The 115,343-nt window shown below is 30.8% G+C and carries 97 protein-coding genes (1 of these 97 running past the window's edge); 50 read left to right on the top strand and 47 right to left on the bottom strand.

Going from position 1 to position 115,343, the window contains the following annotated elements; genetic code table 11:
• A protein-coding gene (locus ABD939_RS15140) for a spondin domain-containing protein (protein WP_345170318.1) crosses the window boundary here: on the bottom strand, nucleotides 1–866 show its 5' portion. Its footprint begins 46 nt before the window's first position; 866 of the gene's 912 nt are visible here — the first part of the coding sequence; its start codon is at nucleotides 864–866; its stop codon lies off the left edge, out of view.
• Between the two features lie 89 nt (nucleotides 867–955).
• On the opposite strand from ABD939_RS15140, the gene ABD939_RS15135 reads away from it, so the two are divergent.
• Nucleotides 956–1,819 carry a hydroxymethylglutaryl-CoA lyase gene (locus ABD939_RS15135; RefSeq protein ID WP_345170316.1) on the top strand — a complete coding sequence of 288 codons (864 nt, stop codon included), beginning with the start codon at nucleotides 956–958 and terminating at the stop codon, nucleotides 1,817–1,819.
• Between the two features lie 44 nt (nucleotides 1,820–1,863).
• On the opposite strand, the gene ABD939_RS15130 is transcribed toward ABD939_RS15135, so the two are convergent.
• Nucleotides 1,864–4,089: a TonB-dependent receptor family protein gene (locus ABD939_RS15130; RefSeq protein ID WP_345170314.1), complete on the bottom strand. Its 2,226-nt coding sequence runs from the start codon at nucleotides 4,087–4,089 to the stop codon at nucleotides 1,864–1,866.
• Nucleotides 4,090–4,318: 229 nt separating this feature from the next.
• On the opposite strand from ABD939_RS15130, the gene guaB reads away from it, so the two are divergent.
• Nucleotides 4,319–5,791, top strand: coding sequence for an IMP dehydrogenase (gene guaB / locus ABD939_RS15125; RefSeq protein WP_345170312.1), 1,473 nt, complete (start codon nucleotides 4,319–4,321; stop codon nucleotides 5,789–5,791).
• Nucleotides 5,792–5,844: 53 nt separating this feature from the next.
• Here the strand turns inward: guaB and ABD939_RS15120 are convergent, their stop codons facing one another.
• From ABD939_RS15120 to ABD939_RS15110, 3 genes are all read right to left on the bottom strand, one after another.
• Nucleotides 5,845–7,968 (bottom strand): multiheme c-type cytochrome, encoded by a 2,124-nt coding sequence (locus tag ABD939_RS15120; RefSeq protein WP_345170310.1) that lies wholly within the window; start codon nucleotides 7,966–7,968, stop codon nucleotides 5,845–5,847.
• A 389-nt stretch (nucleotides 7,969–8,357) separates the two neighbouring features.
• Nucleotides 8,358–8,723: a fluoride efflux transporter CrcB gene (gene crcB / locus ABD939_RS15115; protein WP_345170308.1), complete on the bottom strand. Its 366-nt coding sequence runs from the start codon at nucleotides 8,721–8,723 to the stop codon at nucleotides 8,358–8,360.
• Between the two features lie 3 nt (nucleotides 8,724–8,726).
• Complete coding sequence (locus ABD939_RS15110; RefSeq protein ID WP_345170306.1) at nucleotides 8,727–9,746, bottom strand: SRPBCC family protein; 1,020 nt, start codon at nucleotides 9,744–9,746, stop codon at nucleotides 8,727–8,729.
• Between the two features lie 940 nt (nucleotides 9,747–10,686).
• Between ABD939_RS15110 and ABD939_RS15100 the strand changes: the two genes are divergently transcribed.
• A complete protein-coding gene (locus tag ABD939_RS15100) occupies nucleotides 10,687–11,073 on the top strand; it encodes a pyrophosphohydrolase domain-containing protein (protein ID WP_345170302.1) in 387 nt (128 codons plus the stop codon).
• 47 nt (nucleotides 11,074–11,120) lie between these two features.
• Here ABD939_RS15100 and ABD939_RS15095 read toward each other — a convergent pair whose 3' ends face one another.
• A complete protein-coding gene (locus ABD939_RS15095; protein ID WP_345170300.1) occupies nucleotides 11,121–12,191 on the bottom strand; it encodes a branched-chain amino acid aminotransferase in 1,071 nt (356 codons plus the stop codon).
• Between the two features lie 93 nt (nucleotides 12,192–12,284).
• Here ABD939_RS15095 and ABD939_RS15090 point away from each other — a divergent pair, with 93 nt between their 5' ends.
• The 3 genes from ABD939_RS15090 (at nucleotide 12,285) to ABD939_RS15080 (ending at nucleotide 14,480) form a co-directional block, all read left to right on the top strand.
• On the top strand, nucleotides 12,285–12,788 hold the full coding sequence (locus ABD939_RS15090; protein ID WP_345170297.1) for a DUF4920 domain-containing protein: 504 nt from the start codon (nucleotides 12,285–12,287) through the stop codon (nucleotides 12,786–12,788).
• A 1-nt stretch (nucleotide 12,789) separates the two neighbouring features.
• Nucleotides 12,790–13,485 carry a tRNA (5-methylaminomethyl-2-thiouridine)(34)-methyltransferase MnmC2 gene (gene mnmC2 / locus ABD939_RS15085; RefSeq protein WP_345170295.1) on the top strand — a complete coding sequence of 232 codons (696 nt, stop codon included), beginning with the start codon at nucleotides 12,790–12,792 and terminating at the stop codon, nucleotides 13,483–13,485.
• Nucleotides 13,486–13,574: 89 nt separating this feature from the next.
• Nucleotides 13,575–14,480 (top strand): TIGR01777 family oxidoreductase, encoded by a 906-nt coding sequence (locus ABD939_RS15080; protein WP_345170293.1) that lies wholly within the window; start codon nucleotides 13,575–13,577, stop codon nucleotides 14,478–14,480.
• Nucleotides 14,481–14,523: 43 nt separating this feature from the next.
• On the opposite strand, the gene ABD939_RS15075 is transcribed toward ABD939_RS15080, so the two are convergent.
• Genes ABD939_RS15075 through ABD939_RS15065 form a run of 3 tightly spaced genes read right to left on the bottom strand, consistent with a single transcriptional unit; the run spans nucleotide 14,524 to nucleotide 16,332 of the window.
• Nucleotides 14,524–14,964, bottom strand: a complete 441-nt coding sequence (locus ABD939_RS15075; protein ID WP_345170291.1) for a hypothetical protein — start codon at nucleotides 14,962–14,964, stop codon at nucleotides 14,524–14,526.
• 37 nt (nucleotides 14,965–15,001) lie between these two features.
• The gene (locus tag ABD939_RS15070) at nucleotides 15,002–15,778 is read right to left on the bottom strand and encodes an anti-sigma factor domain-containing protein (protein WP_345170288.1); all 777 of its coding nucleotides are present in this window, start codon (nucleotides 15,776–15,778) and stop codon (nucleotides 15,002–15,004) included.
• Nucleotides 15,775–16,332 carry an RNA polymerase sigma factor gene (locus tag ABD939_RS15065; protein ID WP_345170286.1) on the bottom strand — a complete coding sequence of 186 codons (558 nt, stop codon included), beginning with the start codon at nucleotides 16,330–16,332 and terminating at the stop codon, nucleotides 15,775–15,777. The genes ABD939_RS15070 and ABD939_RS15065 overlap by 4 nt, the downstream gene beginning before the upstream one ends.
• Before the next feature lie 131 nt (nucleotides 16,333–16,463).
• On the opposite strand from ABD939_RS15065, the gene ABD939_RS15060 reads away from it, so the two are divergent.
• Nucleotides 16,464–16,976, top strand: a complete 513-nt coding sequence (locus ABD939_RS15060) for a fasciclin domain-containing protein (protein WP_345170284.1) — start codon at nucleotides 16,464–16,466, stop codon at nucleotides 16,974–16,976.
• A gap of 85 nt (nucleotides 16,977–17,061) precedes the next feature.
• Here the strand turns inward: ABD939_RS15060 and ABD939_RS15055 are convergent, their stop codons facing one another.
• Nucleotides 17,062–17,256, bottom strand: coding sequence for a hypothetical protein (locus tag ABD939_RS15055; RefSeq protein WP_345170282.1), 195 nt, complete (start codon nucleotides 17,254–17,256; stop codon nucleotides 17,062–17,064).
• A 2,304-nt stretch (nucleotides 17,257–19,560) separates the two neighbouring features.
• Nucleotides 19,561–20,217, bottom strand: coding sequence for a YceI family protein (locus ABD939_RS15050; protein WP_345170280.1), 657 nt, complete (start codon nucleotides 20,215–20,217; stop codon nucleotides 19,561–19,563).
• 169 nt (nucleotides 20,218–20,386) lie between these two features.
• Between ABD939_RS15050 and ABD939_RS15045 the strand changes: the two genes are divergently transcribed.
• The 7 genes from ABD939_RS15045 (at nucleotide 20,387) to ABD939_RS15015 (ending at nucleotide 27,674) form a co-directional block, all read left to right on the top strand.
• The gene (locus ABD939_RS15045; protein ID WP_345170278.1) at nucleotides 20,387–20,935 is read left to right on the top strand and encodes a nucleotide exchange factor GrpE; all 549 of its coding nucleotides are present in this window, start codon (nucleotides 20,387–20,389) and stop codon (nucleotides 20,933–20,935) included.
• A 9-nt stretch (nucleotides 20,936–20,944) separates the two neighbouring features.
• A complete protein-coding gene (gene dnaJ, locus ABD939_RS15040; RefSeq protein ID WP_345170276.1) occupies nucleotides 20,945–22,066 on the top strand; it encodes a molecular chaperone DnaJ in 1,122 nt (373 codons plus the stop codon).
• A gap of 306 nt (nucleotides 22,067–22,372) precedes the next feature.
• Nucleotides 22,373–23,299 carry an ABC transporter ATP-binding protein gene (locus ABD939_RS15035; RefSeq protein ID WP_345170274.1) on the top strand — a complete coding sequence of 309 codons (927 nt, stop codon included), beginning with the start codon at nucleotides 22,373–22,375 and terminating at the stop codon, nucleotides 23,297–23,299.
• 6 nt (nucleotides 23,300–23,305) lie between these two features.
• Complete coding sequence (locus tag ABD939_RS15030; protein WP_345170273.1) at nucleotides 23,306–24,619, top strand: ABC transporter permease; 1,314 nt, start codon at nucleotides 23,306–23,308, stop codon at nucleotides 24,617–24,619.
• A gap of 1 nt (nucleotide 24,620) precedes the next feature.
• A complete protein-coding gene (locus tag ABD939_RS15025) occupies nucleotides 24,621–25,529 on the top strand; it encodes a mechanosensitive ion channel family protein (protein WP_345170272.1) in 909 nt (302 codons plus the stop codon).
• Nucleotides 25,530–25,623: 94 nt separating this feature from the next.
• Nucleotides 25,624–26,508: a DUF6268 family outer membrane beta-barrel protein gene (locus ABD939_RS15020; protein ID WP_345170271.1), complete on the top strand. Its 885-nt coding sequence runs from the start codon at nucleotides 25,624–25,626 to the stop codon at nucleotides 26,506–26,508.
• 2 nt (nucleotides 26,509–26,510) lie between these two features.
• The gene (locus tag ABD939_RS15015; RefSeq protein ID WP_345170270.1) at nucleotides 26,511–27,674 is read left to right on the top strand and encodes a sigma-54-dependent transcriptional regulator; all 1,164 of its coding nucleotides are present in this window, start codon (nucleotides 26,511–26,513) and stop codon (nucleotides 27,672–27,674) included.
• A 50-nt stretch (nucleotides 27,675–27,724) separates the two neighbouring features.
• Here the strand turns inward: ABD939_RS15015 and ABD939_RS15010 are convergent, their stop codons facing one another.
• Nucleotides 27,725–28,474, bottom strand: coding sequence for a hypothetical protein (locus ABD939_RS15010; RefSeq protein WP_345170269.1), 750 nt, complete (start codon nucleotides 28,472–28,474; stop codon nucleotides 27,725–27,727).
• Nucleotides 28,475–28,615: 141 nt separating this feature from the next.
• Here ABD939_RS15010 and ABD939_RS15005 point away from each other — a divergent pair, with 141 nt between their 5' ends.
• From ABD939_RS15005 to ABD939_RS14990, 4 genes are all read left to right on the top strand, one after another.
• Nucleotides 28,616–29,473, top strand: a complete 858-nt coding sequence (locus tag ABD939_RS15005; protein ID WP_345170268.1) for a PPK2 family polyphosphate kinase — start codon at nucleotides 28,616–28,618, stop codon at nucleotides 29,471–29,473.
• Nucleotides 29,474–29,479: 6 nt separating this feature from the next.
• Complete coding sequence (locus ABD939_RS15000; protein WP_345170267.1) at nucleotides 29,480–29,911, top strand: PH domain-containing protein; 432 nt, start codon at nucleotides 29,480–29,482, stop codon at nucleotides 29,909–29,911.
• A gap of 93 nt (nucleotides 29,912–30,004) precedes the next feature.
• Nucleotides 30,005–31,417 carry a M20/M25/M40 family metallo-hydrolase gene (locus ABD939_RS14995; RefSeq protein ID WP_345170266.1) on the top strand — a complete coding sequence of 471 codons (1,413 nt, stop codon included), beginning with the start codon at nucleotides 30,005–30,007 and terminating at the stop codon, nucleotides 31,415–31,417.
• A 54-nt stretch (nucleotides 31,418–31,471) separates the two neighbouring features.
• Nucleotides 31,472–32,026, top strand: coding sequence for a hypothetical protein (locus ABD939_RS14990; protein WP_345170265.1), 555 nt, complete (start codon nucleotides 31,472–31,474; stop codon nucleotides 32,024–32,026).
• Between the two features lie 6 nt (nucleotides 32,027–32,032).
• Here ABD939_RS14990 and ABD939_RS14985 read toward each other — a convergent pair whose 3' ends face one another.
• The 10 genes from ABD939_RS14985 to ABD939_RS14940 all read right to left on the bottom strand — a co-directional run bounded on the left by ABD939_RS14985 (nucleotide 32,033) and on the right by ABD939_RS14940 (nucleotide 44,391).
• Entirely contained in the window at nucleotides 32,033–32,824 is a 792-nt protein-coding gene (locus ABD939_RS14985) for a hypothetical protein (protein ID WP_345170264.1), read from the bottom strand.
• A gap of 550 nt (nucleotides 32,825–33,374) precedes the next feature.
• Nucleotides 33,375–34,772: a TIGR00366 family protein gene (locus ABD939_RS14980; RefSeq protein ID WP_345170263.1), complete on the bottom strand. Its 1,398-nt coding sequence runs from the start codon at nucleotides 34,770–34,772 to the stop codon at nucleotides 33,375–33,377.
• 89 nt (nucleotides 34,773–34,861) lie between these two features.
• On the bottom strand, nucleotides 34,862–36,166 hold the full coding sequence (locus ABD939_RS14975) for an APC family permease (RefSeq protein ID WP_345170262.1): 1,305 nt from the start codon (nucleotides 36,164–36,166) through the stop codon (nucleotides 34,862–34,864).
• A gap of 8 nt (nucleotides 36,167–36,174) precedes the next feature.
• Nucleotides 36,175–37,356 carry an acetyltransferase domain-containing protein gene (locus tag ABD939_RS14970; protein WP_345170261.1) on the bottom strand — a complete coding sequence of 394 codons (1,182 nt, stop codon included), beginning with the start codon at nucleotides 37,354–37,356 and terminating at the stop codon, nucleotides 36,175–36,177.
• 37 nt (nucleotides 37,357–37,393) lie between these two features.
• Entirely contained in the window at nucleotides 37,394–38,689 is a 1,296-nt protein-coding gene (locus ABD939_RS14965) for a DUF418 domain-containing protein (RefSeq protein ID WP_345170260.1), read from the bottom strand.
• Nucleotides 38,690–38,719: 30 nt separating this feature from the next.
• Nucleotides 38,720–40,135 (bottom strand): MBOAT family O-acyltransferase, encoded by a 1,416-nt coding sequence (locus ABD939_RS14960; protein WP_345170259.1) that lies wholly within the window; start codon nucleotides 40,133–40,135, stop codon nucleotides 38,720–38,722.
• Nucleotides 40,136–40,137: 2 nt separating this feature from the next.
• A complete protein-coding gene (locus ABD939_RS14955; RefSeq protein WP_345170258.1) occupies nucleotides 40,138–41,175 on the bottom strand; it encodes a hypothetical protein in 1,038 nt (345 codons plus the stop codon).
• A 141-nt stretch (nucleotides 41,176–41,316) separates the two neighbouring features.
• A complete protein-coding gene (locus ABD939_RS14950) occupies nucleotides 41,317–42,045 on the bottom strand; it encodes a hypothetical protein (protein ID WP_345170257.1) in 729 nt (242 codons plus the stop codon).
• A gap of 66 nt (nucleotides 42,046–42,111) precedes the next feature.
• The gene (locus tag ABD939_RS14945) at nucleotides 42,112–42,999 is read right to left on the bottom strand and encodes an ester cyclase (protein ID WP_345170256.1); all 888 of its coding nucleotides are present in this window, start codon (nucleotides 42,997–42,999) and stop codon (nucleotides 42,112–42,114) included.
• A gap of 477 nt (nucleotides 43,000–43,476) precedes the next feature.
• Nucleotides 43,477–44,391 carry a sterol desaturase family protein gene (locus ABD939_RS14940; protein WP_345170450.1) on the bottom strand — a complete coding sequence of 305 codons (915 nt, stop codon included), beginning with the start codon at nucleotides 44,389–44,391 and terminating at the stop codon, nucleotides 43,477–43,479.
• A 173-nt stretch (nucleotides 44,392–44,564) separates the two neighbouring features.
• Between ABD939_RS14940 and ABD939_RS14935 the strand changes: the two genes are divergently transcribed.
• Nucleotides 44,565–45,533 carry a T9SS type A sorting domain-containing protein gene (locus ABD939_RS14935; protein ID WP_345170255.1) on the top strand — a complete coding sequence of 323 codons (969 nt, stop codon included), beginning with the start codon at nucleotides 44,565–44,567 and terminating at the stop codon, nucleotides 45,531–45,533.
• A gap of 56 nt (nucleotides 45,534–45,589) precedes the next feature.
• Here the strand turns inward: ABD939_RS14935 and lysA are convergent, their stop codons facing one another.
• Nucleotides 45,590–46,825 carry a diaminopimelate decarboxylase gene (gene lysA, locus ABD939_RS14930; RefSeq protein ID WP_345170254.1) on the bottom strand — a complete coding sequence of 412 codons (1,236 nt, stop codon included), beginning with the start codon at nucleotides 46,823–46,825 and terminating at the stop codon, nucleotides 45,590–45,592.
• A gap of 197 nt (nucleotides 46,826–47,022) precedes the next feature.
• Here lysA and sucC point away from each other — a divergent pair, with 197 nt between their 5' ends.
• Complete coding sequence (gene sucC, locus ABD939_RS14925) at nucleotides 47,023–48,213, top strand: ADP-forming succinate--CoA ligase subunit beta (protein WP_345170253.1); 1,191 nt, start codon at nucleotides 47,023–47,025, stop codon at nucleotides 48,211–48,213.
• A 35-nt stretch (nucleotides 48,214–48,248) separates the two neighbouring features.
• Here the strand turns inward: sucC and ABD939_RS14920 are convergent, their stop codons facing one another.
• Nucleotides 48,249–48,509, bottom strand: coding sequence for a DUF1456 family protein (locus ABD939_RS14920; protein WP_345170252.1), 261 nt, complete (start codon nucleotides 48,507–48,509; stop codon nucleotides 48,249–48,251).
• Nucleotides 48,510–48,876: 367 nt separating this feature from the next.
• Between ABD939_RS14920 and ABD939_RS14915 the strand changes: the two genes are divergently transcribed.
• The gene (locus ABD939_RS14915) at nucleotides 48,877–49,290 is read left to right on the top strand and encodes a TerB family tellurite resistance protein (protein WP_345170251.1); all 414 of its coding nucleotides are present in this window, start codon (nucleotides 48,877–48,879) and stop codon (nucleotides 49,288–49,290) included.
• A 68-nt stretch (nucleotides 49,291–49,358) separates the two neighbouring features.
• On the opposite strand, the gene uvrB is transcribed toward ABD939_RS14915, so the two are convergent.
• The 7 genes from uvrB to ABD939_RS14880 all read right to left on the bottom strand — a co-directional run bounded on the left by uvrB (nucleotide 49,359) and on the right by ABD939_RS14880 (nucleotide 68,707).
• Nucleotides 49,359–51,362, bottom strand: a complete 2,004-nt coding sequence (gene uvrB, locus ABD939_RS14910; RefSeq protein ID WP_345170250.1) for an excinuclease ABC subunit UvrB — start codon at nucleotides 51,360–51,362, stop codon at nucleotides 49,359–49,361.
• A 27-nt stretch (nucleotides 51,363–51,389) separates the two neighbouring features.
• Nucleotides 51,390–56,519, bottom strand: a complete 5,130-nt coding sequence (locus tag ABD939_RS14905; protein WP_345170249.1) for a T9SS type B sorting domain-containing protein — start codon at nucleotides 56,517–56,519, stop codon at nucleotides 51,390–51,392.
• Between the two features lie 179 nt (nucleotides 56,520–56,698).
• Nucleotides 56,699–61,624, bottom strand: a complete 4,926-nt coding sequence (locus ABD939_RS14900; RefSeq protein ID WP_345170248.1) for a T9SS type B sorting domain-containing protein — start codon at nucleotides 61,622–61,624, stop codon at nucleotides 56,699–56,701.
• 146 nt (nucleotides 61,625–61,770) lie between these two features.
• Nucleotides 61,771–64,134: a T9SS type B sorting domain-containing protein gene (locus tag ABD939_RS14895; RefSeq protein ID WP_345170247.1), complete on the bottom strand. Its 2,364-nt coding sequence runs from the start codon at nucleotides 64,132–64,134 to the stop codon at nucleotides 61,771–61,773.
• Between the two features lie 88 nt (nucleotides 64,135–64,222).
• Complete coding sequence (locus tag ABD939_RS14890; RefSeq protein ID WP_345170246.1) at nucleotides 64,223–66,940, bottom strand: T9SS type B sorting domain-containing protein; 2,718 nt, start codon at nucleotides 66,938–66,940, stop codon at nucleotides 64,223–64,225.
• A gap of 29 nt (nucleotides 66,941–66,969) precedes the next feature.
• Nucleotides 66,970–67,794 (bottom strand): ABC transporter permease, encoded by an 825-nt coding sequence (locus ABD939_RS14885; protein WP_345170245.1) that lies wholly within the window; start codon nucleotides 67,792–67,794, stop codon nucleotides 66,970–66,972.
• A 10-nt stretch (nucleotides 67,795–67,804) separates the two neighbouring features.
• Nucleotides 67,805–68,707 (bottom strand): ABC transporter ATP-binding protein, encoded by a 903-nt coding sequence (locus ABD939_RS14880; protein ID WP_345170448.1) that lies wholly within the window; start codon nucleotides 68,705–68,707, stop codon nucleotides 67,805–67,807.
• A 123-nt stretch (nucleotides 68,708–68,830) separates the two neighbouring features.
• Between ABD939_RS14880 and ABD939_RS14875 the strand changes: the two genes are divergently transcribed.
• Nucleotides 68,831–69,892: a hypothetical protein gene (locus ABD939_RS14875; protein ID WP_345170244.1), complete on the top strand. Its 1,062-nt coding sequence runs from the start codon at nucleotides 68,831–68,833 to the stop codon at nucleotides 69,890–69,892.
• Here ABD939_RS14875 and ABD939_RS14870 read toward each other — a convergent pair.
• Genes ABD939_RS14870 through ABD939_RS14855 form a run of 4 tightly spaced genes read right to left on the bottom strand, consistent with a single transcriptional unit; the run spans nucleotide 69,889 to nucleotide 73,334 of the window.
• Nucleotides 69,889–70,404 (bottom strand): IS1096 element passenger TnpR family protein, encoded by a 516-nt coding sequence (locus tag ABD939_RS14870; RefSeq protein WP_345170243.1) that lies wholly within the window; start codon nucleotides 70,402–70,404, stop codon nucleotides 69,889–69,891. The genes ABD939_RS14875 and ABD939_RS14870 overlap by 4 nt on opposite strands.
• Before the next feature lie 39 nt (nucleotides 70,405–70,443).
• Nucleotides 70,444–71,460 carry a COX15/CtaA family protein gene (locus ABD939_RS14865; protein WP_345170242.1) on the bottom strand — a complete coding sequence of 339 codons (1,017 nt, stop codon included), beginning with the start codon at nucleotides 71,458–71,460 and terminating at the stop codon, nucleotides 70,444–70,446.
• Nucleotide 71,461: 1 nt separating this feature from the next.
• Nucleotides 71,462–71,914 carry a GNAT family N-acetyltransferase gene (locus ABD939_RS14860; protein WP_345170241.1) on the bottom strand — a complete coding sequence of 151 codons (453 nt, stop codon included), beginning with the start codon at nucleotides 71,912–71,914 and terminating at the stop codon, nucleotides 71,462–71,464.
• Between the two features lie 4 nt (nucleotides 71,915–71,918).
• Nucleotides 71,919–73,334 carry a CCA tRNA nucleotidyltransferase gene (locus ABD939_RS14855; protein WP_345170240.1) on the bottom strand — a complete coding sequence of 472 codons (1,416 nt, stop codon included), beginning with the start codon at nucleotides 73,332–73,334 and terminating at the stop codon, nucleotides 71,919–71,921.
• Between the two features lie 239 nt (nucleotides 73,335–73,573).
• Here ABD939_RS14855 and ABD939_RS14850 point away from each other — a divergent pair, with 239 nt between their 5' ends.
• Nucleotides 73,574–74,332, top strand: coding sequence for a Kdo domain containing protein (locus ABD939_RS14850; RefSeq protein WP_345170239.1), 759 nt, complete (start codon nucleotides 73,574–73,576; stop codon nucleotides 74,330–74,332).
• Nucleotides 74,333–74,336: 4 nt separating this feature from the next.
• Here ABD939_RS14850 and ABD939_RS14845 read toward each other — a convergent pair whose 3' ends face one another.
• The gene (locus ABD939_RS14845) at nucleotides 74,337–75,092 is read right to left on the bottom strand and encodes a glycosyltransferase family 2 protein (RefSeq protein WP_345170238.1); all 756 of its coding nucleotides are present in this window, start codon (nucleotides 75,090–75,092) and stop codon (nucleotides 74,337–74,339) included.
• Between the two features lie 91 nt (nucleotides 75,093–75,183).
• Between ABD939_RS14845 and ABD939_RS14840 the strand changes: the two genes are divergently transcribed.
• Nucleotides 75,184–76,008 carry a glycosyltransferase family 2 protein gene (locus ABD939_RS14840; RefSeq protein ID WP_345170237.1) on the top strand — a complete coding sequence of 275 codons (825 nt, stop codon included), beginning with the start codon at nucleotides 75,184–75,186 and terminating at the stop codon, nucleotides 76,006–76,008.
• Here the strand turns inward: ABD939_RS14840 and ABD939_RS14835 are convergent.
• Nucleotides 76,005–76,823, bottom strand: coding sequence for a glycosyltransferase (locus ABD939_RS14835; RefSeq protein ID WP_345170236.1), 819 nt, complete (start codon nucleotides 76,821–76,823; stop codon nucleotides 76,005–76,007). The genes ABD939_RS14840 and ABD939_RS14835 overlap by 4 nt on opposite strands.
• Before the next feature lie 121 nt (nucleotides 76,824–76,944).
• A complete protein-coding gene (locus ABD939_RS14830) occupies nucleotides 76,945–77,760 on the bottom strand; it encodes a 2,3,4,5-tetrahydropyridine-2,6-dicarboxylate N-succinyltransferase (protein WP_345170235.1) in 816 nt (271 codons plus the stop codon).
• Between the two features lie 327 nt (nucleotides 77,761–78,087).
• On the opposite strand from ABD939_RS14830, the gene ABD939_RS14825 reads away from it, so the two are divergent.
• The 6 genes from ABD939_RS14825 to ABD939_RS14800 all read left to right on the top strand — a co-directional run bounded on the left by ABD939_RS14825 (nucleotide 78,088) and on the right by ABD939_RS14800 (nucleotide 81,583).
• The gene (locus ABD939_RS14825) at nucleotides 78,088–78,411 is read left to right on the top strand and encodes a hypothetical protein (protein ID WP_345170234.1); all 324 of its coding nucleotides are present in this window, start codon (nucleotides 78,088–78,090) and stop codon (nucleotides 78,409–78,411) included.
• Between the two features lie 103 nt (nucleotides 78,412–78,514).
• Complete coding sequence (gene ruvX, locus ABD939_RS14820; RefSeq protein ID WP_345170233.1) at nucleotides 78,515–78,925, top strand: Holliday junction resolvase RuvX; 411 nt, start codon at nucleotides 78,515–78,517, stop codon at nucleotides 78,923–78,925.
• Between the two features lie 89 nt (nucleotides 78,926–79,014).
• Nucleotides 79,015–79,605, top strand: a complete 591-nt coding sequence (gene def / locus ABD939_RS14815) for a peptide deformylase (RefSeq protein ID WP_345170232.1) — start codon at nucleotides 79,015–79,017, stop codon at nucleotides 79,603–79,605.
• A gap of 55 nt (nucleotides 79,606–79,660) precedes the next feature.
• Nucleotides 79,661–80,092 carry a DUF5606 family protein gene (locus ABD939_RS14810; RefSeq protein WP_345170230.1) on the top strand — a complete coding sequence of 144 codons (432 nt, stop codon included), beginning with the start codon at nucleotides 79,661–79,663 and terminating at the stop codon, nucleotides 80,090–80,092.
• A gap of 109 nt (nucleotides 80,093–80,201) precedes the next feature.
• Complete coding sequence (locus ABD939_RS14805) at nucleotides 80,202–80,873, top strand: Crp/Fnr family transcriptional regulator (RefSeq protein WP_345170229.1); 672 nt, start codon at nucleotides 80,202–80,204, stop codon at nucleotides 80,871–80,873.
• Nucleotides 80,874–81,016: 143 nt separating this feature from the next.
• Complete coding sequence (locus ABD939_RS14800) at nucleotides 81,017–81,583, top strand: TlpA family protein disulfide reductase (protein WP_345170227.1); 567 nt, start codon at nucleotides 81,017–81,019, stop codon at nucleotides 81,581–81,583.
• On the opposite strand, the gene ABD939_RS14795 is transcribed toward ABD939_RS14800, so the two are convergent.
• Genes ABD939_RS14795 through ABD939_RS14775 form a run of 5 tightly spaced genes read right to left on the bottom strand, consistent with a single transcriptional unit; the run spans nucleotide 81,572 to nucleotide 86,446 of the window.
• Nucleotides 81,572–82,723 carry a lycopene cyclase family protein gene (locus ABD939_RS14795; RefSeq protein WP_345170225.1) on the bottom strand — a complete coding sequence of 384 codons (1,152 nt, stop codon included), beginning with the start codon at nucleotides 82,721–82,723 and terminating at the stop codon, nucleotides 81,572–81,574. The two genes, ABD939_RS14800 and ABD939_RS14795, sit on opposite strands and share 12 nt — an antisense overlap.
• A gap of 15 nt (nucleotides 82,724–82,738) precedes the next feature.
• Nucleotides 82,739–83,188, bottom strand: coding sequence for a sterol desaturase family protein (locus tag ABD939_RS14790; protein WP_345170223.1), 450 nt, complete (start codon nucleotides 83,186–83,188; stop codon nucleotides 82,739–82,741).
• Between the two features lie 9 nt (nucleotides 83,189–83,197).
• Nucleotides 83,198–84,037 (bottom strand): phytoene/squalene synthase family protein, encoded by an 840-nt coding sequence (locus ABD939_RS14785; protein ID WP_345170222.1) that lies wholly within the window; start codon nucleotides 84,035–84,037, stop codon nucleotides 83,198–83,200.
• A complete protein-coding gene (locus ABD939_RS14780) occupies nucleotides 84,038–85,501 on the bottom strand; it encodes a phytoene desaturase family protein (protein WP_345170220.1) in 1,464 nt (487 codons plus the stop codon).
• Nucleotides 85,502–85,546: 45 nt separating this feature from the next.
• Nucleotides 85,547–86,446 carry a MerR family transcriptional regulator gene (locus tag ABD939_RS14775; RefSeq protein ID WP_345170218.1) on the bottom strand — a complete coding sequence of 300 codons (900 nt, stop codon included), beginning with the start codon at nucleotides 86,444–86,446 and terminating at the stop codon, nucleotides 85,547–85,549.
• Nucleotides 86,447–86,927: 481 nt separating this feature from the next.
• Between ABD939_RS14775 and ABD939_RS14770 the strand changes: the two genes are divergently transcribed.
• The 20 genes from ABD939_RS14770 to ABD939_RS14675 all read left to right on the top strand — a co-directional run bounded on the left by ABD939_RS14770 (nucleotide 86,928) and on the right by ABD939_RS14675 (nucleotide 109,239).
• Nucleotides 86,928–88,283 (top strand): exopolysaccharide biosynthesis polyprenyl glycosylphosphotransferase, encoded by a 1,356-nt coding sequence (locus ABD939_RS14770; protein WP_345170216.1) that lies wholly within the window; start codon nucleotides 86,928–86,930, stop codon nucleotides 88,281–88,283.
• 28 nt (nucleotides 88,284–88,311) lie between these two features.
• Nucleotides 88,312–88,782 (top strand): transcription termination/antitermination NusG family protein, encoded by a 471-nt coding sequence (locus tag ABD939_RS14765; protein ID WP_345170214.1) that lies wholly within the window; start codon nucleotides 88,312–88,314, stop codon nucleotides 88,780–88,782.
• 283 nt (nucleotides 88,783–89,065) lie between these two features.
• Nucleotides 89,066–91,348 (top strand): GumC family protein, encoded by a 2,283-nt coding sequence (locus tag ABD939_RS14760; protein WP_345170213.1) that lies wholly within the window; start codon nucleotides 89,066–89,068, stop codon nucleotides 91,346–91,348.
• A gap of 103 nt (nucleotides 91,349–91,451) precedes the next feature.
• A complete protein-coding gene (locus ABD939_RS14755) occupies nucleotides 91,452–92,726 on the top strand; it encodes an MATE family efflux transporter (protein WP_345170211.1) in 1,275 nt (424 codons plus the stop codon).
• A 4-nt stretch (nucleotides 92,727–92,730) separates the two neighbouring features.
• Entirely contained in the window at nucleotides 92,731–93,843 is a 1,113-nt protein-coding gene (locus ABD939_RS14750) for a glycosyltransferase family protein (protein ID WP_345170209.1), read from the top strand.
• A 125-nt stretch (nucleotides 93,844–93,968) separates the two neighbouring features.
• Nucleotides 93,969–95,303 carry a UDP-glucose dehydrogenase family protein gene (locus ABD939_RS14745; RefSeq protein ID WP_345170208.1) on the top strand — a complete coding sequence of 445 codons (1,335 nt, stop codon included), beginning with the start codon at nucleotides 93,969–93,971 and terminating at the stop codon, nucleotides 95,301–95,303.
• Nucleotides 95,304–95,359: 56 nt separating this feature from the next.
• Nucleotides 95,360–96,481 carry a glycosyltransferase family protein gene (locus ABD939_RS14740; RefSeq protein ID WP_345170206.1) on the top strand — a complete coding sequence of 374 codons (1,122 nt, stop codon included), beginning with the start codon at nucleotides 95,360–95,362 and terminating at the stop codon, nucleotides 96,479–96,481.
• Nucleotides 96,482–96,530: 49 nt separating this feature from the next.
• Complete coding sequence (locus tag ABD939_RS14735) at nucleotides 96,531–97,676, top strand: acyltransferase family protein (protein WP_345170204.1); 1,146 nt, start codon at nucleotides 96,531–96,533, stop codon at nucleotides 97,674–97,676.
• Nucleotides 97,677–97,714: 38 nt separating this feature from the next.
• Nucleotides 97,715–98,671: a glycosyltransferase family 2 protein gene (locus ABD939_RS14730; RefSeq protein WP_345170202.1), complete on the top strand. Its 957-nt coding sequence runs from the start codon at nucleotides 97,715–97,717 to the stop codon at nucleotides 98,669–98,671.
• Nucleotides 98,671–99,480 carry a glycosyltransferase family 32 protein gene (locus ABD939_RS14725; protein ID WP_345170200.1) on the top strand — a complete coding sequence of 270 codons (810 nt, stop codon included), beginning with the start codon at nucleotides 98,671–98,673 and terminating at the stop codon, nucleotides 99,478–99,480. The genes ABD939_RS14730 and ABD939_RS14725 overlap by 1 nt, the downstream gene beginning before the upstream one ends.
• A 30-nt stretch (nucleotides 99,481–99,510) precedes the next feature.
• Entirely contained in the window at nucleotides 99,511–100,443 is a 933-nt protein-coding gene (locus tag ABD939_RS14720; protein ID WP_345170199.1) for a glycosyltransferase family 2 protein, read from the top strand.
• Between the two features lie 25 nt (nucleotides 100,444–100,468).
• Nucleotides 100,469–101,701, top strand: coding sequence for a glycosyltransferase family 4 protein (locus ABD939_RS14715; protein ID WP_345170198.1), 1,233 nt, complete (start codon nucleotides 100,469–100,471; stop codon nucleotides 101,699–101,701).
• The gene (locus tag ABD939_RS14710; RefSeq protein WP_345170197.1) at nucleotides 101,702–103,030 is read left to right on the top strand and encodes a hypothetical protein; all 1,329 of its coding nucleotides are present in this window, start codon (nucleotides 101,702–101,704) and stop codon (nucleotides 103,028–103,030) included.
• Nucleotides 103,031–103,044: 14 nt separating this feature from the next.
• Nucleotides 103,045–104,199, top strand: a complete 1,155-nt coding sequence (locus tag ABD939_RS14705; RefSeq protein ID WP_345170195.1) for a glycosyltransferase family 4 protein — start codon at nucleotides 103,045–103,047, stop codon at nucleotides 104,197–104,199.
• On the top strand, nucleotides 104,200–104,862 hold the full coding sequence (locus tag ABD939_RS14700; protein WP_345170194.1) for an acyltransferase: 663 nt from the start codon (nucleotides 104,200–104,202) through the stop codon (nucleotides 104,860–104,862).
• 10 nt (nucleotides 104,863–104,872) lie between these two features.
• The gene (locus ABD939_RS14695; RefSeq protein WP_345170192.1) at nucleotides 104,873–106,084 is read left to right on the top strand and encodes a glycosyltransferase; all 1,212 of its coding nucleotides are present in this window, start codon (nucleotides 104,873–104,875) and stop codon (nucleotides 106,082–106,084) included.
• Between the two features lie 45 nt (nucleotides 106,085–106,129).
• Entirely contained in the window at nucleotides 106,130–106,681 is a 552-nt protein-coding gene (locus tag ABD939_RS14690; RefSeq protein ID WP_345170191.1) for an LbetaH domain-containing protein, read from the top strand.
• Nucleotides 106,682–106,709: 28 nt separating this feature from the next.
• Nucleotides 106,710–107,552 carry a glycosyltransferase family 2 protein gene (locus tag ABD939_RS14685; RefSeq protein WP_345170190.1) on the top strand — a complete coding sequence of 281 codons (843 nt, stop codon included), beginning with the start codon at nucleotides 106,710–106,712 and terminating at the stop codon, nucleotides 107,550–107,552.
• Between the two features lie 26 nt (nucleotides 107,553–107,578).
• Complete coding sequence (locus ABD939_RS14680) at nucleotides 107,579–107,992, top strand: hypothetical protein (protein WP_345170188.1); 414 nt, start codon at nucleotides 107,579–107,581, stop codon at nucleotides 107,990–107,992.
• On the top strand, nucleotides 107,986–109,239 hold the full coding sequence (locus ABD939_RS14675; RefSeq protein ID WP_345170186.1) for a WcaI family glycosyltransferase: 1,254 nt from the start codon (nucleotides 107,986–107,988) through the stop codon (nucleotides 109,237–109,239). The genes ABD939_RS14680 and ABD939_RS14675 overlap by 7 nt, the downstream gene beginning before the upstream one ends.
• A gap of 412 nt (nucleotides 109,240–109,651) precedes the next feature.
• On the opposite strand, the gene ABD939_RS14670 is transcribed toward ABD939_RS14675, so the two are convergent.
• From ABD939_RS14670 to ABD939_RS14655, 4 genes are all read right to left on the bottom strand, one after another.
• Entirely contained in the window at nucleotides 109,652–112,870 is a 3,219-nt protein-coding gene (locus ABD939_RS14670; protein WP_345170184.1) for a fibronectin type III domain-containing protein, read from the bottom strand.
• Nucleotides 112,867–113,604 (bottom strand): hypothetical protein, encoded by a 738-nt coding sequence (locus tag ABD939_RS14665; protein WP_345170183.1) that lies wholly within the window; start codon nucleotides 113,602–113,604, stop codon nucleotides 112,867–112,869. The genes ABD939_RS14670 and ABD939_RS14665 overlap by 4 nt, the downstream gene beginning before the upstream one ends.
• A gap of 4 nt (nucleotides 113,605–113,608) precedes the next feature.
• A complete protein-coding gene (locus ABD939_RS14660) occupies nucleotides 113,609–114,154 on the bottom strand; it encodes a T9SS type A sorting domain-containing protein (protein ID WP_345170182.1) in 546 nt (181 codons plus the stop codon).
• A gap of 540 nt (nucleotides 114,155–114,694) precedes the next feature.
• Nucleotides 114,695–115,343: T9SS type A sorting domain-containing protein (locus ABD939_RS14655; protein WP_345170181.1), on the bottom strand; the 649-nt coding region annotated here is incomplete at its 5' end.

Here is a 115,343-nt window from a genome sequence, read left to right as displayed (position 1 = left end):
GCTAGTTTTAATACGTATAAACCTTTATTTATATTTGATAGATTGATGTCTAAATTTTGCTGATTTTTCATAAAATTCATTTCACTTTTTATGAGTCTTCCCAATACATTGTATACCTCTACAGACATTAAATCTATATTTCGAATATTTGAAATTGTTATTTTACCTTCAGTTGGATTTGAAAATACATTTACACCTTCAAATATTGAGTTTTCTGTAACTCCTAAAACAGATTCTAAAGTAACGGTTAATGTTCCTATTTTGTTACCATTAAAAGGTAATCCGTTAATTAAAAATATACCTAAAGGAGGTGAACTTATAACATCTGTTGAATCATAATTTACGCCATCATCAGATCCAGAATCATATGCAAATACATCTATTGAAAAATCTGTTTTCCATCCTGTATTAGTGTCATTTCTTAAATCCAAACTATTAACTGAAATTAACCAGTCCGGACTTGGTGCAATCATAGACACTAATGTAATTAAATGATATTCTTCGGTCACTTCAATACCATTTAAATTGGCAGAGCTAATAGCGGCAAAAGGAGAAAAACCAGATTGCAACCATTGTTTAGCTTCATTTGTGCTAATAGCATTATTAACTTCATTGTTAAAAGCTGTGTTATCTCCCAATTCAGCAACGTTTTTAATTCCTAAACTTGCAACTTCTCCAGTTTTTATAAAATAATTTTCAGTTTTATGAGTGGCACCAACTAAATTAGACCAATGCGCGTTATTTGGTATAGATGTATGGTCTATTTCATTCCAAGAACTGGTAAAAGTAAAATTATATGTTGCTGTACTTTGGGCAAAAATGAGGCTGTTTATAAGAAGAAAACTAAAAAGAATAAAGGTTTTCATAAAGTAAAGATTGGTTACAACTATGTCGATTATTATATTTAAGGCTTACAAAAATTAGTAGTATTTTTACTTTTTTACAAAGGAATAGAATGTCTAAACCAATTAAAATAATTGAATGTCCCAGAGATGCTATGCAAGGTATAAAACAATTTATACCAACAGAACAAAAGGTACAATATATTCAATCGCTTTTAAGAGTTGGCTTTGATACTATTGATTTTGGTAGTTTTGTATCTCCTAAAGCAATCCCTCAAATGGCGGATACAGCGCAAGTTTTGTCTCAGTTAGATTTGAGTAAAACCACTAGCAAACTTTTAGCTATAATAGCTAATACCAGAGGCGCAAATGATGCTTGTAAGCATCATGAAATTCATTATTTGGGCTATCCGTTTTCAATTTCAGAGAATTTTCAAATGCGTAACACGCACAAAACTATAGCTCAATCTGTTATTACACTTTCTGAAATTTTAGAAATTGCTCAAAAATCAAATAAGCAGGTTGTGGTTTATATATCAATGGGTTTTGGAAATCCTTATGGGGATCCTTGGAATGTTGATATAGTAGGAGAGTGGACTGAGAAACTTGCTAATATGGGTGTAAAAATTTTATCACTTAGTGATACGGTTGGAACTTCAAGCCCTGAAAGTATTGATTATCTATTTTCTAATTTAATTCCAAAATATCCAAATATAGAATTTGGTGCACATTTACATACAACTCCAAATAGTTGGTTTGAAAAAGTAGATGCAGCTTACAATGCTGGTTGTAATCGTTTTGATGGTGCTATACAAGGATTTGGAGGATGCCCAATGGCGAAAGACGAACTTACAGGCAATATGCCTACCGAGAAGTTGTTGTCTTACTTTACTTCACAACAAAAAAATAATTTAAATGCTTTGAGTTTTGAAAGTGCTTATAATGAAGCTTCAAAGATTTTTAATCATTACAACTAAAAAAAGCCAAAGTTTTTACAATGGCTTTTTTTGTTATTTTATTATTAAAAACGTAATTCTAAACCAGCATAAGCTCCGAAAGGATGACCAGGACGTAAACCTGCAGGAACCCTTGCTACGGCATAAGTTTCATCAAGAAGGTTTATCATGTTTCCTGTAAGACTTAGGTTTTTATTTAGATGATATTTTCCTGAAAAATCAATTATGAAATTTGAAGTTATACCATTAGTATTAGTTATTGTTTCTGTGCCAGCTAGTGTTCTAAACGCACCATTAAGTCTACCATTAAGATTTAATTCGAATTTAGCATGCTCTAAAGAAACTGAGGTGTTAAATTGATGTTTTGCAATATAGGGCAACTCATCTCCCACAGTAACTTCGCCCCATAAACTATCATCGCTACCAAAACTATTTAAAAACTCTGTGTCTGTAAAAGTATAACCAAATGTAATAGGTAATGAAAAATTAGTGTTTTTTTCAAGTAAATCATAATTTAAAAGTAATTCAATTCCCTTTACAGCAACTTCACCAGCGTTAAATTGATCTAAAGAGCCAGTGCCCCCCGTTGCAGCTAAATCACTACCTAAGAGATTGCTGTAGTCGTTGTAAAAAGCAACAATTTCTCCTCTAAGTCCCTTTAAATTAAATCTACTTCCTAATTCGTAATTAATACTTTCTTCTGCTTTTTGACCTGCTTCATTCCCTGGAGGTGAAAACCCTTTATGTATACCACCATAAATAGATGTATTTGTATTTAGTTTATAATTAAAACCTATTCCAGGAATAAAAATATCTACTTTGTTTTCTCTAGATGATAGATTAATACCAGTTCTTCTAGGGTCGCTAGTTCCAAAATTATCTCTTGATAAAACTATGTTTTCGTAACGAATACCTGGTGTAAGAGTTAAATTTCTGTATTTTAATTTATAAAGTATTGAACCCGCAAAAGCACTAGCACTACTTATTCTGTTAGCATCACTTCCAGGAGCACCATTTGATGTTACATTCATTACACCGTTAATAATATTATAACCATCTTTCCATTGAAAACGGTCTTCTTCATCATAATGATAGCGTAGACCTATTTCTAAATCATGAAAAACATTTTCACCAGACCAGTGATAATCAAATTTTGTTTGTACACCTTTAGAAATATAGTCTCTGTTGTTTGCTTTAACAAGAAGAGCATCAGCGTCAGAATTTGATGTTCCGTTAACAATATCTATATAATTTGGATAATTTTCAGGATTATCTACTATTGAAGAAATTCCTACTTTATCACCATTAAAAATAACATCATTTAATTTGTACCAATTTCTTGAAAAACCATTATAGTAGGCATTTGTGGTGATTCTAAATTGTTTAGAAAAATCTATTTTATGTGTTACCATAAATTGAATATGGTCGTTAGTCATCTTGTCTTCTTGAGAACTAGCATATCTATTAAAAGGATTTGAATTGAAATCATTTTGAGTTAAGCCAAGATAAGTTTCATTAGAAACCTCGTCAGAGTATTGAAACTTAAAAGTTACAGCCTGTTTCAAAGAAGCATCAGGACTTGAGTTTAGTCTAAATTTAGCAACAAAATCGTTTTTATCAAAACCTGTATTACTTCCATCGGGTAAGTTTTTGAATCCGTCAGAATTAAAATTTAAATATTCAATGGAGTATCCAAAATTTCTTTTGCTATCACCAAGTTTAGCATGTAGTTGTCCAGTATTAAAACTTCCATAACTGGTTTGTATTGCACCTTTAAAGTTATCTGGAATTTGCGTACTAACTAAATTTATGGCACCGCCAGTTGTAAACGGACCGTATTGAATTTGGCTACTACCTTTTAATATTTCAACAGCTTGCATTCTCGCAACTGATGGAAAGTAGTAAGCTGCAGGAGCACTATAAGGAGCTGGTGCAATTAGAACACCATCTTCCATAATAGATATTTTTGCACTTCTTTCAGGAGAAGTACCACGTAAACTTATATTTGGGCGTAAACCAAAACCATCTTCTTCATAAATATTAACACCAGGGACAGTTCTTAAAAGGCGGTTGATATCAGTATAATTAAATTTTTCAATTTCTTCAGGTGAAATATAGTAAGATGAACCTGTTCTGTTTTTAGCTTCATATTTACTTCCAAAAATAACTTGAGCATTTATTAAAACTTTATCAAGCTTTTGAATTGAATCGGTTTTTATTTCTTTCTTTTGTTCTTGTGAATTTAAGATTCCAGCGATTATAAGGAATATAAAGGATATTTTTAGCTTCATTTTATTTAGACTGATTAAAAATAAGGTTTTCTTTCAGGCACAAAAATAGTAATGAATTTTACTTCTACAAAGTTTATTTAGAATAAATAAAAATAAAAATTATAAATAATTGATATAGAGTTTTTTACTAAAGTTAAGTTTTTGTTATGTAATTAATATTCTGTGTTAATTCTCATTTGGTACGTAAAAAAACCTTAAATTTGCACGCAATTATAACTGTAATTGCAACATGACTGCACACGAAAATAAAATTTTAGGAGAAGGATTAACTTACGACGACGTCCTTCTAGTTCCAGCCTTTTCAGAAGTACTCCCAAGAGAAGTAAATATTCAAACAAAATTTACACGTAACATTACTATTAATGTACCGGTTATATCTGCTGCTATGGATACAGTTACTGAAAGCAAAATGGCAATAGCCATGGCGCAAGAAGGAGGTATTGGTGTGTTGCATAAAAACATGTCTATAGAAGCTCAAGCGCAAAAAGTAAAAAAAGTAAAGCGTGCTGAAAGTGGTATGATAATAGACCCAGTAACACTTCCACTAAAAGCTAAAGTAAAACATGCCAAAAAATATATGGCTGAATACAGTATTGGTGGAATTCCTATAGTAGATGATGAAGGTATTTTGAAAGGTATAGTAACCAATAGGGATTTACGGTTTGAGCATGATAATAAGCGACCAATAACAGAAGTAATGACTAGCGAAAATTTAGTTACAGCATCTGTTGGAACTTCTTTACAAGATGCTGAATTAATTTTACAAGAGCATAAAATAGAAAAATTACTGATAGTTGATGATAATTTTAAACTATCAGGATTAATAACCTTTAGAGACATAACTAAATTAAGTCAAAAACCTAATGCTAATAAAGATAGATACGGTCGTTTGCGTGTTGCTGCAGCTATTGGTGTAACTGGTGATGCTGTTGAAAGGGCAGAAGCTCTAGTAAAATCAGGAGTTGATGCTGTAGTTATTGATACTGCGCATGGTCATACTAAAGGAGTAGTTAGCGTACTTAAGGAAATAAAAGCTCAGTTTCCAGAATTAGAAGTAATTGTTGGAAATATTGCAACCGGCGCAGCTGCTAAATATTTGGTAGAAGCTGGCGCAGATGCAGTAAAAGTTGGTATTGGTCCAGGTTCCATTTGCACAACACGTGTGGTTGCAGGTGTTGGATTTCCACAGTTTTCTGCGGTTTTAGAAGTTGCTGCCGCCATAAAAGGAACAGGAGTTCCGGTTATTGCAGATGGTGGTATTCGTTACACAGGAGATATTCCAAAAGCTATTGCAGCTGGAGCTGATACCGTAATGTTAGGTTCGCTTCTAGCAGGTACAAAAGAGTCTCCTGGAGAAACTATTATTTACGAAGGAAGAAAGTTTAAATCTTATCGCGGTATGGGGTCTGTTGAAGCTATGAAAGAAGGTAGTAAAGACCGTTATTTTCAAGATGTAGAAGATGATATTAAAAAATTAGTACCAGAAGGTATTGTTGGGCGTGTGCCTTACAAAGGTGATTTATATGAGAGTATTCATCAATTTATTGGTGGTTTACGCGCAGGTATGGGGTATTGTGGTGCTAAAGATATAGAGACTTTAAAAGAAACTGGACAGTTTGTAAAAATCACAGCGAGTGGTATTAATGAAAGTCATCCACATGATGTTACTATTACAAAGGAATCTCCTAATTATTCTAGGTAGTAATATGGTGTTTCTTTATATTTTAGTACTATAAATTAACTATAACAATATCATCACATATTTAAACTTTTGAGAATTTGTTGGTAATTTTCATTATTAGGTGACAATTTTATAAGTTTAGAGCATGTATTATATGCTGAAATATCTTGCTTCAAATTAATTTCTCCAATTAGTTTTACATAAAGTAGTCTTTCGTTGTCTGGAAAAAAATTCAGAGCTTCATTAATAATTTTTATAGATTTTTGGTTTTGTGACTCTGCCTGAAGCTTTAATGCGTAATTATAAAAAGCTCTAATATTTACAGGTTTTTTATAACAAGCTTCACTAAGGTATTTTAAAGCATTTTTTGCATCTCCAATTTCATTATAAAGAAGTCCAAGCATATAGTAAGAATTACTGTATTCAGGTTCGAGTTCAATAACTTTTAAATACAAGTTTTTAGCTTCTTCTATTTGACCTTGTTTATAAACTAATATGGCTAGATTCATTCTAGACATATTGTAGCGGTTATCTATTTCTAAAGATTTTCTATAAGCTTGAATGGCTAAATCTATATGCCCTTTATGTTCATGGTATATTGCAATTTGATGTTGGCCTGTTGCAAAATCGGCACTTATTTCCAGTTCATCCAAATATTCTTTTTCTGCTTTTTCAAAAGAGCTATTTCCACTCATATTGGCTCCCATATTATTAAAGAATTTTACTGCAGATATTCTTACTAACCTAACGGAGTCTCTTAATAGAGGTTCAATACTTGCAAAATGACTTTTACTATTAAATTTTTCGAAAGCACGAATAGCTTCATTTCTTACAAGAATAGAGGGGTCGTTCAAAAATTTTCTAATATCATTTATTTCTTTTGGAGATAATTGGTGATTTGTATATTTATATAGAGCAGTCGCTCTAGTAATTTCTGGGAATGTGCTTTGAGAAAGTAAAGTATATAAAGCAATTTGTTCTCCGTGATAACCAGCTAAAAGATAATTTGAAAAATGATCTGGTCGTTTGGTTCCATATTTGGAATTTATAAATTTACTAGCCCACTCAGGAGTTTTGTCTTTATGGCATCCATTACAAGCATTTGGAGTTCCATATTTTACAGATTGATCAGGTCTAGGAATTCTAAAGCTGTGATCTCTCCTGAAATCATTTCCCATATATGTTTTACCTGTCATATGGCAATTAATACATTGAGATCCATTTGAATTGGCTTTATGATAATGATGTGATTTGCTGTTATACTTGGGTTCATGGCATTTGAGACAAAGATTATTTCCTGTTCTCTTTAACTTTAGTGAGTGTGCATCATGGCAATCCAAACAAGTAACTCCACTTTGGTACATTTTACTTTGTGTAAAAGAGCCGTATACATAATCTTCGTCTTTTATTTGTCCATCTAATTCATAAATAGGGCTAATAAGTAAACTAGGATTGTAATGATCTAAAAAATGCCCTTCATAATCGAATTTTTTTGTTATTTGAGATCTTCTAGAGTGGCATCTAGCACATTTTTCAACCAGACTTTTAGAAGCCAGGGATTTACTCATATATAACTTTGGTGCTATAGAATTTTTATTCGGGTTCTTATAAAATGATACATGGTCTCTAGCAGGACCATGACAAGCTTCACAACTTACATTAATTTCACTGTATGTTGTATTGAAATTACTGGTGGTTTGGTTAAAGTCTTTTTTAAGATTTGTAGAATGACAATCAGCACAAGCTGTATTCCACCTCATAGCACCACCAGTCCAGTTTATCCATTCATTATGAGCTAATTCCAGATGAGGTTGTAAATGAAACCATTTGTTTTTTTCAGTATCCCAAGCTGTAATTAAACATTGGTAAGCACCATTTGGAAATTTAACAATATACTGTTGTAGGGGAGTAACCCCAAAGGTGTACTCTATTTTATAATCATGATATTCACCATTTTTGTCTGCAGTATTCACATAGAATATACTGTCTTTTTTAAAGAATGTATGTTTAATACCTTTATGTTCAAAGGTTTTGTTATCAAAATTTCCTAAAATAGTTTTAGCATTTCCTATTTGCATAGCTAGTTGATGATGAGAACCATTCCAAGAATCATATTCGGATTTGTGACATTTTATACAAGCCTCTTTACCAACAAATTTTGAATTTTGGACTTTATTTTGAATATTATCTTTTGGCAAATATTTTTCCTTTTTACAGGAATAACAAGTAAATAATAACAGTATAAAAATTAGCTTTTTTAGGGAACAAAAGAAGATGCTTTTGGGAATGTTTTTTTTGAAAAAATACATTTTTTTTTGAAAGAAGATGTGTGTTTATAAAATAGAAACATAAAAATAATCTGAATTTTAAATTCAAAAACAGATTTATATCATAGATTCTTAATTTTTTTTTATTCTCTTTAAAATATTTTTCTGAAGTATTCTCAAAAACTAAATTAGCCTTAGAGAAGTTAATTATCTTAAACATTAAAAACTAAACAGTTTTATAGATTTACATTGTAAACTTTTTATTTTTGAGGTTTTAAAGCTTATTGGAATTGGATATTGTGAAGTAAAAATAAAAGCACTTATTTAACAAAATACATTCCTGCAAATACAGCTAAAAAGCCAATTACAAAACTAGCAATGGTGTAAATGGCAAAACTTGTAAAATCTCCAGATTTTAAAAAAACATGATTTTCATAGGCAAATGTTGAGAAGGTTGTAAAACCACCACAAAAGCCTGTAGCTAAAAGTAAGGTTTGGTTTTGAGAAAGAGCATCGTTTTTAGCTGCTAAACCTAAAATAATACCAATTAATAAGCTTCCTAGAATATTAGCTATAAATGTTCCGTAAGGAATACCTGTATCTGTGCTATTTAAATATTTTCCAATACCGTAACGTAAAACACTGCCAAAACCGCCGCCTAAGAAAACTAGAAGAATTTGCTTCATGTATTATTTAATTGGAATATAGATTTCAGTAATCCAGTTTGCAGGATTTGGAAAGTTACCAGGATCGTTAGTGTAAACTTCAAATGGTTTTATATCTGATTGCTCAAGGTTGCTTTTTTCTAGATGGCTCATAGCTTCTATCCAAGCTTCTGTGAGATTGGTATAATTCCCTGTTAATGTGGTTTTTAATACTTTAGTTTTAGGAATATAACCGCATAAAACTTCACTTGCGCTGTCTACATTTACTTTGTCTCTTATAGGAATTCCGTTACTCATAATTACGCTTCCATTTTCAGCATTCATTTCATTATAAATAGTTAGAGGCATTCCGTTTGCAACTATATTATTTTGCGCCATATAACTCATTATCTCACCATATTGCTTACCCATAATTTGACTAATATTGGTATTTGTTGCAGAGGTTGTTTTATACATGAAAAAACCACCGCCATATTCGGTAATGCCATTAATATTAACGCTATATACCTTCATACTTTGCTGTACAATGCTATCTAATTTTGCCAGACTACGCTCATAATGAGGGCCGATTTGTTTTTCCATACCACCCATTAAAGCTGAGAAAGCTTTAAAGTCAAAAGGGAGGTCTTTGCCAGAAATAGTCCAAGTTACATCAGTTGTACCATCTTCATTTGGGTTAAATTCCCAAGTAACATCCGAGGATGGAAAATCTGCAAATTGCATTACTTGTTTTATAGATTTGTTAGGAACAGCTTCAGTGTTTTTCATAGTACCTATACCATCTTCATCTTCCCATGAATAAGAAGCATTTACACCACTTGTTTGTTCAGGGAGTGTAAAAATCATATCAGTATCCTCCTCAGCCCAAGAAGACCAAGATTCCCAATTTTTAAAGTCAATAACATTATTATAAACTACAGCTGCAGGTGCTTTAATTGTTTTAGTTCTAGTAACTTCAAAAGAGTTTGGTTGTACTGCTATATATATAGCAAGACCAATAACAGCAATTAATAATAGGAACAGAATATACTTAAAAGCTTTCATATCTTAAAGTTTAAAAGAATTAGGTTAACCAAAGATAATCATTTTAGAATTCTGTCTATTAAATTATTACATATGTATTAGTAAAACTAAAAACTCGATACTAGATTATTAGAATTTAAAGTTATCAATAAAACTGAAGGTAATTTCGTTTTATTTTTACAAAACAGTAAAGCTAAATTATATACTAATAATCTAGTATCTATTTTATGGTCTTGCTGTCATGTGAAATCTGATAAAAAGATAAACTTTTAGACATTGAAGATTCTATTTTTAGTTGTAATACTTAGGAATTTAAATCGGGCCTATTTCATGGCTTCATAACCTTTTTGTTAGCAATTAAGATAATGAAGGTGAAATTTTTGGTGTAAGAATTACATAGCCAGAAATATATTCTGGTTAAATGGTAGAGTGTAGTAAGAATTATAATTTCCTACTGGAAGTAAACTAAATTATTGCAATTTTAAAATTTAATGAATAGATCTTGATTCAAGGATCTGTTCTTTTGTTTACACTAAAAGTTAACAAAATTAAATTCACAACAATAAGAACACTTATTATTAATAGTATTTTCATGTTTGGTCTGATATAATAACTATTAAAGAGATGAGCAATTTAATAAAAGGTTGCGTCAAATTTTAATATTTATTTATAAAACAGTTGAAATAACGTTTTTCCTACCTTACCAAAAGAATATTTCAGGTAGATGATTCATTATAAATTTAAAACAAAAACTTAATGGCAGCTATAAAAGCAATAAAACCGATAAAGGCTAATAGTACCCATATACTGCCTTTATAAAAACGTTTGTGAAGTTTCAAATCTCTTCGATATGTATAGCCAATGATTATAGAAAAGACTATAAAAAATATAATTCCAAAAATGATTTGACCTTTACTAAACATATAGTTATTTTTATGCAAATTTAAATAAAAGCAACTACATGAAGAAGAAAATAGAAGCCGTAAAAGCATTTCACACTGCATTTAAAATTGGGCATAGAGAAACACCAAAAGCAGATTTGGGATTAGCCAAAAATATGTTGCGCTACAAATTAATGCGAGAAGAAAATGATGAATATCTTGATGCTGCGAATAATAATGACTTGGTTGAGGTTGCAGATGCACTGGGAGATATGCTATATATTTTATGTGGAACAATTATAGAACATGGTATGCAGTATAAAATAGAAGAAGTGTTTGAAGAAATACAACGAAGTAATATGAGTAAATTAGGTGAGGATGGCCAGCCTATTTACAGAGAAGACGGTAAGGTTTTAAAAGGGCCAAATTACTTTAAGCCTAATATTCAAGCTATATTGGATAAATAAAAAAAGAAGCCATTAGGCTTCTTTTTTTATTTAAACATAATGTCTTTTTATTTTTCAACTTTATAACGCCATCCAAAAGGGTCTTCAGTTTTATTTGTTTGAATATCTGTAATGCGTTTCTTTAAATAACTAGCATAAGTATCTTCTAATTCTGGTAAATCAAAATCTTCATTTTTGTAACCAAAACCTGCAATAGGCGATATAACTGCAGCGGTACCAGCACCAAACATTTCTTTTAACGATCCGTTTCTTGCAGCTTCAACAACTTCAGCGACAGATATCTTTCTTACTTCAACAGGAATATTTTCAGATTTTGCTAATTCTATAATACTTTTACGTGTTATACCATCTAAAATACGGTCGCTAGTTGGTCCTGTTATTAGAGTATCGTTTATACGAACAAAAATATTCATTGCACCAGCTTCCTCTATATATTCATGTGTGTTATCATCTGTCCAGATAACTTGTTGGTAACCTTTTTCAATAGCTAATTGTGTTGGGTAAAATTGTCCTGCATAATTACCACCAGCTTTGGCAAATCCAACACCGCCATTAGCAGAACGTGAGTAAGTTTCTTCAATTAAAACTCTAACTTCTCCTGCAAAATAAGCACCAGAAGGGGCTGTACAAATTATAAATTTATAAGCATCTGCTGGAGAGGCGTGAAAACCATTTCCTGATGCAAAAACAAAGGGACGGATGTATAAAGAACTACCATCTTTTTTTGGAATCCATTCACTATCTACCTTCAACAACGTTTTTAATCCATCCATGAAATAATTTTCAGGTAGCTCAGGAATTGCCAGACGTTTGGATGAAATATTTAAACGTTTAAAATTATCTAAAGGACGAAATAACCAGATATTTTCATCATTATCTTTATAAGCTTTCATGCCTTCAAAAACAGATTGTCCGTAATGAAAAATCTTAGCAGAAGGGTCTAAACTAATTGGAGCGTAGGGCACCACTTTTGGAGTATGCCATTTACCATCTTTAAAATCACATTCTAACATATGGTCAGAAAAAACGTGTCCGAATTTCAAATCATCAAAATCTACATCATTTATTTTTGTAGTTTTTGTTTTTATAATCTCTATATCGTTGATTATAGCATTCATAGTTTAGTTATTTTATAACACAAATTTAACTAAAAACGTTTTTAAAAAAGCGGTATATTTACATAAATCGTTTAAAATTGAAAAATTTATATCATGAAGCCTATTACCTTATTAATTATCTGTGTATTACTGTTAAATTCTTGTAAAAACAAAAGTGCGGAAACTTCAGAAACAACTCAAAAGACAGAAAAAATTGCTTACGCTTCTTTTGGAGATAAGATAATTGCAGATGATGCTATTGCATCAAAATCAATGTTAGAACATTATAAAACTATGAATTTAGGTGATAGTATAAATTCTAAAATGACAGCTACAGTTAATGAAGTTTGCCAGTCTAAAGGATGTTGGATGACATTAAACCTAGAAGGCGGAAATGAAGTTATGGTTAAATTTAAAGATTATGGTTTTTTTATGCCAAAAGATATAGCTGGTAAAGAGGTAATAGTTAACGGCAAAGCTTTTGTAAACGAAGTACCTGTTGACGAACTTCGCCATTATGCTGAAGATGCTGGAAAAACAGAAGAAGAAATAGCTCAAATTACAGAGCCTAAAAGAACATATTCATTCGAAGCCGATGGTGTGCTTTTAAAGCAATAATTTGAAGCGGGAAATTGTTATTACTGGAGATGGCTCAACTACTATTCATCTACCAGATTGGGATGAGCAATATCATTCTAAACACGGTGCTATACAAGAAGCTTATCATGTATTTTTAAAACATGGATTGCATTTTTTTTGTAATGAAATAAGTCAGCTTAAGAGCCTTCAAAATACCACAAAAACTATATCAATTTTAGAGATAGGTTTTGGTACAGGGTTAAATGCTTTTATAACCTTGTTAGAAGCAGAAAAGCTTAATATTAAAATAAATTATTCTGGTGTTGAAGGGTATCCTGTTCCAATGGATGAAATAAATCAGTTGAACTATGCTAAGGAACTTGAACAACAAAAAAAGCAGTCTACTTTTATAAGTTTACATAAATGTTCTTGGGAAGACAGACATACTATTGCGTCACATTTTTTATTAAATAAACAGAAAAAAATGTTTTGTGAAATTGATGATGAAAACGAATTTGATATTATATATTTTGATGCTTTTGGAGCGAGAGTTCAACCAGAATTATGGACTGAAGCCATATTTAAAAAAATGTATGACGCACTAAAAGATAAAGGTGTTTTAGTAACCTATTCTGCAAAAGGCAGTGTACGTAGGGCTATGCAATCTGTCGGATTTCTGGTTGAGAGACTTCCTGGGCCTCCAGGAAAACGTGAAATGCTAAGAGCTTCTAAATAATTACTTTAAAACAATATGAATTGTGTTAAACCTAATATAAAAACAATATTAAGGAGCAACGTATTTCGTAAATTTACATAAAAAAGAAAATGCGTGTTTTAATTACTGGAGCTACTGGATTAATAGGAGGAGAAATAGTAAAACTTTGTCATCAAAAAAATATAGATGTAAATTACTTAACAACTAGCAAATCTAAAATTCTTCAAAAAGAAAATTACAAAGGTTTTTATTGGAATCCAAAAGCCAATGACATAGATACTGAATGTTTTGCAGATGTTGATGCAATTATACATTTAGCTGGAGCTACAGTTTCAAACCGATGGACAAAAGCATATAAAAAAGAAATTTTAAACAGTAGAAAAGATACAACAGCATTATTAATTGACACGTTAAAGGGGATGCCACATAACGTAAAACAAATAGTTTCTGCCAGTGCTATTGGTATTTATCCGGATTCACTTGTTAATTATTACGACCAATCATTTAATGAGTATAGTAATTCTTTCTTAGGGGAAGTTGTGCAGGTATGGGAAGGTGCTGTTGATGAATTTTCTAAATTGAATATTACAGTTTCAAAAATTAGAATTGGGTTGGTTTTATCAGATAAAGGTGGGGCTTTGCAAGAAATGGTTAAGCCCATAAAACTAGGAGTTGGGGCAGCTTTTGGTAGTGGAAAACAATGGCAGTCTTGGGTACATATTGAAGATTTATCAAGTCTATTTTTATATGTTTTACAGAATAATTTAAATGGTGTTTATAATGGTGTAGCTCCAAATCCTGTAAGTAACCAAGAACTAACAAAAACCATTGCAAATGTTTTGAATAAACCACTGTTTTTACCAAATATCCCAAGGTTTGTGATGAAGCTTATTTTAGGAGAAATGCATACTATTTTATTTGAAAGTCAGCGTGTGAGTTCAAAAAAAGTTGAAAGCCAAGGGTTTTATTTCAAGTATCATCATCTTGAGCCAGCTTTAGAAAATTTATTGAAATAATTAAGTTACAAGGTAGTGGCTTCTGTTTTGTAGTTTTGCGCTTTTATTTTTTAAATAATAATGATATCCAATACAAACAAATAGTTGAAAGAGCTCCAATACTAATCCCGTAAGTTAAAAACCAAAAGCACTTCATGGCAGTTTGCCCGCCTTGAAAAACTGTTTTTTCAGAAAAATTAAATGATAAGTTGCCAGCAAGTAAATATGATATAGGTACCCATAAAATGGCTAATAGTATTATCAATTTAAGAAATGACGATAGAAACTTATTAAAATTTGTTGTTGGTTTTCTTAATTCTTGAATTCCCCAAAAAATTGACATTGGTAATGATATCAAACCAACCCAAGTAATAAAAGTTCCGAGAGGAATAGTATTACTATTATTTATTGCTAGTGTTAATAATGAAGAACCAGTAGCAAAAATTATAATAGTGGAAAGAGTTATTATTAAAGAGCTAAAGAAATAGATTTTTCTTTTGTACATTTATTTATTGTTGTAATTAGCTTTAATCTATTATGATTTAAAGATAAACATTTGTAATTAATTTTGAAACCGTTGGGTGATCATTTCCACCTGCAGGCTCAATAGTAATGTTTAAAGACTCAGCATCATCAATATAATTCATAGCTAATAAATTATCTTCTTTATTAATTACACCCATATCAATCATAACACCATCAACATCTGCCCACATTTGGTAATCATGTTCAGCATCAAGCTTTGGTAATTGCGCCGTGTTTATAATTACAGATTTACTCTTGTGGTTTACATAACTAACTACTTTTGCCTCGGGAGCTAGCGCATTCCCTTTTAAAATATATTGCTCTGTATCTGGAGAATTAACAATAGATAAATATTTGGAAGCGTACTCTAAATTACTAGTTAAGGCTTTTATGTCTTCAAGAAGTAATTGATTTTGTTCTTCAACTATTTGTATTTGTGTATTAGCTTCATCTAGCTTGGTAAACATCCAAATAGAACCAATAAGCAAACAAGCAGCAATTCCTGAGGCTAAGTATAAAAATGTTTTGTATGTTTTGTTTCTTTCTAGAGGAATTATTTTAGGTTGGTTTTTCTTAATTTTTTGCAAGAGTATTTCTTTTACTTCTTTTGGTGGGTTAATAGCATTTTCAAAAGCCATTTTTTCAAAATTCGTTTCTAAAAAATCAAACTCATTTTTTAAATCAGCATCTACATTTAAAACACGTTCAACTTGTATTTGTTCCTCAGGAGTTAATTCTCCTAACAAATACAGCTCTAAAATACCGTGTTCTATTATGTACGCTTTATCCATCATTCTATCATTTCAATAAAAAATAATAACCACAACATAGATTTGTTGTAGCTAAGTTGTAATTTCTTTAAAGCTTGTTTTATGTATGATTTAAAAGTTCCTAGTGGCACATCCATCTCTTTATGTGCTTCTCTATGTGTTAAACCATTAAAATAAACAAGTTCTAATGCTCTCTGGTGGTGTTTTTCTAGTTGTTTTAAGCAACCACTTAGTTGTAAATATTCAGGGTCTATATTTATATTATCCTCTTTATTAGTATATACACTTAAATCTTCGGTTTGGATGAGGTTTTTACTTTTGCGTAAAAAATTTAGCGTTTTGTTTTTTGCAATACGGTAAGCCCAAGTATAGAACTTGCCTTTTTCTGGGTTATACTGAAGTGATTTTTCCCAAATGGTCAGAAAAGTGTCTTGTAGTAAATTTTGAGCTTCTTGCTCATCTTTACACATTCTTATTATAACACCATATAATGCTGGCGAATAACTATCGTAAAGTTCCGATAAAGCTGCTTCGTCTTTATTCTGAATTTTAGAAATAAGTAAATTATCGTTTTGCATAAGTGTTAAAAATTTCCCAAAAAACAAGTTAGCTCATCCAGAGGAAACAAACCTGTGTAAATATAAATGAAAGCACTTCAAAAGAAAAGCAAAGTGTGAATTTAGTTTAACCAAATAACAAAAAAAGTATTATGAAAAAGTTAGTATTAATTTTTACAACAGTAGTAGCCTTATCAGTAAGTCAGTTTGCAACAGCACAAAAAACAATAGTTGATGCAGCAGTAGGTAACGAAGATTTCTCAACATTAGTAGCTGCATTAAAAGCAGCAGATTTAGTAGGAGCTCTACAAGGAGATGGACCATTTACTGTATTTGCACCCAACAATGCGGCCTTTGCAAAGATAGACTCAAGTACATTGAATTCTTTATTAGAGCCAAAAAACAAAGAAGCGTTATCTAATATTTTAACGTACCATGTTGTTGCAGGTAAATTAGCTGCTAAAGATGTAGTTGCTGCATTAAAAAAGGGTAAAGGAAAAGTAGAATTGAAAGCCTTGAACGGACAAACTATTACTGTTTTACAAAAAGATGGTAAAATATGGTTGAAAGACCAAAACGCTAATTACAGTGAAATAATAGCGACAGATGTTATGGGAAGCAATGGAGTAATTCACGTAATTAACTCTGTAGTAATGCCTAAATAATTTGGGAAAATTACTGCTATGAAGAGAAAGCCTCGTTTTAGCGAGGCTTTTTTATTGATATAAGATTAATATTTATTTACCATATTTATAAACTTTTCATAAATCCAATATTATCTATTACTATAACGCCACTTTCATCTTTATCGAAAATAAATTTTAATTCTTTGATATTTGAAGGTGAGAAGTTTGGGTTAATTTCTTGAAAATGTTTGGAAGGAAAATAGAATGTTTGAAAAACTTTTTCGGATTGTTTATCATCCGTGATAAATCCAGATTTCATAATCATTACTTCAATGGTTCTTTGTAACGGTGAAAAACTACTTAACGGGAATACTATTTTTTGACCTGAAGCATCAGTTAATTGAATTGTAAAATCTATGGGTTTTTTTGGCTCATCTTTGTCTTTTTCATCATCATCATTTTTATNTCTTCTTCTTCTTCTTCTTCTTCTTCTTCTTCTTCCTTTTCAGTATTATCAGTATTATTTTCTACCCATTTTCCTTTTGATTTAGGATTTGTAGATTCTTTAGACTCAGCTAATGAGAAGGTAAGCACAGGTAAAGAGTCTATTTTAGTGTTTTCAAGTTTTATGGTATAAGAAGCAATTAAAGAATCTGGCATAGTTTCAATGGATTGTTTATTGTTTTCAAAATCATAATCCCAACCTATAAATAGAGCTTTGCTTCCCTTTTTTTGCCATTTAAGTTTTACTTCTTGCTCGCGCCAAACAGATAGGTTTTTAGTGTTAATTTTTCCATTATTTTCAGTTGTGGTCATCACATTAAAATCTTCATCAAAATTGGCAATTGTTTTTAAATTTGAATCTTCGAATTGATTTAAATAAATAGTTTTAGGAAGCCAATCTTTACCTTTCCTAGCATCAACAAATAAAGGCAAATATTCTTTTTTGTTTTTTAGTGTTATGTCTAAAAATGCACTTATATAAACTTGTGCAATTTTCATCTGATCTTCTACAGAAATAAGTTGCTCAAGATTAAGAAGTCCTGAAAAAGGATTTGCTGTATCGTTATTACCCCAACTTGTATTAAACTGGCCATGGTTTGCACCATAAACATAAAGTCCAGATTTGAAATGATAAATACTGTCTTCAAATTTTATTCTTTCATATTGCTGAGAACCCATAAAAGAGCTAACATCGGCATCTTGTGCTCCATGAATCACAAAATAATTTATATCATTAATTTCGGTTCTGCTTTTTGATGGTTCATATTGTCCATCAACTGGAGCGATGGCAACAATAGATTTAATATTGTAGTTGTAATCAAATTTAATAGAAGCATCATCTGGATAACATGGTAATTTATTAAACATTGCCGCATGGGCCACTGCTTCACCACCTCTAGAGTGACCGATTAAGGATAAATTTGAAATATCAATTTTTTTATAAAACTGACTGTCTTCATTGTCGTTCCACTCATGCCATAGTTTTAAGTGCTCAAGTAATAACCAACCTCTGGCATCATTTTCCTTACTTAGACCTCTAAAAATATTAGACCAAGAGCCATTAATGAAATTCTCATCAACAGAGGCTAAAATAATTCCTTTTGAAGCTAGTAATTCTCCAAGATATTCATAACCAATATCTGAATAATCTTGCATACCATGATTCCCGTGTACAATTAAAGCAAGTGGAAAAGGACCGTCACCTTCAGGATACCAAACACGTGCATTTATTGGTAATGATTTTGAATCAAAACCCCAGTACTTTTCACGCCACCAACCACCTAAACCATCCCAACCATCAATAAAAGCTAAACCATTAACAGAGTCGGTTGTAATAATCACATCTTCACCATATTCTGGCCTATGCAAATCTTTTCCGCTTCCGTAGGTTAATGTTTTTATTTTATAAGGCCCTTTTTTAGCTGGTGAAATGGCATTAATTTGTTGAATATTTGTTTCAGATGAAAGTGCTGCATTAGCGATTTTATCCATTTCAAAGCCATCTTGATTGTATAGGATACCAGCGGTAATTAATCCACCAAATCCAAGAATTACTCCAAGAATAGTAACTATTTTTTTTGCTTTTGTTAAGTTTTTAAATCCCGTTTTTTTTATTACTAGAAAAGCTGCTCCGCAAAGTGATGCTATTATAAAAATTATTAGTGCAACCATCCAATTAAAGCTAATTATAAACAATAATGGGAATGAAATAAAAATGGCTAGTTTGTATAAGTTGGGAATTTTATTTAAAAGAATTAAAAGTTTTCTTGACAAAAAACCTAATAGAATTGTGGCGATAACAAAGGTTGTAAAAAATATAAGTACCCACCAATCCTTCAAGCCTATGGATACTCTTAAAGCGTAAATTAAAAAAAGCAAAGCTGTTGTAAAAAGCAATCCTATTGAGGCACCTTTTACGGCATTATTTCCTGGAGTTATGGCAGTAATTACATTTTTTAACCATCTTACAATTTGTTTGTATTTTTTCTTCATAACGCTGTTTAATAGCTTGTTATTCTAATAAAAACAAGATAGATGAAAATTTCTATATAGTCAAGCTTGGGTATAAAAAAACCACCTTGATTAAAACAAGGTGGTTTAGGATATATTATTTTTATTACTATGCTTTTGTAGCCATAACGTTTATAGTTAATTCTATATCGTCGTTAATAAACTTATCTCCTAAGTCATCAAAAAACGATTTCGAACCATATTTAACGTTCCATTTAGAACGGTCTATTGTAAAAGTTTCACTTTTTAAAAAAACATTGTTCCCGTCATGAGATACTGAAACAGGAAAAGTTACATTATTCTTAGCATCTTTTAAAGCCAGATTACCAGAGAGCATCATTTTACCTTCGACTTCTTCCAAACCAGTAATTTCAAATGTAGCGTTTGGGTATTTTTCAATATCAAAAAAATCTGGACTTGTTAAATGGCCAACAAGCTTACCATTACCTTCTTTGTCTGCAGGAATATCTAAAACAGTAATTGATGACATATCAATTAAAAATGTACCACTTGTTAGTTTTCCATCTACAGTGTTTAACTCACCACTTTTAATATTTATCGTTCCGTTATGAGAACCTGTTGGCTTAAATCCAGTCCAAGCAATAGATGAAGAATCAAGATTTGCTGTAAATTTTACAGCTTCTTGAGTAGCTTCAACAACTTCTTCAGCTTCAGTAGTTTCAGCTTCTTTGGCTTTATCTTTACAACCTGTTACAGAAATAGAAAGAAGTGATAGAAATAAAATAGTAAATAAATAATTTTTCATGTTTATTAAATTTTTGTTTGTATGACAAAATTAAGCAATTTGTTTTACAAAATAAAGAAAAAGTTAAACAAAAATATTATCAAAATATTTTAGTGACATTATGGCATTTTAATAATAATGGCAGTACTTTTGCCCACTAATTTTAGTTGAGTGAAAAATTGAATTTACTATGAGTAAAAAAGATAAAAAAGACATAGAAAAAGAGCAAGTTGAGGATAATGAAACTCAAACAGCAGAAGTTGAAGAGCAGGTAATTGAAGAAAAAACTATAGAAGAAAAATTACAAGACGAAGTAAAACAAGAAAAAGAAAAGTTTTTAAGATTATTTGCTGAATTTGAAAATTATAAAAAAAGAACTTCCAGAGAACGTTTAGAATTGTTTTCAACGGCAAGTGAAGACGTAATGAAAACTTTACTACCAGTACTAGATGATTTTGAACGTGCATTAACACACATAGAAGACGACAAGGAAGCTGAAGAATTACGAAAAGGTGTATTGTTAATCTATCAGAAATTAATAAATACTTTAGAGCAAAAAGGGTTGAAAGCAGTAGAAGTTGAAAAAGGAGATGCCTTTAATGCAGATGATCATGAAGCGATTACGCAAATTCCAGCACCGAGTGATGATTTAAAAGGAAAAATTATTGATGTTGTTGAAAAAGGATATAAACTAGGCGATAAAGTGATTCGTTTTCCTAAAGTTGTAATAGGACAATAAATATAAACCATGGCGAAGAGAGATTATTACGAAATATTGGGAGTTAGTAAGGGTGCATCTGCAGCTGAAATAAAAAAGGCTTACCGAAAAAAAGCGATTGAATTTCACCCTGATAAAAACCCAGACGACAAAACTGCTGAGGCCAAATTTAAAGAAGCGGCTGAAGCTTACGAAGTTTTAAGTGACGCTGATAAAAAAGCACGATACGACCAGTTTGGTCATCAAGCCTTTGAAAATGGCGGTGGCGGTTTTGGCGGCGGTGGTATGAACATGGACGACATATTCAGCCAGTTTGGTGATATTTTTGGAGGCGGTGGCTTCGGTGGTGGTTTTTCAGGTTTTGGTGGCGGTGGTGGCCAACGCAGAGCCAAAGGTAGCAACCTTAGAATAAGAGTTAAATTAACACTTGAAGAAATTGCCAATGGTGTTGAAAAGAAAATAAAAGTAAAACGTAAAATCCAAGCACCAGGCACAACTTACAAAACATGTTCTACATGTAATGGTAGCGGACAAGTAACCCGTATTGCAAATACTATTTTAGGAAGAATGCAAACCTCAGCACCATGTAATGTGTGTGGTGGAGCTGGACAAACCATAGATAAAAAGCCAAGTGATGCAGATTCTCAAGGTTTAAAAGTAGCAGAAGAAACCGTATCAATAAAAATACCAGCAGGTGTTGTTGATGGTATGCAACTTAAAGTTTCTGGAAAAGGAAATGAAGCGCCGGGGAATGGTGTATCTGGAGATTTATTAGTAGCTATTGAGGAAGCAGAACATGAAACATTGCAACGTGAAGGTGATAATTTACATTACGATTTATATATAAGTCTACCTGATGCTGTTTTAGGAACCTCTAAAGAAATTGATACAGTAACAGGTAAAGTGCGTATAAAGGTAGAAGCAGGTGTGCAATCTGGTAAAATATTACGCTTACGAGGAAAAGGAATTCCAAGTATTAATGGTTATGGAAAAGGAGACCTTTTAGTACATGTAAATGTTTGGACACCTAAGACTTTAAATAAGCAACAAAAAGAGTTTTTTGAATCCATGAAAGAGGATGAACATTTTGATCCAAAGCCAGAAAGTTCAGACAAATCTTTTTTTGAAAAAGTTAAGGATATGTTCTCCTAGATGAAAATAATTTAATGATTTTAAAGAATTCCGTTTGATAACGGAATTTTTTATTTGTACCATAAACAAATCTAATAGTTTTGCTATTAGTTAGGAAAAAAAAACTATATTTGATGTATCACTAATTCATTTTAGTGATAATTTTTCTTTTTCATAGCAATTTTTTTCCCATCCTTAATTATTTTAAGGGTGGGTTTTGTTTTTGTATTAAACTCATTTTAACAAACTTATTTTATCAAATTATTCTGCATAGTAGTTATAACATTTAATATATTTACAAATAAACAACTCAATTAAAAAATAGCAATGAGTAACTTATTAGAAGTTAACGGGGTTTCAAAAAACTTCGGAGACTTTAAAGCCCTCAATAGTGTATCTATATCAGTTCCTAAAGGCAGTATTTTTGGATTATTAGGCCCTAACGGTGCGGGAAAAACTACTTTAATTCGTGTTATAAATCAAATAACTATGCCAGATTCTGGCACAGTTCATTTAGATGGTGAGGCGTTAAACAATCTACACATAAAAGATATTGGCTATCTACCTGAAGAGCGCGGATTATATAAATCTATGAAAGTTGGCGAGCAAGCTCTGTACTTAGCGCAATTAAAAGGCCTGAGTAAAGCAGAAGCAAAAACGCGATTAAAATATTGGTTTGAGCGTTTAGAAATAGGAGATTGGTGGAATAAGAAAATACAAGAGCTCTCTAAAGGGATGGCTCAAAAAATACAGTTTGTAGTAACCGTTCTGCATCAACCAAAGTTGTTGATTTTTGATGAACCTTTTTCAGGTTTCGATCCCATTAATGCCAATTTAATTAAAGATGAAATTTTGCGTTTGCGTGAAGAAGGTGCAACTGTTATATTTTCTACACACAGAATGGAGTCTGTTGAAGAATTATGTGATGATATTGCACTAATTCATAAATCTAATAAAATTCTTGATGGGAAATTGGTAGATGTAAAGCGTCAATATAAAACCAACACTTATGAAGTTGGTATTAGAGCAACTGATAAAATAGTTTTACAAAGTAAATTAGCTGAAAAGTTTGAAACAACAGTTGCTAATTTTAAGACATTGGAAGATGAGTTGAAACTAAATATTAAACTTTCAAACGGTACTACACCAAATGAATTATTGAATTATTTAACAACAGAAGGCGATGTTTCTCATTTTGTAGAACTCATACCAAGTGTTAATGATATTTTTATTCAAACAGTAAAGAATAATTAATTTTTTATGAACCATTTACCACTTATTGTAAAACGGGAATATTTAACTAAGGTTAAAAATAAATCGTTTATTGTTATGACGTTTTTAAGCCCGATGATATTCATTGTGCTTATTGCTGTTGTGGCTTATTTATCTCAAGTAAATAAAGATAAAGTTCGAGTTATTTCTGTTTTAGATGAATCGGAACTCGTATCTGATATTTTTAAAAACACAGAAAACACAACCTATAATATTCTTGAGAATATGTCGCTTGATGATGCAAAAGCCTTATCAAAAGAAACAAATAGTTATGGTTTGTTGCATATTGAAACTATAGAGAATTTTGAAACAGTTTCAGATAAAGTTAATTTTTATTCTGAAGAATCCCCTTCGTTGTCTGTAATTTCAGATTTAGAAAGTAAAATTCAAATAGAATTAACAAATCAAAACAGAATAAAGAAGGGTATTGATATAGACAAACTAAAAGATTCTAGAATTAATATAGATATTATCCAAGAAAGTTTTGAAGGAGAAAAAACATCAAAAATTGATAGTGTTGTAAAACTCATATTTGGCGGTGCTGCAGGCTATTTACTATTTATGTTTATTATCATTTACGGTAATATGATTATGCGTAGTGTTATTGAAGAGAAAACTAGCCGTATTATAGAGGTTATTATATCGTCCGTTAAGCCAGTGCAACTCATGTTGGGTAAAATAATAGGGACTTCATTAGCAGGAATTACACAATTTATAATTTGGTTAATTTTAGGAGGAGTTTTAATGACTATTGTATCGGTAGTTTTTGGTATTGATATGGCTCAAATACAAACTCCACAGCAAGAAATAGTTCAGCAAGCTATGGAAAATCCAGATTTGAACATGAAAGTTCAAAATATTTTGACGTCATTTTATAATCTGCCAATTACTAATTTAATTATTGCTTTTATTCTATTTTTTATAGGAGGTTACCTATTATATAGTTCGCTATATGCTGCAATAGGAGCTGCCGTAGATAACGAAACAGATACTCAGCAATTTATGTTGCCTATAATAATGCCTTTAATTTTAGCTGTTTACGTTGGTATATTTACAGTAATTGAAGATCCACACGGTACGGTGTCAACTATTTTTTCTTTCATTCCCTTAACATCACCTGTAGTTATGCTTATGCGAATTCCTTTTGGTGTGCCTATTTGGCAACAATTAGTATCTTTATTATTGTTAGTTAGCTCGTTTATGTTTACCGTTTGGTTTGCGGCTAAAATTTATAGAGTTGGTATTTTAATGTACGGAAAAAAACCAAGTTATAAGGAGCTGATAAAATGGATTAAATATTAATATGATTCAGGATTTAGAGAAAATAGAAGATGCTATTACAGAAAGTTCTATCTGGGAAAATTTTATTGAATTTCTAGAATTCAAAATTATAGATTTCACTGCTGGTACTGGAGCAGATGAGCATGATATTGTATTAAAGGTTAAGTATGTGCTGCTAGTAGCTCTTGTTATGATTGCTACAACTTTTCTTTTAAGATGGGTTAAAAAGCTAGTTACAAGGAAAATGCCAGGTGAGGATAAGGTTAAGTTTAATACCGTTTTCTCATTCGCAAGATGGATAATTTATGTTATAGTTATGCTTATTGTTTTCGATTCAATAGGCATCAATGTTACTGCTATTTTTGCAGCATCTGCAGCTTTGTTAATAGGTATTGGTTTGGCACTTCAAACCTTATTTCAAGATATTATTTCAGGAATTTTTATTTTAATAGATCAGTCTGTTCACGTTGGAGATATTATTGAAATTGACGGTAAGATAGGACGTGTAGAAGAAATTAAACTAAGAACAACCAGAGCGGTAACAATAGATAATAAGGTTTTAGTAATTCCTAATCATTTATACCTAGAAAATAGTTTATTTAATTGGACTCAAAATGGTAATTTAACACGAGAATCTGTTGAGGTTGGTGTTGCCTACGGCAGCGATGTACAATTAGTAAAAAAATTATTAATACAAGCAGCCAGTACAAATCCAAATGTTTTAAGTAGTCCAGAACCTGTAGTTCTCTTTACTGATTTTGGAGATAGCTCTCTGAACTTTAAACTAGTTTTTACTATTGGAGATAGTTTTCAAGCCCAATTTCCTAAAAGTGAAATGCGTTTTGAAATAGACAGATTGTTTAGAGAAAATAATATAAGTATTCCTTTTCCTCAAAGAGATATTCATATTATTCAACCTAAGAAGGCATAATTAAATGTATCTTGATGCGGATAAATTTTATGACTCTTAGATTACTTTAATTAAATAAAAAGGCATTTTTTATCAGAAATCAAACCTCGTGTAAATGAAAAAAAAAGAATTGAAATGGCTTATCATATGTTTTTTAATTTTTGCTTTTCAAACCTCTAATGCACAATTAACAGATTTAGCTCGACTTGAATATTCATTTATACCAAAAAGTAATTCCGAAGACCAGTATACCAGATTAAGAGCATTAATTAATTACCCAATTAAAACTAAAAAAGACGCCTATTTAATTGTTGGTGCAGAATACAACCGTATTATACTAAATTTGGAAGATGATTATCCTTTTGATGTTTCTCAGTTGAATACCATTCATGTTATCGATTTAAATGTTGGCTATACCTTTAAATGGAACGAGAAATGGCGATTCGGATTTAAATTTAACCCAAGAATAGCTTCAACACTCACAAAATCATTAACTTCTGATGATTATTTTATGAATGGTGGTGCTTTTTTTATAAATGACAGAACAAAAGATGAAAACTTAAAACGTCCGTACCGTTTAATTTTGGGTTTAACCTATAATGCCACAACAGGATTGCCTTTTCCATTACCCTTTGTAAGTTATTTTAGAGAAGTTAACGATATTTGGAGCTTTAATTTAGGTGTGCCAAAATCTAATTTAAAATATTCTATTAATGATAAAAACAATATTCAAGCTTTTGTTGGTTTAGATGGTTATTTGGCTCATTTACAAGAGCCTTCAATTATAAACGGACAAAATGTAGACCACATATCATTATCTGTAGCCATTGGCGGTTTAGGGTACGAATATTTGTTTGGAAAGCATTTGGTAGGGTATTTGTATACTGGTTATACGTTTAGATTAAATAACGTATTACGTAACGAAAATAGAGATGAAGTTTTTAAATTAGACGACGTAAATGCATTCTATTTAAGAACTGGAGTAAAATTTAAAATATAAATATGTCGAAAATATTAGTAGTAGAGGACGAAGCAGCAATAAGGAGAGTACTTGTAAAAATTCTTTCAGAAGAGAATGATACTTATAAAGTTGATGAAGCAGAAGATGGTTTAGCAGGTATAGAAAAAATTAAAAATGATGATTTCGATTTAATACTTTGCGATATTAAAATGCCAAAAATGGATGGTGTTGAGGTGTTGGAAGCTGTAAAGAAGATAAAACCAGAAGTGCCAATTGTTATGATTTCGGGACATGGCGATTTAGATACTGCCGTTAATACCATGCGATTAGGAGCTTTTGATTATATATCTAAGCCACCAGATTTAAACAGATTACTCAACACAGTTCGTAATGCTTTAGATAGAAAAGAGCTCGTTGTAGAGAATAAAATTTTAAAGAAAAAAGTAAGTAAGAAATATGAAATGATAGGAGAAAGCGATGCCATTTCTCAAATCAAAGATATTATTGACAAAGTAGCACCAACAGACGCTCGTGTTTTAATAACAGGGCCTAATGGAACTGGTAAAGAGCTAGTAGCGCATTGGTTACACGAAAAAAGTGCTCGTATAAAAGGCCCTATGATTGAAGTAAATTGTGCTGCAATACCAAGTGAATTAATTGAAAGTGAATTATTTGGTCATGTAAAAGGTGCATTTACAAGTGCAAATAAAGATAGAGCAGGTAAATTTGAAGCAGCAAATGGTGGTACTATTTTTCTTGATGAAATAGGAGACATGAGCTTGTCTGCACAAGCCAAGGTGCTTCGTGCTTTACAAGAAAGTAGAATTCAGCGCGTGGGTAGTGATAAGGATATAAAAGTTGATGTTAGGGTAGTTGCTGCAACTAATAAAAATTTAAAAAAAGAGATTGAAGATGGTAAATTTCGTGAAGATTTATATCATCGATTGGCGGTGATATTAATTAAAGTACCAGCTTTAAATGAAAGGCGAGAGGATATTCCATTATTAGTAAAACACTTTTCAGATAAAATAGCCAATGAGCAGGGTACAGCTAAAAAAGCATTTTCTGAAAAAGCTATAAAATTACTTCAAGAGTATGATTGGACTGGGAACATTCGCGAACTACGTAATGTAATCGAGCGACTTATTATTCTTGGTGGTAACGAAGTAAGCGAGCAAGATGTAAAATTATTTGCAAGTAAATAAAGCAAAATAACCCTGTAAGTTTAACTTACAGGGTTTGTTTTTAAAAAGATTTATTTATCGCAAACTTCAAGTTGCGATATATAATTTGATGCTAGTTTTTTAAGATTAGAATTGTAGTAAGTTTTTATATTCTCAATACTTTGTGAAGATAAATCATCAGATTCATTAATGTCTTCTATAGCTTTATGGCTATTACAATCGCATATTTTTAAAGTCTCATTATAATTTATAATATTTGATGATATAGCTTCTTTATATGAAAGAATTAATTGTTGTTTTTTAAGCTTTAATTCATCTTCTTTCTGTTTAGCTAATTTTAATTTAATTTGTTCTTCTTTTTGTTTTAAAGCTTCTTGTTGTTGCTTTAATTTTAATTGTTCATTTTGTAAATCTGCCAAAGCGTCATTTGCTGAAACATCATCTTTATTCTTGTACATTCCAGCTTCACATTTATCAATTTCTATGACACTTTCTTTACTTGCATTTCTTGCACGATTCACATAAAAACGACCGTCTTCAAAGGTTTCAACACTTTCAACTTCTGCTAATAAATCAATACTTTTTTTAGTAAGGTCCAAAGCCGTTTCACAACCACAGGAACTTAATGTTTCTATTGAAAGTTCTAGAGACTCTAAAGATCTGCTAGAATAATATTTTAAATGACTCAAATTGTTTGAATCATAAGCATTTTTAACATGAGAATATGCACTAACAAGATAAGAGTTGGCGTCTTCGCAATCAGTTTGCCCATTAGTGATTAATGACAAAAAAAGACATAAAAGTAAGGTAATGGTTTTCATAAGGTTGGGGTTAATTTCATAAATAGGTTAAGCGAAAGTATTAAAAATAGGGCAGTTTTTCTTACCGTTTATCGAAAATATGGATTTACTATATTTATAGAATATAAATATTAGAACCTTTAAATTCGAAAAATTACTATTATGCAAGCAGATAAATACAAAGTAACTTCAAAGATATCTTTAAAAAATTCAGAAACTAAAGTTGTTTTTGAAGATGCTAAAAAGGAATTAAAGGATATTAGAAAAAAACTAGGGGAACTTCAAAATACGATGTATGCGCATAATAAATATGCGGTTTTAATTTGTTTGCAAGGTATGGATACCTCTGGGAAAGATAGTTTAATTCGTGAGGTTTTTAAGGAGTTTAATGTTAGAGGTGTAGAGTCTCATAGCTTTAAAGTACCTACTGATTTGGAACTAAGTCACGATTATTTATGGAGACATTACATTGTGCTTCCAGAACGTGGTAAGTTTGGAATTTTTAACAGAACACATTACGAAAATGTATTGGTAACTCGTGTTCATCCAAATTATATTTTAGGAGAAAATTTGCCAACGATACATTCTGTTGATGATATTGACGATGTATTTTGGGACATGCGTTTTGAACAAATAAATAATTTTGAAAAACATATAGCAGAAAGCGGAACTATTATTTTCAAATTCTTTTTGAACCTATCAAAAGAAGAACAGAAAAACAGATTATTACGCCGATTGAATAAACAAGAAAAAAACTGGAAATTTTCTCCCGGCGATTTAAAAGAACGTAAACTTTGGGATAAATATCAAGAGTGTTACGAAGATGCTATAAATAGAACATCAAAGCCCCATGCTCCTTGGTATAGTATTCCTGCAGATGATAAGCCTACAGCGCGCTATTTAGTAGCCAAAATATTATATGATGCGCTGAGTGCATATTCTGATATTAAAGAACCAGAACTTGATGAAGATATAAAAGCAAATTTAGAGCTCTATAAAGAGCAGTTAAATAAAGAATAATTTTAAATGAAATTTAGTAGCAGAAAAGACTACTTGTTTACTTCAATTATAATGGCAATGTGTTTGCTTTTAGTTTCTATTATTGGTTTTACGGTAGTTAATTCTAAATCTATAAATTCCGTTTTGTTTCCAATAATAATAACGTTTTTAGTACTTGTTTTTTTAATTTGGATTTTTCTAGATACAAATTACGAGATATCAAAAACACATGTAAAATATTTTAGTGGGCCAATTAGAGGTAAAATTGAAGTTAATAAAATTCGGAAAATTATTAGCGGAAAAACACTTTGGGTTGGTTTAAAACCAGCTACAGCGAAACATGGTTTAATTTTAAAGTACAATAAATTTGATGAAATTTATATAAGTCCAGAAACTAATGAAAAATTTATATCCGAGATATTAAAAATAAACCCTGACATAGAAATAATAAAACATTAAAACTTAATTTTTTATTAATCGCATTAACATAATTTTATATTTTATTAATCCACTCACTTTTCTATAAATACTATCTTTAACTAAAAAATTATCATGCAAATTTTAAAACCCGCAGTATTATTATATTTTCTTTTTATTTCATTTTGTGTAACGTCTCAGTCTGACGAAGATGTAATTAAAACCATATACTCACAATCTTTAACTAACGGAAAAAGCTACGATTGGTTAAACTATTTATCAAATCAAATAGGTGGGCGGTTATCTGGCTCTTTAAATGCGGAAAAAGCTGTAGCATATACCAAAGAAGAATTAGATAAATTAGGTTTAGATAAAGTTTGGTTACAACCTGTTATGGTGCCAAAATGGGTAAGAGGTATTAAAGAATATGCTTTCATAGAAACCCCAAATGGCCAAACTACAATAGTTAATATTTGCGCCTTAGGAGGTTCTGTAGCTACACCATCACTTGGTTTAAAAGCGAATATAATTGAAGTTAAAAATTTTGAAGAGTTAGAAGCTTTAGGAAAGGAAAAAATTGAAGGTAAAATTGTGTTTTATAATCGCCCCATGCAGGCAGATTTAATAAATACTTTTGAAGCTTATGGCGGATGTGTAAATCAGCGTTATAGTGGAGCCATGGAAGCCTCGAAGTACGGTGCTGTTGGTGTAATTGTACGTTCTATGAATTTACGTTTAGATGATTACCCTCATACAGGAAGTATGGGGTACGAAGATTTACCAAACGACAAACGCATTCCATCTGCAGCTATAAGTACCAATGATGGGGAACTATTGAGCACTATGTTACAATTAGATAATTCTATTAAATTTTATTTCAAACAGAGTTGTAAACAACTTAAAGATGTTCAATCTTATAATGTTATTGGAGAAATAACAGGGAGTGAATACCCAAATGAATATATAATTGTTGGAGGACATTTAGATTCTTGGGATTTAGGAGATGGTTCTCATGATGATGGAGCAGGCGTAGTGCAATCTATGGATGTTTTAAGGTTATTAAAAGAATCCGGGGTTAGACCAAAACGCAGTATAAGAGTGGTTTTGTTCATGAATGAAGAAAATGGTTTAAGAGGAGGAAAAAAATATGCAGAAGTTGCTAAACAGAAAAACGAAAATCATGTTTTTGCTTTAGAAAGTGATTCAGGCGGATTTACACCACGAGGTTTTAGTTTTGATTGTAATGATGCTAGTTTTAACCAAGTGTTAAATTGGAAACCTTTATTTAAACCGTATTTAATTCACTATTTTGAAAAAGGAGGTAGTGGTGCAGATGTTGGACCATTGAAAACTGAAACTAATGTTTTAGCAGGATTACGTCCAGATTCTCAACGCTATTTCGACCATCATCATGCCAGTAATGATACTTTTGATGCTGTTAATAAGCGTGAGTTAGAATTAGGAGCAGCAACTATGACGGCTTTAGTTTATTTATTCGATAAATATGGTGTAAATCCAATTACCAATAAAGGAACTATTAAAAAATAGTAGAACATTCAAATTAGAGTTGTGATGATTTCATGACTTTGAAATCTAAATAAAATGAAAAAAGTAATTGTAATTTCAGCCTTATTTTTAACAACTATAGTAATGGCGCAGAGTGAAGATAAATTACCGTATTATGAAATACCAGAATATCCAGAAACATATACTTCGGGTACTGTAGCAGCACGTATGGTTGATGGTTTAGGATTCAGATATTATTGGGCTACGGAAGGTTTAAGACCGGAAGATTTAATTTTTAAACCAAACGAATCTGGACGCACCACACAGCAAACTATTGACCACCTTTATGGGCTTTCTAAATTTATTAGAAATAGTGTTTTAGAAAATAATAAAGATGAAAACAAAGAAGAGCTAAATTTTGAAGAAATGCGAACACAAACATTAATGAACTTCAAAATAGTTTCAGATGTTTTAAGAAATACTCAAGAACCATTTAAGTTTGAGCAAACTGAAGTTCCATTCTGGAATATAATTAATGGTCCAATAGCAGATGCTTTATGGCATTGTGGGCAAGTCGTTTTACTTCGCAGATCTTCGGGTAATCCTTTTAATTCTAAAGTAAGTGTGTTTAGTGGAAAAGTAAGAGAATAATAATTTTTAATTTATATTAATCGTTTTGATTTTTTTTCTTCGATTTAGAGAATACATAAAAACTAACATTACGGTAAAATATAGAATTGAAAAAACTTTATAAGTTAATATTCCTCCTGTTGTTGGAGCAACTTGGAAAAGAACTATGGAAGTGTTTAGCATACATTGTAATAACCAAACGCAAATCCCACTTTTAGTTTGCACATAAATATAGGCACACATACCAGCGGCTCCCATCATATTTATTATCATTGGCCATAATGGTAAATCAGGAATAACACCGAAATTTAGCCAGACTATTGGTGCCCACCAAAAGCCCCAAGTTAAACCAACAATTTGACTTGCAAATAAAATATTCATAACTTTTGAGAGCTCACGTACCGCATAACTAACCCATACAACTTCACCAACAAATGCCCATAATATTATATTGAACATGAAGTCAAAATTATTAATTAATGAAACATTCATTTTAAAAATAGAAAAATCTCCTAAATAATTAGCTTTCAAAAATAAAGTTAAACAAGCTACTGATGGTGCGAAAATTAGCGCGAAAAAATACCATTTAAAAGGAATGTGCCATTTTTTCATTGGTTTAAAAATATTTTTTAATCCTACATTTCCTTTGGTGATTTTTACAATAACTATTAATAGAAATAAAAGAATAAGAAAACGACCATACATATATACTCTTCCTGGGATAAGTTCTAATATTCTTAAATAAACGAATATAGTATTAGATATAGGGGCAAGTATTAAGAATATCCAAACTTCATATTTTTTTATAAAATCTATCATAGCATAAAATTTTAAATTAGGTGATCTAAATTTTAAAAATAAAAATTTCTTAAGAACCTGTAATTCAAAATAATAAAAATTTGGTTCTTATAACACTCAATTCGTAAAATTTAAGAGTTTATTACTTTATAAGAGTTATTTAATGGTTTTATTAAAAAAGATGAGTTATATTAATATTCTCGTAATCCTTTTAATTCTAAAGTAAGTGTGTTCAGTGGAAAAGTAAGAGAATAGTTAGTTTGTATTATTATTATTATTATTATTATTATTTTCCTTATCGTTTTTAGTTTCTTTTTTTAATTTTATGTAACCAGAAACCAACCTGACACCAAGTCTGGCAAACAATATTATGACTATGACCATTACAACATCAAAACCATTCATATCATTTTTGTTTAAAATTAGTACCTGGTTACGTAGCTAATTTAACAAATACAAACTGAATATAGAATTCGCTGGAATTTTTTTGATTAATTAGGTTTTGCTAGAAATAAATTTAAACTGTGTTGAGTAATGGTTTTCTTAATATCACTTTCTTCTTTTATTAGAATTAAAAAGGACAAAAAGAAACTAAAATAGATTGAATAATAAAAAGTATGACAAAAGGTAAAACTAAATAGCCCATAATGTCTCGAGCTTGTATTTTAATACCTGATGCCATTATTGGTAATACCAGTAACAAGTAAAAAGGTTGTAGTAAGTTGCTTAAACTTTCTCCATATGCTACAGATAAAGATGCTCTTGCTATCATTTCAGTTATTTCTTCAGTAGGTAACCCAGTACCAATTTCTTTTACAGCATTTATGATACTCGGACCAACAACTGCAAATTCGCCTCCAGCAGATGGTATTGCAAAATTAACAAACGCTCCCGTTAGGTAAGCTAAAAATGGGTAAGAGTTTATGCTAGCTTGCGCTGCTAAAATTTGCCCAAGCTTTTCACCTAATCCGGTATATAACATAATTCCCATTATACCTGCATAAAAAGGGTATTGAAATAATATTCCAGAGATATTACTGCTTGCTTTTTTCATTGAAATAACATAGCGCATGGGTGTTTTATGTAGTAGCAAACCAACAATAATAAATATAAAAATCATTATATTAAAGCTCAAATCAAAACCATTTGTACTGAAATGATAAACGATATAAACAAGTCCCATTACTACAATAATCATCTGAAGGATAAAACTATTGTTTAAATTATCTGAATATGATTTAAATGGTAGTTTTTGACTTAAAGCTTCTTCTTTTATGGTTTGTGTATTTGAGTTCTCCTTTGCTATTATTAAATCTGAAATTTCTTTATTAGATGTTTTTCGTGGTCTTAGTATAACTAAAATTAATGGCACAACTATAAGTGTTGTAATAATCATTACAATATTTAATATAGAACCCAGAGTATAAGAGGTTGGGATAACTTCCGATAATACACCAGAGTTAATTAAAAAATTGTTTTTTGTATTTAGTAATAAAGGAATTGAACTTGATAAACCTGAAACCCAGCTGCCACTTGAAATATAAACACATCCAATCAAAAAGGGATAATGAACACCTTTCACTCGTAAAGCTAATTCTCTCGCTAAAACACAGGTGATAACTACCCATCCGAAACTTATGAGAGTTAGTATTAATCCTATTAAAACAACTAAAAAATACACCTGAGTTGGAGAATTGATATGTCGAGTGAATGAGTCTATTCCTCTTTTTATTATAGGAGACAAAGCAATGCTGAAGCCAGTAATAATAATTAAAACAATTTGCATCGCAAACCCTAATAAATCAAAAAAACCATCATACCATGAAGTTATAATTTTCATTGGTGTAGTATCTAACCAAACATAAGCTCCAATAGCTGTTATAATAGTTAAGAGGATTGCAAAAACAAATGCACTTGGCATAAATTTTAAAAAAAGGAATGTTATTTTTTCTCCAAGCTTTTCAATCATATTTCGCTTTTTAATGTTGACCAACAACAATATGTAGTTTTTAGTCAATCTTTGGTTATAATTAGTTTTGACTCGTTTAATGTAATAACTTAACTATCGCTTTTCTTTTTAAAAAGGTTTATAAGTAAAAAAATAAAACTTAAAACAGCAATGACTATAGCTGTTACAATCATTTCTCTCTTTGGTAGGTTTGATAAGAAATATAAAATAACCAAAATGGCTACAATGGGGACAGTCCATCCTCCTGGTATTCTAAAACCTTCTGAGAGCTTTTCTTCAGTGAGTCGTAATTTGATAACAGATAATGCAACACCTAAATAAAGAATAAGCATAGAACTACTAGCTATAATGGCCAACTGCTCAAAACTACCTGAGATAGCCAATACAAAACCAATAGTGGCATAAACTATAATAGCTATATATGGTGTTGCGAACTTTTTATGAATTTTTGATAATGCTTTTATTGGTATAACATGGTCTCTAGATAATGCATAAACAACTCTAGGGCTGTTTAAAATAGTACCACTCATATAGCCAAACATAGAAATTACTGCTCCAACAATTAAAAGTACATATCCAAAAGAACCAAAAACTACTTTTGCAGTTTCGGCAAGTGGTGCTGCTTTAAAATTTGGTAAATCACTACCTAAAATTCCTTGTGAGACTGTCTGAATTAAAACGTAAACAATTACAACAGTTGTTAAACTAATTAAAATAGCTTTTGGAATTGTGCGTTTAGGGTTTATAACTTCACCACCCACTATAATGCCTGTTTCGCAACCTTGAAATGCAAAAAATAAAATAAGAGATGTTTCACCAAGTGTTTTAATATTTGGCATATTTTCAAAATAAAGATTACTTAAAGACACATCTTTAAAACCAATAATTATTAGTAGGAATAAAGGAATAAGTTTTATTAGCGTATTAAATTTTACTAAGCCAATACCTTGCTTTAATCCCAATACGTTAATATAAACCATGCCATAAAAAAGCACTACAAGGAATAATAAACGAGGCCAGCCTTCTGCAAAAATTGGATATGCAGAACCAATAACATTTACTAAGGCATTTGATACTGCAGCATCGGCAAATAGATTACTTCCAATAGCAAAAAAACCACCTATAAATCCTGCATAGTCACCAAAGGCAGTTTCAATGTAAGTATAGGGTCCGCCAGTATTTGTAACTTTACTTCCTGCCTCTGCAAAGCAAAGCATAATCATTGCCATTAGAAAACCGCAAAATAGATAAGCAATAATACTAGAGGCTCCCATGTAACCGGCTACAACGGCTGGTAATACAAATATGCCCGATCCAATGATGATATTAACAATATTAGCTGATAAGCCTAATACACCAACGCGCCTTTTTAAACCTTCTTCTTTCTGAATCATAATTTATTTTATAAATAACTTAACCACCATTTATCTTTATTGTTAGCCTTGTAAACCATGTATTTTTTAGAAGGGAAGTAAAGTAATGCTACTACACCAATCCAAACCATATAAACTACAAAAAGGGAGTAACCATAATTAATGAGTTTTTGACCTTTGAAAACTTCACTAGTAAGAATCATGTCTTTCCAATCACCACCAAAAATAAACATTCCTAGTATTGCCAAAACATGAATGAGTAGAATATGTAAGAAGTAATAGAAAAGAGGAACACGTCCAAAAACCAAAAAGAAATCGGTTATTTTATTTTTAATGTTTTCAACTGCATATAAAAACAATAAAGATGGGCCAATAGTTATTAATAAATACAACAAGGAAGGCGGATATTTAGTTACGCTAAAGAATGATAATATTGTTTTAGTAGTAGTTTCTTGGATTGTCCAAGGGATGAGGTCACCATAAATATTTATTCCTCTAATTATAAAAAACAGAACAATAGAAGTTAAACCAATTCTTATTAAATATTTTTTTCTAAGATTTGGATTATAGTCTTTTTTATAAAGTTTACCAAAACAATAGCCCAAAGTAATTAAACCAAACCAAGGTATTATAGGGTATTTGAAAGCAAAAAAGATATTACCAATAGAAATAAACTTTTCTTGATGTAAAATATACCAAACTATAGATTCAATACTCGAACCCTCCATGATTATATTATCTAAAAAATTATGACCGGCAACTAATATTAACCCAATAAAAAGCAATGCTCTAATGGGCAATAAAATTACAAATGATAGCAGTATCATACATAAACCAATAGCCCAAATAACTTGAAGAATTATAAAACTATAGGTTATGTCAAATTTCCATAATAAATTATTTACAACTAAAGCCAGAATAATTAACCACAAGCCCCTTGTAAATAAGAATTTAAATAGCTCTAGCTTTGTTTTTTTAATACCATATAAAAAAGCTGAAGTGCCAGCTAGAAAAATAAAAACGGGCGCACAATAATGTGTTATAAATCTAGTGAAAAACAAAAAAGGGGTAGTGGTTTCCAAATTTGTTGGATTAGAGAAAAAAGAGCCATAATGAAAATAATCCCTAACATGGTCTAATGCCATAATTACCATAACAAGACCTCTTAAGATGTCGATGGATTCTATTCTTGTAGATTTTACTTCAGACATATAGAAATTTTTAAAAGGAAAACTGAATTTAAAGTGGTTATTTCTTGAATACAGGTTTTTTCAAGTAACTTAAATATCTCCAAAGCCATTCTAAAGGACCATATTGAAAATATTTTAGCCAAATTGGGCTAGCTATTAATTGAAATAACCAAATACCAAAAACGATATAAAGTAATTGATGACGGCTAAATGTACCAAAAAGTTTAAAACCAACGCCAGTAAATATAAACATAGCAAATACAGAATGCATAACATAGTTTGTTAATGCCATTTTTCCAACGGCTGACAGAGCTTGCTTTAGCCATTTTAAAATGGGAAGTTTACACAAAAGCATAATTAATCCTATATGTCCTATGGCGGTTGGAACTCGACCTAAATCATAAGTGATACTGGTTTTGGAAAAACTTAAAAATGAGAAGTTAGAATTAATTATTAATTGAGTTTCGTAATAGTTAACGCTTAGCCCTACAATATATCCAATGATGGTCATTAAAATATAAAGTCGATAGGATTTTTCAGCAGAAAGAATTTTTAGTTTAAATAAAGCTATACCTATAAGCATCATGCTTAAAATGTCCCAAACATCATATCGGTATGGCCAGACTAAATCAGATTCTTGATTTTTTTCTGACAGAAAAGCTACTAAACTAAAGTAGCCTTCATGCATGTCATTATTATATTCTTCTATGGCTTCAGGAGAACGTTCTTTTTTCATGCTTTCCCATTTTTCATCTGCTTTTTTAAGTTCTTTGGTAAGCTCTTTGTTTTCAGTTTTATAGGTTTGCGCTAAATTTACTTTATCCATAAATTTTGCATCTTTAGTGTAATCATAATAACTCCAAAATGAACCAATGGAGAATAAAATTATAGCAGTTAATATTAATTTTTTGGGAGACAAGTTTCTAAATGAAAAAACCAAAAATCCCATCAGCGCATAGTCATACAGTATTTCTCCTGTCCAAAGTAAAAGGTAGCCATGAATAAGTCCGAAGATAAGAAGCCAAATAAGACGACGGAAGTAAATATTAGCGGCTTCAATACCTGCGCCTTTTTTTTGTAGTCGATCTAAAAAAATAAACATGCCAACACCAAATAATAATGAGAAAAGTGCTCTCATTGTGCCTTCAAAAAGCATGTTTGTTGTTATCCAAGTGTAAAGGTTAAAACCTGTAGCACCACCCGATCCTGTTGGGTCTCCATATGCGTGTGCTAACCCCATTTCATTAATATTCATTAATAGAATTCCAAAAAGTACAATACCTCGCATAATGTCTAAGGATAGAATTCGGTCGGTTGCTTTTAAAGGTTTAAATGATATATATGATGTATTCATTTGATTCGTTATGGGTTTAGATTAGTAAAATTAAAATTGGAAATAAATAAATTGTTCTCCATTACCTTGTGATATAACAATTAAGAAAAGCATAATAGCCCAAAAAACACCTAAAACCCAAGTTGGTGTTTTTAAAGAGACTTCTTTCATTGATGTGTTTCTCATAATCCAATGGCATAAAAAGAGAATGGTTATTACGACCGATACTTTTATAATATCAAAAGTTTGTAAAACTTTTTCTCCTTCAGTTTGCATGTAAAGCATAGATTTAATCATGTTCCAAGCCGTATCAAATTGCCTTGCTCTAAAAAACACCCATGTAATATTAACACAACTAAAAGTTATAAAAGCTAAAAAGATTCCGTTCCATTTAGTTATTTTAAAGGGTAAATAGCGTCTTTGTAAGCGCTCCAGAATCAAATATGTACCGTGTAAACCACCCCAAACTATAAAAGTCCAAGCTGCTCCATGCCATAAACCACCTAACAACATAGTAAGCATTAAGGCAACATACATTTTTGTAATGCCATGACGATTACCACCTAAGGGGATATATAAATAATCTTTTAACCAAGCTGATAACGATATATGCCATCTTTTCCATAGATCTGAAAAGCCCAATGAGGCATACGGGTATCTAAAATTGTCTGGTAAAATAATACCTAGCATTAAAGCAATTCCGATAGCACAAGTGGAATAGCCTGCAAAATCAAAGAAAATTTGACCTGAAAAAGCTACTGTACCTATCCAAGCATCAATTCCGTGCAATAATTTATCTGAACCAAAAACAATATCTGAAGTTTCTGACAACAACGTGTCGGCCATAACTACTTTCTGAAATAATCCAATAGTTAATAAAAATAAGCCCCAAATAAATTGATTTGCTGTTGCTTTTTTTTCTTCATAAAATTGCGTTATTAAATCTTGAGCTCTTACAATAGGACCTGCAACTAATTGAGGAAAGAATGTTACATATAAGGCAAAGTCTAAAAATGTTTTAGCAGGTTCTATTTTTTTCTTATACATATCTATTGTGTAAGACATGGTTTGAAATGTGTAAAATGAAATACCCATAGGTAATATAATGTCCATAGGTCTAGCTTGGAATTCAATACCAACCATATTTACTAAGGAAACAAAATTTTCTAGTAAAAAATCACCATATTTAAAGAAAGCTAAAAAACCAAGATTGACTAACATACTTAGCATTAACCACATTTTACGTTTACTTTGATTTACTTCGGTTGCAAGTTTTTTACCTGTAGTCCAGTCTACCACAGTAGAAATCCAAAGTAAAATAACTAAAGGGGGATTCCATAAACCATAGAAGATATAACTTGCTAGTAAAAGCATTCTTTTTTTACCAGTCCAATTAAATATTTTTGAATAATATAGTGCTAACACTAAAACTAAAAAAACAACAAAACTTAATGAATTGAATAACATAATTAGTTGGTTTTAGAGTTAGTTAAAGCACCATCAGCCTTCATTATTTTAATAAGCTCAGTTGTGAAAAATTGAGCAGATGCATGAGATAGATGCGACCATTCTGGAAGTTCTAAATCTTTAAATTGTTCATAATCTTCAAAGTGGTAAGCTTTTGAACCTACTTTCTCTGCTAAAGTATTCCAAAAATCTTTACGAGGAAATCCCATATTCTCTACATGACGAAAAAAACCAGATGAGGGACATCTCACCAAAATTAAATTTCCCCCTCTTGCTTTAAAAGTATTTGCTAATTCAAGAAAAGCATTTGTTGTTGCTTCTTTATCTGGTGGAGGAAATTTTCCTGATAATATCGTTTTCCATACTTTTTTTACAGTATTTGCGTAAGCCGTATCGGTTACCATTCTTTGTGGCATTTTCATGTGTCTATCTAGAGTGATTTCTTCAAAGTTGTTAAAGGGTGGAAAAAAAGGACCAGCTCTTTCTTTTAAATGAATTTGCTTAAGTAGTGTTTTTAGGTCAACATCAGAATCCCATTCTTCATCCCCGTCTCTTATAAAGGCTAAATTACTTTGTAAAGGAATTGATAACTTATGATTTAATTTTTGTGCATAAGTTCTAGTTTTATGATAATCAACCAAAGTCTGAGATCGTTTCATGAATTCAGCTTGTGGATATGTAGTAGAAAATAATAATGGTGGGGTTATACCCACTATGAGCGTTCCATTAAAATCTGTATTTTCAATGATATCTCTAAAAGGAGGTATTGGCGAAGCGCCTTGTGTAGCAAGCATCACAGGTTTTGTCTGTGTTTTTTCTTTCCAAATATCTAATTGAATATCATATAGAATTCTTGAAGAACCAATGAAAACAACATTATTATCAGTATTATCATCAAGTTTTTCTCTTTGATTTGTCCAAAGATTTTTATTGTCATCAATATTAGGTTCAAGACCTTGAGAACGCCAATAAAGTTCCCATGCAGTAATTGAAATTATTCCTAGTGTTATTGCAATAATTAGGGTTTGTTTTAGTTGCATAATGGTTGGTTGTGAAATTATTAAAGTTGATTCTAGACTAAATTTCAATAAATCTGAGGGAAATAATAAACTAACATTAAATAAAACTCGGATACAATTTTAAAAGTATCCGAGTTGTTAAACGTACTTATAAAGATTTTACTAATTAGAAAGTTCTTTGTTTAGAGTATACATATAAGACCAATCACTTTCAAGAGAAGCTCTAAATTTATCTCGTATTGCAGCTGCCTTGTCTTTGCCTTTAGCATCTGCATAAACTTTCCAAACGCCATCTCGCTCAATATCTAGTTCTGCAAAGTTTTTAAAAGGTACCGCCACAAAAAAGTCTGCAACTTCTGGAGCGCCACCTACAACAGCATACCAAGTTGCTCTATTACCTTCTTTAGACTTCTTCATTTCTGAAGTTAATGCGTCTACAACTTCTCTAAAAGTAGTAGAGTTAGAAATTTTGAAATTGTATACATTAACAAGCTCTGTATCTTCTGACATTGGAGTTTTTGTGCTAATCTCTGGTATAGAACTAGCTACATTATAATGCACACTTTCCACATGAGGCAAAATAAAATTTTGAACTAGCGTTCTACAAGCTTTTCCAGCTTCATCACCACTTTCATCCATTTCGGCCCATTTTGCCATTCTGCTTGTCATGGTGTAAACAGTTCCTTCACCTTGAACTCTTCTCCAAATATTCCATTTGTCTTCTCCTTCGTTTTCCAAGTAACATTCTTTCCAGGATTTAACTCCTTCAATAAATTGAACTTCATGCCCTCGTTTTACTGTGATTTCAGACATGTTTAATAAAAACCTCTCGTTCTCTTGAGAGAATACTACTAAAGGTAATAAAAGGATTAGGTACAATAATTTCTTCATAATTTTTGATTTTGGTTGATTCATAATTAATTATTCAGTTTTATTACTTAATAAGTACGTTTTAGTTTATTTGTTCATAGCATCGTTAATTCCCTTTGTGTCTGCATATTGTTGAAAGCTAACTATTTTACCATCTATTATTTTCCATAAATGCGCCATTTGTAAATTTATAATAGCTCCATTTTTTTTATATTTTGCATTGTAACGCCCTGTAGCTAAAATTTTATTATTGGTTAATTCATGTAATTCTAAGTCTTCAAGTTTCCAATATTCCCAATCACTACCAATTCTTGCAAAAACACCATTTAAAATACTATCAAAACCTATATAAGGGTTGCCATCTGCTAAAGGAAAATTTTCAGCTTCGTTCCAAACAATATCTTCAGCCATAGCTGCCCCAACTGCAGGTATATCTCCATTAGCAAAATCGTTGTACACCTTTTGAATTATAGCTGTGTTTGATGGATTTAAAAACGGATCGATACCTAGTTGCTCCATAAATATTAAACCATCCATGAAGTCTTGTTCTTGAGCAATTTTCCCGTTTTTCATTTTAACTAATGTAGTGCCTTCAACATCAATTGATTTACCTGTTGCAGGAATTCCAAAGAAATTTCCAGAATGCGTTCCTTTAAAATTCCAATGTTTAACTATTTTGTCGCCTTGTCCAAAAATATCTACTAAAGTAAATTCTACATTAGAAAAGCCAGTAACAAATTCTGAGTAGTAAGCCTTGAAATCTTCAATACCTACAACATTTTCAGGACTTATAATAAGTGTAACATCTGAAGTAAAATGAGATTCATTAATAAGGTCTAGGTTTCCTTTATTTATAATCTCACCCCAAGTATTTGAATACATTGCAATATTATCTTGAAGTTGCTTATTACCAGAATTACATCCTGTAAGTAATAGGATAAAACTAAAAGTTGAAATTTGAATAATTTTTTTCATTGTTAAGTATTTAGTTAGTTTAATAAGTTTTTAATTAATTTTTTGTGTTATTTACTCATAACAATCCAAAAAGGAATAGCAATGATTAATGCTTTCATCTAAGTTTCTAATTACGTAGAGTAGTGTATTAGGAAAACATCCTGAGATGATATTTTCAGCGATAAAAAGATTCTTTGTTTTTATTACCTCCATTTTGAGAGTTTTTGGTTAGTTGTTTGTAGGAGTAGTAAATTGCAAAATGACATTAGCCAGTGTTAGCCAAAAAAAGAATAGTATTAAAATAAGAATACGGAAAAGTTGTAGAGAGATCTCTATTTAAAGTAAAATTGAAGTATTTTATCATTGATGCCTTTTTTAATTATACTGAGCAATTAAAAAGACTTAGGGAATAGTTATAATATTATACAAAATATTAAGTATTAACAAATTTTTTAAAGATTATTTGTTAATTCAGTTAAAATAATTAACAAATGTTAATTATTTATAAAGATTTTGTTGTTGTTTAATTGTCAAAGTACTTCCGTCATGACTCCAACCAGGGGCGCCAAAAGCATACATAAATTTATGGTACCAGTTTTTCGATTTTTTCATATCGTTCCATATATCCTTGTATTCGTGAGTTAAGATAATTAACGGGTTGTAAGAATTAGGTGCCTTAGTAACACCATATTTTATGTCAATATTTTCGTCAAGCTCTTTCCAAGTGCCAAAAAGTTTGTCAAAAATATTAAGAAAACCACCATGGTTTTTATCCATATACTCTATATTTTGGGCGTGATGCACTTGATGCATAGTGTGCGTATTAAATACTTTTTCAATAATTCCCATTTTAGGAATAAATACACTATGAAGTTGAAATTGCCATAAGGCCTCAATACCTAAACAAACAACAAGCATTTCTGGTGGAAAACCAATTGCAGGAATCCACATGTAAAAAAATGGCTTATAAAAAATTGTAAACCAACCGTTTCTTACTGCAGTTCCTAAATTAAAATTTTCTGATGAATGATGCACTATATGTGCAGCCCAAAGAAATCGAATATTATGATTCTGCCTATGAAACCAATAATAGCTAAAATCATCAGCTAATTGGCAAAGCAACCAAATATACCAAGCATAACCAAAAGATTCCCAACCCATAATGTTTGTGCGTACACCATTAATTTCTGGGTTAAAAACTTCATATACATATTCAAAAAGAACTATGGCTGCAATTGTTTTTGTAAGCGGAGCAATAATAGTTGAGCCAATACCCATGGTAAGACTAGCCACTAAATCCTTCCATTTATATAAATCTTTTTTTTCTTTATGGTGCTTGCTATATGATAATTCTAGGAGTATAAGGGCTAAAAAGCATGGTACACCATAAACCAAAGGATTTGTAAAGCTCATTAAAAATGTTTTTACCAAAAATAACGCCATTTTATCTTTTTAAGTGTAATTATTTAAATTAATCTGACATATGTTGTTTTTTATTTTGTTTTCGAGTTTTATATTCTTTGTTATGTATGATATTTACGATGTATGAACCATACTTTTTTGTAGTTTTAAACCAAAATATAATTATGAAAACAAAACTACTTTTTTTACTATTTTTTTCAACTTTATTTAGTTTTTCCCAACAGGATATTGAACAACTTCAAAGTGCTACAGGATCAGAATATCTCTTAACAACTGGTACTTTAGATCAATCCTCTTCAGGTGCAAATGCATCTTGGGATTTTACAAGTTTAACAAACACAACAACAGTATTAACAGACACTTATACAGTTATGCTGCCAGCTTCAACTATTGAAACTACAGATGGTTCAACAATAATAAGTACAATTGGCCTTAACACAGATATTAATAATGTTATATCTGTTACGTCTGCATTATCTTCTGGCATTCAGTTAAATTATTCTGATACAGGAATAATAGGAGCGTTTCCTTTAAGTTTTGGTTACTCTAGTACAGATGCAGTTGAAGGAACCTTTACAGGGACGTTTTCTGGTGATGTTTTAAGTGGAAGTACTTTAAATGTAGATGTAGATGCTTGGGGAAATTTAAAAGTTGGTACTTTTGATGGCGAAGTAACCAGGCTAAAAGTTGTTCAGAATTTAAACCTTTCGACAATTGTTCCACCTTTACCTGTGCCTGTTACTACAACTGGTACCCAAACATCATACTTTTATTATGATGCTAATAATAACGACCTTGTTTTTAGAACTACTCTGCTTGAAGTGCCTTTGGTGTCTATAAACGAAGAAATTATGGAAACATTAATATCTTACACTTTAGATAATAATGAGTACCAAATAACTGATTTTGATATAAAATTAAAAGAAAATCCCGTAAATGAAATTTTGAGTTTTGAAGTAAAAAAGTCCATTAATATTAATTCTATAACTATTTCTGATATTTCAGGTCGGATAGTTTTAGAGACTGATACCATTTCTTCGTCAATAAACGTAAATCAATTAAACTCAGGATTATTCGTAATATCTTTTAAAACTGATGAGGGTATATCTTCTAAAAAATTCATAAAAAAATAATAATATACTTAGTAAAAAAAAGCGTTTCAATTTTTTTTGAAACGCTTTTTTTAATTTCACACTGAAGTTAATTTCTCTTTTTTTGTTGAAAAATCTACTTCAACTTGATTACTTAAAATATCTTCAAAAGTTTCTCTTTTTCTTATTAAATGAGCTTTTTCATTATACCATAGTACTTCTGCAGGTCTGTAACGTGAATTATAATTACTTGCCATAGAGAAGCAATATGCACCAGCGTTTTTAAAACATAAAACGTCTCCTTCATTAATTTCATTAATTCGACGGTTATTTCCAAAAGTATCAGTTTCACATATATATCCCACAACGGTATAAAAACGTTCTCTTCCTTTTGGGTTTGATATGTTTGTAATATCGTGGTGCGATCCATAAAACATTGGGCGAATTAAATGATTAAACCCAGAGTCAACTTGCGCAAAAACTGTTGATGTGGTTTGTTTTACTGCATTAACTTTTGTTAGAAAATAACCAGATTCGCTAACTAGAAATTTCCCTGGCTCGAAGGCTAGAGTTAATTCTTTACCGTAATCCGCACAAAATTCATTAAAACGCTTAGATAGTTTTTTTCCTAGTTCTTCAATATTAGTTTCTATATCGCCTAGTTTATATGGTACTTTAAAACCAGAACCAAAATCTATAAATTCTAGGTTATCAAATTGCTTTGCTGTATCAAATAGTATTTCACTAGCATATAAAAATACTTCAATATCTAGAATATCACTACCAGTGTGCATGTGTATACCGTTAATAGTCATTTTAGTATTTTCTACAATACGTAAAATATGTGGTATCTGGTGAATAGAAATTCCAAACTTAGAGTCTATATGCCCTACAGAAATATTGGCATTTCCACCAGCCATTACATGCGGATTAATACGAATACAAACTGGAGTTTTTGGATGCTTTGTGCCAAATTGTTCTAATATAGAAAGGTTGTCTATATTAATTTTAACTCCCAATTTAGCTGCTTCTTCAATTTCAGATAGAGAAACACCATTAGGCGTAAATATAATTTGCTCTGGCTTAAATCCAGCAGCCAGACCTAATTGAACTTCTTGAATAGAAACAGTATCTATACCAGAACCTAATTTATTAAAAAGCTTTAAAATAGATATGTTTGATAATGCCTTAACAGCATAATTTAATTTTAATTTTTTTACATTTTTAAAGGCATTTGTAAGTCTTTTGTATTGTGACTCAATTTTATTTGCATCATAAACATATACTGGACTTCCAAATTCTTCGGCAATTTTTACCAATTGACTTTCTAACATGAATTCAAATTTTTTTTCAAAGATATTTTTTTAATATGAATAAAAAATAAAATGAATAAAAAATAATAAAATTAAACATAGTGTTAATTATTTAACATTATGATTTAAGGAATTTTTATATAGGTATTCTTAATTAAAAATTAGATTAATTAACTGCTATTATTTACTTTTGCTTTTCTTAAACTATTAGGCAAATTATGAATTTACACGAATATCAAGGTAAAGAAATATTAAACGGTTTTGGGGTACGTATACAACGTGGTATAGTTGCTCAAAATGCACAGGAAGCGGTTGCAGCTGCAAAACAACTAACATCAGAAACAGGTACAAGCTGGCATGTTATAAAAGCACAAGTTCATGCAGGTGGTCGTGGTAAAGGTGGCGGTGTTAAACTTGCTAAAAACCTTAAAGAAGTTGAAGATATTGCTGGACAGATTATAGGAATGCAATTAATAACACCACAAACTTCAGCTGAAGGCAAAAAAGTTCATCAAGTATTAGTAGCTGAAGATGTTTATTATCCAGGTGAAACTGAGACAGACGAGTTTTATATGTCTGTTTTATTAAATAGAGCTACAGGTAGAAACATGGTTATGTATTCTACGGAAGGAGGAATGGATATTGAGACTGTTGCAGAAGAAACGCCACATTTAATATTTACTGAAGAAATTGATCCTGCTGTTGGATTATTGCCATTCCAAGCAAGACGTGTTGCCTTTAATTTAGGTTTATCTGGCTTAGCGTTTAAAGAAATGACAAAGTTTGTTACTGCTTTGTACACTGCTTATGTTAAATCTGATTCATCTTTATTTGAAATAAATCCAGTTTTAAAAACAAGTGATAATTTAATAATGGCTGTTGATGCCAAAGTAACTATTGATGATAATGCGCTTTACAGACATAAAAACTATGTAGACTTAAGAGATGTTCGAGAAGAAAGTGCTATTGAAGTTGAAGCAGGTGAACTTGGTTTAAATTATGTTGATTTAGATGGTAATGTTGGATGTATGGTTAATGGTGCTGGATTAGCCATGGCGACTATGGATTTAATAAAGCAAGCAGGGGGAGAACCAGCTAACTTTTTAGATGTGGGTGGAACTGCTGATGCAGCTCGTGTAGAAGCAGCATTTAAAATTATATTAAAAGATCCAGCTGTAAAAGCAATTTTAATAAATATTTTTGGAGGTATAGTTCGTTGCGATCGTGTAGCGCAAGGAGTTATAGACGCTTACAAAAATATGGGTAATATTAATGTACCTATTATTGTACGTTTACAAGGAACGAATGCAGATATAGCTAAAGAATTAATTGATAATTCTGGATTAGATGTTATGAGTGCAACAGAGTTTCAAGAAGCTGCAGATAAAGTTCAGCAAGTATTAGCTTAAAAAGTAAAATTATATTTAAATAAAAAGAGCAACAATTAATTGTTGCTCTTTTTTTGTGGTTTATTATTAGTTTTTTCAGGTCTTGGTCCTCTAAGATGTATAACGAGTCCGTTTAAAAAATTTCTTAGAATTTGATCACCACACTCCATATATTTAGGATGGTCTTCTTTTCTAAAAAAAGCACCTAATTCACTTTTAGAAATTCTAAAATCTACAAGGCTTAAAATTTTTACTATATCGTCATCACGGAGCTTTAAAGCAACTCGTAATTTTTTAAATATATCGTTATTAGTCATTTTATAAATTATATCTGCTTTTGTAATTGCATTTCATCGATTTTGAGTAGTCGTAATTGTTAAATTAGCGTTTTATGAGTTTTTTCAAAGATAAGCTAATGTAAATTTTATTCAACTATTTTTAGAATGAAAATGTTAGCGATTAAATACTTAAAAATCAACAATTTAAGTAACCTGTAAGTCTTTATTTTTTTAAGTGCTGTAATGATGAAACGCATTTTTTTTAGATTAATTTTTTATAAACTTGACGAAATAAATAAAATACACGACCAAATACTAGGTGTTTTTCGATAAGTTACGTTATATCTACGATTAATAAATTACTCTTCTACGTACCTTTATATTGTAATTAATTAATCCCTATATAATGGTTAATAGAGTAGAAAAATTGAGTCTTTTGTCAGAAATGATTGCATTTGCAAAATACGATAAGGACATACAAAGAATAGAGTATAATTTTTTACTAGGTGTTGCAAAACAGTTAGATATCACTCGTGAAGATTTTGAATATTTAATAGAGCACCCGGTTACATATACACATTTAAAATCGCACAGTGAGCGTATAGTGCAGTTTCATAGGTTAGTTTTACTTATGAATATTGAACAAGAATCAAATGAAGGAAACAACTCTTCAGGAGTTATAAAGTTATATAATTTTGGATTACGTATGGGGCTTAGCCATGAATCTATTACCAAAGTACTTTACTTAATGGAAAGTTTTCCAAATAAAATAGTACCGCCAGATGTTTTGATAGACATCTTCAAAACGCAGTACAATTAAGATATTTTGCTAAGATTAATTCGAAGTGTTTATTGCCCACTTAATGTGGGTATTGAAAAGCTAAAAGTTTATACTTTTAGCTTTTCTAGTTTTTTCTGATAAGTTTTTATTTCGTCACGTAATTTTGCCGCTACTAAAAAGTCTAAAGCTTTAGCAGCTTCTTCCATTAATTTTCTTTTTTCTCTTATTTTATTTTCTAACTCGGGTTTACTTAAATATTCGCTTTCAGGTTCTGCAGCTTTTAATGCCTCAAGTTCATAACTATAAGTACTTACAGAGTTTTTTGATAATGCATTATCTAAACTTTTATTTAACGCTTTAGGTTTTATATTATTTTTGGTATTGTAAGCAATTTGTTTTTCTCGTCGGTATTCAGTTTCGTCTATTGTTTTTTGCATACTTTTTGTAATCTTATCAGCATACATAATAGCTTTTCCGTTTAGGTTTCTAGCAGCTCTACCAACGGTTTGAGTTAATGATCTTGTAGAACGTAAAAAGCCTTCTTTATCTGCATCTAAAATGGCTACTAACGATACTTCTGGTAAATCTAAGCCTTCACGTAATAAGTTAACACCTACCAATACATCAAATAACCCTTTACGTAAATCTTGCATAATTTCAACACGCTCTAAAGTATCAACATCACTATGTATATATCGGCAACGAATTTGTATTCTATCCAAATATTTTGTCAATTCTTCAGCCATTCGTTTTGTAAGAGTTGTTACTAAAGTACGCTCATCTTTTTCAACACGCTGCTGTATTTCTTCAATTAAGTCATCAATTTGATTTAAACTTGGCCTTACCTCAATAATTGGATCTAATAATCCTGTTGGGCGAATAACTTGTTCAACATAAATACCATCCGTTTTTTGTAATTCATAGTCAGCAGGTGTGGCACTTACATATATAACTTGATTTTGTAAAGCTTCAAACTCTTCAAATTTTAACGGCCTATTATCCATTGCAGCTGGTAGTCTAAATCCGTATTCAACTAAGTTTTCTTTTCTACTTCTATCACCTCCATACATAGCATGAACTTGAGAAATAGTAACATGACTCTCATCTACAACCATTAAAAAATCCTCTGGAAAATAATCTAATAAGCAGAATGGTCTGGTTCCAGGTAAACGACCATCAAGGTAGCGTGAATAGTTTTCAATACCAGAACAATACCCTAATTCTCGAATCATTTCCAAATCAAATTCTGTACGTTCTTTCAGTCGCTTTGCTTCTATGTGTTTCCCAATTTCTTTGAAATAATCGTGCTGTTTTACTAAATCGTCTTGAATATCTTTAATGGCTCCCTGTAGAACCTCAGGAGAGGTTACAAACATATTTGCAGGATATATATTTAATCTATCATATTTCTCAACAACTTCATTAGTTTGAATATTGAAAGATTCGATATCTTCAATTTCATCTCCAAAGAAGTGTATTCTAAAAGCGTCATCTGCATAACTTGGAAAAATATCGACCGTATCTCCTTTAATTCTAAAATTCCCATGATTAAATTCCGCTTCAGTTCTAGAATATAAACTTTGAACCAATTGGTGTAGTAATTTTGTTCTAGAAATGACTTGATCACGTTCTAAAGTGATTACATTTTTTTGGAACTCAATAGGGTTTCCAATACCATATAAACACGAAACTGATGCAACTACTAGAACATCTCTACGACCAGATAGTAGAGAGGATGTAGTACTTAAACGCATCTTTTCTATTTCTTCATTAATAGATAAATCTTTTTCTATGTAAACACCAGAAACTGGAATGTAAGCTTCGGGTTGATAGTAATCATAATAAGATACAAAATACTCAACGGCATTATTAGGAAAAAACTGCTTGAACTCTGAGTATAATTGAGCAGCCAAAGTTTTATTATGTGCTAAAACCAGTGTAGGACGCTGAACTTCTTTTATAACATTGGCAACAGTAAATGTTTTTCCTGAACCTGTTACACCTAGCAGTGTTTGATATTTTTCATTTGTATTAATACCACCAACAAGTTGGTCTATAGCTTGAGGTTGATCTCCTGTTGGGCTAAATTCTGATTCAATTTTAAATTGCATTTTGCAAAATTAAGCAAAATAATGCGGTTATCGTTTTAAAGTAAAATGTCCTTTAAACTCCCTGCCATCATCGAGCATTACTCTAAACCAATAATCATCAGAAGGTAAAACTTGACCGTTAAATGTACCATTCCATCCATTAGAAATTGGATCCAGCTGCTTCATTAATTTACCATATCGATCAAAAATATAAATATCACTTTGTGGCTGAAATTGAGCATTTATACCCAAAATTTGCCAATAATCATTTGTGCCATCGCCATTTGGAGTAAAAAAACTAGGATAATCAATCACAGAAATTTCAATAGATGAAGTACCACATCCTTTTTTATCTCTAACAAAAATTGTGTGAATACCTCCTCTAACTCGATCAAAGAAGGGTTCGTCTTGATATGATGAAAATTCATCATCCAAAGCATATTCGTAATCTCCCAAACCTAAATTAGCTTCATTTATCGTTATAGTATTATTATCTGATATATCAACTATAGTTATATCTGCTTGGGTTATAGTTGCCAATTCTGAAGCATTCACAAAAACTTCTCGAGTTCTTGAGCAATTTGTACCATCTGTTTTTGTTAATGTAATTGAATACGTTCCAGGAGTGGAAACTGTAAGTGTTTCATCATTTGAAAGTGATAGACCATTTTCGTCAAACCACTCGTAAATGAAAACTTCAGAGTTATCAGCTTCAAGAGGATCTAAAGTAACGGTAAAATTAGGGTCAGAAGAACACACAATTTGAGGAGTTTCAATTGTAAATTCTGGTAATGGGTTTATAATAAAATTAATATTTGTTGATGCTAAACAGGTTGTGTTTATTGGATTAACAACATCTACAGTTATAGTTTGAATTCCTGAAATTAATGGATTTGGTAGAGATGTTGCATTATTAATTATATTTCCATTTTCATCTTGATAGGTATAAAAAACATCCATTCCTGTTTGTGTGCCTAGAACCAAACTTTCAATATTTGAGGTATCGAATGGGTATAAGCGGTCATCATCAATATCCCCAGAATCTCCATCACAAACTATAAAATCAGTCACAGGATTTGCAACTGGACTTACATCTACTATAAACTCTAATGTCGTTTCATCGAAACAAGGGCCATCTGGTGCTGAAGTTGTATTATTTGTAACACGTATTGTAATGGTTTGACTAGCAGTTAAAAAGGGATTTGGTAAAGGGCTAGGTAAAACATTATTTAATGCGTCAAAATATTCAACAGTAACATCAGCTGGATTTTGAGTTCCTAATAAATCAGATTCAACTTGCGAGGTGTTAAATGGGAATTGGCCGTCATTATCATCATCACATTGTCTGTTAATTGCAACTGAGTTTGCAACAGGTAACGGTTCAACATTTAAAGTTATGTATGGGCCAAAAGCTTGACAGTCATTACCAACTTGACTATCAACTCTAACATAAATTTGTTGCGTATTAGGGTAGCCAATATTTCTGTAGTTAGATGTGTTGGTTATGGCATTACTTTCTGCCAGAGCATCCGCTTCATTTCTGTAAAAAGTAACGGTAGGCGTTTGTGGTAAAAAGAAATTTTCTACAGTAGCTTGAACGTAACTAAAATCGAATGTAGCTATACCATCTCTGTCATCGTTATTTGCGTTATCATTTCCATTAATATCCAAGAAGTCATCACACTGATTTAGAATTTCATTAATAGCACCAGCTGGTATTTGACTCGTACCAACATTTAGTTGAATTTCAGAAACTGATGCACAACCAAATTGAGATTCTACTCTTGCCCAAACTAAATCTGAAAAAGGGCTAGAGTTATTTTCGTAAGTGGTTGGTGAGGCTATATAATCTGGGTTTGTAATATCTCCAGAAATAGCAGCAGCTTGAGTTAAGAAATAAGTAATTGTTTCGTTTATAGCGTTACTAGTAATCTCATTATTTGCCTCGGTTAAGTTAAAAAAGCTGATACCATCTATGTCATCATCACATTGAATTAAAACAACAGGTGAGTTTACTATTGGCAGAGGATTTACGGTGAGTTCAATTTCATCTGAATATAATCCACAACCATTTCCATTTCTATTTAACTCTGCTCTGTATTTGTAAGTGTTAAATGATAATGGTGTACTTAAAATATTTAAGTTAGGAGTTTGTGAGCCACTATAGTTTGCATTATCAACTACTATATTCCAAGTAATTCCATCAGTACTTACTTCCCATTGTATAGTATCGAAAGTTGTACTTGAAATAGATATTATCGCGTCTGATAATTCACAAGTTGTGGTGTTTACTGGTTGTATATCTATAACTATAGGAGCATTATTTAAAAAATCAGGATTTGGTGCAGTGTAACCATCAGCAGAGTTAGTAACTAGTCCGTTGGTATCAACAATCACAGGGTTGTCACCTAATAAATCATCACCGTTTCCATCAGAAAACCCAGCTTCAATAACATCGCTACATGTATCTCCATCACTATCAAGGTCTATATAAGAGAAAACAGTATCTGCATCAAGATCGTTAGGTGTATAACCTATTAAGTTACTGTCTGGCGACGTTTCAGCTCTGTCAACCCAACCATTAACTCCAAAAATAGGTCCATCATCAATACCATTTACATCTGTATCTGATAAGTTTGTAAACGTTGGATCTGCTTCAATTAAGTCGTATATACCATCATTATCACTATCTAAATCGTAAAAATCGAATACTCCATCATTATCGCTATCTAGCGGTATTGCGTTAATATCAAAAATATCATCTAGTCCGTTAATATCTGCATCAACTCCAGATAAAGTAACTAAGCTTCCAAGATTTTCGACAAAATCTGGAATACCGTCGTTATCGCTGTCTAAATCTAGTTCATCTTTAATGCCGTCAGAATCATTATCATTTTTAAAACAGGTTAGCGAAATGTTTGTTTGAAAACTTGATGTTACTGATACATTTTGTAGTATATGAAAAAACTGAAAGCCATCAACTTGATTTGCAAGAAATTGATAAGGCGTATTTCCATTGGGAGTAGGATTATATTTAAAACGAATTTCAGATCCTGAAATTTGAGTTACACCAGTTTCGAAAAGACCATCAAAATTTGAATCGACTAGCAGCCTATTATCTGGATCAACTAAGGTGATGTTTTTATTTACAGGTAAGATTTTAGCAATAAAATATTCTCCATTAACAGACGTATGTGTGTGTGAAGTGTCTTCAGATAGTTTAATATTAACGGGTTCTGTAAATGCTAAATCATAAATATTTTCACCGTTACTATCTTGAGGTATTTCACTTGTAATATTACCTGTTCCAGTAAGCCTAATTACACTTGTTCCTGGGCTTGTTCTATTAAGTGTAATATTGTCTGTTGCTATTGTTGTATTAATAGTTCCATCTTGAAACCTAAGTCTTGGTGGTCTTGTATCTGATAAATCCAAAACAACGTCCCCTCTTGATTCAGTACAGTTAAGAATACCATCATTGTCATTATCAATATCTATATTATCAATTATGCCATCATTATCAACGTCATCAGGACAAATACTTACTGGAACTTCAACTGATTCTAGAGTTTCTCCAGTACAAGTTATAGTTCCTATTAATTTATACCTTGCTGGAATTGTTGGTGTGATTGAGGGCACGTTTGAGGCTAATAATTGAAAACCAGAACCGTCATCATAAAACCATTCATAACTATCAAAGTTTTGAGCATTGGCTGCTTCTAAAGTTATATTTGGAATACAATTACCTAAAGTGGCAAATTGGGCATCAAAATTAATTTCAGGATTTGTTGGAAATCCTGAGTAAAAACTTCCTGATGTTGCAGCTCCATTTTGGTTGAAATAGGCAACATACAATTCGTCATCACCTTGAACTGAAACATTTCCTCTTAAACCTGTTACAGTATAAGTAATATAATCTGGTTTTCCGGTAACGGCATTTGGAGTAACTGTAAGTGGTTGATTGTTAATAGTTACCGTAGCTCCAACTTTAGTAACTATTGATACACCACTGTTTTCGGTATAAGGTGTATTACCAATAAAATCAATAATTGGAATGTTATCAATATTTCCTCTTGTTTCACAACTTAAAGGAGGGACAAAGAACATACCTTGATTAGCCTCAGAATTTGAACCAATTCCTTGATACGCAAAAACATTTTGACTTGTTTCAACATACATATTACCAGCAGTACTATAGTTATTACCTTCAATAACAAAATACTCACCTGCATTTATGGTTACACCTGTAGCATTGCCGTTTATACTGATTGTAGTATTATCAGTATGCGCAACAATTAAAACATTTTCCCAATCATTGTTTCCATTACCTCTAACAAAAATGTACTCATTACCTATTTTTGAAAGACCAGCTATTTGGTCAATTCCGTAATCTCTTGCTCCTCCATTCCCAAAACTCCCATTGGCAGACCCACAATTGACGGCAATAGGTTTGTCAGCAGCTACTAAACACCCAATTAATCCATCCATTAAACCATTAGCTCCAGGACCATTAGTATTTGTATTAATAGCTATTATATAACTCTCACCTTCGTTTAACGTTATTGTAATTGGGCCTGTAACTGCAGTTGTGCCCAAGCTACTCTCTAAGAGAAGTCCCAAGGGTAAGTTGTTAAAATTAATGGTTGTATTATCTTCTGTTGCCATTACAGATAAAAAACTCAAATAATTATTTTGTGGATTAGCGCTGGTATAGGTTCCTATTCTAAAAGTAGTATCTAGCGCAGAAAGTCCTTTACTAACTAGTGCTCCAGCTTGAGCATAAGTCCCATTATTTCCCAAACCAGCATTCATCCTTACAGAAACATAAATTGGTGCTTCGGCTTCAATGATATATCCTTTATTGTTAGTTACTTTACTTGTATCTTCAGAATTCTGAAATAATTGAGTATCGAAACCAATATCTATAAATTGAACCTGTGGATTATTGTTTGAAACAGTTCCCGTTATGGGTGTGCCTCCAATAGGAATTATAGTGTATGGTACTAGTGAATTACTTGGTGTAGAAATATAGATATATTGATCTCCTGGGTCGGCGTTTGCAGGTCCACTTGTTAATGGTGGTATATAATGTTTTTTACTAAGTTGAGCATGCACAAAACTTGAAAAAGAAAGAACAAAAATAAGCAGTAGTACTTTTAGCCAAGATCCAGTTTGCATTTCAGGGTTTTAAGTTTATTTAGATTTAAGGTTCAATACTTTAAAATAATCAGCTTCTAAAATAAATTATTTAATTTACTTTAGACTTCAATAATCTATAAAGGTTTAAATCTTTTAGATGAAAAGAACAAAAAGACTAATTAAGTGTAAAAAAGGTGCTTCTTGTCGCACGCTTGTGTTTATCGTTTTAACGTAAAATGTCCTTTTAAATCGAAAGCTTCTCCATTTTGAATAACCTTGGCAACAAACCAATAATCATCTGATGGCATGTTTTCTCCATTGTAAGTTCCATCCCAACCAATTGAAGTATGAGGTAATGTTTTGAGTAGTTTACCATGACGATTATAGATATATACAATACTACCAGGTAACTGATTTGCACCAATTATATGCCAATTATCATTAAAAGAATCACTATTTGGTGTAAAAAATTTAGGTATATCAAATATAAAAACACTAATAGGTAAATCTTCACAACCATTTAAGTCTCTTACGTAGATTATATGTGGACCATAGGGTACATTACTAAAAACATTGGAGGTTTGTGGTTCTCCATCATCATCTAATATAAAAACGTAATCACCAATTAAACCGTTAGCTAGTTCTAAAGTTATACTATTTGGATCTGCGAAATCTATTTTTGCACTTACATCTCCTATCGCCGTTTGAGATTCAGTTACAGTAAAACTATGTTCAGTTTCGCAATCTCCAGTTATATAAGGTCTTATTACCTTCACAGATAAGTCAAGAGTTCCCATTGTTAAATCTGATGGTTCTACTATTATTTCAGGACCAGTTTCTCCTGTAGACCATTCATATAAATCGCCATTTATTCCAGTTTCTGCACTAATTATAAGAGGATCGTTATTGCATAAAGGTACAATTTGATTAATTGGAATTATTGGACTTCTCTTTATGTTTAAATTAAATTGCGTTAAACTGAAGCAATTCGTGGTATTATTTTCTACGCGTACAAATATAGTTTCACCGTCAAACCCTAGATAAGAATTATTTAATGGATCAGTTTTATTTTCTGCATCCTCATTAGAAGCATAATAACTTAATGAAAATTGACTAGGCGATTGGGTAGCTCCTAAAATAATATTATCTCTATCAGTAAGATTAAATAATAATGCATCAGTTTCGTCAGCATTGTTATCGCAATAAAATAATCCTGGAGGTGTATTTGCTATTGGGTTAGGATTTATTTGTAGTTCAAATGAAACTACAATAGGGCAACCCGAACTTATATCAGATACTCTAATATAAATCATATGGTTATTTGAAGTGTAATTGAATGTATTACCAATTGGTGCTGTGTTATTATTAGCATCATCAAAGGTATTATGATATGAAATATTTACCGTACTTATATCATCAACAATTAACGTATCAATTTGAGTTAAATCGTAGCTGTCTGTTTCGTTATCGCATATTTCAATGGTACCAATTGTATTTGTTAAGGGTGGTAGGTTAACAATAAGTTGTAAAGGAATTACACTAAAACAACCAGTTAAAGTATTTGCAACTTTTATATAAACTGTTTTTGAATTTGATATAAAATTTTGAGGGTCTGGAATTGCATTTGAATTATCTAAACCATCATTTTCATTTATATCAGTTTCATTTTCAAAATAGTTTACAATTAGGTTAGACTGTATTCTATCCAAAATATCAAAATCTGCTGTTTCAAGATTAAAAGTTGTAAAACCATCATAATCAACATCACATTCAATTAAAGGTGCGGTAACTTGAGTAATATCTGGCGCTGGTACAATATTTAAGCTTATTTCTTCCACAACATGGCAAAGTGAGTCGTCACTTTCAATTCTAACAAAAATAGTTTGCGGGTTAGCTATGTTACTGTAGGTAAGAGGTAATGGATTTGAGTTACTACTAAGATCTGCATCATCAAAGCTTATGTGAAAAGAAATATTTAAATCATCAGGATTTGTAATACCATTTTTCATTTCAGCAATTTTTTCTTTAAAATCGAAAACTTCGACTTCATCATTACTAATATCATCGCATGTTAAAAACGGTGTAGGTGAATTGTATATGGGATCTGGCGATACCTGCATGATAAAAGAACTGGTTGAAAAACAATTTGCATCAGTTATATTTTCTACACGTACATAAATAGTTTGCGGGCTCGAAGTGTTTTGATAAATATTATTTTTATCAATAGGGAGTGTTAATGCAGCGTCTTCAAAATAATAAACATCTTTATCAATTTGTCCATTTAAAATTTCAGTATCTTTTTCAGAAAGTAAAAAATCTGCTGTACTGCTTCCTCCAACCTGACAAATTTGAAAATTTTCAATCGTTGGAATAATGGGTAGAGTATTAACTATAATTTCTAATTCTACAATATTAAAACAGCCAGAAGTATCTATACTACTTTCAACCCGTATGTAAATAGTTTGTGTATTGGCGTTATAATTAGTTAAGTCTGCTGCTGGAATCGCATTTGTAAATGTATTTGCATCATCTAAAGAAGTAAAGAAATCTATATTTAAATTAGTTGTATCTGGTACAACTTCAGAAATTTTGTCTTCTAGGTTGACAATAAAAAATCCATCTTGGTCATCATCACAAATTATGTATGGGGATGGATTACTTGCGGCAGGAGCAACAAGAACTTCAATGTCGAATGGATTTACGGTAGAACACCCCGTAAGAATATGTTCTATTCTTGCATACAAAGTTTCTATTGGATTTGTGTTTGTGTAAAAAGGCGGTAACTCGTTTGTTGTACTGTTATTTATGTTAAAATTTTCTGCATCAAACTGTGTTGGAAAATATCTAACTTCAAAGTCTGTATTTCCTCCGGTTACTAAATCGTCTAACGAATGTAAATCAATACTAGTAATACCGTCATCATCATTATCGCAATATGGTAGTGGCGTAGCAGGAGTAAACTGTAAAATAGGGTTTACTAATAGTGTAATGTCTTCAACCTGGCTACAATTTCCATCATTTAATCTTATATAAAGTACTGTAGGGCTAACAGCTGCAAATAGTTGAGTTTTATCTATTGGATTTGTATTGGTATCTCTATCTGTTTCATTTTCAAAAAACGTTACAGTAACAGGGTTAGGTAGATTGTTACTGATGAAATTTTCTACAGTGTTAAGGTTAAAATCTAGTGTATCGTTAATATCATCATTGGTATCACACAAGGCAAAATCTCCGGTATCTGTACCAGTTAATAACAAATTGGTGTGAATTTCAACTGGTACTACTGATGCACAACCAGTTACATCATCTTCAATTCTGGCATAAAGTGTTTGTTGTTCTGGTACTAAATTTTGATAATTTGTTTCGTTTGCTATAATATTTGCACCAATTTGAGCGTCATCAAAACCTTCATGAAACGTAACCGTGACTCCTGTTAACCCATTTAATATATCTGCAATTACTTGTGTTAAGTCAAAATTTGCGGTACCATCTAAATCTGGATCACAAGCGTCAATATATTGTGTGTCTCGATTTACAATAGGGCTTGTTGTAATATTTACGTTAAGTACAGAAGTGTTTACACAGCCAGTTTGTAAGTTAACAACTCTAACGTAAACCACATCTGTTGGGGTGTTGACATTAATATAAGGTATGGGAATAGGGTTGTTGCCATTACTTGCATCTGTAGAGTTGTAATGATAGGTAACATTTAAGTTTGGGTCGCCAGCAGTTATTTCATCATCTTTAACAGATAAATCTATTACTGAATAACCATCAGGAGAATCATCGCTATCACATACTTCTAAATCTGTAGGAGTAATTAAATTAGGAAGCGAGTTTACTATTAAGTTAAAACTAGTGTAGGCAAAACAGTTGGTATCTAAATCTTCAATACGTACAAAGATTTCTTGTGGGTTTTGAGGATTAGAAATTGGCGTTGTTATTTCATTTACATTTCCTCTTGCTTCAGTTTCAGATAAATGATACGAGAATGTATAGTTTGTAAAAGGAATATTTGGTATTAGTTCTGCGGTTTTTGTTGATAGGTCAAATATTTCTGTTGCGTCACCACTATTATTACTATCACATAATTCGTAATTAGATATTGATGTTATGGCTTCTTCAGTATTTAGAACAATAACTATTTCATCTTCTTCAACACAATCCATTCCATTTAATGGAACTGTAACTTCAACTCGATATGTGCCATTTTGTACTGCGTTATATGTTGGTGTTGTTTGTACGCTAACAGATGTTCCATTTAAAAACCATTCATATGTAGCTAGTGGGTTTTGAATATCAGCATTTAATAAGGCAGAACTGGCACAAGTAGATATGTCATCTCCTAAATCTAGTATCTTGAAACTATTACCCTCAATAAAAACTGCTGAGTCAAAGGTACCGTCAGTTTGGTCAGCTATAATTAATTTTACATGGTATGAGACATAGGGCGTTATAGTTGTTGAAGCTGTTAAAACTGTGGTTCTACCTATATAGTTTGTGTCTCCGATATTATAATTATCAAAATACTGTTCATTTTGAGCAGCACAAGCGGGTAATAAATTAGTATGAACAGTTCCAGTATTAACAGGGTCTGTAGTGCCTGGAACTAATGCTATATTTTGATAAGGCGCATTACTTCCTGTTTCTCTTATAAGAAAAACAAAGCCATCTGAAACTTGGCAAGGGTTGATACCATCATAATCTTCAGAGGCAAACAAATAATTAAATTGAAATTGACTTGAAATAGAAGTAATATCAAATTCTATAGAAGTTGCATTAAGTGTGTTGGTTGTCATTAATGCCGTTTCTAAATCAGGATCTGTCCCCCAAGCTGAGGAGCCATCGCTTAAAGGTGGTGTAATAACACCATTTCCAGCAGCTGTGGCATTTCCCGTAGTTAAAAGTATACCATTCTGAAAAGGAAAATTAGAACTAGCACGCTCAAAATAACCAAAACTTGGTACACCAAAAGGCGTTCCATTAACCGCAGAAGTAATGTTTGTAATTTCTACACAACCATCTACAAGATTGTCTTCAATCAGTTGTTGTAATGGTACAGAATTATCTACAGTAATCTGTTGAGAAAACATGAAATTATTACAACAAAATATTATAATTAATATGTAGTAATTAAATTTCATAGTAGGTTTTTCTTTAGTTTACTTGATTTGAGTAAAATATTAAATTTAAATTTGGGTTTAAATTCGATAGAAAAGTAGATGTTTTTTTGCTAAAATGCTAAAAAATAGAATAAAATGCATTTTAATTGGTTTTTCGGTAATTAAATCTAGTACTTAAGTGTAAAATGATTTTTAAAAATTCTACCATCTTGGAGTTTTACAGAGAACCAATAATCATCAGTAGGGAGTCTTTCTCCATTAAATAATCCATCCCACCCTTCTCCTAAAGGGTTGATCTCTTTTATTAGCTTTCCAAAGCGATTAAAAATCAATATTTTAGAATCTGCTTGAAACATATTTGATATACCAATTACCTGCCACGTATCATTAACTCCATCATTATTAGGAGTAAAGAATTTGGGAAAACCAACAACTGAAACATTTTGATTAATAATACCGCATTCATTTTTTATATCTCTAATATTTACAGTATATATTCCAGGAGAAACATTCTCAAAAATATTACTTTCTTGATATGGGCTAGAAATATTATTGCTTGTATTAATTAGCTGATATTCATAAGTACCCTCTCCAGATGCCAAAACTGTTATTGTGTTATTTTCAGAAACGTCAATAACTTCTATAGTCTCAATAGTTGCTATATTAGAAGGATTTACAGTAATTGTTCTTTCTTTTGAACAACCATTTGTATTAGTTACTGTAACATTATAATTTCCAATTTCGTTAACTTCTATACTAAAAGTGTTTTCTGTAGTTGACCAATTATAGCTGTAATTAATGGGAGAATCATTAATTATACCAGAATCTAATGTAATTGTGTTTGGAAAAGTATTGAGACAATAAAGTGCTAAACTTTCTGTATCAATATTTGGTAATTCGTTAACAGTAAGAACTATTTCACTTATGCCATAGCAGTTATTTGCGTTTTCAACACGAGCATAAATAGTTTGATTGTATTCTATTGTATTTGTATAAACTACATCTAAATTGTTAACTTCTAGAAGTGCATCATTATAAGTTTCAAAATATGAAATATCTAAGCCAATTGGTAAACCATTTGTGATATCATTATCAGCATCATTTAAATTAAATTGGTAAAAACCATCTTCTACACCGTCATCATCGCAAACGATTAAACTCGTATTATTAGAGTCGGTTAAACTTACTTCAAGGGTTAATTCTGAATCACTTTTACAACCTGTAACATCATTTATAACATCTACATAGATAGTTTGCGGATTTACTGTATTGGCGAACGAGTCTGCGTTTATTTCTTGTGTTTTAGAAACGTCTGTATAGAATTCAGTAGATCGATTAGGTAATCCTCCTGTTAGATTAATATTAGCTTCGTTGAGGTTAAAGAGTGTGAAACCATCATTAATTCCGTCTTCGTCACATTGTAAAATAGTATGGTTGAAGGCTTCAGGATTTAAATTCACAACTAAATTTATACTAGCAATACTCCTACAATCTGGATTAAAATTATCTTCAATTCTTACAAAAATTTCCTGATTAAAGGGTCTAGTATTATAATATGAATCTGGTAAAGGAGAGGTTTCTGTTATCGCATCATTTTCTGTTCTGTAATAATTAATGTTAACATTTGCAGGATCTTGACCATCTAAAATAATAGTGTCAAGAGTTTGTAAGTCAAATATTGCCTGTCCATTTGTGTCGTCACCATCATTTAAGTCGTCACAAGTTGAATAATTAATTGGGTTGAAAAAATCTAAACCTATGGAGACTTCTAAATCAAAACTTGAAATATCAAAGCAATCGGTAGTTGAGTTTTCAATTCTTGTAAAAATAGTTTGCGGGTTTGTAATATTAGTATAAGGACTGATTAAGGGTCTTATTCCAATAATAGCATCGCTTTCACTTTCATGATAGGTGATATCCACATTTGTTTGATTTCCTCTAATTGAACTTGTTTTAGACTCTAAATCGAACGCAGTAAATCCATCATCAACAGGAGCTATAACATCACAAATGCTTAGAGTAGTTGGGTTAGGCGTTGATAGATTGGTAGATTCATCAGTTGGTGGTTCAGAAAATGTAGCTGTACCTGTCCATTCTAAGCTAAAACCACTACTACCTCTAGGTCTATCTATCACAATAAAATAAGTGTGTCCAGCTTCAGTATCTAGCCATCTAACAAAGCTGTTACCATTAGGACCAAGTCCTTCAGTGAAATCTGTTTCTGTACTATTCATTCCTGTTAAATTGCTAGTCAAGCCTGCAGCCAGGGGGTTAGTAGTAGAACATCTTATAGTACTACCAAGATTCCCACAACTTACATTAGGTCCAAACACAAAAAAGTCATAGTCTTCAATTAAGTTAGTACTCTCTGGGGTTAAAGTAAAACCTAAAGTCCCATCTGTAATTACAGTAACTTGTAACCAAACACTATTATTCTCGTTACTAAAGCATGAATTATCAAATTCTCTAATTCCAGAACCATTTACATCTAAATTAACATTTGAATTTCCGCATACTATAATGGCATCCACACAATCATTTTGAGCAAAACAAAAAGTTGAACAAAAGAAAAATACTAATAGGTATTGTAAGCAAATTTTAAATTGAAATTTCAAAAAATTAATATTTTAAAGTGAAATGATTTTTAAATATTCTTCCGTCTTGCAAGGTAATAGAGAACCAATAATCATCTGAAGGGAGTTTTATTCCATTACTAGTGCCATTCCAGCCTTGTCCAAGCGGATTTATCTCCTGAACTAGTTTTCCGTAACGGTTATAAATAAGTATTTTGCTATTTGGTTGAAACATACTAGAAACACCATAAACTTGCCAAGTATCATTTATTCCATCGTTATTTGGTGTAAAGAATTTTGGAAAACCAATTACTGATACATTTTGTTCAACAGAGCCACAATTATTTTTTACATCTTTAACTGATACAGAATAAATTCCTGGAGACACATTTTCAAATATATTATTTTCTTGATAAGGAATAATAAGGTTATTGTTTTCCTTAAAAAGTGCATATTCGTAAATACCCTCACCTGAAACCATTACTGTTATAGTATTGTTATCTGTAACGTCTATTACGTCAATAGCATTAAAAGTGGCTAGATTTGATGGTTCTATATTTACTTTTCTGCTTTTAGAACAACCATTACTGTTAGTTACTAAAACATTATATTCTCCTGGTTCATTTATTTCAATATTATAAGTTGTTTCTCCAGAACTCCACAAGTATGTATATTTACTTGGAGAATCATTAATAACCCCGGCATTTATGATTATTGGTTTAGGGAAATTATTTAAACAATAGAAGTTTGAGCTTTCAATTTCAATATTAGGTAATTCATCAACTTTTAATGAGATTTCACTAATGCCGTAACAATTATTTGCATTTTCAACTCTTGCGTATATGGTTTGATTGTACGGAATAGTATTTGTAAAGGATGATCCTAAGTCGTTTTGTTCTAATAAAGAATCTTCATATGTTTCGAAATAAGATATATTTAAACCATTTGGTAAGCCATTTACAATTTGAGAATTAACCTCACTTAAGTTAAATGTTTGAAAACCATCTTCAACACCATCATCATCACATATTGTAATTGATACATCATTTGAATCTGTGGTACTAACACTAATTTCGAGCTCAGAAATATCATAACAGTTTGTATTTGTGTCATAAACTTCTACGTAAATAATTTGAGGATTAGAAATATTACTAAATGAAGAACCATTTATTTGATTTGTTCTAGCGATGTCTGTATAAAACCTCGTTGAAAGGTTACTGTTATTATTTGTTAATTCAGGATTAGCTTCGTTTAAATTGAAAGTTGTAAAACCATCAATAATATCATCTTCATCACATTGTAAAATGGTGTGATTAAATGCTTCAGGATTTTGATTATAAACTACAAAAGCCTGACCTTCAAAAGCACAATCTCCATTGTTAGGGTCTATGTAAACTTGATAATGACCACTTTTTGATACTTCTAAATCAAAATCAGTTTCAGTTAATGGAACACCATCTAGTGTCCATATGTAGGATGCTCCTGAAATATTTTCAGATATTAAAGTATACTTATCTCCATCACACAAAGCTAGGTTAATTGAACTCTCACCATTTTTAATGATATCAATTTCAGTATTAAAAAATGAAGATATAAATGGAGGAAGTCCTTGAGAGGAATTAAATGGAGTTAAATTTATTGCGTTGTGAATATAATTACAGCCTCTTCCTATAGTATTAGGGTTTTCTATTACACCAAGGAATGGTAAGCCCTCATTATATGTAGCACTTAATGCTCTGTATATTTTTCCATTAGGACCAAGTTGTAAAGCACCTCTGTAAAGCTGTCTCTCGTCTATTATAACTCTAGAATCACTTGGGTTGTTATTTGATAAGTCAAACTGAGCTAAAATTGATGTATGATTAGATGGGATATTACCATTACTGGGATCGTCAAAGTCAAAAAAATCGTTCGATGAATGAACGTAAAGCAAATTACTGTTTGGAGAAAATTCAACTCCATATGGAAAAATATTTCCATTTGTGTCAGATAAATTAATAGTTTGTTTATTTGTAAGAGTTCCAGTTGATACATCGAAATCATAAATAAATAATCCATCACGAACATTTGCTGAAGCTATTTTTTTCCCGTCAGGAGAAAGTTTTAAATAACCTCTTCCATCTGAAACAATTGGAGTTAACGTTGTTTTTACAGAATTGGAATCTACACCTGATGGGGAGACTTCAAAAGCATGAAAAGTATCATAAAGCCTTTCTTCTGTTCCATCCTTAGAAGCATAGGCTAAAACCCAAATAGAACCAGATATACAATCTTTTAAAACGGCTGTAATTTTTTCTGAGCAAACTCCTAAAAGATTTGTGTTTTTGTCAGTTACAGCACCTAAACCATTATCTAGAGTTATATCAACTTCGGAATAGTTTAATCCAAAATTAAAACCATTCAAATTATTATCAACAGTAAAAATGTAGTAAATATTTGATGATTCGGGTTTGGGCACAATAATAGCAGACTGCGAGCTGGATGGATCACCAAATAGACCTGAACCATTAGCCATTGTTACATGGTTTTTATTCCAAACTGTTATACCATCTGTATAAAATAAAAGATTGCCAGAATCATCTGAAATTGATGAGCAACCTTCTCTAGTGTTTAAGCGTCCATCAGTAGTAATTGATACTGAATTTGTATCTAAATTAAAGGATAAACCTGCATTTTCACCAAAATACCAATTCGCTGCTTGGTTTTGCGATAGTGCTTTAGCCCCAGTTAAAATAATTATTAAAAGGAAAATTTTTTGTTTCATCTTTTACATAGCAAATGCTATCAAAGATATTACAAATCTCGCTTTTTCAATAATCTAAACGATAAAAAGACGAATAGTGCTGTCCAACCTAAAACTATAGCTATTTCGTGCCAGTGTACAGCATAATCGTAAACTAAATCTGCTTTTTCTGGAAATTTACTCATCGCTATTCTTTGAAAAGGTTGATCTATTAGCTTATACATCGATTTTAACGGAAAGAAATTTTGAATTTTTTCAGCAGTATTCATGTCTATTTTCCATGATAGTAACCCAAAAATTATCCATTCTAATATGTATAAAATAAATAAAAACGCTAATGCAAAAGCAGATCGTTTTACAAGCATACTAAAAAACAAACATAAACTAAAGAATCCCATAAGTTTAACAAAATAAGCTACGAGAAAATTAGTTTCTTGTATTACGATACTCATTTCATTATAACTTGAATAGTACAAGCCTATACAAAAAGAAATGAGAGCTATTAAGACTGTAGAAACAAGTGAAAAGAAAGCAATAGTGTAGAATTTAGACAGAATAAATTCCTTTTTACTCAATCCGTCAATTAAGTTTTGTTTTATAGTTTTATTGCTATACTCGTTACCAATCATGCTTACTACAACTATGGCAAAAAAGAATTTAAATTGTGAGGCAAAAAAGGTTGTTAAATGCCAAATTATTGGAAAATTAAAAATACCAAGTTCTCCTAGTTCTAGAGTAAAAAAACCGAAAACATTAATTTTTAATGATGATAATAAGATTACAAAAAAGGGTAAAATGAAAGATACAAAAATGAGTATTTTACTTGTTCTGTTAAGCAAAAGTTTTTGTAATTCTAAATTTAAAAGTCGTAACATTTGGTTGGGATTAGTTTTTTTGATTGTCAGTAAGTTGTAAAAATTGTTCTTCTAAGCTTTCTTTACGTTGCACTAAATGGGTTAGAATTATATTTTGCTCAAAAAGTTGTTTGTTAAAATCTTCAGATTTCATAGGTTCATTTAAGAAAGCAGTAACTAAATCATCTTGAATTTTTATGTTTCCAAAAGCATTATGATTTTCTAAAAAAGATACTAGTTCTTCTTGTTTATTGCATTTTAATTCAAAAAAACCATGACTAGAAATCATTTCATCAACACGGCCAGAATAGAGTTTTACACCTTTCCTCAATACCACTACATGCGAACATACTTTTTCAACTTCATCTAATAAATGTGATGCCAATAATATTGTTGTGCCTTTGGCAGCAATTTGTTTTATTATTTCTCTTATTTGATGAATACCCTGAGGGTCTAAACCATTTGTAGGTTCATCTAAAATTAAAATCTCAGGATCATTTAGTAGGGCAGAAGCAATAGCTAAACGTTGTTTCATACCCAAAGAATAGGTTTTAAACTTACTGTTCTTTCTATCTAATAAACCAACAATTTCAAGTTTTTCGTCAATTTTATCGTAGTTAACACCTTTAATTCTGCAAACTAATTTAAGGTTTTGTGATGCCGTCATGTAAGGGTAAAAGTTTGGACGCTCAATAATGGCTCCAACTTTTTTTAAAGCATCATGTGTAGATGTGTTCCCGTCAAACCAATGAAAATCTCCTTCAGTCTTATTAACAACATTTAAAACTATACCAAGAGTAGTAGATTTTCCACTACCATTGGGTCCTAAAATACCGTAAACATTACCTTTGTTTATGGTGAATGATAAATCTTTTACAGCTGTTAAATACCCGAATTTTTTTGTTAGGTTACTAATTGTAAGTATGGATTCCAAATTATAATTTTTTAATGTCGAATTTGAAACCGACATTGGTTAGTTATTAAAGTATGACGATCCTCTTTGATTTTTGTTACATTTTTAACTATAAAACATTAAATTTGGTTAAGTTTTAAACCCATGCAAGATTTAAAAATATCTAAAAGAAAGCCATCATATCCTATAAACGAAAAGCTTCACCGATATCTATCTAAATATAATAGAAATATAAAAATTCCTATTTTTTATGAAGATTTATTGAGGTTTCAAGGATCTATTGTGGTTTATGATAAAGATGAAAAAGACACTTTGTGGATACGTGTTTATTATAATGAATTTGAAAGAGAAGAAATTGAATCTGCATTAAAGAAAGTGTATACCATTTTTCATTCTGACGGAAATGAAAATATATTACCGTTTTTAAGTGTAGATGCTATAGATTTTTGCACTTTTGGAAATTCTAAACCTTTCAGAATAAAAATCCGAAATATATTAAATGACAACTCTACTTATTTTTATGTGAAAATTGCTGATGCTTCAAGGATTTATGGTTTAGAATTAGAGCATATGTTATCGCCATATAACTTAAACTTTTTGGTCTATAAAAATACTTTGATTGAAGAGCATATTGTAGGAATTCCTGGAGATGAGTTTATTAAAAACATGTTGCCAAATTGCACAAAATCTGAAAAGTCTCAAATAGCTAAAGAGTTTGTAAAGTTTAACGAACGTTGTATGATTAGGTTGTTAGGAGATATGCGATCTTATAATTATGTTATTGTACCCACTCATGATTTTGATAAGGTTGTTTATAAAATTAGAGCTATAGATTTTGATCAACAATCCTACGAGGGTAAATTTAATATCTACAGACCTCAATTTTTTAAAGAAAACTTTAAAATGGTAGAATTGGTTTCTAACAATATTCAAAAGCTATCAATAGATCAATACAAAACAGAGGAGCGTTCTATTTTAGTGAAGCGTTTAAAGAGTTTTTATAACAGAGTAAATAGGCTTATTGCTTGTATAGAAGAAGATGATATTTCGAAAAAATCTCATGTAGATTTATTAAAAATGACCATATTTGAATATACCCATGATGTGAACTTTAAAAAGAGTAAGAATATGGGAGAAATTCTAAAATATTCATTAGAATTCTTAACTAGAAACTATGAAAATGTTAACCCTTTAGAACTAGACTAATTCCAGTTTTCGTCAAAATCTAAATTATCGTAATCATCTACATCAATACCGTCATCAAACTCACTTAATTCATCTAAATTATGCGATTCAAACGTTTTTTCAGGAGCAGTATCTGGTACTTGTCCTTGAACGAACATAAGATTAGGATAATCTGAGCCTTGAGCTTCATCTACTATTTCTGCCAGTTCAACATAAAAAGTCCACATGCTTAAAAAGTCGTATATATAAATAAGTTTTGTTTGCGCTTCATGTACTACATCATTTAAGGTAGTTTCGTTCATAAGGCGAATTGATTGTTGCCCTTCACTTAAATCTACCATTGAAATTTCTTCACCTTGATCCCATTGGTCATTACTCAAGTAAAACGATGCCATTTCTAAACCATCAAAGCCAAAAGATTGTGTAATTATATTGTGCAAATCTTCAAGAGTATCAGTTTCTCGAATTTCTAAATCGCGAAAAATATCATCTTCTGTATCATTATCAAGTATAACTCTAAATCTGTAAATCATGGTCCAATATTAAAGGTACAAAGATATGTTTTTTTATATTTATTTACTGAAGCGATGCAATGTAAAAATCATGGCGCTTAATAAGAAAAATGCTCCAACTTGATGCAAAACACCAAGCCAAACAGGAACTTGTAATAGTATGGTAAATACTCCTAATAAAAATTGGAAACCAACAAAAAATAATAGTGCATTTATACCCTTAGATTGAAGCTTGGTTAGATTTAATTTTTTTGATTTTCGCCAAATTAAAATAATAAATAGCACTACTATATAAGCTAAAATTCTATGCACAAATTGAACGCCACTTTTTCCTTCAATAAAGTTTTTATAAACAGGTTGTTGCTCTATTAAAACGGTGTCGTGCATAAACTGTCCTTCACTCATTAACGGCCAATGATTGTGAATAAAACCAGCATCTAAACCAGCCACAAAAGCTCCGTAAATAATTTGAATAACTAAAATGATCAATCCAAATCTTATAAAATGCCTAAAGCGAATATTAATTTGTTTTTTATTGGGATAAATTAAGTCTAAAGCAACCCAGAAGGTATATGCAAAAGTTAAAAAAGCTGTTGTTAAATGTCCTGCCAGTCTATAGTGGCTTACGTCCGGATTATCAACTAACCCACTTTTAACCATATACCAACCTAAAAAGCCTTGGAAGGCACCCATACAAAGAAGAATAATAGCTTTTTTAGTTGTCGATTTTGAAAGCTGTTTAGTAGCTAAAAAGAAAATAAATGGAATAAGAAATACTAATCCAATAAACCTACCAATAACGCGGTGAATCCACTCCCAAAAATAGATGTCTTTAAAATCTTGAAGTGTAAATTGATTATTAAGTTTTTGGTATTCAGGGTATTGTTTGTATAAATCAAAAGCGGCTTCCCATTCAACCTCATTCATTGGAGGAATGGTTCCTGAAATTAATTTATAGTTTGAAATTGATAAACCAGAATGTGTTAGCCTAGTAATACCTCCAACAACAACCATTATGAATATCAATATACAACCCGTGAGTAACCAATAAATAACTTTTTTGTTATCCTTTTTCATTTTAAATCAGTTCTTTTTTAAAACATAAACTATTTTCAACACCTTTGTATGGACCGAAATTTGCTATGAGAGTATAATTCATTTTTTTATAGAAATTTACGGCTTCAACTTGTCTTTTGCCAGTTTCCAAAATAATATTTCTATACCCTAATTCTCTAGCCCAATTTTCAAGAGCATTTAACGCTTTGGAAGCAACTCCTTTTTCTCTACTTTCTGGACACGTATACATCCTTTTAATTTCAACTGTGTTTTTATCAAATACTTTAAAAGCTCCACATCCAGAAGCCTTTTCATTTACATATACAATTATCACGTTTTTTAAAACATCTATATTATTGTATTGATTATAGAAAGCATGGTCATCACCATCAATAATTTTTAAATAAGAGTTGAGTTGGTTTACTAAGTTTTCAAAATCAATATTTTCTGAACTTGTCCTGATAACACTAATCATTGCTTCATACTTGTTTTAAACCTAAACGTTCACCTTCTTTAAGCATTAGTTTATAAGCAGATTCATAGTCATTTGGAATTTCTCCTTCTAAAATAGCTTCTTTAATGGTTTCTTTTATTCTACCAATTTCTTTTGATGGCTTTAATTTGAATGTTTTCATTATTTCTTCACCAGATATTGGTGGCTGAAAATTTCTAATATGATCGCGTTCTTCAACTTCAACAATTTTATCCCGAACTATTTTAAAATTGTTATGATATTTATTGAATTTTCTTGAATTTTTTGTAGTAATATCTGCTTCACAAAGCGTCATTAAATCATCTACATAATCGCCCGCATCAAAAACTAAACGGCGTACAGCAGAATCGGTTACTATGTCTTGAGCCAAAACAATTGGGCGGGAACTCATAAAAACCATTTTTTGAACAAATTTCATTTTATCATTTAATGGCATTTTCAATCTTTTAAATAAATGAAATACCATTTTAGAGCCTTCAAATTCGTGTCCATGGAAGGTCCATCCTACTTTTTTGCTAAACTTTTTTGTGGGAGCTTTACCAATATCATGTAATAGAGCAGCCCAACGTAACCATAAGTTTTCGGTGTTTTTTGCAATATTATCTACAACTTCTAAAGTATGATAAAAATTGTCTTTATGACGTTGACCATCAACTTCGTCAATGCCTTTTAAGGCTGTTAATTCTGGTAAAATGTATTTTAATAGCCCTGTTTTTTCAAGCAATAGAAAACCAATAGAAGGTGTTTTGCTTTCTAATATCTTATTAAGTTCTACTACAATGCGTTCGTTTGTTATTATTTTTATTCTGTTGCTATTTTTTGAGATGGCGCTTAGCGATTTATTTTCAATTGTGAAGTCTAATTGCGTTGCAAAACGAATAGCTCTCATCATTCTAAGTGGATCGTCACTGTATGTTATATCTGGATTTAGCGGTGTCCTTATGATTTTTTTTTCTAAATCGTTAATACCATTAAAAGGATCTAGCAAATCCCCAAATTCACTTGTGTTTAAGTTAAGCGCCAGGGCATTAATTGTAAAATCTCTTCGGTTTTGGTCGTCTTGCAACGAGCCCTTTTCTATGGAAGGGTTTCTGCTATTTTCATCATAAGATTCTTTCCTAGCGCCAACAAATTCTACTTCAATATCATTATAACGAAGCATCGCCGTGCCATAGGTTTTAAAAACCTGAATTTTGGGTTGATTTGGCAGATTTAATGCAACTTGTTTAGCAAGTTTAATACCGTCACCAATAGCTACAACATCAATATCTTTAGCATTACCTCGTTTTAAAATAAAATCGCGAACAAACCCACCTATCACATAACTGTCTAAATTTAATTCTTCAGCAGATTTAGAGATTATTTTAAATATAGGGTTTTCTAATGCTTCTTTATAATTCATTGATGCAATTTGCAATTTTAAGCTCTTAAATCTTTGGCTTAAAATGGTTGTTAAAATTGATATTTAACTATCACTTATTACAGATTTTTTCACGTTGCAAATTTACGACATAGTAAACATTATTTAAAACTTGTAATGCTTTATTTATTTCTTCATTCATGTTATGAAGCTTATATTTGTGTTGTTTTAAATTTCCTGTTGGAATTCAAAATTTTATTGAGCAAGCTTATTTTATTAAAATGAAAGAAATTAAAATATTTGATAAAAATTTAGATAGTGAGTTTAAAAGTGAATTAACTAAATTAATTCAGAATTTTGATTCGATTAAAGGAGGAGAAGGCGATAGAAATATTATAAAAATTGTAAAATTAAAAGCAAGTAATTTAAATATTAAAGCTTTTAAAATACCAAATATAGTTAATAAAATAGCTTATAATTTTTTTAGAAAAAGTAAGGCACAGCGTTCTTTTGAATATGCTAATAAACTAATTGCTTTAAAGGTTGGTACACCAAAACCAATAGCTTATTTTGAATACAAGTCATTGTTTTTATTTAATAAAAGTTTTTATGTAAGTGAACAATTGGATTGTGATTTGACTTACAGGGAGTTAACTAAAAAATTTGATTACCCAGATTATGATGAAATGCTTCGTGCTTTTACAAGATTTACCTATTCTTTGCACAAAAAAGGAATTCATTTTCTGGACCATTCTCCGGGGAATACTTTAATAAAGCGTCATGGTGATTCTTATGATTTTTACTTGGTAGATTTAAATAGAATGAATTTTGGAATTTTAGATTTTGAAACTCGTATTAAGAATTTTTCTCGCTTAACAACTCATAAATTTATGGTTGAAACCATGAGTGAGGAATATGCCAAATGTACAGGTGAAGATTACAACAAAATATTCAATTTAATGTGGAGAGAAACCGAAGAGTTTCAACAAAAATTTCATCGTAAAAAGCGGTTGAAAAAGAAATTTAAGTTAAAAAAATAATGAATTAATGTCTGTTTTTTCTTAAAAGCCACAACTTTATATATCTCATAAAAATAACATAGCCCTGTATATACCCTATAGCTAAACCAACTACACCATCTCTAAAACCACCTTGTACTATGTAATGTTTGAAAAAGCCCCAAAAAGGTTTTATTATAAAATGATATGGTGAAAGTTTACCAGTTTTTTTGTCGTAATCTTTAGCTTGCCACCAAGCATAACGATTCATCTTTTCTAAATATTTATCAAAAGTAATATAAGTGTTATGATAAAGTTTATGTTTTAATCGTTCAACTCTTCCATCAGCAATAATTTCAGCATGTACTTGCTTATCTTGATAAACACAAAAATCGCGTTTAAACAAACGAATTACGCTATCGTTTTTCCAACCGCTATAATTTACGCGTTCACCCATAAAATGATTCATCCTACCAATCCAATAGGCTACAACGTCAGGTTTAGGTTCCTTTAATACGCTTTGAATTTCTTTTTGTAATTCTGGTGTTACTCGTTCATCAGCGTCGACTAACAAAATCCACTCATATTTTGCTTGGGGAATAGCCCAATTTTTTTGTGAAGCAGAATATTCATAATCACGCCGAATTACTTTTGTCGCAAGCTCTTGTGCTTTTTCAAAAGTTCCATCAGAGCTAAGACTATCTACAACCAAAATTTCATCAGCAAAACTAACAGATTTAATAACCTCTTCAATATTATGAATTTCATTACCAGCAGGTATAATTGCGGTTAGTTTTTCCATTAGCAGCATTTAATTTTTTGCGGATATAATTAATGATGTAAAAATAGCTATTTTTGTTACATTCAACATGATATAGAAGAAATTTTAATTTATGAAAAAACCTGAAATCTCTATAATAATTAGTACTTACAACTCAGAAGCTTGGTTAGAGAAGGTGTTGTGGAGTTATGAGGCTCAGGTTTATAAAAATTTTGAAATTATTATTGCAGATGATGGTTCTAAACAACCAACATTTGATTTAATTAATATAATAAAACCAGATGTGCATTATAAAATAATTCATGTTTGGCACGAGGATAACGGATTTCAAAAATCTCAAATTTTAAATAAAGCAATTTTAGCTTGTAATGCCGATTACATTTTGATGAGTGATGGAGATTGTTTGGCGAGAGAAGATTATGTTAAAGTACATATGGATTATAGAGAAAAAGATTATTTCCTTTCTGGCGGTTATTTTATGTTACCAATGTCTATATCAGAAGTTATTGAAAAAGAAGACATATTATCTCAAAAGTGTTTTAATTTAAAATGGTTAAAGGCGAACGGTTTAAAACAATCATTTAAAAACAATAAATTAACTTCAACAGGTTTAAAAAGTAAAATATTAAATGCTTTAACACCAACAAATGCAAGTTGGAATGGCCATAATGCATCTGGTTGGAAAGCAGATATTTTAAAAATAAATGGTTTTGACGAGCGTATGCAATATGGAGGACAAGACCGAGAATTAGGAGAAAGGTTATTTAATTTAGGAATTAAATCAAAACAAATACGATATAGTGCTATTTGTTTACATTTAGATCATCCACGAGGATATAAAAATCAAGAATCGATAAATAAGAATTTAGCAATCAGGTCTACAACAAAAAAAGAAAAGAGGACTTGGACTGATTTTGGAATTGTAAAAGAAAGCTAAAATTTTAAATTGAAGTAATTCGTAATCTGTTCCCATTGAATTCGATTATAGTCCCTTACAGTATTTATTTTTTTTAAAGAATATTTTTGTGTAGCAATTATTGGTATTGGAAAATATGGTTTTTTAGTTACTTGTATACTTAAAGTATTATTTAACAAACTCATAGCTTTAAACCACAAATCATCAGCTTTTGGGGCAAGTTTATTGATGAGTTCTATATTATTAAACCTTTCATCAAATACTCTTGGTGGATATAAAACTAAAAAAGCACCCACAGGCATTAATAGTTTTTCGTCTTTGTAAGTTTTTGTAGCAAATGGCCATTGCAGATACGGTAAAGCATTATTGTTACTATCATACGTAATTCTTCTACATCTATTTCCAATAACGACATTTGGATTTTTTAAATGTTCTTTGTACAATAACTTTAAAGATGTTGGATGATAAATTAAATCATCATCACAAGTAATAATAATACTATTTGGGAAGTTTTCTATAGTGTGTATTAATTTTCTATGAGAAAATGTGTACGGAGAAAATCGTATTTCAAAAGTGTCATCTAAAAGCTTTTTTAACTGATTTGGGATATTATTTTTGTAACTATCGTTAAGCCATAAAATAATTTTTTCAGGTAAAATATCTTGAGACAATAAACTTCTAATCGTAATGTGCAACGTTTTAATTCTAGAAGGAATAGATGTTAAAGAGACAATAACAGGAAGGCGTTGTTTGTTACTTGTTTTTAATTTTTTTACAGGAGTTAAGTGTAACTTTACGCTATTATATAGTGAAATTGGTATTTCAGAAAGTTTCATAAACTTATTGAATCAGAAAATAATCGAATCTAAAAATAACTTTAATATTTTAAACTAAAGCACCATTATAATATTTATTATAATGGTGCTTGCTTTTTTAATTATACATAGAAATAGCTATTTAAACAGCTACATCATTTTCACGAAGTGCATTATTTAAAGATGTTTTCTTATCAGTGCTTTCTTTTCTTTTTCCAATAATTAAAGCACATGGTACTTGGTATTCACCAGCAGGAAACTTTTTTGTGTAACTACCAGGAATTACTACAGATCGTGCAGGAACTCTTCCTTTCATTTCAACTGGCTCACTTCCTGTAATATCAATAATTTTAGTGCTCATTGTCAATACAACGTTTGCTCCAAGAACTGCCTCAGTCTCAACATGAACACCTTCAACAACAATACATCTTGAGCCAACAAATACATTATCTTCAATAATTACTGGCGCTGCTTGTAAAGGTTCTAATACGCCGCCTATACCTACGCCACCAGATAAATGTACATTTTTACCTATTTGAGCACAACTTCCAACTGTTGCCCAGGTATCAACCATAGTACCTTCATCAACATAAGCACCAATGTTAACATAACTTGGCATTAAAATAGTACCGCTAGAAATATAAGCACCATGTCTGGCTACAGCATGTGGAACAACCCGAATACCTCTTTCAGCATAATTTTTCTTTAAAGGAATTTTATCATGAAACTCTAGTGGGCCACATTCAATAGTTTCCATTTTTTGAATAGGAAAGTATAAAACAACAGCTTTTTTTATCCACTCGTTAACCTGCCAACCATTTTGAATAGGTTCTGCGACTCTTAATTCGCCTTTATCTAATAAATCTATAACTTTTCTAATAGAATCAGTAGTATGTTTTTCTTTTAAAAGATCTCTATTATCCCAAGCTTGTTCTATGGTATTCTGTAATTCTGTCATTAGTATTTAAATTTTGGACAAATATAATAGGTATCTATTAAAATTGGGAAATAAATAGAGATAATATAATCTAAAAACAGGTGTCGAATTCAAATTATTTTTATGGTTTTTATTGAGTTTATGGAGAGATATTTCCTTTGAAGTTAATTAATATATCGTTTAAATGTAATTTTTGTGCTTTTAGTCGAAAATAAACAGCGTTTCAACTGTTTGTCGATGAAAAAGCTACCGTTTTCTAATAATCGAAAATCTAGTGGTTTCAACTAATTTTTTGCGCTTCAGCATTCATCTGGATATATATTTGTCCCATCAAACGATATGAACCCAATGAAAACAAATTTTTACATATTATTAACTTTATTATTTACTTTCTCAATATGTAATGCGCAAAGTACAGTTTCAACTATTGAAGTTGAGTCAAATAATGTGATTTCTGTTTCCAAAACTAACGATGATGTTGTTGCCGTTACTAGTAACACATTAAACGAAGTAAATAAGAAAGAAGATGTTTTAATTGATGCTTCACAGTTTAGAGAATCTATTGCACGCACTAATAGCGATATTAGAATTTATTTCAATAGATTAAGAGATAAAAAAGTAGATAATATTAAAATATTATTTCCAAAAATAAATAAAGCGACTAAAGCTTAAAAAGCTAAGATTTCAAATATTAATAACGTTAATTATTGTAGAAAGACTGTCTGAGAAGATAGTCTTTCTTGTTTAATATACTATTTTTGTTTAAAAATTATAAATGGCCCGTATATTAGCAATAGATTATGGTTTAAAAAGAACAGGAATTGCTATAACTGATGAATTGCAAATTATCGCCTCTGGACTTACAACTGTAAACACGAAAGATATTTTAGAGTTTTTAAAGGACTACGCTACTAAAGAGAAGGTAGAGTTGTTTTTGGTTGGCGAACCAAAACAAATGAATAATACTGCTTCAGAAAGTGAAGCCCTTATTTTACCATTTATTTCAAAGCTAGAAAAACTATTTCCTGAAATACCTATAAAAAGAGTAGATGAGAGATTTACTTCAAAAATGGCGTTTCAAACCATGATTGATAGTGGATTAAAAAAAAATCAAAGAAAAAATAAAGCACTTGTTGACGAGATTAGCGCTACACTAATTTTGCAAAGTTACCTTTATGCGAAATAGGCAGATTTTCAAATATTATTTTGATAAATAATACTTCCAGTAAATAACTAAGTATTGTATTTTTGCAAACAATAACACAAAGTTTAATAATGATTTTACCAATAGTTGCTTATGGCGACCCTGTTTTAAAAAAGAAAGCGACTGATATTACAAAGGACTATCCAAATTTTGATGATCTTTTGGATAACATGTTCGAAACCATGTACAATGCATACGGTGTAGGTTTAGCTGCGCCTCAAATAGGGTTACCAATTCGTTTGTTTTTAGTAGACACTTCACCATTTTCGGAAGATGAAGATCTTTCAGAAGAAGAACAAAAAGAACTAAAAGATTTTAAACGTGTTTTTATTAATGCTAAAATAACAAAAGAAGAAGGTGACCAATGGGCCTTTAACGAGGGGTGTTTAAGTATTCCAGATGTTAGAGAAGATGTCTTTAGGCAACCAAAAATAACCATTGAATATTTAGATGAAAATTTTAAATCGCACACAGAAACTTTCGATGGATTAATAGCGAGGGTTATTCAGCATGAATATGATCATATTGAGGGGGTTTTATTCACAGATAAATTATCATCACTAAAAAAACGATTAATTAAAGGGAGACTTAATAATATTTCAAAAGGAAAAATAAACGTAGATTATAGAATGCGTTTTCCCAATCAAAAAAAGAGACGATAACATTTGCAAAACATTATTAAACAAATATATTTGCGCTTTTTTAATAAAATAATTTATGAGTTTAGATAAAGTATTATCAATATCAGGAAAACCAGGTTTGTATAAATTAATAGCGCAGACCCGCGCTGGTTTTGTTGCAGAATCTTTAATAGATAAAAAAAGATTATCAGTTAGTATACAGCAAAATGTTAGTGTGTTAAGTGAGATTGCTATCTATACTTTAACAGAGGAAGTTCCTTTAAAAGATGTTTTTAAAAAAATAAAGGAGAAGGAAAATGGCGAAAAAACATCAGTAAAACCTAAAGATAGTAAACATAAACTAGAAGAGTATTTCTTTGACGTTTTACCTGATTATGATGAAGATAGGGTATATGCTAGCGATATAAAAAAGGTTGTACAATGGTACAATTTGCTACAACAACATAACATGCTTGACTATTTAGATTCTGAAAATGATTCCGCCGAAACTCTAGATGAAGAAGAATAAAAAGTATTAATTTTAAAAAAACCTCCAAAACTGGAGGTTTTTTTATGCTTAAAATGTAAGTATTACTTATTCTTTTCGACATTATAGATGTTAAAAATTCTTATAATTTATGAAATCACTTTGGTTTTTTGATGATGTCAATCTTTTCAAGGTATTATGTCCACATAAATTCAAAGCCTACAAAACGGATCATGAATTTGATTCCTACAAAAAGAAAGATTACATTTATTTTGAAGAAGATTCTGCAAACAAAGTTTATCTAATAGAAAAAGGAAAAGTAAAAATTGGATATTATAGTGAAGAAGGTGAGGAGATTATAAAAGCCATTTTAACTCGTGGTGAAATATTTGGTGAGACTGCTATTTTAGGAGAGTCTAAAAGAGAAGAATTTGCGCAATCTATTGATAATATGACAAGTATTTGCCCTGTAGGAGTAAATACAATGCATGATTTAATGAGAAACAATCAAACGTTTAGTTTGAAAATATACAAAGTTATCGGTTTTAGATTAAGAAAACTTGAAAGACGCTTGCAATTACTGCTATTTAAAGATGCAAAAACAAGGCTAATTGAGTTTTTAGATGAATTATGTTCTGAATATGGATATGATTGCGAAAAAACAGGAGATAAAGTTATTCACCACCCTTACACCCAAAAAGATATAGCGTCTTTAATTGGTACTTCAAGACCAACCCTCAATATTTTACTGAATGAGTTAAAGGAGGAAAATATTATTAAATTTACTAGAAAAGAAATAAGAATTCATGAAAAAAGCGCCTAGTGTATTGTTAGTTGTTTTTCATATAATATTAAGTTTTAATTAATAAATTCAATAACCATAACAAGAAATTAACTGTTTTTTTCCAACCTTTTAGATGGAAAGCATTATTTCTACTAAGGCCTTAATTATTTTATCTATGTCATATGTTTAAAACAAAAATTAAGAAATCTAATATAATTTATTTAATAGTAATTGTATTATTTCTTATACCTCAATCGCGCCAGTATTTGCAAGTATTAATACATAAAGGTTTAGCAATGTTTGTACCTTCAGCAATAGATAAATCGGAACAAATTGTTTTAACTGAAAGTGACTATAATTGGAGCCTGAAAAATAAAAATGATGAGGTTTTCAATTTTAAAGAAACTAAAGGAAAAGTTGTTTTAGTAAATTTTTGGGCAACTTGGTGCCCACCGTGTATTGCGGAAATGCCTAGTATTCAATCATTACATAATGATTATAAAGACAAGATTGAATTTGTACTAATTTCGGATGAAGAATTTTTAGAAATAAATGCCTTTTTAAAAAAGAAAGCGTATTCTTTTAACGTATATAATCCTATAACAGACTTACCTGAAATTTTTGATGTTGTTAGTATACCAAGAACATTTTTGATAGATAAAAACGGACATATAGTTATGGACGAAACAGGCGCAGTTAATTGGAACAGTGAATCAATTAGAGAGATTATAAACAAACTACTTTTGTAGAGTTTTAAAGAATGCTTTTACAAAACTCCATGAGAATAACGACCACATAATCTGTAATTCTTCATAAATAGAAGATTCCTCATCTAAAAAACGAAACATGGTTTGAATTGAATTTTTGCTGTAAAATTGTTGAAAAATCCACTCACCTTTATTGTTTTCATCCTTTAAAACTTTTAAAAAAATAGAATCATAAAATTTATATCTTTTTTTAAATAGATTTTTAGATGGGACTTGGTTTAATTTTAAATTATTAATAATAATATTTACTTTCTTCTCAGTGTTTTTAAACGAGTAACCAGTAGATCCTTTTACCCATCCGCCACCAGTTCCAATTTTGGTAACGTTGTTACTGTTAAATTTCTCAAACGGATAGTTTGTCATTGGAATTTGCCCCATTTCGGTTTCAATAACTTCGTATGACTTAATTTTTAAAAAATCAGAAATATATTTTTTTATATAATTATCATAAATAGATTCATTAACAACATTTTCAGTAAAGTAAGTGAATTCAATTAATGCTTCATTTTTAGAAAATGGTAATACATATGTAAAAGTGGTTTGGTTTCCATCTTTTAATCGATAATCCATCATAGTCATACTATTCTCATCGAAAATATCATTTTTGGTTTTAATAACCCAACCTTTAAAATGCTGAACAATGTTTGTGTAATCCTTTATTGATTTGTAATAGTCTTGTGCAATTCTACTGTCAAAAACATGATTGGCTGTGTAGCTTTTTTTATCAGTTTTAACAGTTGTTTTATTAGTTTCTTTAACAGATAAAACATGTTCTAAAATGAAATGAATATTATTGTTTTGGCTTAATTTAGATTTAGCATAATTATAAAAATCTATAGAGCGTATAGATTGATAGCTATAAGGTTTAAGTTTTAAATCGATATTTTTTCTGGTTGTATAAATAGATGCTTTATACCAGCTTTTATTTATAATAGATTGCCATTGAGAAGGTTTGGTTTCCCAAAAGCTCCATGTTTTATCGTTAGTTTTTTTCTCAGACGGATCTATAAGCGCAATACGCTTGTGTTTAAAAAAAGAATCAGAATTTAATCTTAGCGCAAGTTGTAAACCAGCTAAACCATTTCCAATAATTATATAATCATAATGGTAATTATCGGTCATTATTTATTTTTGGAACTATTTTTTGAAGTATTTAAAAGGCACGAACAACATTCCAAAACATTCACTGTCCTTTTTTCCTAAATGTTTATGATGAATTTTATGTGCTCGTCTAACTCCTTTTGCGTACCAATTGTTAGCATTTCGGAAGAGTTTAAAACGTTGATGTATAAATATATCGTGTACAAAAAAATAAGATATTCCATAAGCAAGAATACCTAAACCGATAGGTAAACCAGCCCAAAAACCTTCATATTTCCAAAGTAAAACAAAAGTTATACTAACAATTGCGTAAAATATAAAAAAGGCATCATTTCTTTCAAACCAATTGTCATGATCTTTATTATGGTGGTCTTTGTGTAAACTCCATAAAAAACCGTGCATGATGTACTTATGAGTAAACCAAGCCATAAATTCCATTGCACAATAAGCGCCCAAAAAAACTAATATCCAATATACTATTTGCATGGTATAAAATTACATTAAATTTAGTTGATATTTTACATAACTACGTGCAAGAAGTTCAATTTTTTTCGGATTAGAAACTCTTACTCTAGTATTTTTTATATTTAGTGCAGGTGTTTTCTTTAATTTTTTTAATAGTTGACTGTAGTATCTGTAAGCCATAAATACACCAAATTTAGCTTCAATTGGTAATTTTTTGATACCTGATAATCCTTTTTCAAAATCTCTTTCAATATCATCAATTATATCTTGTTTTGATTGTTCATCTAGATTATTCAAATCTGTGTTTGGGAAATAAGTTCTATCTAATCCTTCAAAATCTGCTTTTAAATCTCTCAAGAAATTTACCTTTTGAAAAGCAGAACCAAGTGACATTGCTGTGTCTTTTAATTCATTATACTTTAAATCATCTCCATTTACAAATACTTTCAGACACATAAGTCCAACTACATCTGCAGAGCCATAAATATATTCTTTATATTCTTCTTCAGTTAAATAATCTTTTTTGTGTAAATCTAATCGCATACTTTTCATGAAAGCATCAACTAGGCTTTTGTCTATATTGTATTGATGAAATGTATGCTGAAATGAATTTAAAATTGGATTTAAACTTATTTTATCCTTAAGAGCGCTTTCCAAATCATCAGAAAATTTATTAAATAACATTTCTTTATCGTAATTATGAAAAGAATCTACAATCTCATCAGCAAAACGAACAAAGCCGTAAATATTATAAATATCATATCTAATTGATTTATACAACATTTTTGTAGCAAGAGAAAAAGAAGTACTATATGATTTAGTTACTACTTTGCTACATTTGTATGAAACGGTATCGAAAAGTGCTTTCATTTAACTATTGTGTTTAACTACTAAATCAGCTACTAGTTTACCAGATATTAATGAAGGTGGAACACCGGGACCTGGAACAGTAAGCTGACCTGTAAAAAATAAATTATCTACTTTCTTACTTTTTAGTTTTGGCCTCAAAAAAGCCGTTTGCAATAAGGTATTAGCCATACCGTATGCGTTTCCTTTATACGAATTGTAATCTTTTATAAAATCATTTAAACAAAAAGACTCCTTAAATATAACATGTTTTTTTACACTTTGTGATGTTAAATTTTCAAAACGTGTCATTATTTTTTCAAAATAGAGTTCTCTTAGTTCAGTTGTATCTTCAATACCCGGTGCTAAAGGAATTAGAAAGATGCCAGCCTCTTTTCCTTCTGGCGCTGAATTTTTGTCTGTTTTACTTGGGAAACTTGCATAAAACAAAGGGTTTTTAGGCCATTTCGGGTTGTCATATATTGCCTCAGCATGAACGTCAAAATCTACATCAAAAAATAAAGTATGATGATCTACATTAATAAGTTTTTTGTCAAAACCAACATAAAATAATAATGAGGATGGGGCAAATGTTTTCTTGCTCCAAAATTTTTCAGAATATTGTCTGTATTTTTCTTCTATAAGTGTTTCTGTATGATGATAATCGGCACCGCTAACTACAATGTCAGAATTGTAAATATTACCGTTAACAACAATGCCTTTAGAAATGCCGTTTTCAACAATAATTTTTTCAATCGGAGAATCTGTTTTTATAGTTACTCCTAATTCCTTTGCTAGATTTTCCATAGCTAGGATTACTTGATACATGCCATTTTTTGGATGAAATGTACCTAATCCAAAATCTGCATAATTCATGAAACTATAAAATGAAGGTGTGTCGCTTGGTTTGGCGCCTAAAAACAAAACAGGAAATTCTAAAATTTTAACAAGTCTATCATTTTTGAATTGCTTCCTAACATCTCTTTTTATGTTGCTAAAAAACTGATTTAACTTTTTTATTGTAGCTGGTGTAACAAGCTCTAATGGTGAAACACCAGGATTATAAACCAAATCTTTAATTGCAATATCATAATTGCTTTTAGCATTTTCTATAAACTTCTCAAGTTTTTTTGCACTTCCAGTTTCTTCTTTTTCAAATGCTAGTAATATTTTGTTTAAGGTATCTTCAATGGTAATGTAATCGTCTTTACCAAAATATACACTATAAGCCGGACTAAGTTTTTCCAGTGAATAGTAGTCAGAAGGTTTTTTGTCGAAATCAGAGAAAAAACGTTCAAAAACATCAGGCATCCAGTACCAAGTTGGGCCAATGTCAAAGGTGAAGCCGTCTTTTGTAAGTTGTCTTGCACGACCACCAATAGTTTTGTTTTTTTCGAATATAGTAACATTGTAACCTGCTTTTGCTAGATAACAAGAAGCAGCTAACGATGAGAATCCGGAACCGATAATAGATATAGTTTTTTTCATTTGTTTAACAAATATATGTAAAAGTTAAACAATAATAAAACGTATTTATAAATCTTTAACTAAATTTTCAATTGAATTATAAATAGTGATGCCATCTTGTAAGTTTGAAGAATCAAAGTCAGCAAGTTTAGGCCCTAGTAGCATGAATTTAGTATTCTCTTTTTGTAAAAGTAAATCATTAAAATCATCTATATATGATGGAATATTTTCAAGCTCAGGGTAAACTGTAAAATAACTAATAAATGTTATCTCATCAAAAAAGTCTAATAAATCGCTTAAGCTATCCATAGGTACACTTTCACCTAAGAAAATGGAATGATATCCTTTGCTTCTTAATTGGTAATTAATAAATAGCAAACCAATATCATGTATTTCTGCATCAGGCAAGAAAAGTATAAAAGTTCTGGTGACTGGTTTTGGTTCTAAACTTTGTAATCTTTCAATATTTAAAAGAATTTTTTGTTTTATGTGAACAGATAAAAAATGTTCATGCGCAGGCGTTATAGTGTTTGTTTGCCATAACAAACCAATCTCATTTAATAAGGGAAGAAAGACATCATAGAATATTTCGCTAAATGTTTTATTTTCTATTAAGTTGTTATAGGTGTTATAAAAAAGCACTTGGTCGAAATTAATCATCGACATTTTTAATGCATTTATGGCATGGTCTTCTACTTTTGCTCTAGAAGCTATTTCTCTTACTTTAATAGGAATTTCTTCTTCCTTGAGACTTGCAATTTTAGATATTTTAAGGCCATTATTATTTAAATAAGATATGTTTAGAAGCTTTTGAAAGCTTGTTAAACTGTAATTACGTATGTTGGTTTCAGACCTGTTGGGACTAAGTAAATTGTATCGTTTCTCCCATATTCTAATGGTATGTGCTTTTATACCAGTAAGATTTTCTAAATCTTTAATACTAAAGTTTACCTGAATATTGTTCATCTTTTTCTTTAAAATTTTAAACAAAAATAAGGATTATTATTCAAAGAGCAACAAATTTACCTGATTAAAGTATATTATTTTTTTAAGTTAATAATTTATTAGTTAACAAAAAGATTTTCAAAGTAGTTCTTAAGTGTTGTTGTTTGTTATCCCAAAGCTCAGATTTTATAGTTATTCAGGCAAAAAATATCGATGTAATGTTCAAAAAAAAATAATACTTTGTTTAAGACGTATTTTAACGAAAATAATAGCTATGTACAGAATATATGTTTTTAGTTTATAAATTCTACGTTTTTTTGTAAAAGAAATGTATAGACTCTATACACTCTCAAATTTAATTGATTAATAGCAACAAGACAATTAATAATGATAATAGCGTTTTGGGATATACGCAAAAAAATATTTAGTTATTAAGGTTATTTAAACCTTGTGTAAATAATTCGCTTTCCAAAAAGGAATTTGAATTTAATAAGTTGCTAATATGAAAACTAGGAGTTACTCTCACTTAATAATACCTTTTTCGGTACTTATTCATTTAGCCATAATAAATGGAATTCTATTTATTATGACTCCTGAGACTTATTACAATACTTACAGCATACTGTTTTACAACATTTCTTGGTTAGTAATAACTTACAGTCTAGATTTTTACCCTACTGCACGTAAGGAGAAATTTATGACTAACATAAAAAAGATGTTTTATCTGTACATCATTTACGGTTTAGCATATTTTTCTTGGTTTGGGATTAGTGGTAATCTGCCTGAAAATATAAAATATCACTTAGTTATATATCTGATAATTTGTTCCCTGCTTACAGTTTACAGATGGATTTTTTACATGTTTATAAGAAACTACAGATTAAGTGGAGGGAATTATGTAAATGTTGTAGTTATTGGTAGAGATAAGAACTTGAAGAAAATAAGGAAAGTATTTGATAATCCTTATTTCGGTTATAGATATTGTGGGTTTTTTGATGAAAAACCATCAGAAAGTCCAACTTATTTAGGAGGTATTTTTGATTGTTATAAATATATAATTGACAATAGTGTTGATGAGGTTTACTGTACAGCTGCAAAACTGTCAAAGTCAGATTTACAAAATCTTATAAATTTTGCTGATAATAATTTGATAAAATTGAAAATTATACCTGACAATAAAGACATTTACACTGCAGCTATGACTGTGCAGAAGTACGATAAAATCCCAGTTCTTGATGTAAGAACTGTTCCTTTGGATGCAGATTTTGGAAGAATGGCCAAGCGTGTATTTGATGTTGTTTTTTCTTCTATTGTAATAGTTTTATTATTGTCATGGCTAGTCCCATTGTTATATGTGTTAATTAAATTGGAGTCGCCAGGACCTTTGTTTTTTAAGCAAAACAGACATGGTCTTAAACGGCAAACGTTTAAATGTATCAAGTTTAGATCAATGGCTGATAATAGTGAAGCAAATACAAAAATGGCTACTAAAGGAGATAGAAGGGTTACTAGAATTGGTAAAATTTTAAGAAAAACAAGTATAGATGAGCTTCCGCAATTCTTTAATGTTTTTATGGGAGATATGAGTGTAGTTGGACCAAGACCTCACATGGAACAACATACTTCAGATTACGAAATATCTGTAGATAAATATTTGGTACGTCATTTTGTTAAGCCGGGAATAACAGGCTTAGCGCAAATAAAAGGATATAGAGGTGAAATTATAAAACCCTCTGATATATTAAACAGAATTAGATTAGATATATTATATGTAGAAAAGTGGTCTTTTCTACTGGATTTTAAAATTATTCTTTTAACAATTTTCAACGCTGTAAGTGGCGAAGAAAAAGCTTATTAAAATAAATATAACTTAAAAATTTAATACTATGAGTTGGTTTGTATTATCTGTAAAAAGGAGTCAAGAAAAAAGAGTTGCTGATATTTTAGCAAAGATGAATGTTGATGTTTTCTGTCCTATGATTGAAGAAGTTAAGTACTGGAGTGATCAACAAAAGTTAATAGAATCGCCATTATTCAAATCATACGTTTTTGTTAATTTACCAGAAAAATATAGAGGTATTGTTTTTGGAGTTCCAGGTGTTAAACGCTATTTGTTTTTAGAAGGAAAACCTGCACTAGTCGGCAATGAAGAGATAAAAACTATTAAAAAGTGGATCATGGAAGATTCTTATGATTTAGTTATGCTCTCTAAATTAATTTCTAGAAAAGAAATTGGAATAGATAACTGGTTTATAAGAAACAACTCTGGCGTTAAGAGAATTGGAAAAACCAATGTTTCTTCATTATTAGATGAAATGGATGTTTTAGTTAAAAACAAATTAAGAGATGTTGTATAATTAGTTTTTTAAGTTAATAAATTATAATCTTATTTAATATTCTCACTAAAATTATTGATTTATAATTAATTATTACCATAATTAACAAATATCTAAATCATTCTTATTACCTTTTATAGCCTACTTAATTCCTTTGTATTTTAAAAAAAAAGATGTTCCTTTGATAATAATTATATTATTGAAAAAGAATTTTGAATGTATTAATTACATAATAATTATCATGAAAACAACCCCAAATCTAGTATGTATTAATCAAGTATTATGTCTAAAACAATTTTAAAAAATGGAAAAAGATATTTTTAAAATAATACTTGGTTATTTAAAGTATTGGTATTTATTTTTAACAGGAGCAGCAATTTGTTTGTTTTTGGCTTTTTTGCATATCAGATATAATGTAACGCCTGAGTATTATGCGAGTTGTAAAATTTTGCTTAATGATAAAGAAGAAGGTGGAGGGGTTGATGGAGCATCATTCGCTGAAATGGGTTTAATTAAGAATTCCAAAAATATTCAAGATGAGATAGGTGTTTTACAGTCTTATGACTTAATGAAACAAACCATTACTAGTCTTGGTTTTTACAAAGGATACTATGTAGAGGGGCGATTCAATGAAGTAGAAATATACGAAAAATCGTGTCCAATCAAAGTTGTTTTAGATGATAGTATCGCTAACTTAAGATATGGGGTTTTGGGAAATGTTGTAATTCAAGATGAATTTACTTACCGCATAGAAAAAGTAGTAGACGATGAAATTGTAAAAAAAAGTACCCATAATTTTGGAGAAATAATAGAGACAGATTTTGCGAAATTTCATTTAGAACTACCTTCAACTAATATTAATTTTGCCACTCAAAAGCCTGTTAAAGTTGTTTTTAGAAATATCGATGGCTTAGCATCAAGTTTTACTAGTAGATTAAGAGTCTATAATGTTTTCGATGGTGGAGGAGGACTTTTAGGGATTTCTTTAACAGATCCTATACCAGAAAGAGCGGTTGACGTAATTAATAAGATTATTCAAGTTTATGCGCAAAATTCGGCTGATAATAAAAATTTCTTAGCAAAATCTACATTAAAGCTCATAGATGAGCGTTTAGAGTTATTAACAAATGACCTCAATATAGTTGAGGAAGATGTTCAAAATTTTAAACAACGAAATAATGTTATTAATCCTGAGTCTGATGCATCGCGTTATGTTGGCTTAGCAGACCAAGTTGATGTTGATTTAGCTGGCATACGAACAGAAATTAATGCTTTAAATGCTTTAGAAACTAATTTGAATTCTTCAAGTCAAACTTTTGCTCCAATCAGTGCTGTTAATATCGAAAGCCCAGTTTTAAGCAGTTCTATTCTTTCTTATAACAATGAATTACAAATAAGAAAAAGTCTAATTAATGCCACAGGTACTGGAAATCCGAGGTTGCCAGAAATGGATAGAAAGTTATCTGAAACTAGAGATTTTATTATGCAAAGCTTAAGGAGTATTAAAGCGCAATTAATAAAATCACAAAGAGTTCTTATTAATAAATCTGCGGAGTATAGGTCAAAAATATCATCTGTACCTTCTTCCCAAAGAGCACTTTTAGAAATAAACAGAGATCAAAGCATAAAACAGAATTTATATCTTTATCTTCTACAAAAGAGAGAAGAAGAAGCCTTATCTATTAGTGTCCCTTTTTCTGATACTCGAATTATTGAAACGGCTAAGGCTACTGGATACCCTGTAAATGGTGGTAAAATGCCTGTGTATATGGGAGCACTTCTGTTTGGCCTATTCGTCCCTTTTACTTGGGTGTTTGTTAAAGACAAGCTAAATAACAAAGTAAGAGGTAAAGAGGATATAGAGGAGGTGACAAACAGGTCTATATTAGGTAAATTAGCAAGCAATATAACACAAGAGGTTGTAGTAGTTAAAGAAGATAGTGTAACACCTATAGCTGAATTGTTTAGGTTAATGAGACATAATTTAAAATTCTTATCAAAAGGCAACTCGAGTCAAGTTATTATGGTTACTTCTGGAAAACAAGGTGAGGGAAAAACTTTTATATCTATAAACCTAGCAGCTAGTTTAGCTGTAACTGGTAAAAAAGTTGTGGTTATTGGTTTAGATTTAAGGGCACCAAAACTTATGAAGGATATGAAATTAACTAATAATTTGGGTGTTTCAGATTTTATTGTTGACCATAATCTTGAAATAAATGATATAACAGTACCATATGATAAACAAAATAACCTTTTCTTTATTGGTTCTGGAGCAATTCCTCCTAATCCAGGAGAATTAGTTTTGAATGAAAGGTTAGCTCAATTAATTGAAAAACTTAAGATTGAGTTTGACCATATTATAATAGATACGCCTCCAATTGGTAAGGTAGCAGATGCACACTCGTTGGCTAGTTTAGTTGATTCTACATTATTTGTTGTGCGATATAATTTTACTAAAAAATCTGAATTAAATTTAATTAATGAAGCGATACAGACTAATACTTATTTGAAGGATTTAATGATTGTTTTGAATGATGTAAAGATGACGAAGATTGGAGAATATAGTTATGGTTATGGTAAAAAGTAAATTAATATAGTAAATAAAGATATTTTAATTTAAAGCCAATGTAAAGTCAATTTTTGATTTTAATATTAAAACAAATACTTTTTTGAATTTGATAAAAAAGTTTATGAATAGCCTTAAATCTCTACAACATTATGATAGAATAGTGTATTGGGTAAAAACTATTTCTCTTACAGGTTTGATGCAAGTCATAGTGCAGATACTTGGTTTTCTTTGTGGTATTTTAGTTATTCGTTTATTGTCAATGCAAGAATATGCACTCTACACTTTAGCAAACACTATGTTGGGAACAATGACAGTTTTAGCTGATGGTGGTATATATACAGGTGTTATGGCTGAAGGAGGAAAAGTTTGGAAAAATCCAGAAAAACTAGGTGCTGTATTAGTAACAGGTTTAGATCTCAGACGTAAATTTGCTATTGGTAGCCTTATTATATCCATACCAATTTTATTGTATTTGTTGTTAGATAATGGGGCTAGTTGGTTTAGCGCTATTTTAATAACATTATCAATAATACCCGCTTTCTATGCTTTTTTATCTGATTCTTTATTAGAGATTGTACCAAAATTGCATCAATCTATATTTCCGCTTCAAAAAAATGAAGTATCTGTAGCGAGTTACCGTTTAATTCTTTCCACACTTACATTATTTATTTTCCCGTGGGCATTTTTGGCTATTCTAGCTAGTGGTTTAACGCGTTTATATGGTAATTTTGAGTTAAAAAAAATTTCACAGAATTTTGTTTTAATTCCGAAATCACCAGATTCTGAAATAAGAAAAGAAATTTTAAAAGTAGTTAAACGAGTATTACCTGGTGCTATTTTTTATTCGCTGTCTGGACAACTAACAATTTGGTTAATTGCTGTTTTTGGAACAACATCTTCTATAGCAGAATTAGGTGCTATAGGTCGTTTGGCTATGTTACTATCGGTATTTAGTAGTTTGTTTTCAACACTGTTGATACCAAGGTTTGCTCGTTTAAAAGATGATTCTAGCTTATTATTAAAACAATTTATTCTAGCACTTGGTTTACTTTTACTGGTATGTGTTTTAGTAATAGGGGTATTTTTAGTTTTCTCTGAAGAGGTTTTATGGTTGTTGGGTAATAATTATTCAGATTTGACCAATGAACTTATTCTGAGTGTTGTTGGTAGCTGTATTGGTTTATTTACGGCATTGATTTTTTCTTTAAGTTCGAGTAGAGGTTGGGTGTTAAATCCATATTTATATATCTCAGTGAGTCTTATTGCTATTATAACAGGAATATTGTTTTTTGATATTTCTAGTTTAAATGGGGTGTTAGTTTTCAATATTTTTATTAGCGCAATTCAAGCGATTATGTATTTACTGTATACATTTTTTAAAATTAAAAAGGGATAATTTTATGAAAATACTTTCATTTCAACCTCAGTCCTTATACGAAAATGGTGGCGCTGCTAGATTATTAAGACGCTTGTATGCAGGGAGAGAAACTCAAGTAACATCACTTTTTGTGAATTACAGTTTTACTCCTATTAAAATTGGAAAGGTAAAAGAGATTTTTATATCTGTATTTCCCAAACATCGTTCTTGGATGAGGTGGAAATTAAGAAGTTTTTTTAGTTGGTTAAGGGATAAGCTGTTTTTTAGTCTTACCAAGAAAAAACTTTTACGAACAGCTTTTAAAATACCATTTGATGTGCTTCATATAGTCAATCATAGTGTTTACTCATCGGCAATTTGTGACGAAGCTTTATTGGATAAGAAGAAACTTTGGGTCTCGTTTCATGACCATTTTTCTACAACACATTCTTCTTTTGAGGATACCATGTATTTATGGAATCGAGCGGACAGAAGGCTTTTAATATCTAAAGCCTTAGGAGAGGAGTATCAACGATTATTTGGGGAAAATACTTTTGAATTGATTACCGATGGTGTTTCAGAACAAGAAATTTCTCAACCAAAAAAATTAAATAGTAATAATATCATAATCTATTTTTCAGGTCTGTTGCACTTAGAGTATTACCCGTTGTTTGATACTTTAGCAGAAGCATTGGACAAATTGTCAACCGAAAATAAATCATTTACCTTGATTTTAAGAGGCGTTGAAAAGCTTCCTTTACTTAATAACAGAAAATTTAAAGTAGAATACCGTACAGATTTTATTTCTGACGCTGAAATTAAAAAAGAACAAGACCAAGCAGATATTTTATATTTACCTATCAAGTTTTCTCATCCTGAATTTTATTTGTACAGCTTATCAACAAAAATGATTGGTTATTTAGGTAGCTCAGGGAGGATATTATATCATGGTCCTGATGATAGTGCTGCATATATTGCTTTGAAGAATAATGAGGCATCATCAAATTGCCTTTCGTTAAATATTGGAGATATGTTAAATAGTATTGAGAAACTTTTAGAACCAGATAATAAAGTGTCATTTAATGCAAAAAAAATGGCTCAAAACTATTTTGTTTTGAATGATATTCAAAAATCATTTTGGAATGAAACAAATTAATCGACTGTGAGTTGGTATTGAACAGGAAATCAATGTTTATAAAAAAATAGTGTTGATTAAGATTCTGTGACAACGGTATAAATTAATGAATAAAAAACAAATTAAATAATTAAAAAAATAGAAAAATGAAAATAACTGTAATAGGAACAGGATATGTTGGTCTGGTAAGTGGTACATGTTTTGCAGAAATGGGACACTCAGTCACTTGTATTGATGTTGATACGAAAAAAATAGAAAAGCTTAAAGAAGGTATTATTCCAATTTTTGAACCAGGGTTAGAAGCTATGGTTAAAAGAAATTTTAAGAATAAAACGTTATCCTTTAGCACAAAATTATCAGAGCATTTAGAAGGATGTGATATTGCATTTATTGCTGTTGGAACTCCTATGGGAGATGATGGTTCAGCCGATTTAAAATATGTATTACAAGTTGCCAAGGAAATTGGACAACACATGACGACACCTCTAATTGTTGTTGATAAATCTACGGTCCCTGTTGGTACTGCTGATAAAGTAAGGGCAACTATTAAGGAAGCTTTAGAAGAGCGTAATGTAGATGTAAATTTCCAGGTGGTATCCAATCCAGAATTTTTAAAAGAAGGTGATGCTATTAATGATTTTATGAAACCAGACCGTGTTGTGGTGGGTGCCGATGATGAGGAAACTACTGAGAAAATGCGCGCTTTATATTCCACATTCTTCAGAAGTGGCTCAGCAAGATTAATAACTATGGATGTTCGTTCAGCTGAAATGACTAAATATGTTGCTAATGCCATGTTAGCTACAAAAATTTCATTTATGAATGAGGTTGCAAATATTTGCGAATTAGTAGGTGCAGACGTTAATGATGTGCGTATTGGTATTGGCTCTGATAATCGTATAGGATACAGTTTTATTTATCCAGGTAGTGGTTATGGAGGATCCTGTTTTCCTAAAGATGTCAAAGCATTGCATCGTACAGCAGCAGAACACGGTTATGAAGCCAATTTAGTTGCAGCAGTAGAAGCTGTAAACGACAAACAAAAACTAGTTATAGCAAAAAAAGTCGTGAAACGTTTTGGTGAGGATTTAACTGGGAAAACATTTGCCATTTGGGGATTAGCATTTAAGCCAGATACTGATGATATGCGTGAAGCACCAGCTATATATGTAATTAAAGAATTAGTAAGCAGAGGGGCCAAAATAAGAGCTTATGATCCAAAGGCTATGCATGAAGCTCAAGAGTTTTATTTAAAGGGTATAGAGGCTGTTACGTATTGTAACTCAAAATACGAAACACTTGTTGATGCCGATGCCATGATACTATTAACAGATTGGAAAGAATTTAGAATCCCAGATTTTGAAGAGTTGAAAACACAGTTAAAACAACCTGTTATTTTTGATGGTCGTAATCAGTACAATGATAAGATGATGAAGAAAAATGGATTTGAGTATTTCCAAATTGGAAAAAAATCAGATTAAATTTCACAATCTTCTTTGTAATATTTTAGTAGTGTTTTTTAAATTTATTAGTTAACGTGAGAATTATTTTTATTTGTGGGAGTATTGAACCAGGGAAAGATGGCGTAGGAGATTACACTCGTCGTTTAGCTTCTGAGTTAATTCGACAGGGTGTTAAGGTTGGTATTATTGCATATAAAGATGGATTTGTTGAAAGTGAAGAAGAAGTCAATCAAGAAATGGAGGGTATCCAAATTCTATGTTATAGGCTTCCTGTTTGCTTAAAACGTAAGGAACGTGTTGCCCTCAGCAAGAAGTGGATAGTTAGTAAAAATCCTGAATGGTTAAGTCTTCAGTTTGTGCCTTATTCATTTCATTTTAAAGGTATCCCTTTTGGTTTAGGTAATGAGTTGAAAGAACTTGGTGTAGGAAGGAAGTGGCATATTATGTTTCATGAATTATGGTTAGGGTTAAGAAGCACAGACTCCATTAAGTTTAAGGTTACTGGTTTTTTGCAGAGACAAATTGTACAATCTCTTAGAAAGAAGTTAAAATTTAATGTTGTACATACACATACCAAATTTTACATGAATGAGTTGACTAGAATAAATTTTAACCCCAAATACTTGCCAATATTTAGTAATATAAAGTTTAGTCAAAGTCATAATAAAGATAGCTTTGTATATGATAAAAAAAGTATAGTATTCGTTCATTTTGGCTCCATTCATCCTAATTTACCAATAGAAGAATTTGTAAAAGAGCTTTATTTATATTCTCAAGACATTAATAATAAAAGTATTACTTTGGTTTTTATTGGTAGGAGTGGTACTGAGTTGAAGAATTGGGAAAAAGAGCTAAAAAATTATAAAGTTTCATATCAGGTTTTAGGAGAATTAACAAATGAAGAAGTATCGCATGTATTGCAAAAGGCCGATTATGGAGTAACAACAAATCCAGTTTTTGTTTTAGAAAAAAGTGGAACAGTAGCCGCCTTGAAAGAACATAATTTACCAATATTAGTTGTCTCAGAAAATACAAAACCAAATAATGGAACAGAAGTATTTTTGGAAAGTTGTTTTTTTCAGTATAGTCATGGTAATTTATCTGATTTTATTAGTTCAAAGCAAGTGAGTTTTAATCTAAAAGTTAAAGGAATTAAAGAAGTGTCAGATGAATTTTTAAATAGCCTCTTGATATAATAGTTTATAAGGTATCAGGGGAATTATTAATAAATCCAATTTATAAAAGTTGAGCAAAGTAGAACATAAAAAGCACGTTAAAATTTTAGATATAGCTAAGGGATTTAGTATAATTTTAATGACTCTTGTCCACTATCCCTTCATTCAAGTAGATAATATCTATCCTAATCTCAATTTCCTAGTTGATAATGTTTTAATGATTTTTGTAGTTCCAATTTTTATTTTTATATCTGGTTATTTAATAAGAGACAAACTTAGTTTTAAGGCTTATTTCTTTATTAAAGTAGATGGTTTGATCAAGCCTTTGATGGGTTTTTTACTATGCCTAACAGTCCTAAACATATTATTGTATATAATTAGTTCTGATGAGGTTAGTATAAATGGGATGACAAAGTATGTAAATGCTCTATTATCGGTATTTATTTATGGAAACTTAGGTTTTGTAAATTACGCTTTATGGTTTGTAGGTGCATTATTCTTAGGATTAATAGTACTAAAAGGGAGTTTAGTTAGTTTAAGTCTAAAAAAGCCATTAAGATATTTATTTTTAGTATTTATAGGTTTGATGCTATTAGTTCTAATTAATACTAGAATTGAATTTTATTATTTATCATATGTACCTATTTTCTTTACTTTCTTGGTGTTAGGTTATAGTTTTAAAAAAATAAGTGATCGTCATCTCAATGGGGTTTCATTTTTTCACAGTAAAATAATGATTATTTTTCCAGTATTATTTTTAATATCATGTTTTGTTTTAAATGAGTTTGAAATTAGAACCGATTTGGATATATTTCTTTTTGTTTTTAATTACCATTATTTATTATTGTTATCTATTGCTGGTATTTTTTCTGTCTTTTTTTTCTGTAGATATTTAGAAAAGATACCATATTTAAATAAAGCCTTGGTTGAATGCTCTAAAGCCAGTTTTTTTATTCTAGGTTTTCATGTCTTCATATTAGATGTATATAGGCTCATGTTTAACCTGAATGTTTATAATCCATTTTTACATTTTGTTCTATTTGTTTTAAATATATTAATGTGCTACATTATTTATAGAATAGCAACTCAAATACCATTTATACGTTTACTATTTGTTCCATTAAAAAGAATAGACCTGTTTAAAAATGAAATGAGGCTTATAAAATATAAACCTATCAATAGACTCATACCTAGCGAAATTATAAACTTAAACTAAATACAGTATTTTTAAAGATAAAAATATATCTAAAATAAATGATTGACCTGAATAAAAATAATCCCCTAGTTTCTGTTTGTATTCCTATGTATAATGCAGGTCTTTATATTGTCGAAACTTTGCAAAAGCTCAATGATCAGACCTATGATAATATTGAGGTAATTATTGTAGATGACAACTCTAGTGATCATTCTGTTGAAATAGTGAGCTCATTTTTAAATGATACGGTTAAGTTATTTCATAACCCCAAAAAAGGTGCTAATGCTGCTCGAAATTATGCGTTCGAAAAATCATCTGGAGCGTATATAAAATTTATGGACGCAGACGACTATTGTTCTAGTAGATTAATAGAAAAGCAGGTTGACATATTACAAAAAAAAGGCACTGCGACATCTTTTGTTTTTTCACCGCTTAAAATGCTGTTTCCCAACGGCGATATGGTGGCTCCACCCAGAGCAATAGATAAAGATTATGAGCCTGCTATTGGATTATTAATAGATATTTGGAATGGTGGTGGCTTTAATTGTCCCTTATGCCATTTAATGCCTAGGACTTTGGTTAGTCGTGTAGGAGGATGGAATGAAAACATATTAAAGAATCAGGATGGTGAATATTTTGCAAGAATGTATAATATAGCAGATAAGGCATTATCCCTAACAGATGAATATGTGGTATGGAGAAAAACAGGCGTAGGCATTAGTTCTAAATTATCAGTTAAAGCCATCGAATCGGTTTTAAATACTTTTGATATCATCATTGGTATTATTTTAAAGTATAATAATGATAGTCATCATAAAGAAATTTGCGAACAATATGTAGGGCTTTTTGTTTATGAAAATTACATATATGATACTAATTTGTATGATAAAGTTTCTGTAATATTTAATAAATATGATTTAAGTTTTAAACTTCCCGATAGAAAATTGCTAAGCTTTTTTAGGAAATTTTTAGGATGGAAGCGAAGTGTTAAGTTAATGAATAAATATAATTTGTAATGATTCCAAAAATAATACACTATTGCTGGTTTGGAGGCGCAGAAAAATCGGCGTTTATAAAGAAGTGCATTGGTACTTGGGAAAAATTTTTACCAGATTACGAAATTAAGTGTTGGTCTGAAGAAAATTTTGATGTAAACACCAACGAGTTTGTGAAGCAGGCTTACCTTCAAAAGAAATGGGCTTTTGTTACCGATTATGCAAGGTTTTATGCACTTTCTAAAGAAGGAGGAATTTATATGGATACCGATGTTAAGGTACTAAAACCCATAGAAACAGATTGGTTAAAATATGGTTTTTTTAGTAGTATTGAGTATCTGCCTGATATGTATGAAGAGCATAAACATTTACTCGATTCAAAATTTAAACCAATCAATAAGAGTGAAAGATTTCATGGTTTGGGGATACTATCAGCATTTATGGCATCTATACCAAACCATAAATATGTAGTTGATTGTTTAAACATGTACGATTCAATTAAACCAGAAAAGGTAAACGGAATGGTTGATTTTAATAATTTTATTATTGGGTCGTATATTACCAAATGTGCAGAGAAATATGGATTTGTTTATCAAGATAAAGAACAAAAACTTGATGAAAACATGTTAATTCTCCCAAAGCATATTCTTGTGGGGAATACTTGGTTTTTAGATGAAAGCTCTTATGCAATTCACTTATGTGATGGAAGCTGGCATGACGACAGAACACCATTTGAGTCATTTCTTTATAAATTAAAAAATAAATATCCTTCTATGAGTAGAATTACGGGTTTACTGCTGAAAATTCATAGAAGGTTAATAAAAAATTGATTTCTAAATTATTTGAAACTAATTTGAAATATGCAGAAAAACAATAATAAACATATAAAAGTTACTGTTGGAATAATGAGTTATAATAATAGCGAATTTATTACAGAAGCTATACAAAGCGTTATAAAACAAACATACACTAATTGGGAGTTGTTTATTGTTGATGATTGCTCAAAAGATAATACTCATGAAATTGTTTCACAATATTTAGATGATCCAAGAATAAACTACATTAGCCATGATGTTAACAAAGGTCAGGATGCTACGTGGGAACATGTTCTTAGCCTAGGCGAAGGCTCTATTATCGGAACGCTTCACGCAGATGATTATTGGAACAAAAACATGCTCCAAGTGGCAGTAAATAGCTTTATTGAAAATACCGATTTAGATTTGTTTTTTACAAATTGGACTTTTATAGGTACAACCGATACGGGGCCAGTAGTAAATAAATTGGACTCTGGACTGGATTTTCTGGAGGATCAGATTAAATTTTATACCATTTTACCCTCGGCATCTTTTTTAAGTAGGGATGTTGTTAAAAAGTCACCTTCGCCAATTTGCGATTACCGTGCTGCGGTTGATACATATTATTTTTATCGGGTTTTGCTTCATGCCAATAAAGTAAAGTCTTCTAATGATGCACTTATGCATTATAGAATGCACGATAATAACGAAACAACCATATCAAGATCAGCAGGATATGTATTTGAAGAGTGTATTGATAATTTGCGAAACATACAGAAAGAAAGAAAAATTTCCAATTTGTCAAATTTAATTAATCGACGAATTGCATATTTTTTTCTGATTCTAGGTGTACAACGTATAAAATTTGGTGACCCAAAAAATACTTGGAGTTATGCCATAAGTGCCTTAAAAAGTGGCGGTTTAAGTAGTTTAGCAAATAGGAATTTTTATAGATTAATGTTTCATCATTACAAAACATTAGTATCTAATAAGCAATAAAGTGATTTATAATAGTAAATCAAATATGAAAGTAATAGTATCGCATCCCACAAGTAATCAAAATAATAGAGCCGTTTTAAAGGGTTTAAATGATTCTAAAATACTTTATAGATTCTATACTGCTATTGCTGTTTTTTCTGGTAGCATATTAGATAAACTAAAAACTATTGGGCCGTTAAAAGAGTTTTCTAGAAGGCATTTTGATGACAGTTTGCAGCCCGTTACCAAAATGTTTCCCATCAAGGAAATGATGCGATTATTAAGTGCAAAGTTAGGGCTTACAGCTTTTGTAAAACATGAAACCGGTGCATTTTCGATTGATGCCATCTATCAAGACATCGACAAAAGAGTAGCATCTAGTTTAAAAAATCATGCTACCCATCAATTAGATGCCGTTTATGCTTATGAAGATGGTGCTTATTACTCATTTAAAATGGCTAAAAAATATAATATAGCCTGTTTATACGATTTGCCAATTGGGTATTGGCGTTATGCCAGAGAGTTATTGGAAAACGAGCAAAAATTATGGCCTGAGTGGGCGTCTACCTTAACAGGCTTTAAAGATTCTGAGGAAAAACTTCAAAGAAAGGATGCAGAATTGGCTTTAGCTGATAACATATTTGTGGCAAGTACGTTTACAGCTAAAAGCTTAAGTAGCTACCCTGGTAAATTAGCACCTGTTCATGTCATTCCCTATGGTTTCCCCAAACCTGTAACTAATCGAATTTATGATATTAGTAATCGACCTATAAAATTATTATTCGTTGGTGGGTTATCGCAACGTAAAGGTATTGCTAATATGTTTGCTGCGATAGAGTCATTATCATCCCATGTACAACTCACCGTTGTTGGTCATAAAAGCACCAACGATTGCGAGGCGCTAAACAAGGCGCTTTCTAAACATACATGGATTCCTAGCTTGTCTCACAATGAGGTGTTAGAACAAATGCAAGCGCATGATGTATTACTTTTCCCATCACTTTTTGAAGGTTTTGGCTTGGTTATTACTGAAGCGATGTCTCAGGGGACTCCTGTAATCACAACAGATAGAACAGCAGGACCTGATTTAATTGATCACGACGTAAATGGCTGGTTAGTTGAGGCTGGGTCAAGTACAGCTTTACAAAATTGTATTGAAATCTTAATAGATAAACCAGAAAAAATTGAAGCTGCTGGAAAAGCAGCGTTGGAAACGGCTAAACAACGGCCATGGTCTGTTTATGGAAAAGAATTAGCAGAAGCCATATTAAAAACTTAAATGAATACCAGTTTATCAGTACATAACAAGGTAATTACCAAGGAAGAAGCTTTAATAAACCTTTTAAAGAAAGGGGTTTGGTTATATTTTTTCTTACTAATTTTTGAAGGCGCCTTACGTAAATGGTTTTTACCTTTTTTATCAACGCCGCTATTAATAGTGAGAGACCCATTAGCGATTGGCTTGATTTTTATGTGTTGGAAACACAATATTATAAAAGCGAATATTTATGTATTATCCATTACATTCATTACCATGATTTCTTTTGCCACCTCTTTGGTATTTGGTCATGGTAGTTTATCTGTAGCTATATTTGGAGCACGAATTTTAATTATCCATTTCCCCGTAATGTTTATTATTTCTAGGGTTTTTAATTTAGAGGATGTGATTAAAATGGGTAAAGTCATGTTAGTTATCACAATAATTATGGCCATACTCATTGGACTACAATTTTACAGTCCGCAATCGGCTTTGGTAAATCGTGGTGTTGGAGGCGATATTGAGGGGGCTGGGTTTAGTGGTTCAATGGGGTATTTTAGGCCATCAGGTACGTTTTCTTTCACCACGGGTAATGTGTTGTTTTTTAGTATGGCAGCTTGTTATATTTTTTACTTTTGGTTAGCTAAAGTGCAAGTAAATCGCATTATATTAATTGGCGCAACTGTTGGTTTGTTGGCTGCAGTCCCGCTGTCTATCAGTAGAACTTTAATGTTTTCTATAGGTATAACTTTTATTTTCACGATGTTATCTGTAGCTAGTAAGCCTAAATTCTTACTACGTATGATTGTTTTTGCAATATTAATAGTACTTATTTTATTTGTGTTAAGTAATACTGAGTTTTTTGGTACTGCAACAGAGGCGTTTACAGATCGTTTTGAGACAGCCAATAGAGTCGAAGGCGGTATGTCTACTACGTTATTTGATCGTTTTTTCGGACATATGATTCACGCTATCACCAACAGCGACTTACCCTTTTTTGGTTTAGGTTTAGGCATGGGTACTAATGCAGGAAGTGCCTTACTAACAGGAAAAGCAACTTTTTTAATTGCTGAAGGTGAATGGTCAAGACTAATAGGTGAAATGGGGTTCGTTTTAGGCGTTCTTATATTATTAATAAGAGCCATTTTTTGTGCAGATATCTCTATAAAGAGCTATCTCAACATAAAACTTAATAATATATTACCTTGGTTATTACTTAGCTTTGGCTTAACGGTTATCGTGCAAGGTCAGTGGGCACAACCTACAGTATTGGGTTTTAGCACCTTAATAGGAGGTTTAATTTTAGCTGCATCTAAAAAAGTAGATACGAATGATAGTAAAGAAATTTAAATTTATATCGAAGCATGCAAATCATACTTATAGGAAATTATAAATTGGATAAACAAGAAAGTATGGAACGTTTTACACTCATGCTGTCCGATGGCTTTGAAAATTCAGGTATAAATACTAAAATTTGGAGACCTACTGTTTTTTTTGGGCTAAAAAGACTTAATCCCTACAAAGGTCTCGGAAAATATTTAGGATATATCGATAAATGGATTGTATTTCCAATGATATTGAAATTTCGAATAATAGGTAACTCAAAAAAAGTTAGTCCTACGTTTTATCATATTTGCGACCATTCTAATGCACCATACTTAAAACATTTACCTAAACAAAACTCAGGAATTACCTGCCATGATGTGCTTGCTATTCGTGGTGCTTTTGGTTTTAAAGACGCATATTGTCCCGCAACCAAGATGGGTAAGATACTCCAGAAATGGATACTGAAGAATTTATCAAAAGCCAATAAAATGGCTTGTGTATCAGAACATACCCTTTTTCAATTAAAAGAATTATCAAACTCTGAATTCGAACACACTAAAGATTGGCGTGTTGTTCACAATGCTTTTAATGCGCCTTTTTCACCAATGCCATCCACAACATATACTAAATTACTTAAGCCTTATGGTATCCAGTCCAATAACGAGTTTGTATTACATGTAGGATCTTCATTGCCCCGAAAAAATAGAAAGCTATTGATAGATATGCTAAAAGAATTAGAAAATACATGGGATGGGTATGTTTGTTTTGCTGGAGAGATTTTAGAGCAAGAGCTTTTAGATTATGCAAAGGATTTAGGGTTAAGCGATAGAGTAATTTCAATAAAAAGACCAGAGCATGATACTTTAGTAGGTCTGTTTAGCGCATGTAAAGCATTTGTGTTTCCATCACTATCAGAAGGCTTTGGTTGGCCTGTTATAGAAGCGCAAGCTTGTGGGGCTCCTGTTATAGCTAGTAATTTAAAACCCATGCCAGAGGTAAGTGGAGGTGCGGCAATTCATGCAGACCCTTTAAACCCCAAGCTATTTGCTGATGCTTTTATAAAACTAAAAAATCATACTTTTAGGAATGAACTTGTAAAAAGCGGTTTTGAAAATATTGGAAGATTCTCAAACCAAAGAATGATACAAGGATATCTTGATTTATTCGGTTTAAATAAAAAAATAAAACTTTAAATGATTCTTAAAATTTTAACTACTATTATGCCATGGCCGATTCGTAGATTTTTGCTCCAAAAATTCTTTGGATTTGAAATTCACTCTACTGCGCGTATAGGTTTATCTTGGGTTTTTCCTAAAAAATTAATAATGGAAGCCCAAACAAGAATCGATCATTTTACAGTAGCGGTAAATTTGGACTTAATTCATTTGGATACAAATGCTACTATTGGAAGAAAGAATTGGATTACTGGGTTTCCTACCCAAACAGATTCATTACATTTTCAACATCAATTAGATAGAAAGGCAGAGTTACTATTAGGAGAATCCTCTGCAATTACTAAAAACCATCATATCGATTGCACCAATTCAATTAAGATTGGAAAATTTAGTACCATAGCTGGGTATAATTCTCAATTTTTAACGCATTCCATTAATGTTTTAAAAAACATTCAAGATAGTGCACCAATTCATATAGGAGATTATACTTTTGTAGGAACAAATTCTATTATACTTAATGGTGCTTGTTTACCTTCATTTTCTGTTTTAGGGGCTAAATCTTTATTAAATAAAAAGTTTGAAACGCAATGGACATTATATGGAGGTGTACCTGCCAAAGCCTTAAGTGATATTCCAAAAACGGCAAAATATTTTTTGAGAGATGAAGGGTTTGTTAATTAAAAAAAAATAAATGGCAAATAAAAAGGTTTTACATGTTGTAAATAGTATGGATCCTGTTTTAGGAGGCGTTTGTAAAGCGGTTCGTATTATTGCGACTAGCTTGATTCAACAAGGTGTAGAAAATGAGGTTGTTAGTTTAGATGATTCAACTGCTGATTTTGTTTTGAATGAAACTTTTAAGCTTCATGCTTTGGGGCAAAGTAATAATCCTTGGGGTTACCATTCACAGTTACTCCCTTGGCTTAAATCTAATATCTTAAATTATGATTATGTCATAATACATGGACTTTGGTTGTATAATGCCTTTGCTGTTTATAAGGCTTTTAAAAGTATAGCAAAAAAAAGTAGTATAAATAATAAATGTCCTAAATATTATGTGATGCCTCACGGCATGTTAGATCCTTATTTCCAAAACGCATCAGGCAGACGTTTAAAAGCTATTAGAAATTGGGTGTATTGGAAAGCTATAGAAAATAAGGTTGTTAATGCCTCAGCTGGTTTGTTATTTACTTGTGAAGAAGAAAAACTTTTAGCTAGAAAACCATTCAATCCCTATCATCCTAAAAGTGAATTGGTAGTAGGCTTAGGAGTTGAAGCACCTCCTAAATATGAACCAAAAATGGATGCTGCATTTTTTAGTAGCTGTGATGGATTACAACAAAGACCATTCTTCTTGTTTCTTAGTCGAATACATGAAAAAAAAGGGGTCGATTTATTGGTAGCGGCTTACCATAATATTTTAAAAGAAAATCAGAATAATAAAAGAATACCTGCACTAGTGATAGCAGGTCCAGGTGGCGATTCAGATTATGGAAAAAAAATAAAAAATTTAGTCTCTGAATCTGAATCTTTGAGACATAATGTTTTTTTTCCAGGGATGCTCTCTGGAAATGCTAAATGGGGTGCGTTTTATAACTGTGAGTCTTTTATATTACCAAGTCATCAAGAAAATTTTGGAATTGCAGTGGTCGAATCTTTGGCTTGTAAAAAACCTGTTTTAATTTCTAATCAAGTTAATATTTGGAAAGAAATCAAAGCAGAACAAGGTGGTTTAATTGATAATGATGATATAAAAGGAACTGCCTCACTTATTAAAGGTTGGATTAATATGAATTCGAAAGAAAAAGAACTTATGGAAAATCAAGCAGAAATTTGCTACAAGACGTATTTTTCGTTAGAGGCTTTAGTAGAAAATTGGAAAACTAAGGTTTTCAACATATAAAAAAATAAAGTTCATCTTAAAAAAGTAAATAAAATTAGTTAAAAAATGACCAATACAGATACATTTTCTGGACCTTCTTTTAGCCTAAAAAATAGGCTAGCTCGTGTAATATGGAATCTTGTATACATCATTTTTATACGTTTTTCACCAAATCCTTTACACCAGTGGAGAAATGTAATCTTAAGAATATTTGGTGCAAAAATAGGTAAAGGAGTTCATGTGTATCCAAAAGTAACTATTTGGGCACCTTGGAACTTAATTTTAGATGATGAATGTGGTATTGCTAATGGGGTAACTTTGTATTCTCAAGGTAAAATTCACATCGGTAAGCGTACAGTGATTTCACAAGGAGCTCATCTGGTTGCCGGAACTCATGATTACACAAAATCAGGGTTTCCTTTGTTTACGAAACCTATCACTATTGGTGACCATGTTTGGGTTGCAGCGGAAACGTTTATACATCCAGGTGTTACAATAGGAACGGGTAGTGTTATAGGTGCACGATCCGTAGTTGTAAAAAGTATGCCTGAATGGATGGTTTGCACTGGACACCCTTGCATACCAATAAAAGAACGACTTTTAGAAGGAATTAACTAAGGAATAAATTATTTTAATTAATAACACTATGAATGCACCATTAGATTTAACTATAGCACTACCAGTAAAGAATGAAGAAAGTAATTTAAAAGGCTGTTTAGAGTCTATAGGTCCAGATTTTGCTAAGCATGTTGTAATTATCGATTCTGGAAGCACGGATGCTACAATAGATATTGCAAAGTCTAAAGGTGTTTCAATTGTCAATTTTGTATGGGATGGTAAATTTCCTAAAAAAAGAAATTGGTTTTTACGTAACTATAATTTAAAAACAAAATGGGTATTATTTCTTGACGCCGATGAATATTTAACACAAGATTTTAAAAAAGAGTTAACACAGAAATTAGAAACCGAAGATGATAAGGTAGGTTTTTGGCTTAACTATACGATTTATTTTATTGGAAAAAAGTTAAAAGGCGGTTATCCGCTTAATAAATTAGCACTATTTAAGGTTGGAGCTGGGGAGTATGAAAAAATTGATGAAGATAAATGGAGTAATCTAGATATGGAAATTCATGAACATCCCATACTAGACGGTCAAATAGGATATATTAAAAGTAAAATTGATCATAGAGATTTTAGAGGGGTATCACATTATATGGATAAACATAACGAATACGCATCTTGGGAAGCCTATAGGTATATGAAAACCTATAACAATCATGATGCTAGGGCCTCTTGGACATGGAAGCAAAGAATTAAATATAGACTTATGCGCAGTTCGCTAATAGGTCCAATATATTTCTTTGGTAGTTTTGTTTTTTATGGCGGTTGGAAAGACGGAGCAACTGGTTTTGTATTCTCTATTTTGAAAATGTCTTATTTTACCCAAATTTATTGTAAAATAAAAGAACTAAAAAATAGTAAACCATAAGGCTAAAAATAAGTTTGAATTAAGTTATGCGTTCGTTTTTTTTAATTTTCAGTATATTATTTTTCGTCTTTTCAGTATTATATTTTAGTTGGATTGCAAGTCCCAGATTTGAATACAACCAGCTAGTACCAAAATGGATTTGGCAATGGACTGATAAAGATGAAAATGGTAATTTAAGAACAGCGATTCCTTTGTTTTTTCTGGGATTGTTCTCTGGTCTGTATTTACTATTTCAGAAACATAAAACAATTTATTGGGTTTTAGTATTTCTTTCTTTAGTAAGCTTAGTTTTTATTGCGGAATTAGGCCAGTTATTAAGACCCATTAGAATATTTGATTGGAAAGATATTTATTGGGGTAGTGTAGGCGCCGGAAATGGTTTACTAGTCATTTTTATGGTGAAGCTAATTAAAAGTAAAATAAAAAATAATAAATGCTAAACAAAAAAAAACGCTTATTACTTATTGGATATAATTTTTCGCCCGAACCTACAGGAATAGGAAAGTATAGTGGCGAGATGATAGATTGGTTAGCAAATGCAGGTTATGAATGTTTGGTGGTAACCACATACCCCTATTACCCATACTGGAAGGTGCAAGAGCCCTATCATAAAAATAGATTTTGGTATAAAAAAGAAGTTAAAAATTATGAATCTGGAGGAAAAATTACGACATATCGCTGCCCCATGTATGTACCATCGGAACCTTCAGGAAAAAAACGTATGCTTTTAGATGTATCCTTTATGTTATCAGCATTTTTGCAGTTGGTTAAGTTATTGTTTCAAAAAAAATGTGATACTGTTATTACGGTAGTACCTTCTTTCCAATTTGGCTTATTAGGCTACTTTTACAAAGTGTTTAAAAAGGCTAAAACGGTTTATCATATTCAAGACATGCAAATAGAAGCAGCACAAGACTTAAACATGATTACTTCTAAAAAAGTTATAAACCTATTATATCAAGTCGAACAATTTATTTTTAATAAAACGGATATTATTAGTAGTATTTCCGAAAAAATGGTTTTTAAAATAAAAGAAAAAGCTAAGAAAGAAGTTGTGTTATTTCCTAATTGGTCTGACACCTCATTTTTTTCACCAATTTCTAAAAAAAATGTACTGAAAGAAGGTTTTGGATTTAATAAATCAGATAAAGTGGTTTTGTATTCTGGTGCCATTGGAGAAAAGCAGGGTTTAGAATCTATTATTTATGCAGCTGAGGTATTTAAAGATAAGAACGAAGTCAAGTTTGTTATTTGTGGTACTGGACCTTACAAAGAAAAATTAGAAACGTTATCTAAAGATTTAAATTTAAAGAATGTTATATTTTTTCCATTACAGCCCATGGAAAAATTCAATCAGTTTTTAAATATGGCAGATGTGCATTTAGTCATTCAAAAAGCGAAAGCTAGTGATTTAGTTATGCCTTCAAAGCTTACTACTATTTTATCTGTAGGAGGCTTGGCTTTAATAACGGCTAATGAAGACTCAGGTTTATATGCAGTAACAAAAAAATATAATATGGGACTCTTAGTGGCTGCTGAAAATCAAATTGCTTTAAATGAAGGTATCGATAATGCTTTATCAACTAAGGATCGAGAAACTATAATGAAAAATGCGCGTACTTATGCTGAAAACTATTTAGATATCAATAATGTGATGAAAACATTTGAGAAGATTGCTTTAAAATAAACCCTTAAGTATTATTTAGTATTTATTACATTACGAATTAAGTTTAAATAGTTTTATTGTTAGTTTACGTTTTATCTTTTTTTTGTTTTTTAATAAACAACTTAGGGTTAACAAATCTAAAAGTAACGTTTATCTATATTATAACTTAGGTTACCGTTGTTATTTTTTGTAAGGTAACTATTTATAATGCCACCATTGTATTCTTTCATACAATATGTCACTTTGTAAATAAAATATTCCTATGAGACAGAGACAGAATGATCAAATGTGTTTGTGATACACTAAATTATTTAATTGTAGAGTGGTTTAATACTTCACATCCGTATATTTAAAATACTCGCTTGATAGTATGAGTTGGTTTTAAATACTTTTATTTACAATGTTATTATGCACTACAAACTATAATAGTTTTTTAATGTTTAATAAAAAATTGCGGGTAAGGGTTTGGTGCTTCATCTATAATCGTAGTTATTACATTATCCTTCATGTTTACCATTAATTTATTTAAAGCTGGGATATTTGGGAAACTTGTGTTTATAAATTGTGATTGATTATTACCCCAACCACCACCTAAAGTAGTCGCATTTACTGTACTATTTATAATATATTGCGATTGATTAAAATGGGTTTCATCACCCATTAGTTGATTAGTATCTAAAAAACTACATCCCTCTGCTAATAGTCCTACAGTATCAAACGTAAGTGTTGACGTATTACCAGAGAATACGCAATTATAAAAACTAGGACCACTACCGTTAAATAACGCACCTCCGGTTAAGGTACCACCTGTATTATTTGTAAAGTCACAATTAACAAACTGTGCAAAATTCTGTCCGCCCATAGTAGCTACAGAACCATTGCTATCGAAATTACACTCTATCCATGCGTTTAAATTACTACCTCTATCAGAACTTATCTGCATAGCTACATTACAGCCTATAAATTGATTTTTATAAAACACCACTTTATCTATATATCCTGCATATTCTAAAACTTCGTAGTTTGGGTCACTAGGAGGAAGCGGGTCATTCCATATACCTTTATCACAATTTATAAAACTTAAATGGTCAAAAAAACAATTATCTAAACCAAAAATTTGTTCTAAATAAATACCTGTATTTTGATTTCTGAATATAACATAACGCCAGCTATTTAAAGAGGTTAGTCTTAAATTTGTAGGAAAATATAAACCTACATCACCACCTTGTAAGGTTAAGTGTGCTAAATTAATTCTACTTTGTTGGTTTTCCGCAAAATTAAATTTATTAACGGTTATTAATGGAAAATCATCGGTTAAGCCACATATTACGGTCTTGCCTGTTCCAGCACCTATAATACCACCTTTAAAATTATCGTCTCCGTTAATATTTAAAGTACCACTTATGTAAAATACACCCTCCGGTAATTGTGCAATGGTATCAGTGTCAATTAAATTCTGAATATAGGCTCTACTATCTGGCTTTCCTTCACGCTCAGTTGCCCAATTAGGTCCAAGAGGGTCTGGTAAGACTTCGTGTACTGGTCTATCAACAGGTGTAAATTGTGGTTGTAGTATGTTCTCTTTAATTTTGTCAATAGTAGTTTGGTCTGTTAGTGTTTCAGTTACTAGGACATCATTAATGTAAACTGAGTTATCGTCGTAAATTCCTAAACCATATTCAGTAGATAGTTTTACATCATAAACGCCTGCTTCTTTTCTATATGGGTCACGCTCCCAGTTTTCTTCTAATATAAAAAGATTTGTATTGGCTCTAATTATACTTTTATCACCAAAGGCATCAGATATTTTTTTATTAAAAATGAATAGATTATCGGCTTGTATATCTAATGCAGGTTGCTCACAACCTTCACAATAGCCATTTGCACCGCCTAAATCAGTGATCTTTATATTACCTATGTTCTCCGCCTTAAACATGGCATTTCTTGTAGTTTGATTTCTTAAATTCCACCCTTCTGAATCTAATCCTAAAAAGCTTATATCTTCAATATTATTAATGTAAGCAGCATCACCACTAGGAGTTAAAAAATTATTCCACACGTGCACATTTCCATAACTAGGCGTAGTGCTATTGCCTAACAGTTCTAAAAAACTACCTTGTGTTTGATGCCTGTACACTCTATTATTTCTATAATAACCGCTTACACTAAAATCTAACTCAATACCAGAGCGTGCAATATTTAAAAACAAGTTGTCTTCTATTTGTCCACCTGTTGAAAGTATGGTTGAATTAGACAAAGAACCTATAGTAATATGGGTGATAGGTGAACCAGCTAATAAATGAACTCTATGAGGGTTAATATTATGAATAGTCACATTACTACTACCTGCTAAAACATTTATTTCTGGTGTGTTGGTTTCTGTAGGAAAGCCATATAAACTTTGGTTTGTTGTTAAATTTATCTGCTGTCCGTTAAGTCTGCCATAATCCCCCTTTTCAAGGCGTATATGATCATATAAATCTATATAATCCTGTAAACTATCTTTTTTAGTTAGTGGTAATAATACAGCATCAAAATACTTTTGTTCGCTAACCATGTTGTTAGTTAATGAAGCTGAAGGTGTATTTTTAATTATTCTTGGTGGTACAGTACCATTAAATATATAATCACATATTTCATTTATAATTCTATCTCTAAAGGCTGTTAAGCCCGATCCTGCAACGTGTATATTGTCATTACCTAAATAAGTTTCCCAATTATTATAAGACATATTATAAAACTGCATGAAAGGTTCTCCGTCATCATATCTAAACTCTGTTCTATTGAAAGCTAAAGGGATTACAATATTATCGTTGTATGGTTTACTTCCTAACTCTTCGTTTTCATAGGCGTTATTTGGTGTACCTTCGTCATAGTTTCTAAATGATATATCACAAATTAATGGTTTAAATCCTTTAGCATCAATTTTATCTAAAATTTCTGTATAACAGGCAGTCATACTTGTTAGATCGTTTTGAGATTCACCGCTGTAAGGTCTGCCACTTGTAACATCGTTACCGCCTAAATGAATAAGTACAATAGTTTCAACACCTGCAATTGGTTCGTATTGTGACAACGTATCATCAATGTTAGGTATGTTACTATCTACGTAACTACACATGGTTTGCCCTGATAATGCATGCCTAAAAGCTGAAAATGTTTTATCTGGCCAAGTATTTTGAAGTACTGCTAAAAAATTAGCCATTCCACCACTACCAAAAGCAGCTTGCATGATAGATGCCCCTACTATAATGAAGCGTACTTCTGTAACCTCATTAGGAGTATTAGTTGTTATTGTTACTGTATTACTTGCTAAACTTTCATTTCCTGAACCATCTATTGCTGTTACTGTAAAATCGTATGATGTAGAAGCATTTAAACTTGTAACTTGGTAGGTTAGCACATTGCCTAATGTAGTTTCTAAAACTCCATCTTTGAAAACGCTATAATTTGTAATAGCTGTATTATCAGTTGCAGCACCCCAATCTAAATCAACACTTGTTGTAGTAATATTTGAAGCTACTAAATTTATCGGTGATTTTGGATTTTCAGTATCTGGTGCTGTGGGTTCTTCATCTAACGCATAAAAGTAGTTTTGTGAAAAAACCGTTGACGACACCATAAAAATAAATATTATCAAATAGTTTTTCATTGTCCTGAAATTATATAGGCATTAGTATTAGTTTTTCTTAGCAATCCAAAACGAACATTTCCAATACGGCTAGTAAACACAGCGCTTCCAGCATCTGTATAATTCAAGGAAACTCCAGATCCAGAAGTAACAGTTAAAACGGCACCATTGTGAGCTTCTAGATTAACGGTATCGCCAATTTCCATATTAGAAAAGTTAGATGGAATACTTAAAGTTGCTGAACTTGTACAAGCTATGGTATTATTAACGTCTTCAATAGCCAGACTTCTAGATGTTGTTAAAGGAATGATAGCAGCTCTATACGGCGAAGCTACAATTGTGCCAGTAAAGCTTTCTGCAGATTTTGCATGTAAGGCATATGGCACACTTAAAAGTTGGCTAACACCTATTAAACTATAATTCGAGCTACCAGTTACATCAACCTGAGTTTCAGCAAAATAAGTGCTTTGTTCCCAAGGAATAGCACTAAAATTTCCTTGAACACTATTACCTGTACCTATCTCTAAAGACACTAAGCCATTACTATTTGTTCTTTCTGAATGTGTTTCTTCATATACAATTGTACCAGTGGGACTACTTTGACGTATGAGAATTTTAAGGCTTACATTAGCACTAGTAAGCAATGTATTATCGCTAGCTCTTACAATAGCTTGGTAACTCATTTTTTCTGGAGTTTGTGCAAAAATTGAAAGAGAGCACAGTAAGAATAATAGAAAAGTAAAGTGATATTTCATGATTTTATTTTTTTACAATTTTTATTGTTTTGAACAATTTTTCTTGACTAAAGACTTGAAGTATATAAAAAGAGGTACTCAAATGACTTAAATCTATAATGGTATTTGTCTGTTGTATAATACTTGTTTTTATTAGTTTACCTTGATAATTATATAATTGATAACTATTTAAGTTATTGCTTAAATTAAACCCATTGGATACCAAGGTAACAACATCATGAGTTGGGTTTGGATAAACCAGTACATTTAAATCGGGTGTTAAATCATCTGGAACATTACTGTCTTCAGGAGTATTTGTATCTTGATCAGTAGAGTTTTGTAATTGATTTTGTTGAACACCCTCTGTGAGTGTATGTGTATTATTTTCTGAAGAAGAATAAAAAACTTGTCCTATTGAATAAGATACAAAACCTTGATTTCCAGATAAATTAGTCCCAGATGCGTTTATGGAATACATGAAATCATCTTGACCAAAGCTATTAAAACAATTTAGAAAAACTAATGACGTTAAAAGAATTTTAAAATATATAATTAAGTAGGTATGCTTCACAGTTTTTTAGGGATAAGTAGGTTATTGAGATAACAAACATATATACTTAACAAATAAATACGATGAAATAATGTTTTTTTTCGACAAAATACACTGTCGTTTTCGATAAAGGGTAAATTTGAGAGCAAATAAGCTAATTTTTTCATTGACTTTATAGAAGTACGATTAAACTCAAGATATGGATGTTTTGACCTTATAAAATATCGTTAATAATTAATTGGTTGGTAAAAATCGTCTTAATTTAGCTTAGTCAACAAATATAGAAGATTAAAGTAATTGTATTTACTTCTCTAGTCTTACTTGTTAATAAGTAAAAACAAATGTTAATAAGTTTACAGAATTGTTGATAAGGATCTTTATTAATACATAGAAAATATATGAGGTCTATGATATAGAAGAAGTAGCTTCTAAATATTATTTCAAATAAATAACAATCTACTTATTAGTTTTTGTGGGTTAATATAAAATAAATGACACCTTATAAGGTGTCATTTATTTTTTAATAAAAAGTTTATTGTTAGTTAATTTATAACTTTATCGCTATCTAACTACGAATCTCTCAATGCGTTTCCAATCAGAGCCTTTAACCTCCAAAATATACACACCACTTTCCAAAGTATTTACTTTAAATTGCTCAAATGCTTGTGGTTGATTCATCTTCTTTGACCTTGATTGTATCAGTCTACCATCTATGGTGAAAATATTAATATCCAAATCACCCATATTCAGATTATCAACGAAAATATCTGCTGTTAGTATTTGATTTTTTCTAACGGGGTTAGGATATACCATCACTTTGGTCTTGAAGATCTCAAAATCAACTTCAACCTCATAGGAATAAATTTTATCACCCTGCGATGTGATTGCAGCCACTCGATAATAAGACTTACCAATTACTGGATTGTAATCAATTCCAATATACTCAGATTTTTTGTTGGATTTTGTTCCAGATTGGTCATTTACAACTTTATAGTCATGTCCATCTACAGATCGTTCAACAACATACATATCAATGTCCACCTCGTTTAAAGTTTCCCACTTTATATCAACCATATGGGTATTACTAATAGCTGTTATATCAGCAAAATTAAATGATTCTTTAGATGTATTATTAGTTTTTGAAGTTTCTGATGTTGGAATTTCACCACAGTATGATAAAACAGCTTCTGCCCAATTACCATGGTCATTT

Source organism: Algibacter aquimarinus, from assembly GCF_039543265.1.
Taxonomy (GTDB): Bacteria; Bacteroidota; Bacteroidia; order Flavobacteriales; family Flavobacteriaceae; genus Algibacter_B; species Algibacter_B aquimarinus.
The sequence above is the reverse complement of the archived record's forward strand: the minus strand, read 5'-3'. Positions and strand labels throughout refer to the sequence as shown.

Coding starts and splice junctions, on each gene's coding strand:
- ABD939_RS15055 (WP_345170282.1), bottom strand. CDS start 17,256: ATGAAATCTGGATTTATCACGGATGATAAACAATCCGAAAAAGTTTTT.
- ABD939_RS14990 (WP_345170265.1), top strand. CDS start 31,472: ATGAAAAAAGTAATTGTAATTTCAGCCTTATTTTTAACAACTATAGTA.
- ABD939_RS14685 (WP_345170190.1), top strand. CDS start 106,710: ATGAATGCACCATTAGATTTAACTATAGCACTACCAGTAAAGAATGAA.
- guaB (WP_345170312.1), top strand. CDS start 4,319: ATGACTGCACACGAAAATAAAATTTTAGGAGAAGGATTAACTTACGAC.
- sucC (WP_345170253.1), top strand. CDS start 47,023: ATGAATTTACACGAATATCAAGGTAAAGAAATATTAAACGGTTTTGGG.
- ABD939_RS15060 (WP_345170284.1), top strand. CDS start 16,464: ATGAAAAAGTTAGTATTAATTTTTACAACAGTAGTAGCCTTATCAGTA.
- crcB (WP_345170308.1), bottom strand. CDS start 8,723: ATGAAGCAAATTCTTCTAGTTTTCTTAGGCGGCGGTTTTGGCAGTGTT.
- ABD939_RS14970 (WP_345170261.1), bottom strand. CDS start 37,356: ATGTCTGAAGTAAAATCTACAAGAATAGAATCCATCGACATCTTAAGA.
- def (WP_345170232.1), top strand. CDS start 79,015: ATGATTTTACCAATAGTTGCTTATGGCGACCCTGTTTTAAAAAAGAAA.
- ABD939_RS14825 (WP_345170234.1), top strand. CDS start 78,088: ATGAAAACAAATTTTTACATATTATTAACTTTATTATTTACTTTCTCA.
- ABD939_RS14890 (WP_345170246.1), bottom strand. CDS start 66,940: ATGAAACAAAAAATTTTCCTTTTAATAATTATTTTAACTGGGGCTAAA.
- ABD939_RS14950 (WP_345170257.1), bottom strand. CDS start 42,045: ATGAAGAAATTATTGTACCTAATCCTTTTATTACCTTTAGTAGTATTC.
- ABD939_RS15090 (WP_345170297.1), top strand. CDS start 12,285: ATGAAGCCTATTACCTTATTAATTATCTGTGTATTACTGTTAAATTCT.
- ABD939_RS14875 (WP_345170244.1), top strand. CDS start 68,831: ATGCAAGATTTAAAAATATCTAAAAGAAAGCCATCATATCCTATAAAC.
- ABD939_RS14955 (WP_345170258.1), bottom strand. CDS start 41,175: ATGCAACTAAAACAAACCCTAATTATTGCAATAACACTAGGAATAATT.
- ABD939_RS14840 (WP_345170237.1), top strand. CDS start 75,184: ATGAAAAAACCTGAAATCTCTATAATAATTAGTACTTACAACTCAGAA.
- ABD939_RS14670 (WP_345170184.1), bottom strand. CDS start 112,870: ATGAAAAACTATTTGATAATATTTATTTTTATGGTGTCGTCAACGGTT.
- ABD939_RS14800 (WP_345170227.1), top strand. CDS start 81,017: ATGTTTAAAACAAAAATTAAGAAATCTAATATAATTTATTTAATAGTA.
- ABD939_RS14780 (WP_345170220.1), bottom strand. CDS start 85,501: ATGAAAAAAACTATATCTATTATCGGTTCCGGATTCTCATCGTTAGCT.
- ruvX (WP_345170233.1), top strand. CDS start 78,515: ATGGCCCGTATATTAGCAATAGATTATGGTTTAAAAAGAACAGGAATT.
- lysA (WP_345170254.1), bottom strand. CDS start 46,825: ATGTTAGAAAGTCAATTGGTAAAAATTGCCGAAGAATTTGGAAGTCCA.
- ABD939_RS15030 (WP_345170273.1), top strand. CDS start 23,306: ATGAACCATTTACCACTTATTGTAAAACGGGAATATTTAACTAAGGTT.
- ABD939_RS14770 (WP_345170216.1), top strand. CDS start 86,928: ATGAAAACTAGGAGTTACTCTCACTTAATAATACCTTTTTCGGTACTT.
- ABD939_RS15080 (WP_345170293.1), top strand. CDS start 13,575: ATGCGTGTTTTAATTACTGGAGCTACTGGATTAATAGGAGGAGAAATA.
- ABD939_RS14725 (WP_345170200.1), top strand. CDS start 98,671: ATGATTCCAAAAATAATACACTATTGCTGGTTTGGAGGCGCAGAAAAA.
- ABD939_RS14715 (WP_345170198.1), top strand. CDS start 100,469: ATGAAAGTAATAGTATCGCATCCCACAAGTAATCAAAATAATAGAGCC.
- ABD939_RS14885 (WP_345170245.1), bottom strand. CDS start 67,794: ATGTTACGACTTTTAAATTTAGAATTACAAAAACTTTTGCTTAACAGA.
- ABD939_RS14795 (WP_345170225.1), bottom strand. CDS start 82,723: ATGACCGATAATTACCATTATGATTATATAATTATTGGAAATGGTTTA.
- ABD939_RS15010 (WP_345170269.1), bottom strand. CDS start 28,474: ATGAAAACCATTACCTTACTTTTATGTCTTTTTTTGTCATTAATCACT.
- ABD939_RS14935 (WP_345170255.1), top strand. CDS start 44,565: ATGAAAACAAAACTACTTTTTTTACTATTTTTTTCAACTTTATTTAGT.
- ABD939_RS14665 (WP_345170183.1), bottom strand. CDS start 113,604: ATGAAATATCACTTTACTTTTCTATTATTCTTACTGTGCTCTCTTTCA.
- ABD939_RS14920 (WP_345170252.1), bottom strand. CDS start 48,509: ATGACTAATAACGATATATTTAAAAAATTACGAGTTGCTTTAAAGCTC.
- ABD939_RS14965 (WP_345170260.1), bottom strand. CDS start 38,689: ATGAATACATCATATATATCATTTAAACCTTTAAAAGCAACCGACCGA.
- ABD939_RS15135 (WP_345170316.1), top strand. CDS start 956: ATGTCTAAACCAATTAAAATAATTGAATGTCCCAGAGATGCTATGCAA.
- ABD939_RS14985 (WP_345170264.1), bottom strand. CDS start 32,824: ATGATAGATTTTATAAAAAAATATGAAGTTTGGATATTCTTAATACTT.
- ABD939_RS14865 (WP_345170242.1), bottom strand. CDS start 71,460: ATGAAAAAGGATAACAAAAAAGTTATTTATTGGTTACTCACGGGTTGT.
- ABD939_RS14830 (WP_345170235.1), bottom strand. CDS start 77,760: ATGACAGAATTACAGAATACCATAGAACAAGCTTGGGATAATAGAGAT.
- ABD939_RS14675 (WP_345170186.1), top strand. CDS start 107,986: ATGCTAAACAAAAAAAAACGCTTATTACTTATTGGATATAATTTTTCG.
- ABD939_RS14995 (WP_345170266.1), top strand. CDS start 30,005: ATGCAAATTTTAAAACCCGCAGTATTATTATATTTTCTTTTTATTTCA.
- ABD939_RS15035 (WP_345170274.1), top strand. CDS start 22,373: ATGAGTAACTTATTAGAAGTTAACGGGGTTTCAAAAAACTTCGGAGAC.
- ABD939_RS14765 (WP_345170214.1), top strand. CDS start 88,312: ATGAGTTGGTTTGTATTATCTGTAAAAAGGAGTCAAGAAAAAAGAGTT.
- ABD939_RS15020 (WP_345170271.1), top strand. CDS start 25,624: ATGAAAAAAAAAGAATTGAAATGGCTTATCATATGTTTTTTAATTTTT.
- ABD939_RS15130 (WP_345170314.1), bottom strand. CDS start 4,089: ATGAAGCTAAAAATATCCTTTATATTCCTTATAATCGCTGGAATCTTA.
- dnaJ (WP_345170276.1), top strand. CDS start 20,945: ATGGCGAAGAGAGATTATTACGAAATATTGGGAGTTAGTAAGGGTGCA.
- ABD939_RS14855 (WP_345170240.1), bottom strand. CDS start 73,334: ATGAATTATAAAGAAGCATTAGAAAACCCTATATTTAAAATAATCTCT.
- ABD939_RS14845 (WP_345170238.1), bottom strand. CDS start 75,092: ATGGAAAAACTAACCGCAATTATACCTGCTGGTAATGAAATTCATAAT.
- ABD939_RS15025 (WP_345170272.1), top strand. CDS start 24,621: ATGATTCAGGATTTAGAGAAAATAGAAGATGCTATTACAGAAAGTTCT.
- ABD939_RS14975 (WP_345170262.1), bottom strand. CDS start 36,166: ATGATTCAGAAAGAAGAAGGTTTAAAAAGGCGCGTTGGTGTATTAGGC.
- ABD939_RS14690 (WP_345170191.1), top strand. CDS start 106,130: ATGACCAATACAGATACATTTTCTGGACCTTCTTTTAGCCTAAAAAAT.
- ABD939_RS14805 (WP_345170229.1), top strand. CDS start 80,202: ATGAAATCACTTTGGTTTTTTGATGATGTCAATCTTTTCAAGGTATTA.
- ABD939_RS14760 (WP_345170213.1), top strand. CDS start 89,066: ATGGAAAAAGATATTTTTAAAATAATACTTGGTTATTTAAAGTATTGG.
- ABD939_RS14835 (WP_345170236.1), bottom strand. CDS start 76,823: ATGAAACTTTCTGAAATACCAATTTCACTATATAATAGCGTAAAGTTA.
- ABD939_RS14785 (WP_345170222.1), bottom strand. CDS start 84,037: ATGAAAGCACTTTTCGATACCGTTTCATACAAATGTAGCAAAGTAGTA.
- ABD939_RS14720 (WP_345170199.1), top strand. CDS start 99,511: ATGCAGAAAAACAATAATAAACATATAAAAGTTACTGTTGGAATAATG.
- ABD939_RS14940 (WP_345170450.1), bottom strand. CDS start 44,391: ATGAGCTTTACAAATCCTTTGGTTTATGGTGTACCATGCTTTTTAGCC.
- ABD939_RS15100 (WP_345170302.1), top strand. CDS start 10,687: ATGAAGAAGAAAATAGAAGCCGTAAAAGCATTTCACACTGCATTTAAA.
- ABD939_RS15015 (WP_345170270.1), top strand. CDS start 26,511: ATGTCGAAAATATTAGTAGTAGAGGACGAAGCAGCAATAAGGAGAGTA.
- ABD939_RS14700 (WP_345170194.1), top strand. CDS start 104,200: ATGATTCTTAAAATTTTAACTACTATTATGCCATGGCCGATTCGTAGA.
- ABD939_RS14695 (WP_345170192.1), top strand. CDS start 104,873: ATGGCAAATAAAAAGGTTTTACATGTTGTAAATAGTATGGATCCTGTT.
- ABD939_RS14900 (WP_345170248.1), bottom strand. CDS start 61,624: ATGAAATTTAATTACTACATATTAATTATAATATTTTGTTGTAATAAT.
- ABD939_RS15005 (WP_345170268.1), top strand. CDS start 28,616: ATGCAAGCAGATAAATACAAAGTAACTTCAAAGATATCTTTAAAAAAT.
- ABD939_RS15110 (WP_345170306.1), bottom strand. CDS start 9,746: ATGAAAGCTTTTAAGTATATTCTGTTCCTATTATTAATTGCTGTTATT.
- ABD939_RS14680 (WP_345170188.1), top strand. CDS start 107,579: ATGCGTTCGTTTTTTTTAATTTTCAGTATATTATTTTTCGTCTTTTCA.
- ABD939_RS14710 (WP_345170197.1), top strand. CDS start 101,702: ATGAATACCAGTTTATCAGTACATAACAAGGTAATTACCAAGGAAGAA.
- ABD939_RS14850 (WP_345170239.1), top strand. CDS start 73,574: ATGAAAGAAATTAAAATATTTGATAAAAATTTAGATAGTGAGTTTAAA.
- ABD939_RS15000 (WP_345170267.1), top strand. CDS start 29,480: ATGAAATTTAGTAGCAGAAAAGACTACTTGTTTACTTCAATTATAATG.
- uvrB (WP_345170250.1), bottom strand. CDS start 51,362: ATGCAATTTAAAATTGAATCAGAATTTAGCCCAACAGGAGATCAACCT.
- ABD939_RS14810 (WP_345170230.1), top strand. CDS start 79,661: ATGAGTTTAGATAAAGTATTATCAATATCAGGAAAACCAGGTTTGTAT.
- ABD939_RS14980 (WP_345170263.1), bottom strand. CDS start 34,772: ATGATTGAAAAGCTTGGAGAAAAAATAACATTCCTTTTTTTAAAATTT.
- ABD939_RS14745 (WP_345170208.1), top strand. CDS start 93,969: ATGAAAATAACTGTAATAGGAACAGGATATGTTGGTCTGGTAAGTGGT.
- ABD939_RS14750 (WP_345170209.1), top strand. CDS start 92,731: ATGAAAATACTTTCATTTCAACCTCAGTCCTTATACGAAAATGGTGGC.
- ABD939_RS15095 (WP_345170300.1), bottom strand. CDS start 12,191: ATGAATGCTATAATCAACGATATAGAGATTATAAAAACAAAAACTACA.
- ABD939_RS14730 (WP_345170202.1), top strand. CDS start 97,715: ATGATTGACCTGAATAAAAATAATCCCCTAGTTTCTGTTTGTATTCCT.
- ABD939_RS14790 (WP_345170223.1), bottom strand. CDS start 83,188: ATGCAAATAGTATATTGGATATTAGTTTTTTTGGGCGCTTATTGTGCA.
- ABD939_RS14860 (WP_345170241.1), bottom strand. CDS start 71,914: ATGATTAGTGTTATCAGGACAAGTTCAGAAAATATTGATTTTGAAAAC.
- ABD939_RS15050 (WP_345170280.1), bottom strand. CDS start 20,217: ATGAAAAATTATTTATTTACTATTTTATTTCTATCACTTCTTTCTATT.
- ABD939_RS14755 (WP_345170211.1), top strand. CDS start 91,452: ATGAATAGCCTTAAATCTCTACAACATTATGATAGAATAGTGTATTGG.
- ABD939_RS14960 (WP_345170259.1), bottom strand. CDS start 40,135: ATGTTATTCAATTCATTAAGTTTTGTTGTTTTTTTAGTTTTAGTGTTA.
- ABD939_RS14705 (WP_345170195.1), top strand. CDS start 103,045: ATGCAAATCATACTTATAGGAAATTATAAATTGGATAAACAAGAAAGT.
- ABD939_RS14905 (WP_345170249.1), bottom strand. CDS start 56,519: ATGCAAACTGGATCTTGGCTAAAAGTACTACTGCTTATTTTTGTTCTT.
- ABD939_RS15075 (WP_345170291.1), bottom strand. CDS start 14,964: ATGTACAAAAGAAAAATCTATTTCTTTAGCTCTTTAATAATAACTCTT.
- ABD939_RS15070 (WP_345170288.1), bottom strand. CDS start 15,778: ATGATGGATAAAGCGTACATAATAGAACACGGTATTTTAGAGCTGTAT.
- ABD939_RS14870 (WP_345170243.1), bottom strand. CDS start 70,404: ATGATTTACAGATTTAGAGTTATACTTGATAATGATACAGAAGATGAT.
- ABD939_RS14775 (WP_345170218.1), bottom strand. CDS start 86,446: ATGAACAATATTCAGGTAAACTTTAGTATTAAAGATTTAGAAAATCTT.
- ABD939_RS15065 (WP_345170286.1), bottom strand. CDS start 16,332: ATGCAAAACGATAATTTACTTATTTCTAAAATTCAGAATAAAGACGAA.
- ABD939_RS14945 (WP_345170256.1), bottom strand. CDS start 42,999: ATGAAAAAAATTATTCAAATTTCAACTTTTAGTTTTATCCTATTACTT.
- ABD939_RS14915 (WP_345170251.1), top strand. CDS start 48,877: ATGGTTAATAGAGTAGAAAAATTGAGTCTTTTGTCAGAAATGATTGCA.
- ABD939_RS15045 (WP_345170278.1), top strand. CDS start 20,387: ATGAGTAAAAAAGATAAAAAAGACATAGAAAAAGAGCAAGTTGAGGAT.